This window comes from Dysgonomonas termitidis (assembly GCF_054657735.1).
Genome location: NZ_BAAHYD010000003.1, coordinates 573,965 through 689,307, shown reverse-complemented (window position 1 = coordinate 689,307; position 115,343 = coordinate 573,965). Strand labels below are relative to the sequence as shown.

Below are 115,343 nucleotides of genomic sequence, written 5' to 3'. Positions count from 1 at the left end.
GAAAAACCGATGCCGTAAGATGCTCCGGTAATTAAAGCTATTTTTCCGTTTAATGAAAATTGATTTTGCATATTTTTATTTTATTAGTTAACAAGTTAACAAGATACGAGATACGAGTCAACTCGTTTACTTGTATCTTGTCTACTCGTATCTGTTTATTTATCTCGATACCCTTCCCGAGCCGTCACCTTTCATCAGGTTCTCCACCTCCGAAACAGTAACAAGGTTGAAATCTCCATATACAGTATGTTTCAGACACGATGCAGCTACTGCAAATTCCAGTGCTTTCTGATCATCATCCGGATAAGAGATAAGTCCGTAGATAAGTCCGCCCATAAAAGAGTCACCTCCACCTACACGGTCTACGATATGTGTGATGTCATAACGTTTCGATTGATACAACTTATCTGAATACAGACATCCTCCCCATGTGTTATGGTTGGCATTGATAGAGCCACGAAGCGTAATGATCACTTTCTTGGCACGGGGGAAGCGTTTCATCATTTGCGTACATACCGATTCAAACTCGGCAGCGTTCACTTCTCCGCCGGTATGAGCTACATCGAAGCCTTCCGGTTTGATACCGAACACTTTCTCAGCATCCTCTTCGTTACCAAGGATTATATCACAACCTTCTACAAGTGCAGGCATAACCTCCGTTACATTTTTGCCGTACTTCCACAAGTTTTTGCGATAGTTGAGGTCTGTAGAAACGGTTACTCCCATTTCGTTCGCAACTTTGATCGCTTCCAGGCATGCGTCTGCTGCGCCCTGCGATATAGCAGGAGTGATACCTGTCCAGTGAAACCATTGCGCGTCTTTGAATACTTCTTTCCAGTCCACCATCCCCGGCTTGATGTCGGCAATAGCTGAATTGGCCCTGTCGTAAATTACTTTCGATGCACGTGCCACGGCCCCCGTTTCAAGGAAATAGATACCGACACGGTCACCGCCACGGATGATATTGTTCACACCTACATTATATTTACGGAGGTCGGAAATACACCATTCCGCAATATCATTTTTAGGCAGGCGGGTTACAAAATCGGTAGGAATACCGTAGTTAGACAACGATACGGCAACATTAGCCTCGCCTCCGCCGAATGTGGCGTTCAAGTTATTAGATTGTATAAATCTCTGGTATCCGGGAGCTGTCAAACGCAGCATGATTTCTCCGAATGTTACTACTTTCTTCATAGAGTGCTTAAGTCTGAATTATTTATTATATGTTATAACAAGAGGATTGTCCAACCCTTCTGAAAATTCTTTTATATAGTTTTCGAAATCGGCAACTGTCGCGAACCCGAATTTAGACCATCCGTAACCACTGTAATAAGTTACAGGAATATTCGGTTGCTGGGTAGTTATCGCCAATACATGCGAATATGCGTCTTTCTTCTTTGTCTTAGGGTTGTCTATAGTGTATGTGTCTACAATTGATTTATCTATACCCTGAGGAAAAACCAATGCCAGATATACATTGTCTACCATATCGCTCTTCGGTTCGGCATATACTACGTATTTATCCGAAGAGATAATAGAGTCGTTTTTCTCTCTTTTTACGATTCCTGCTGCTACCGGCATAGGTTCTTTTATTGTATAAGCCTGTACGATCTTAGACAATTGGGAACCTGCATCAATTGATATAGTACGGTTTTCCGCTACAGACTTTCCATCTACATTCAGATTTTTATAAGTCAGTTTGAAGGTTGTACGGAGGGGACCATTATCCAGCAATTCTTCCGAAGCAAAATTTTCATTCAGCCACAATTTGTCATTTACATACGGAGCCATTGCCCCGGCACCCAGTGAGCGTCCTACTTTATAATCATCCTGTCCTTCGCCATGATCTTCGTGATATGATGCTTCTCCGGCAAGGTCGGCTTTATACCATTTGTCGATGATCAGGTTGTTTGTACGCTTGTACCATGCGTCGATACCGTTGCTCGGGCCGTCTATTTCTATCAGCGCAGGGCCGTAGATACGGAACGCCACACGGTCATTTTCCCATGCAAAGTCATCTTTGCGTTCGGTGATGAAGCGTCCGTATGTTTTAGGGGCATATGTTTGCGCAGTATCGGTGGTGATAATAAAGCTTTTCGATTCTTTGGCTTTCAGTTCCGGCTGGAAAATAAGCTTCCTGTCGTATGTTACCTGAGACGGAATGATTTCACCGGCGCTGTTTTTTACTACATAAACAGCACTATCGGTCAATTTTATTTTCGCTTTGATGCTATCTAACGGAATCTCTACCAAATCGGCCACACGGTCAAAGCCGCTTGTGTTCTCTACAGTTATATTCATCTCTTTGTTTGACGAACAAGAGAACAGGAATATAACGGAAAGAAAGAAACTAAATATTTTTTTCATATACTCGTTTATTTAATTGTTTAAGGTTTAAATATTTAAGTATTAAACTATAAGATGTTGCCTATTTTGTTTAATTTTTTAAACTATTAAATCTCTAAATTTTACTTAACGCAATTTATCGGCAGTGAAAGTGTCCATATCGTCATAATCGAGGTTTTCGCCGCACATAGCCCAGATAAACGTATAGTTGCTTGTTCCCGCAGCCGAATGTATAGACCATGACGGGGAAATAACAGCCTGTTCGTTACCCATAAAGATATGGCGCGTTTCCTGAGGCTGCCCCATAAAGTGACATACAGCCTGCTGTGCAGGAACTTTGAAATAAAAATATGCTTCCATACGGCGCGAGTGTGTATGAGGAGGCATCGTGTTCCATACGCTTCCTTCCTTGATTTCGGTCATACCCATCTGCAACTGGCAGCAAGGAACGATCTCGCTCAATATGATCTGGTTCAGCAAACGTTCGTTGGATGTAGCAGGCACACCCAAATCCCTTGTACGGCGCATAGACGATGTGATCTGTGCTGTGGGATATTCTTTATGTGCCGGAGAAGAGGCAAAGTAATATTTTGCGGGTTTGGCCTCATCGTTACTTTTGAAAATAACTTCTTTGGAGCCACGGCCAACATATACGGCATCCTTGAATCCCATACTATAATCTTTTCCGTCTACAGTGACTACTCCTTCACCTTCGATACAGATGATACCCAGTTCGCGACGCTCACAGAAATATTCTGAACGGATAAGGTCTGCCGTTTCCAGTTTCAGGGCCTCTTTCACCGGCAGGGCGCCTCCGATTATCAGGCGGTCGTTGTGTGTATAGGTCATCAGTACACTATCGGCCTCAAATAATTTTTCTACTAAAAACTCTTTCCGCAATTGTGCGGTGTCGTAATGCTTTACGTCATCGGGATGCGTCCCCCAACGTTCTTCAATTACTGTTTTCATTTCTTTATCTTTTGTTATTATGTGATTTATTGTTTTGGGATTTCAAGATTTTATACGGGAAAAATATAAATACTCATATTCTATAATCTTGAAACTTACTTTGTTAAAATTTAAAAAATTCTTTTGCGTTATAATATGATACGTTTTCAACCAGTTTGCCCAGAAAATCCAATTCCGATGAAGGCAGCAGGCCTTGTTCTACATCTGTTCCTATCAGATTACACAATATGCGGCGGAAATATTCGTGACGAGGATATGACAGGAAGCTGCGCGAATCTGTCAGCATACCTACAAACCGGCTCAACAAGCCGAGATTAGACAATGAGTTCATCTGCGCTTCCATGCCTGTTTTCTGATCGAGGAACCACCATCCCGAACCGAATTGTATTTTACCGGCAACAGAGCCATCCTGGAAGTTCCCGATCATGGTAGCGATCAGGTCATTGTCGCGGGGATTCAGGTTGTAGATGATTGTTTTCGCCAGCTTATTGTCTGTATCCAGCCTGTTGAGGAATTTCGACATGGCTTTGGCCACACTAAAATCCCCGATAGAATCAAAACCAGTATCCGGCCCTAATTTTTTAAACAGGCGTGTATTATTGTTGCGGATAGCGCCATAGTGGAACTGCTGTGTCCAGCCTTTTTCCCAGTCCATAATCGCGCCTTCGACAAGCATAGCCGACTTGAACCTGATGATTTCATCATGTGTAAGTTCTTTGCCTCCATATACTTTATTGAAGATAGCGTCGATTTCGCTTTGCGTGTAATCTTCGGCATAGAATTCTTCGATACCGTGGTCGGATAGTTTACAACCGGCTCCGGCAAAGAAATCGTGACGTTTTCGCAAAGCCGCAATGAGGTCGCTGTAATCGCTGATGGCTACGCCCGACACTTCCGATAGTTTTTCCACATATCCCCTGAACGCGTCAGGAATCTCAACAGCCATAGCCTTATCGGGACGCCATGTAGGAAGCACTTTGACAGAGAATCCTTCATTTTTCAAAGCGATGTGATATTGCAGCGAATCGATAGGGTCGTCTGTCGTACAAACAGCTTCTACATTATAATGTTTCATTAGTCCGCGAGCCGAGAATTCCGGGGTGCGGAGCTTTGCTGTACATTCGTCGAAAATTTCTTTTGCTGTTTCGGGTTTCAGTATTTTTGTTACGCCGAATCCCGTCTTTAGTTCCAGATGTGTCCAGTGGTAAAGCGGGTTGCGCATCGTATAAGGGACTGTTTCGGCCCATTTCTCAAATTTCTCCCAATCGCTGGTGTCTTTTCCGGTACAGTAGCGTTCATCCACTCCGTTGGTACGCATCGCGCGCCATTTGTAGTGGTCGCCACCCAGCCATATTTCACCGAGATTGTCGAACTGATAATCTTCCGCAACCAGTTTTGGGTCCAGGTGGCAATGGTAGTCTATTATGGGCAGATGTTTTGCATGCTGATGATACAGATACTCTGCCGTTTCATTCTGCAATACGAAGTTATCGTCTAAAAATTGTTTCATATTTTTAGCTTTTAGCTTTTAGCTCTTAGCCACCGGCTGTCAGACCTTTATCGGCTAACAGCTGGTGACTAATGGCTAACAGCTTATTTATATTATATACAATGTTTTCGCTATTCCCAGTTCAAGGCCTCTAAGTTCGGCTAGTCCCCTGAGGCGGCCGATACATGAGTATCCCGGATTTGTTTTTTTGTTCAGGTCGTCGATCATCTGATGCCCGTGATCGGGGCGGAAAGGTATGGAAATGTTACGTTTTTGCTGAACTTCCAAAAATCCTTTCATTACGTTGTACATGTCCACATCCCCTTCCAGGTGGTTCGCTTCGTAGAAGTTGCCTTCCCTGTCGCGCTGGGTGGAGCGCAGGTGAACAAAGTTTACCCTGTCGCCAAGTCGTTTTATCATGTTCGGCAGGTCGTTGTCCGCTCTTACGCCAAATGAACCGGTACAGAAGCACAGCCCGTTCGATTTGTTCGGTACGGCTTCTACCAGCTTATTGAAATCCGATTCGGTGCTAAGTATGCGCGGAAGACCGAGGATAGGGTAGGGAGGATCGTCGGGGTGAATAGCCAGTACCGCGTCCACTTCGTCGGCTACAGGCGCTATTTCACTGACAAAGTATATCAGGTTTTTCCTTAATGTTTCAGCATCTACATTCTTGTATCTGTCGAGTTGAGCCTGAAATTCCTGAAGGGTAAAGCTTTCTTCGGCACCGGGCAGTCCGGCTATCATATTACGTACCAAAAGATCTTTTTCTGCTTGAGACATGCTTTCATAGCGTGCCTTCGCTTTTGCAATATCTCCGGCTGAATATTCTTTTTCCGCACCCGGACGTTTCAATATGAACAATTCGAAAGCCATAAACGCGGCGCGCTCGAAGCGCAGGGCTTTAGACCCGTCGGGCATGGTATATGCCAGGTCGGTGCGTGTCCAGTCCAGTACGGGCATAAAGTTATATGTGATAATCTTTACACCGCATTTAGCCAGGTTGCGTATACTTTCTTTATAGTTTTCGATGTATTGCTTGTAATTCCCTTCCTGTGTCTTGATATGTTCATGTACGGGAATACTTTCTACTACCGACCATGCCAGTCCTGCCTTTTCGATAATATCTTTACGCTTTTGTATTTCTTCCACAGTCCATACTTCACCATTTTTGATGTGGTGCAGGGCCGTAACGATTCCGGTTGCTCCGGCTTGCCTTATGTCTGCTAATGATACTGGGTCGTTTGGCCCGTACCAGCGCCATGTTTGTTCGCTTAATATCATATATGAGTAATTAGTAAATTAGTAAATGTGCAGATTAGCAAATTCTTATAGATATAATTATCAGATTTCCGAATATGCTGATTTGCTGATTAAATAGAGAACGCATCAAATCCGCCGTCAATTACGAGCATCGTTCCGGTTACGAATTTAGAAGCGTCACTTATCAGGTAATGAACAGATCCCAGCAACTCGTTAGCATCTCCGAATCGTCCGAAAGGAGTGTGAGCCAGAATTGTTTTGGAACGGTCGGTGTACGAACCATCAGGATTGATGAGCAAATCGCGGTTCTGATTGGTTACGAAGAACCCCGGAACCAGGGCATTTACCCTGTAATCGCCTTCGAATTTAATACTGAGTTCGCCCGCAAGATATTTGGTAAAGCTGGCCACAGCCGCCTTAGCCGCGCCATAACCGGCAACACGGGTAAGCGGACGAAGCGCCGACTCGGATGCGAAGTTTATAATGTTCCCCTGTCCGTTATCGACCATCGATTTAGCAAATACCATAGACGGGATCACAGTTCCGAAAAGGTTAAGGTCTACAACTTTTCTGAAGTCGTCGATATTCAGGTCGAAAATGTTTTTATCGGGCGGAATGGTTGCCCCGGGCATATTTCCACCGGCTGCATTTATAAGTACATCGATACGTCCGTATGTTTTGAGTATATCGGTACTGTTCTGCTCCAATACTTCTTTTTTCAACACGTCGGTAAGCAGGAAAATGGCATCGCCCCCATCGGCTTTGATCTTAGCCACCAATTCGTCGCCTTTGTCCTGCAATCTGTCCAATATTACCACTTTACAATTCTGTGCAGCCAGATATATTGCAATATCTGTTCCCAGTACGCCACAACCTCCGGTAATGACCACTACTTTCCCCTGAATGTCAAATAAGTCTTTTTTCATATTTATAATTTATAGTTGTTATAATAATCTACGTTTTCTTTTATCAGTATATCTATGGGCATAAAGTTGGTTTTTTCCGGTTCTTGTTTAAACAGGAAGTAATTTGCCAGTGCTTTGATAGCGTCATATCCTTGCAGTTCGGGCCGTTGGGAAAGTATGAATGAAATCCCGCCGTTTTTGAGGGCCCTCACATTGCGTTCTATAGCGTCATGGCCAACAAGGCGGACCCTTTCACGTAAAGCCGGCCTGGCCTTTTCCAGCAGCGCTATAAGTTCGTAAATCCGCGAGTTTAAGACTATGCCGCCCACCAGGGTGTTGCTTTGCAATAAGATATTTTCCAGCTTTTCCAGCCCGGCAGGGTGGTTGTCCGGATCAATTTCCACATGATGTATTTTACCCTTATAGTCAGATTGGGTAAGACATTTCATAAATCCCTGTTCGCGGGTTTTCATCTGTACCGATATTTCTTTATACTTGAACCGTATATGCGCGATGAAAATATCGGCGTCGAGGCCTATCTCTTTCAGAAGTAGCTTCGCTGCTATATTGCCGCTTCCGAAAGAATCTCCGCCGAAGTATGCCAGATCTTTCTGTTTCTGGATATCCGAGTCAATATATATATATGATATACCTTTTTCATCAAGTTCTTTCGACAGGTTTACGACAAGTTCGCCGAAAAGGGTGGCCAGTAATACTCCGTCAAATTCTTTTTCTTTAAACTTTTCAGCGGCTTTCAGAAAAGAGAAACGGTCGTATTGGTTGAAATGGAAGTATTCGACACTGATATTGAATTTTCTCATTTCATCTCCGGCACGATTTATGCCGTCACAGACAAGCTCCCAATAATCCCCGTCTGAATAGGTAGGGGCGATAACGGCAAACTTGTAACTACGTTTTGATGCGAGGAAACGTGCTACGAGATTAGGTTCGTAATTAATTTCTTTCAGGATGGCTTCTACTTTCACGCGCTTTTCTTCCGATACCCGTCCGCGGTTGTGGAGTACCCTGTCTACGGTGCCGGTAGAAACTCCTGCTAGTTTGGCGATATCTACAATTCGTATATTACTATTATCCTTTTTCATATTTCAGAGAAAAACTGTTTGTGTGCGCACACACTTTTATGCAAAAGTAATTATTTTTATCAATTATGCAATGCGTGTGCGCACACATAATTTGTATTTGTGTTTATAAATTATTTATTTACAGAAATTTGGTCTGTTTAGTGAAGTGAAAATATGTTGTAGGGCATGTTTTTATTGTGAAGGATATAGATTCATATAAGGAATGAAGAATCGTGTAAAAATAAATAACGGGTAATAAAAAACTTTATCTATAGAATAAGAGCCGATAGCCTTTAGCTGTTGGCTGATAGCTCTTTGATGTATTGATTAAAGCAGTTACGAGTTTGCCTCGCCTTCGCTTCGGCGAATGTTATTTCTTCGCCCTAGGGCAGTTACGAGTTACAAGTAAACGAGATGCAAGTAAACAATATACGAGATACAAGTTGTTAACTGATGACTGTTTACTGTTCACTGAAACAAGTGTAACCTTTGTTACCTTGCCCGCTCGCGCAGACGTCCCGTCTGTGTGTTGCGTAGCAAACATTTTTGCACCGTCAACAAGACACGGACTGGAAGTCCGCGCCAGCAGGACCCTCAATCCCCCAAGGGCAGGGCTGTTAAGTTCTCGACTTTGTTCTGTTATTTTCTGCTGTCATTGGCTCCGCTTCGCTCTGCCGAACGTTGTTTCTGAGTGGAACGAAGGATCTCGACCCTGAGAAACGAGATGTTTCACTCCGTTCAACATGACACAGAGGGTATAAAAAATTAGAACTTAACAGCCCTGCCCAAAGAGGACTTACAGAGAGGGTAAAAAGTAATAAGTAAAAAAGTGTAACCTTTGTTACCTTTTAACAGTTACAAGTTACTGTGCCCTTCGGGCAGTTACGAGTTACAAGTTAGTTCACTGTTCACTGTTTACTGCTAACTGTTTACTGTTAACTGATATATCTGTTACCTTTTTGAATTTTCAATCGCCGAAGCGAAGGTGAGGTAAAACCAGCGGAGCCAATAAGTATTCGGTACTATAATGAAAAAAAGAAATAATTTAAAATATTTTTTCGCCCTGTTCGTCATAATTTATAGAGATGCATCTTACTTATAAAAATGAGTATGAAAATAAAAACAAGTATGAAATGTTTAACAGAAGAAGCCGTGAAGTCATATCTTTACAAATATTCGAACGAAAATGCACCGGCTGCGAAAAGTGTGTGGAAAAATGCCGCCGTAAAGTTATCGGCATGACATACAAAGACGGACGCAGTTATGCGACAGTGGAATATCCCGAAAGATGTGCCGGATGCGGGAAGTGTAAGTTTGTATGCCCTTCGGATGCAATAGAATTAATAACAGCATAATAACATAAAATAAGATGAATAAGAAAAAGAAGTTTTTAGGTATATTGATATTTATAGCGGTGTTTGCCGCGTCCATAGCCATAGTCATGTTACTCTGGAATGCATTGATCCCGTCCATCATAGGCTGGACCACAATAAATTACTGGCAGGCCGCAGGTTTGATGATATTGTGCCGCCTGTTGCTCGGAGGATTCGGGCGGTTTGGAAAAGGCCATTTTTTCAGAGGGCGGGGCCATCATGACCATCGTCACTTTCACGACCTGAGAGAACGTATGAAAGGTATGTCCCGGGACGAACGTCGCGACTATATCCGTGAACATATGAGAGCTGCACATTCCTTCGGTGAACGATTCAAAGAAAACAGAGAAAATCCTCAATCCCGCAATAAGCCTGAATAAGCAAATATGACAACAGATTTGCCGCAAGAGCAGGATGCTTCGGGTATTTTCAAAAAATACCGGACACAACTCAGGAATTATATCTCCAAACGGGTATTCTCTAAAGAAGACGGGGAAGATATCTTGCAGAATGTCTTCTACCAGCTTTCAAAGATAGACCTGATAGAAAAGCCTATCGAACAGGTTTCGGCATGGCTCTATTCGGTTGCCAATAACCAGATAATAGACCGTAGCCGTAAACACAGGGAAGAGGAGATGAAGACCGTTGTCTCCGACAACGGTGAGGAACTTTTCCTTGCCGAAGTTACAGGGTTATTACTCGACGAAGATTCATCTCCCGAGACGGAATATTTACGCTCTCTGGTTTGGGTAGAACTGGAGGCGGCACTGACCGAACTACCGGAAGAGCAGCGCGAAGTATTCGAACTGACAGAGTTGGAAGGCTATTCTTTCAAAGAAATATCCGAAGCGACCGGTATAGGAGTCAATACGCTTATCTCCCGTAAACGCTATGCAGTGTTGCATCTGCGCGAGCGATTAAAAGACCTGTATGACGAGCTACTTTACAGCTAACAATCGAGCTTTGTTTTTTCCATCCTTTTATCTACAGCTACCTCCATTTCATTCCTTTTATCGTTATATACATCTTTCGCCCGCTATCTGTAAAAAATAAACACACCGATACCGCAATCTACATAAGACTTTACTATTTTTATAAAAAAAGATTATATCCGATGTTACAATTTTTTGAGACTTACGTTATCTATATAAATAACGAATAGGTCTGCGACCTTAAAATGGAATTAGAGAGATTTAAATCGACAGTGATACCCTTACGTGAAAAACTGCAGATTTTTGCAAAAGGTATACTGAGGAATGATATTGACGCGGAAGATGCCGTTCAGGAAACATTCCTGAGGCTATGGAATGTGCGTAGTCAGCTCAATACACATCCCAACATCGGAGGATTTGCAATGCAGACATTGAAGAATATATGTATCGACAGACTGAGGAGCGAAAGCCACGATATCGCCATCGACAATGTGGCTGTGAGCACTACCGCTGTGACTCCCTATACATATACCGAGCAAAACGATAGTGTGACTGTCATACGAAAAATTATAGACACGTTGCCCGAAACCCAGCGAAGAATAATGCTGATGCGCGATGTGGAAGGTTATGAACTGGACGAAATAGCGGAAATTATGGGAGCCGGGGCCGCCACAGTAAGAGTCAACCTCTCCAGAGCACGGAAGACGGTCCGGGATAAATTTTTAAGTATCAATAAATGACATGCAATATGATGAATGATATTGATAAAATATTAGAAAAATACTTCGACGGAGAAACATCTCTCGGAGAAGAAAAGATACTTCGGCAATATTTCCGGCAACCGGAGATTGAAGAGCGGCACAAAATGTATGCCCCCATGTTCAATTTCTTTTCAGAGGAACGGAAAGAAGCCGGTATTGAAAGAAAGAAAAAGAAAATACCTGTATATGCATGGGTAAGCATAGCCGCAAGCATACTGATACTTCTTACTATAAAATCCGTCCATACCGGTATGGAAAACGAAGCAGCCAAATCGATGCTGTATATCGACGGTAAGAAAATAACGAATATGCAAACAATCAATTCAGAAGCGCTGATATCGATAGAGAATGTATCGGAGGTGGATGCCGATGTCATCGATTCGCAGATAGGAATACTGGATTCTTTCACAGAATAAAACAACTGATTATGAAACATGGAATATTTATATTAACCCTCATGCTGCTGACAGCCACAATCACGGCTTCGGCTCAGGACGGTCTGAAAATCAAAGACATATTCGACAAATATGGTAAACGTGAAGGTTCAGTATTGCTGCAATTGTCGTCCGATGTACTTTCACAGGGAAGCAACATCACTTCCTACAAAAGTCTTATTCTGGACGAGACCACCCAGAACAGGATGGATATAGCAGAAGCACTGAAAGACGATATCCGGGGAAAACTAACTATTTCAGAAGTGAAGAAAGACGGCGTAATAGAATCCGGTTCTTATTATCTGGGAAAGGATAAAACGAATAATAATGGATTTATCCTGTATAAGAATAAAGGCAGGAAGATCACCCTTGTTTATCTGAAAGGTAATTTCCCGTCAGGGCATCTGGATACCGAACTTAAAAAGCTGAAAGACCTCTTTATTTATGTCAATAACAAACGTATCAAATTACAATAAAACCCAATAAGGTCGCAGACCTTTTTATCACTTTGGTAAGTATAAGAACCAAAACCAATTATGCATTAAAAATATATCATTAAATACATTCAATTACTCATATTATGAAACAACTTATAATTATACTTGCATTTTCCTTATTTACAATATCTGTATTTGCCGACGATATAAATCAACCGCAAGATACAATCATCAGAACGGTGGTAACCGAAACCGTTACAGATACCGTTACCGGACTGGTGACCACAACCCGTACCGAAACGGAAAAGATAATACCGACAGTCGTTGAACCCGAAAGCTCTGTGATGTACGACGGGTCGTCTTACAATTTTATCTTTTCGTGGAAAAAGAAAAAACGGCTTAGTCCGCACTGGACCGGTATAGGGATGGGTTTTATGAATTATGACGATATCCCCAACGGCAGGCTGAAAATGAGTACATCGCATAACTTTACCGTAAATTTAGTTGATTTCCATAAACAGATAAAAAACTCCAATTGGCTTCTGGTAAGCGGTATCGGGAGCGAATGGTCACGCTATCATTTCGATGATAATTCCGCACTCACAAAAAGGGACAGAATCACTGTTTTTGAGCCTGCACCGGAAGGTGTTAATTATAAAGCCACTCAATTGATCGCTTATTATGTTACCATCCCCCTTTTACTCGAATACCAGACTTCTAATTTTCATATATCGGGGGGTGTAGTGGGCTTCCTTAAATACTACTCCAAATCGCAGGTGAAATTCAAAGATGATAAAGGTACACATAAAGTAAGTATGGGACAGGACCTGAATATCCGCCCTATAGATATGAGGTTCAGGCTTCAGGTGGGAATAAACGATGTAGGCGTTTATGCTTATTATGCCCCGTTCTCTATGTTCAGCAAAGATAAAGGCCCCGATTTAAAGACGTATACCATCGGAGTTATGATCGGGATCTGAACAATTAGCCTTGCATAGCATCTATTATATTATAAGAGTTACATTTACCGACTGTAACTCTTTTTTCATAATCATCCGTTTGTTTCAGATCGCCATCGTTTTGTTCTTATACCGTGTACTAATAAGATTCAATACCCGCCGGGAAGTAAACGTTTGCAACAAACGGATCGTTCTTTCTTTATTATCTTGAATTAATTCTTATTAAAAATTACTACTTTTGCAATCGAAAGGCTTTCGCCTGTCCGTGTAGCTTAGGAATAACCACGTAAAAAACAAAGAATTAATGAACAAAAAAGAACCAGCATTGGTCTTGTTCTCAGGTGGACAGGACTCTACAACATGCCTTTACTGGGCTATTGAAAACTTTTCTTCCGTTCGCACTCTATGCTTCACTTACGGTCAACGCCACTCTAAAGAGGTAGAGGTGGCGCAGGCAATTGCCGGACATGCAGGTGTACCCTTCCAGTTGTTGGATGCCTCCATTATCAGCCGGTTGTCTGTAAACTCTTTGACAAGCGATATTGTAATGGATCAGGAAAAGCCGGCCGACTCGTACCCGAATACATTTGTTCCCGGACGGAATCTGTTGTTTCTGACTTTCGCGGCTGTCATAGCCCGCTCGCATGGTATCCGTCACATTGTGACAGGTGTATCCGAAGCCGATTACAGCGGTTATCCCGATTGCAGGGATACGTTTATACTATCGGCGAATGCCTCGATCAATCTGGCGATGGACGAGCATTTCCAGATTCATACACCGTTGATGTGGCGCGATAAGACCGCCGTATGGCAGTTAGCTGACCAACTGGGTGTTTTCGACATCGTGCGCACTCAGACCCTGACCTGTTACAATGGCATTATAGCTGATGGTTGCGGACATTGTCCCGCCTGTAAGCTGCGTAAACAAGGTTTGGAAAATTATTTAAAAAATATTTAGTTACAAGTTACCAGTCAATTGAAAATTGAAAAGTAAAAATTCCTAACTTGTAACTCGTAACCCGTAACTAATAAACAATGGAAATAGAAGGATTGAGCCATCTTGGCGCTAAAACAGAATACAAAGATGATTATGCTCCCGAAGTACTGGAAGCATTCGAAAACAAACACCAGGATAATGATTACTGGGTAACATTCAATTGTCCCGAATTTACAAGTTTATGCCCGATTACCGGACAACCCGATTTCGCAACTATCCACATCAATTATATTCCTGATGTAAAAATGGTGGAAAGCAAAAGCCTGAAGCTATATATGTTTAGCTTTCGCAATCACGGAGCTTTTCACGAGGATTGCGTAAACATCATAATGAAAGACCTTGTAAATCTGATGAACCCGAAATATATTGAAGTAGTAGGTATATTTACCCCGCGCGGAGGAATCAGCATCTATCCTTTTTGTAATTACGGACGCCCTGATACAGAATATGAAATAATTGCCAAAGAACGCCTGTTGAAACATAACCCTCAACAAATATATAGATAATCTTATCCGGGAAAAATGCAGATTTCAAGTTTCAATATCTCAAAAATTAAGTGCGAAGTTTTCAATCTTGAAATCCTGAAATTCCCTTATCCTATCTTCGGTTTCTTTTTCTTTATCTTACGGTACACAACAGCAAACCACGTAGGTAATATAATTCCTTTACAAATGGTGGAAATGGCAATTGCCCACCAGACACCTGTTATACCCATTTGTGCCGCCAGATAGTAAGCGAGCGGGATGCGCAGCGCATTGAATACTATACTGATAATGGCGGGTTCTATGGTGCGTCCGATTCCGTTGAACATGCCCTGCGTGGTAAGTTCGAACATCATAAATATCTGAACCAGTCCCATAACGAACAGGTATTGAGCCCCCGCCTGCATCGCATTCTCTTCGGGTACGATGATACCGAATATCTGCGCCCCGAACAGGATAAAGCAGATACTGACAACAATACCCAGCGTAAGCATTACCCGTATCGTATAGTAATAGGCTTTCTTTCCTCTTTCCAGCTTATTGGCAGCATAGTTCTGAGCTACAAATGCGCTGAGGGCGGTAGAAAATCCCTGCGATGTGTTCCATGTCACGGCTTCTATCTGCCCACCTGTGGTCTGCGTCATCAGTCCCAGATGCCCGCCATGAATGGATGCTACCCTCGCCAGATTCATATTGATGATAGCATAAAGCGAATTCATTACGGATACGGGAGTCCCGAGGAAGAATATACGTTTCAGATAGATCGCTTTAGGCTTGATAAAGAATGGGAAGTTACCCAGTATGCGGCTTCCGAATTTTATCTGGTAGAAGAACAGTGAGAATACGAACAACTGCGCGGCAACCGTTCCTATAGCAGCCCCATGCAATCCCAATCCCATCACAAACATCAGTATAGGGTCGAGGATCATATTCAGTACAAGCCCCGCGGCATTATTGCGGAAAGGTACGATACTGCGTCCGGCTCCGTTGTATATACCCGTAAAGTTGTAGGACAGGAACTGAAACGGCAGGCTGACAGTGAGTATGCGGAGATAAAGTACGGCATCTTCCGTAATGTCGGCTTCCAGCTTGAAGAACGATAGTATCTGATTGGCAAATATAAAGAGAATGGCAATCCATATCACACCCAGCATTATCGAGGTAGTGGTGGAATGGGAAGCATAGATTGCGGCACGTTTCATTTTCTTCGCACCTATGGATTGGCCGACAGCCACTTCCGAACCTATCATGGCCAGATAAGCGACCGATGCAGTCAGCCACAGGAGCATGCCGATGGCACCTATCGCTGCTTCCGACTTAGTCGCGATTTCGGGATGCGATACAGTCCCCAGCCGTCCCACCCACGACATAGCCATGAGTGTATACGCCATTTGCAGGAAGCTTGTGCCCATCAATGGAAGCGCAAGACGTATCAGGGTAGAAAATATTTTCCCTTCCGTTAGATTATGTATGCCTGATTTCATTTAGTTGCGGTGTTCTGATACATTATTTACAAATCTTTCAACAATTTATCACTGCAACTATTGCTTTCTGCTTCCCGCATCGAGAGGATAGTCTCCCATTCGCTGCGGAATAATATGTCGGTGTCGATAACGAAGTCTTCCGAGCCATGCAGATCTATTTTTTCGAAGAGGTAACACACTGTTATATGATTGATATCCATAGCCGGAATATAAGCGGGGACAAGAGTGTCTGCCGACGGGGTTTCTACAATAAGGCCTATTTCCTGCAGATAGAAGAGGCTATCGTTGGTCAGCTTGGTCGGTATTTTGTAATATTCCGACAATTCGTCCGCGGTGTAAGGCGTATGGCCTTTTTCGAAACGTTTAACGATGAGTGTCATTATCAGTAGCAGGACAAAATCTTTATATCTGCGGCTTATGCTGGATGTTTCGTGTTCGAAACTGAATTTATTCACGTTCTGATAGGCAAAGGATAGCTGTACCCCGAACAAGACGAAGAACCATGTAAGCTGCAACCACAGCAATAATAACGGCAAGGCCGCAAAACTACCGTAAATGGCATTATACTTCGATATCCATATCTGCCCGTTGATATACAACATCTGAAATACCTGAAAGGCAATACCAGTGAAAATCCCCCCGAACAGAGCGCTGGTAAACTTCACTTTCGTATTCGGTATATAGATATATAATATTGTAAATAACAGGATTGTAATCAGGAATGGGATCACCTTCATCATCGGGCTTATTACCAGTCCCAGCAGATATTGCTGTTCGGCCGTGGAATTCAGTAAAATCGTAATACCGGCATTACAGATCAGGAATACAGGTGTGATGATTATCAGGGCAAGGTAGTCGGTAAACATACGGAAGTATGACCGTCCTGTTTTTACCTGCCACATCTTGTTGAAGTTGTCCTCGATGTTAGACAACAAGTTGATAACCGTATATAGCAACAATATTACACCAATACCCAGAAATACACCACCCTGAGCGTATTCGATAGACTTATCGATAAAAGCGGTAGCCTTATTTAATAATTCTTCCTGCCCTGCAAAGTAACTGAACAACTGGCTCTTCACTATATTCTGAAACCCGAACCCGCGGGCTATGGCGAATAATACGGCGAGCAATGGCACTATGGACAATAGGGTGCTGTAAGTAAGAGCCGATGCGCGCGTGAAAAGCTGTGCCCCGTCGATATTACGGATAGCAAGAATAAAGGATTTGATTATATTATAAAATCCTATTTTCCGCGACGACCTGTCTTTCTTGTTGATTCGCCAGATGTCGTAGGAAAGGAAACGGATAACCCTTTTTACAAAATTCGTTATTTTTTCAATCATATAATATCCAGAATATTGACAAAGATAGTTTGTTCTTTTAATAGGGAACACATGAATGCCATATATTGTTGTGAAAAGGTAACAAAGGTAACAGAAATATCAGTTAACAGTAAACAGTTAGCAGTAAACAGTGAACTAACTTGTAACTCGTAACTGCCCGCAGGGCGAAGTAACTTGTAACTATTAAAAAAGGTGACAAAAGTAACACTATTTACAGTCATCAGTTAACAGTCATCAGTCAACAACTTGTATCTCGTATAATTTTTCGTTCTTCACTTTTCACTTATTACTTACTACTTTCCTCCTTCCTCAATCCGTTCTCGATGTATATCCCGGCGGCAGAAACGGATGGGGATTCGGCTTGGGCTTTTCTACCGGAGTGGCAGATGGTTGAGCGACAGGTAGCTGTTCCATAGCTTGCCCTTGCTCATTTTTCACTTTTCGTTCTTCACTTTTCACTTCTAGCCCTTCACTTTTCGCTTCCGGTTCTTCATTTTTCACTTTTTCCTCCTCCTTCAGTTCCTTGTCCACGGTCGCTAATATCTCCGGATTGAGCGAACCGCCCGAACGGAAGCCGTTCTCTTTTAATATCATCAACTGACGCCTGGTTTCTTCGTCCTGCACTTCTATGACCAGCGGACAGCGTTCCGATGCCAGTAACCGGTCTTTGTCTTTCTTCCGCTCCTCGCGGTCGAGCACGTACTTTATAGCGCGGATGCTCGGCGGACAGAATTTCTTTTCCACCACACGACATTTTTCATAGTCTTCCACAGGATTCTTCTTGTCGGTGACATAGGTGATCTTTTCTTTCTTCTGCACATAGCCTTCCCAGTTGCTTCAAACCTATGCGTGCTGAGGCTATCATCACCTCTTCGCGATGGTCGATGGCTTCTTCTAGCGCTTCGCTGAACTCCGGTTTTGCCTTTTTCCATTCATAGAATGTCTTGCGGCTGATTTTTAACGATTTGCATATTTCGGATATACTGCACAGATCCTGTTCTATCATCTCTACTATGTGCACGGCTAATTTGTTCGTGTATTTCATCCTGTAATTTTGTTTTTGTGATGGATTATTAAAATTTATATATTGTTATTTATTCATTGTAAATTATTAATTAACTTGCAATGGCTTTCTTATATAGATAAATTAAAACTAATATCATCACAACCCCGTGAAAGAATTTAAGTTTTGGGCAATCCCATATCCGATAAAGCAGATTCTTCTTATGGCTGCTCCCATCTGGATATTATATATTCCTGTCTTTTTCTGTCTCGGAATCGAGCATATCCATTACTTTATCTTTGGTACATGGGCATTAGCCATATGCTTTGTCCTCATCTTTGTAAGGCGCGTTAAGATATCCTTTACTCCGGCTAATGAAATAAATATTTTTTTTAACGGTAAACTTAAGTATTCGGGGAGTCCTGTCAATCTGGAATATGTGCGGGGAGCAAATATCGCAGACGGGCGGTCTAATACCGTACTATACTTTTCCTTCAGTGACAAAAAGTTTATGTTTAATATATTGGAAAATAGAAATTCATTTACTTCCGGTACTACTAAACAGGTTGAACTCTTGAGATATATGGTAACGGTATTCAACCTGAGAACAGAATATTATAAGGATAGTATGCAAGGCCGGATATTTACATATTGGAATCCTATATACAAAGAATCCCTTCGGCCGAAGGAATATAATAAAAGTGAGCGCTGATATGACAATGTAAGGGATATCGGGAATATGGCTTATCAAAAACGAAATCTATAGTCTTCCGAATTGAAAAGTAAAAAAATACAGCAGGCCTGTAAGCCGGGTTCTGTTCCTCGCGTAAGCAAGGTGTCTGCCATTTATCTACGCCGGCCGTCACCGGCAGGCTCTAGCGACCTACCCCCCGGCATCGGGCGAGCAGCCCTACATGCGCCGGTATACATGGTCTTACAACTCGCAAGTGGTACGGCCCCGATACATTGCTGCACGGGCGGTGGGCTCTTACTCCGCCTTTTCACCCTTACCCCAAAGGGGCGGTTATTCTCTGTTACCTTCAACTCTGCCCTCACAAGCAGCTTCCCATTAAGAAGTACGATGCTCTGTGTTGCCCGGACTTTCCTCTTTCCGCCTTACGGCAGCCAGCGGCAAACCGGCCTACTGTATTAGGGTACAAAGATAGGCGTTTTATTTGTGATGTCGCATATTCATATAAAAATTGCTGATAGGAGGATGAGACATCTTCAAAAGCGAGGACAAGCCCGGAAAGGTTCAAAATCTGATTGGTATTGTTTATTTATACCGGTTTATTCGACCTCCAGTACATTTACCATCTGAGGTTCTACATCAGCTTTACCTTCTCCGTCTACCTGCTCTACCTTCTGAATGAATACATGCAAGAGGCCTTTGTCGCGCCACAATTCGGTGTCGAAGGACGGCTCCCATGAGCCGAGGGAAAAATCGGTCAGATCTTCGATTTCCCATTTATTTTTCTTTACATCTTTACAGATGGCAACCGAAGCCTTTTCTCCTCTCTCCTCATCCCGGAACAGGAGGCATAATTCGGTCGATTTGCCTTTTATCTTAGCAACTACCTGCGGACGGGATACGGGGATACGTTTTGTCCCCGTTCCTTTCAGGGAGAAGGGTGTTTTGCGGAAACCCAGATTCAGGTCATTCCATTTCTTACCCGTATAGTAAACGATATGGTATTGTGGAATATCCGTATCCTGTTCCCTCCAGTAAGTCGCTATATAGGGATTACCTTCAGCATCGGTAACCATTGACGTCTGATTGATCAGCTCGCTATTTTGGGGAATGGAACAAGCTATTTCCGATTTTGCCGCGGTAATGGGCAAACTATACTTTTCACCTTTCGAGTTTTCCCACGACATACCGCCATCGGAAGACCTCGCATAACACAAATCGTGATTGGTAGCTACATCCGCAGTTTCACGCCATACCCACGACAGATGGATCGTTCCTCTGTCATCGATGCAGGATTGCCAATAGGCATTGCGCCGGTTTTCACCATCAATAAAGTTTCTCTGTATTTGAATCCATGATTTTGATTTCAGGTCATATCTGTTGATTACGAGGTTGCCCCTACCCGATTGTCCGTCCCGGTACATAAATATCAAATCTCCACCGGGCATTTTCAGGAATTCGGGATAGGTGACATTCGTTTCAAGGCTTCCGGTCATAGGCTGTTTATCTCCCAACTCGAGGGAATAAGGCGCTATCCCTTTTGCATAACGCAACGGGTGCCCGTGATGATCCCATGATACATGCAGATAGCCATCGCCGTCAGTCATAATGCTGATAGAATTATGAGCATCGGAAACGTTGCCTTTATAGCTGGTTTTATTTATAGTCCAGCTATCTTCCCCTATATTGCGTTTACCTAATGTAAGGAAGCCGTCGGGATCATAATAGGCTATAAACTGGACATTGTTATGGGTAACCAGTGAATTTTTGCGAAACACGGTCACATTCACGGAATTGTTTGACCAGCCCGGCGCTACGGGTATTAACTTCTGAGTATAAGCGGATACAGAGAGGAGTATAATGCTTAATAATATATACTTCTTTATTTTCATGTTTATAATTTTCAGTCCGGACTCTATTCGGCTTTTTGATAAACACGTACATAGTCGATTTCATAGGTCAAAGGAAAAGCATCATCATCCGGTGTGCCGCCATTTCCTCCTATAGCCAAATTTAGTAAAATATAATGAGGCTGCCTGAACGGATTTGTATTTTTACCTATCGAGCCATTGTAAGTATTCTCAAGTAAAGTTTCATTTACCATCGCATTGTCTATATACAGACGGATGGCATTTTCGTCCCAGTCCATACGCCATACATGGAACTTATCGGCCCAAAACGGATCTTTATCCGTGAAATTGGTAAACGGGATTATTTCCGAGTCCCATCTGGCATCGTATCTTTTATCCGTACCCCATGCTGTATTGGCCAATATGTGAGGCTTTCCTCCCACCAGATAATATTCCATCAGGTCTATTTCCCCGTTCGACGGCCATTCCATAGAAGTCCCCAGTGTCCAGATGGCAGGCCAGGAACCTGTTGCTGTGGGTATCTTCGCTCTGATTTCGAAACGTCCGTACCGGAATTCTTTCTTCCCTACCGTTTTTATGGAAGATGAAGTATAGCCCGCATATTCACGGTTCCTCCTCCAATCGGTGCTTCCCGGTTCATAAGCAGGGTTCTTTACCTGTTCCTTCCTGCCCTGTATATTGAGTACCCCGTTCTTGCATACCGCGTTGTCCGGCTGATACCATTGCAGCTCCTGATTCCTTACAAAGCCATTTTCATAGCTCCATACATTGGAATCAGGTTTACCATCTTTGTCAAACTCGTCGTTCCAGACAAGATTCCAGCCTTGTATATCTTTGGGAATGCCATTATCTGCGTTTATATGACTGAAGATATCCAGGCTCCATTCGTCCATCCATTTCAATACAGGCATACCGTTTTCGAAGAGTATCGGAAGCCATATATATCGTCCGTCGGCAGGGTCCTTAGGAGTCCATCTGTCTCCCATAAAAATAAAGGCGTCTTTCTTCCCCGCTACGGGTAATATGTATGTACTCTGGGAATGGAAAGTGAGTTGCGCATCCTTTCCGACACACGGATTCGGATGCAACGTCCAGGGCCCCCGGATATTACCGGCAGTGAGTAAGCGTGCAGCATTGGGTGCCCAGCCTGTACATCCTGATGTTATCATAAAGTAGCGTCCATCTTTCTTAAACACAGCAGGAGCCTCGTTATGGCCACCCGGTTCTATTCGGATATATTTTCCCGTATAATCTAAATAATCGTCTGTCAGTTCGGCTATCTGAAGTGTGAGGTTTTCTTCCGATGCATAAATATGATAGGCCTTACCATCATCATCTACATACAAAGTCATATCTCGGGACATCTGCCCTCCGGTAAAATCGCGGCGGACGAATAACCCGTCATCCACAGCTTTATGCCATTGGGGTGTCCACCAGTCTTTAAAGTCGGTAGGTTTTATTGTTGAAGTTTGCTGCTCTGCGGTCATATTCAAAGGCCATTTACCGGCATTCACCCTGCTATTCTTAATAAACAGGTAGGGACCCGTTACATTATCACTTACAGCGATCCCGACATTGGCTGCCGCATAGCCTTTACCCTTGAGTTCGAGGTGAAAATACATCACAAACTTTTTAGTATTCTCATTATATATCACTTTGGGGCGTTCTATTATGCAACCTCTTACGACAGGACTATTCGGGTCCTCCGAAACAGGCAGAGCGACTCCTTCATTCTTCCAGTTATACAAGTCATCGGATGAGTAGCATGTGACTCCGACAAATGCAGAGTTGGACTTTCCTCCTTTATGTTCCCCAAACCAATAGTACTTCCCATTGTGATAGAGGGTACCTCCTCCATGCGCGTTGATATGAACACCCTTATCATCGGGCCAAAGCCGGCCGGGACGAATAATCTGCTCCATCTTTTGCTGCGAAAATCCGGGAAGGCCCCATAACATCAGTAAGCCTGTCAATAAAAAACCATAAATACTTTTATGTATATTTTCCATCATTATAGTCTTAAAACACCAAGATAGGAAATCCTTCCTCAGAACTCCTATCCTGGCAATCTATTTATTTACAATAAATCTTAATTTATCTTATCTTCATCGGCGACAGCATCCTGCCAAGAATCCCATTTAGGCGTTGCAGCATCATAGCCATCATAACCGTAGTTCTGGCTAAGCTCTCCTTTATTGTTAGCTGTAATCGCTGCATTCGGAATAGGCCATAAGAAGTTACATTTGTCCATCTGGTAATTGAATGTATTAGGGCGGACACTTCTCGGTCCCTGATTGTACATACCATAGCGTGTTACCCTCTTATACCAGTAACTACCCCCATTCAGATCGGTACCGGACTCTTTATATAATGTGTTTACATCATATGTATTACCCCATTCATCAGGCTTGCCGCTCAGGGCAAGGCAATACGAAACTCGTTTCATCTCCACATTACGCCATTCTTCCAGATATAGTTCACGCGCGCGTTCGTCCATAATATCGCCGATAGTCACTGTAGTGTATAATTCCGTACATTTGGCCCTCTTCCTCACTTCGTTTACATCTGAAGCTGCCCCTGCCGGGTCACCCAGATAAAACTTAGCTTCGGCACGGAGAAGGTACGCTTCGGCCAGGCGGTAAAGATACCAGTCGGCAATACCTCCGTTAGTAGCTCCATTAAACTGGTTGGCACCCTGATTAGCTTCCGCCAGTACATCATTCAAATAAATTTTGTACTGAGGCCAGTCGAACCAAACACGAAGGGAGTCTGTACACAATAGAGTGCCTGTATCCGGATGTTTGAACATAATATTCTTGCCAAACCATGCAGATGACGGGTCGTTATACTTAATAGAATCCATTCTACCCCAGTTACCGACCGTACTGTTGTGACGCAAATCGCCCTTATCGTCCATCCCATTTACTTTCCACATTGCATTGGTAGCAAACCAGGTCAGACGCCATGTAGCAATACCACGTCCGATAGACCTGATGTAATCATAATTCGCCCGGTAATTTGTATTATTACGGGCATAATTCTGTACTGCTTGCTTTCCGTCAGGTGTCTTCAGGTCTGATCCACTCGTATAACTGGGCCCGAAAATACGCATTGTAAGGAACTCGATCATTGACCCTGCAGTCGCGCCCCGGTTCACCATTCCCATTATCACTTCTTTATTTGCAGCAGTAAGCTTATTTTCAGGACGGTGCAGATCCCATATCACATTACGGGTCACTTTCCATGTCTGAGGTGAATAACTATTCACAAAAGAACCGAAATTATCCTGCATCAATGAATAACCGGAGCTGTTGATCAGGATATCCGCCTGGTCTTTTGCCTTCTGAAACTGGCCTGTAGCCAGATAACATTTGACAAGCAACATACGACAAGCCCCTTTATTTACCATTCCTGAATATTTCATATCTTTTTGGTCCGGCACCCATTCTACGGCAAATTCCATATCTTTGGTTATCATTTCCAGGATTGCCTCTTTTTTGGCAGATCGATAGTTTTGTTTCGGTACTTTGATGATTTTTGTTATCAAAGGGATATCCCCAAATTGGAAAACCATAGCAAGATAGCGAAATGAACGGTGAAAATATGCCCTGCCCAGATAAGCATTTTTGGTTGCTTCATCCAAACCTGACACGTTATCAATGAAGGTAGTAATAGTATTAGCATATTTTACCCCGTTATAACCTTCGTCCCAAAAATAGCTTCTCCAGTCACCCGCATCGTATCCAGCCCCGCTTGTAGGTGTCATCCGTGTAGCTACGTCCGCAAATAATGCCGCATCGTCCGTTTTACTTGCCACTGACAGTTCCGAAAACAAATACTCTGTACCGATGGGTACGGATATGTTTCTGTTTTCAAAACTCGTCCAATAGGAACGGAGATGGCGATCAGCCTGAGCCATTACGGCCTGCATACCCGATTCGGTAGTAAATGTAATCTCCGGTTCGTAGAATGACAGTGGATCTGGTTTCAGGAAATCATCGGAACAACTTCCTAAAAATAACGAACTGCACATTGCGGTTATCAGCCCTATTGCCGATAATCTGTTCTTCATGTTCTTATATATCTTTTTCATGTTTTATTACAATTTAGAAGGTTAAGTTTAAACCAATCGAATAAATACGGGATGCCAAGCCTCCATTATCGCTGGCTCCTGTTTCAGGATCGCCATACTCCCAGTCTTTTTTCCATACGGCCACATTGCGGACAGATCCAAAAATTTTAACATTTTCCACATCAAATTTTTGTATCCATTGTTTAGGTAATGTATAGCCCACCGATATATTCTCGAGACGAATAAATGAGCGATCGTGGAGTCTGCCGGGAGCAGTAGCTCCGGCTGGTCCTTGTGCATCTAAACGCCCGTACTTATTAGAAGGATTTTCAGGCGTCCAGTATTTCTTGAAATATGTGTTCAGACCGTTAGTAACCAGTGACCCCGCATTATCCTGGTTCATATAGTATGTCTCCAGGGATTTGTGGCCCATATAAGAATATATATTAAAGGACAGGCTCAAATTCTTCCACAATGTAAAATCATTACGGATCGACCAATGAACGGGAGGAGACGTTTGTCCCAGGAATTCCTTATCATTATCATTATACACAGGTGTAATGCTGCCATCGGCATTAACCTTATCGTCTGCCGTATAAGTATTCGCTACTTTCGGATCGCCCGGTTTCTGCCCGTGTCTTTTGGCTTCTTCCACTTCATCTGCCTGCCAGATACCGGTTACACGATAATTCCAGATTGTATTTATCGATTGCCCTATGAACCATCCTTGGCCATCTCTACTGCTCTTATCGTCCATTTCTTTAGATCCGATAACATTTCCGTTTGTATCGAGAATATCCTCGTATTGGTAATAGAGGTGTTTAATCTCATTCTTATTGTAAGAGAATCCGGCAGTTGTTCTCCATTCAAAATTATCAGTTTTCATATTAAGAGAGCTAATCGCAAGCTCAATACCCCGATTCTGTACCTTGCCTAGATTGGTGGTTATGTTTGGAAATCCGGTAAAGCCCGGCAGGCGTTGAAGCATAATCATGTCTTTGGTATCCATCAGATAGTATTCAATATTCCCTGTTATGCGGTCGTTAAGGAATCCATAATCCAATCCGAAGTTCAAAGCCTCCGTCTTTTCCCATTGCAGACTCGGATTCGCCATTCGGCTAATCCGCAAATAATTCATATTTACCAGATTGCCGGAGCTGTCCAGATATCCTTGCGTACTAGTAGGTGATTCAAGGTTAGCAATCGACACATATGGATCTTCAAGTGAGCGGTTACCATTTTTACCCCACGAAACCCGCAACTTTCCAGTACTCATCGGCTTCCATTTGAAGAACTCTTCATTGACAAATGACCAACCCAGCGCTGCCGAAGGAAAGGTGGCATGCGGATAGTTTTGGCCGAACGCCGAATAACCGTCACGGCGAACAGTCGCAGTCAGCATATACCGCTCGTCATATGAGTAAAATAAACGCGTAAACAAGGCATCTCCCGTATAGTGAGTATCATAAGACGAAAATGTACTTTTCAGTTTATCCCCATTGGTCGTATTATGGAATCCAAGAGCATCCGAAGGCAATATATTGCGGGCTTCAACCCTGTCTTTCCAAGATCTTTGCTCTTCTGCTTCCTGAACCAGAGTAAGATTCACGATATGCTTTTGAGCAAAGGTATGTTCCCAATTAATTGTATTGTTGATCGACCAGTCGAAACGTTTTGTCTGCTCACGATTTGCCAACCCGCCTGTACTTACCCAATCCGGATGTTTTGACGATTCAAAATAACGATCGTAGAAATACTGATAACGCGGTGATGCATTGAAGGAATAAGTGATATTGAAAGGTAGCTTTACTTTAGCAGTGAAAATACTGTTCAATACCTGATAGCCTTTTTCCAGATCCATATACTGACGGTTGTAATCATAGTTCCAGCCATAATTCTGACTGGCTCCCATCGGACGATACACTAAGTTTCCATCACTATCGCGATAGGATGCATACGGGCTAAGACGCACCTGATTGGCATCCCAATAGTTATGCCCCAGTCCCGGCTGAATATCTCCGTCACTACGATCCTGGAAGTTTACATTCGCTCCTATTTCAAGCCATTTGGTTACTTTACCCTCTACTTTCAAGTTGGCCCGAACTGATTGATATTCATTCCCCACGACAGCACCTTCATTTTTCAGATATCCAAGAGACATATAATAGTTCATACGGTCACTGGCCCCCGAAACACTGGCGTTATAATCCTGGTTGATCCCTGTACGGAAAGTATGGTCATACCAATCGAATGAATTGTTATCCATATAATTCTGAAGCACTATATCGCTCAGGTTTAAACGCCTTCCATATATACTGGCATCGGATTCGCCTGTTGCATTGGTAGTATATCCACGCCAGGTATCAAGCGAAACTCCGTATTTGGATAAATTGTTCGGATTATCATAATATCCATATTTTCCTTTAGTAGTACCTGACTGATAGGCTTCATATTTACCTGTTTCGGAATTCACTCCGTAGGTACCCGTTTTGTACCAGTCTTCGCGGTATTGCATATAGCCATCGGGACTGAAAACTTTACGATAGTCACTCTTTGTTGTAACACCAAAGTTTGCGCTAATATTTACGACAGGTTTACCTTGCTGGCCTTTTTTAGTAGTAATAATAATAACCCCGCTAGCTGCCCGTGCTCCATAAACAGAAGCAGCCGAAGCATCTTTCAATACATCGATCTGACCAATATCATCAGGATTGATTTCGGACAACTCTCCTTGAAAAATCATTCCATCAAGAATAATCAACGGGTCATTGTGCCCGCCTTTTTCATATACGGAACGCTGTCCCCGTATCTTCATCGAACCACCGCCTTTAGCATCGGCACTATATCCAACCGATAACCCGGGTGTTCCACGAAGAATATCCTGAACCGTTTTCGGATTCTCATTCGCTAATCTGTCCGGACGAATTTGTACGATCGAACCGGTCAGGTCTTTTTTGCGCATTGTTCCATAACCGATAACAACAACCTCATCCAACATCTTGGAATCTTCTTCCAGCTTTATCAGAAAACTCGTTTGATTTTCAACTTTTACTTCCTGTTTGATATATCCTACATAAGATATTACAAGAGTAGAATTAGCCGCTGCCGGCAATGAAAATTTCCCGTCGATATCGGTTACAGTACCTACAGTCGTGCCTTTCACCACAACGGATACGCCGATAAGGGCTTCACCGGTATTTGCATCAGAAACCGTACCCTGCACCGTTCTGCCTTGCGCAAATATGCCCGATGAAAAGGTTATGAATGCAAACAATAAGAAAAATGAGAAGAAAGATTTTGGTACTGCCTTTCCGCATACCTCACTTTGCTTTTTTAAATAAGTATATTTTCCCATAGTAATTAAGTAATTAAATAAGTAATAGGTTAGTTTTTTCGCTTACGATTTACGTGATATAGAGTTCATTATTAACCCTGTATGCTTAAATACAAATACAGGAAGCTCTTATCCCGGATATTTTTCCCTATCCGGAATAAGAGTTTCCTGTATCGAATAATATAATAAAGGTGCAATAGTCCCGGGAAGAATTGTATCTCCGGACTATAAATTCGTTTATTTTTATTATATTCTCTCTCTCTCTCTTCTCTCTCTCTCTCTCTCTCTCTCTCTCTCTCTCTCTCTCTCTCTCTCTCTCTCTCTCTCTCTCTCTCTCTCTCTCTCTCTCTCTCTCTAGCAAAACACGGCTAATATCCAAATTTTCAGAAGAAAAAATGGAATAATTTGTTGTTATATTTTTTGTTTTATAATACATAAAATCAGAATTGTGTTTTACATAAAGAGTATTATTGATTTATGGTATTTTCTGGATTCTAAACAGAGGTATCGTAATTAATCCGGGTTTAATCAGACAGGACTTTTGTTGTGAATTATTTTTCCCATGGTAATCTGGATAATAGTTAAGTAAGTAATAGCAAAATTGATAATTAATAAAGGTTTCCATAAGGGTGATTTCATTCAAAAAGGATGAAATTTGATTCTTCTTTACATTTTAATCCCTTATTGAATGGTCTTTAGGGAATGATTGCCCGCTCCAGGCTTTCTTTTCTGTCCAGTCCTGAGCAGGGGAAGTCCAAAAAGAGTGGCTGGCAGGCAAACCTAAAGGAAGAAATACTTCAGCCGTCAGATACAAGCTTCCATTATTTGTGTACCAATCGGCCAAACCGGGTTGATGCCCGGCAAATCCCAATTGTAAAAAACCTCCCTTATTAAAGTTTCCCTCCATAGAGAACATACGCTTCATAACACATGTTAACGCATTACGCACTTGTCCCTCCGGCAACTCCTCCGGTAAATATTCTTTCCATGACAATAGAGCCAATGGTTGAAATGCACCCATACGATAGGTCATAGAACGGCCGAACGCAGGGAATGTGGCCTCAGGTGAGATAAAACGTTCGAGTATGATACCAAAGCGTTGCATACGTTTTTTTGCCGTGTCGAGATTCTTTTGCACCACAGCCAGATTCTTGTCGCGCAACCTGATCTGCCGGTCAACAAGCACTTCCAATACCTGCACATACATAGGCTGAATAACAAAACTGTTATAATAGTCGAATGCAAAGTGTGAGCCATCCGAGTACCAGCTATCTCCCACATACCATTCCTCAATCTTGCGTATAGCGCTGTGAATACGGTACATATCGCATTGCGCATCTACAGAGAGCAAGAATGACTCTACCATTGCCGAAAACAAAAGCCAGTTTGTATAAGGGGGGTCGATACGGCGCAATTGCTGAAATTCCTCAATGTATCTTTTCTTCGTCAAATCATCCAAAGGTTCCCATAATTGCTCAGGCGCACGCAGGAAACTGGAAGCTATATAAGCGGCATCTACCAATGGCTGCCCCTCGTTCCGCCACAACAAATAATCGGGGCTGGCAGGATCAACAGCCTGCGCATAACTTTTGAGCGCCCATTCCCGTAATTGTTTCCGTTGTTTACCTTCGGCAGTATCATCGTCCGGCAAACTAAGCCATGGCGCCAGTCCGGACATCAGACGGCCAAAGCATTCCATGTATGAAACACGTTTGTCACGTCCGTCCCATGTCGGACTTAATTCCAATTCCATATTCCTGGACAACTCACCCTTGCTCATATTGCTAAGGACAGGCGAGGCTATCTTGTAAAGCAGATTTGTCCAGTAAGTACGATCATTTGGTTCTTCGTCTTTCTGATTCATATTTGCATATGATGGTAAAGAAAGGAGAACTGTAAGTGTCAGTAGTGTATATAATTTGTTTTTCATAAGTATAAAATTTATTTTAAGTACCGGGCCATTTCTGTAGCTGCCAGAAGAAAAGCACCTACTCCGAAATCGGCAGTTGTGCCGGGCCCAACATTTTTATGCTGGTCGGCTCTTTCACCTATCGGTTGCACATATCCTATCGAGCCATCAGGTTGCAAAGCTGTTTCTGTCAGATACTTCCAGCTCTTGTCAATTACCGGTTTATAAGTATCCTCATCCAATATGTTATTATTCACTCCCCATAGAAAACCATAAGCGAAAAATGCCGTTCCACTGGTTTCTGCACCCGGCGCCTGTTCCAGATCGAACATGCTACGACTCCAGAAGCCTTCTTTTTGCTGGCAGGCAGCTATGGCCTTTGCCATGTCTTTATATATTCGTATATATTCGGTCCTGTGAGGATCGTCTTCCGGCAAGTCCGCCAACACTCTGGGTATAGCGGCAAAAACCCATCCGTTGCCTCTGGCCCAAAAGTCTTTGAGACCTTTTTTTGTCTTATGCTTTGGATAGATATATTTGGCATCGCGGTAAAACAAGCTGCTTTCTTTATCATACATTAAGTCGCGGGCATAGGCAAAATACTCGTATAACTTACCCAGATATTGCCGGTCTCCCGTAATCTTATACAGCCGTGTCATCACAGGCATCACCATATACAATCCGTCGGCCCACCACCAGTAATCTACATGAGGGGTAGACATCTGATATTTCATTACTTCTTTAGCGCGGGCTATTTTCGTTTCGTCTTTCCCTTCATCGAGATTGTATAAGTCTATGTACACCTGAAAACAAGTCTGAAAGTCTCCGAACAGCACATATTCATCGGTTTCTCCATAACTATATTTCCATTCTGCCTTATTGTCGGATTTCGCCCCTTTCCATTCATTTTTTTCAGACCATGCTTTTGAATATGCTTTATATTCATCCATACCGGTGATCTCATAGGCTGCTATATTTCCCGTATGGTATGCCGCTCTGTGCCAGAATGAATTCTCATGTTCGGGATGTATAGATTGCCAATGATTATTTACTTTTTTTATCAACTCTATGACACCTGCTTCAGATAAAGTTTCATCCGGAATATCCGGCTTTGAACTGTTGTTTCCGGCACAGGATGTATATATGATAAAAAATGGTAATAAGAGGTATAATTTACTTTTCTTCATGGTACATAATAGTCTAAAATTAATGACATATTTCATTGCTGCAAATTTGATGAAGAATATCAGAACAGATAGTGCTCAATTAATTCAAAAAGGGGGATTTTTCATTCAGGATTAAAAATCAGCTATAAAAAACCTTGCCTGAAATTGTTTTTCAGGCAAGGTCTGTAATTTATATTTCTAATCAGGCTATTTTATAATACTGATTGTGTAGCCATATGTGTATTCTTTTCCAAAAAACCTGTATGGTTCGAGCGGACTTGCACCCCATGAATTCAGTCCTGCCACTCCGCGCTGGAATAGATCGACACACAACACGGTCTCATTACGGGGCAGAATATCGGAAGCATGCTGTTGTTTCTTGGTCATGCCCGGGTCGAGGTCTTCCGGCCTGTTGTTGGTCGCACTGACCGATAAAGGCTGTACTCCCGTAACTTTAATGCCTTTACCGTCTTTATTCTTCAATGTCAGCCAGCGAACATCTGTCTTATTACCTGTCTCTTGCGGACGGTAATAAGCAAAAGCCTGCTCTTCGACCTTACCATTCCAGATACCCATAAATGTATCATGGTTACGGTCAATATAATTCTCCCACGGGCCGCGTCCATACCATGTGAAGTCGTCCGTTTGTTTCGGAAGGGTCATAATCATACCAAAACGTACCATCTCAGGAAGATCGTCTGCCAAGGCTTTGTAGTTAGCCAATGTAGTGAGGCTTCCGTCTTTATTCACGGTATAAGCCAAGTCAACTTTCGCTTCAATTCCTTTCAGCTTGGCTTCGTAATTAACCGTAATCCCCCCGTTAGCCTCTTGCGAACCTTTGAACGTATATACAATATTATGTCCGGCAGCATCCCACAAACGCAGGTTATACTGTACCCATTCTCCGAAGTCGTTATCCGTAGGAGCTCGCCAGAAGTTCAAACGAGGGAGTTCGTTGAATACTTTCTTTCCGTCATTAGTCATAGAAAGCAAGCTGCGACCGTCCTTAGAAGAGAATTCATAAGCCAGAGTTCCCGATGTCACGATGATCTTGTCGTCTTTTTTATCTATAGTCAAAGAACCCGATTCGTCAGACGATTGTGCAAAATAATTATTGGAAGCGAAAGCAAATTCACCTTTAGCTACTTCAAATCCGGCTTTGATAAACGATGTATCTTCCTTGCTATATGCAAATACCTGAAGATAGTATTCAGTTCCGGCTTCTGCTTTTATCGCAGGGATGTTCAGTTTGATATCTTTCCGCGAGTCGGCAGGTACAGTAATATCGAATGTACCCTCGCCGGCCTTCTCTCCGTTTCTCAACAATACCCATTTATAAGTATAATTCTTATTGGTAAGGTCGGTAAACTTGAAGTCGTTGATTACAGTGATTATACCATTATTCAGATCTTTAGCTTCGAATAAGATATTCTGATATACCTTCTTCACGATGTGGGTGTGTGGTATATAGTTCTGGTCAGGGCTGATAAGACCGTCGGCAACAAAGTTCCCGTCATTCATCTTATTATATCCTTTCAGGTCACCACCGTATGCCCAGTAGAAACGATCCTGTTCGTCCTTAGCCGGGTATCCGTGATTGTACCATTCCCAGATAAAACCTCCCTGCATATTTTTACTTGAACGCATCAAATCCCAGTACTCCTGGAAATTACCCATACTATTACCCATTGCATGCGCATACTCGCACATGATATACGGACGGCCCAAATCTTTGGCCGCGTCACGTTTCATATTTTCCCATGAAGGGTACATGTGACAGATAATATCCGTGTTGCGGTCTCTCTGATATGCCTGTTCATATTGTACCGGACGGCTGTTGTCTCTGGCCTTTGCCCAATCGTACATATCGAAGAACGCTTTGCCGTTGCTGGCCTCATTACCCAGCGACCAGAAAATAACCGAAGCATGATTCTTGTCACGTTCTACCGCACGGATGATACGGTCCATATGCGCAGCATGCCATTCAGGGAAGTTCGATACATTATCCGGACCATAACCCAAACCATGTGATTCAAGGTTTGCTTCGTCTATCAGATAAATACCATACTCGTCACAAAGCTTATACCAAAGCGGTTGTTGCGGATAGTGGGATGTACGCACAGCATTTATATTCAGTTCTTTCATCAGTTGCAGGTTACGCATCATTTCTTTGCGGGTAACTACCTGTCCCGTATTTGTATTGAACTCATGCAGGTTCACTCCTTTAAAGAATACTTTTTTGCCGTTGACAAACAGTTGTCCGTCTTTTATTTCAATCTTACGGAATCCTATTTTGTGCGAAGTCGCCTCCACCATATTGCCTTTACCATCCTTTAATGTAATCAGCATAGTATAAAGGTTCGGTGTTTCGGCTGTCCATTTCAACGGATTTGATACATTTCCTGAAAATGACAGGTCACTGGTACTCTCTGCCGGAATAGTAGTTTTCTGAGACTTGCCGAATACCTTCTTTCCTGTATTATCGATTATCGCTACATCTACAGTTTGGGCTTGCGCTGCATTCGTATAATTCTTCAGTTTGACATCCACACCGAATACCCCGTTCTTGTAGGTCTTATCCAGATCGGGATGAGCAAAGAAATCCCATATACGAGTCTGCGCTGTGCTATATAGATATACGCTCCTGTTTATACCTCCAAGGCGCCACATATCCTGATCTTCTAGGTATGAGCCGTCACTGAATTTATGGACTTCGCAAGCCAGTAAATTTTTACCCTTGCGTATATATTTCGTAATATCGAATTCAGCCGGGCTTTTGGCATTTTCGGTATAACCTACTTTTTGTCCGTTTACCCATATATACATCGAATTCGTACCTCCGTCGAAATGAATGAATACACGACGTCCGTCCCAATTGTCAGGGATATTGAATTCGTGACGGTACGCCCCCGTAGGCGAATCTTCCCTATCGATATACGGCGGATTTTTTCTGAATCCGAAGCCGGTATTTACATACATCGGAATGCCGTAACCATTGAATTCCCAATTGCCCGGTACAGGCATGTTTACCCACTTGCCCGCATCATAGTTTTCCTTATAAAATCCGTCCGGAACTTCTGTGATCTTAGGTACCCAGTGGAATTTCCACATTCCATCCAGCGACTGATAGTAAGGCGATGCCGTATAATCATCCGTTAAGGCAAGTTTATCATCCGGATAAGGCAATGACGTTGCACGGGTTTCTTCCTTATTTACTGCAAAAACTTCCGGATTTTCCCAATCAGGGACGTTATTCTGGGCAAAAAGACCTGAGCACAGAAACACTGAAAGCAAAAAGAGTGTTTTTTTCATGTTTTAGTTTTTGATTGTTATATATAAGAGATTATCTTGCAATGCCACAAATATAGAGAAAGCCGGAGGCAGAGTCAAAGTTTACTTCGAGCTATACCGGAGCGCATCCTATATTCTACAAATATAATGAAATCAGAACCGCATCAGGGTATACAAATCATTCATATAAGGTAGAAATCGTTCCATTTTCTAAAAAAATGTACTTTTAATACTTTATTGGTGTAAAAATAACAATTATTATTTTTAATATTGTATTTCCTAAAACCTAATACCGAATTCAACATGTTTTATTTCTTAAAACGACACGGGATATATTTTATGTTATTTGTTCTTGCCCTTCAGAATATCCAGGCAAAACAGATATCTGTAAGGCCCATGCCTCTTATAAGCCAGCTGCCGTCAAACTCCATCCGCCGGATACTTCAGGATAAAGAAGGATTTATGTGGTTTGGAACTTTAGATGGATTGTGCAGATATGACGGATACCGTATATTGACATTCCGCTCCAATCTGAACAATCCCAACCTTATTGCAAACAACGACATCTCATGTCTGGCAGAAGATAAAAACAACCGCTTGTGGATAGGCACGCGGAATGGGATAAATATTCTGGATAAAAAGACATACACGATCTCGATGCTGCAAGATAAGGAGGTATTGAATCAGAATATAGAAACGCTTCTGGTCGCTTCGGATGGCAATATATGGGTGGGGACACGGAGTAGTGTATTATGTTATAATCCGGATCTGACACTGAAAAAGAAATATAACAACGAACTCCCTGCCACAAATATCAACTCTATCTACGAAGCCCCCGACGGCAGTCTGTGGATAGCATTATGGGGAAGTGGCATATACAAATACAATCCCAAAGATGATACATTCAAACACTACCCTCAGATTGGAAACGGCAACAACCCTTTCAGAATATACCAGGACTGCAGAAAGCAATACTGGGTGTGTACGTGGGGCGATGGCCTGTTTCTATTCAATCCGGATAAAGAAGGCGATGAAATATATGTCCGGCAGGAGGTTTTCAATAAAGAACGACAATTGGCGGAAAATACATTTTTCAGTATTGTACAGGATGATACGCATGGTTATATATGGGTAATGTCTATTTCCGGCCTGCATGCTTTTGAATATGATAAGGATGGTAAGTTGAAGAACATCGATATATCTTACCTCTTCAAAGAGTCTAACAACATATACAGCGAAATAATAAAAGACAGGACCGGCAACCTGTGGATCGCCACTTTCAGCGAAGGTGTGCTTACTATCAATTTCGACCGGCCTGTCATCAAAAACTACTCCATTTCATCCATCAAGGAACGGACTGGAATAACTCCAAACATAACCGCTATCAGCGTAGACGAAGATGGTGATATTTGGGTAAATCAAAACCGCTGGGGCTTAGGAATATTCAATCCTGAAAAGAACAGCATACGTTTATATTCGGATTACCCCCAATTGAAAAATCTTCCGATGCTGGGCAATGTTAGTTGCATATCCCAGTTTCGTTCTATTCCAGATGAAATATGGATAGGTCCTGAAAATGAGGCGAGAATTTACTGCATGAAAAAGGATAAAGATAATATCGTCGTTTCCAGAAGTATCGACTTATCAACCATTGCTTCAGATGCAGGTAATCCCCGTATATTTTTTGAAGATCGGAATAACAATATCTGGATAGTAACCTCTACAGGTCTTCTCATCAAGCCATATAATAAAGACAATATAGAAGTGGTAAGCTTTTCCCTCGGTACTATTTCGGGAATAACGGAAGATACAAGAGGGACGATCTGGATCAGCAGTAAAACATCCGGCTTATCTCAGATACTTATGACCGGAAACTTCCAGACCGGGAAATCCCAAATAAAGAATTTCAACAAGGAAGGGAACAATCTGCCGAGCAACAATATCGAATCCGTCTGCGCCGATATAAACGGTAAAGTCTGGATGGGTACTAAAGAAGGCAGCATCATAGCCTATGATCTCATCAGCCGGCAATTCAAAGACGTATCCGAATCGCTGAAGATGACCGGCGAAGCTATACTTAATATCGTCACCGACAACTTCGGCCATGTATGGGTATCCACCAACAAGCGTATTACAGAATACAATCCGGAAAACGGAGCCTCTAAAAATTATTCCGGTACGGACGGGGTTATCGTCAACTCGTTTCTGGTCAATTCCTGTTTCAAGAGTAAAAACGGGAAAATATACTTCGGCGGAAATAAGGGGATTTCGGTATTTACACCATCCGAAACCTTATCCGAACAAGCTAAACAAACCCGGACTTTCATCACAGATATAAAGATCAACAATTCATCCGTTTTTCAGGGAAATAAGAACCACCGATTCGATATAACCTCACAGTCCCTGACTTTCGAACCTGATGATAAGAATATCGAGATTGACTTTTCTTCTCTCGACTACACATTCCCCTCAAAGATTCAGTATGCCTACAAAATGGAAGGCGTGGACGACGATTGGGTTTATACAGAAAACGACCGCCAGTTTGCAATATACAATCAGTTAAGTAAAGGCTCCCATGTATTTTATATCAAGGCCACCGACGAAAACAGGCTATGGAGCAGCGAGATCACTAGGCTTATGATATATAAACGCCCCGCATTCTATGAAACATGGTGGGCATATGCCATCTATATTGTGTTATTGCTCGCCGCGATCTACTGGACATACAGAATTATAAAGAACAGGATAAAACTTCGCAACGAACTGAAAATAGCCCAAATAGACAAAGACAAGTCGGAAGAACTCACACAGACCAAACTCCGCTATTTCACCAACATCTCGCATGATTTCCTTACGCCATTGACCATCATATCCTGCCTGATCGATGATGCCGAAATCACGTACAAAAGTAAAATTACCCAGTTTGACACGATGCGCTCGAGCGTAAACCGCCTGAAACGTTTACTACAACAGGTTTTAGACTTCCGGAAAGTAGAAAGCGGGAATATGAAGCTCAAAATATCGCAGGGCGAAGCGGTTACATTCATCCGCGATATATGCTATACCAACTTTCTGCCATTGATGAAGAAAAAAGACATAGAGTTCACTTTCAGCTCCCAACCTAATCATATACAAGGATATTTCGACGCCGACAAAGTAGACAAAGTCGTATTCAACATGTTATCCAATGCCTATAAATATACTCCGCGAAACGGGAAAGTAGAGATAAACCTGAACAAATACCTGAGCAACAATCATCCATACCTGCAAATAAGGATAAGTGATACGGGGGTAGGAATAGCTAAAGAAGACCTGGCGAATATCTTCACGCGCTTCTACACCAATAAGATGAGCGAAGCCAGTGATACGAACGGTATCGGACTATCTCTTACCAAAGACCTTGTAGACCTGCATCACGGAACAATAAGCGTGGAAAGCGAGGTAAACACCGGGACCACATTCATCATCGACATCCCGATAGATAAAGAAAGTTATAACGATTCTGAAATGGGTAAGTCCGATCAGGTCATCGTATATGAAAAGAATATAGACCTGATGTCACTGGAAGAACCTTCGGGAGATGATCTGAATGCAAATAATCAGGATGTCAAAGAACGCACGACCGTATTACTGGTCGAAGACAATGAAGAACTACTTACACTTATCAGCAATATACTGTCGAAGCATTACCATGTACTCACAGCGCCTAATGGAGTTGAAGCATTGGACCGTATAAAAGACAACGCCATAGATATCGTAATCAGCGACGTCATGATGCCCCGTATGGACGGTCTGGAACTTTGCCGCATATTGAAGAAAGATCTCGAAACCAGCCATATCCCGGTCATACTACTTACTGCCAAAAACAGTACCGACGACCGCATAGAATGCTACAATGCCGGTGCTGACGGATATATATCGAAACCTTTTGACCTGAAAGTACTGGATGCCCGCATCAACAATTTCCTTGCCAACAAGAAAGATAAACAGGAAGAGTTTAAGACCAATGTGGAGATAAACATCTCTACCCTCGAATACCCTTCTATTGATGAACAATTCCTCAATAATGCAATAAAGATAATAGAGGAGCATCTGTCCGAACCCGAGTTCGATGTCAATACATTTGCCGAGCATCTGAACATGTCCAAGTCTTCCCTGTACCGTAAGATAAAGACGATGACAGGACTTTCTCCTATCGAGTTTATCCGCAACATCAGGCTTAAACACGCCTGCCAGATGCTGAAAGACAGGTCCATATCCATATCGGAGGTCGCCTATTCGGTAGGATTCTCAGACCCTAAGTACTTCACGTCATGCTTCAAACTAGAATTCAATGTGACCCCCAGCGATTTCCAGCGGAATGCAGGATAATGAACCAAAAGGCCGGAATAACATATGACCAGATCATGATATTATCCGGCCCTTACCTTAAAAGCCTAAAAACCAGAAAACCTATAGTATATGATTTCAAGATTTCATAACGTCGGCACTACTGCTTTGATACTGCCATCCGTATCAAACTCCATTTTATCGATACATACTTCCCGGTGAAAACCGGCCGCATCTCCCATCTTTATCCCGTTGGGACGGTTGAAACGATGATATACGATATACCATTCATCCTTACCCGGTATTTGCAACACCGAATTATGACCTGTCCCGTAAATGCCTTTTGCTGCGTCTTTTGCCAGGATCAGATTGTTTTCGGGGATAGTGATAACTCCTGTAGGCGATGTAGATGTGCCGTACCTTACACGGTAATTTTCGCTCCGTGTATCGTCCTCCGACCAAAGGAAGTAATACGTCCCTTTTCTATAAAAGACCGAAATAGCCTCACGGAATGTCCTGTCAGGAGTACGTACCTTAACCGTTTCCTTCTTTATAGACACCATGTCTTTATTCAGTTCAGCCACAGCCATATATCCGTTACCCCAATAGAGATAACTCTTGCCCGTCTTCGGGTCGGTAAATACATCGGGGTCTATCTCCTGACCGCCCTTTATACCTTCCGGCCTGAAATCGATCAGTGCTTTACCCGAATCTACGAACGGGCCTGCCGGATCATCGGCAACCGCCACCCCGATCTTCTGCGCGGCAGTGAAATAATAGTAATATTTATATTTACCATTTACTTTCTTCTCTTCAATACACGGAGCCCATGCATTCCTGTTGGCCCAGAAAACATCTTTTTTCAGGTCGAGTATCACCCCTTCATCCGTCCAGTCTTTCAGGTTGTCCGATGAGAAGGTCTTGAAGTAGTAACCGCCCCAGCCATCAAACCCGTCGCTGGTGGGATAGATATAATATTTCTTTGTTTTATTGGAATATATAATATCAGGATCGGCATAATAGCCCGTAAGCACCGGATTATTCCCTGTCGGGGGAAAACCTTCCGGCATACCCCATTTAGCCGTCAATGCCTTTAGCTCCCGGCGTGTCACCGGAATAACCGAACCATGGCGGGGATGGAAATCCATCGATATCTCGTGGTCTATAACACGGAAATTCTCCAGATCGCTACTTTCGCAAAATTGATACTTACCTTTCATATACACATCATACATCAGTATATAAGTATCTGTATTTATCAGTCTGAATACACCGGAACCCTCTACAGCCTCCTGAGTCTGCTGTTTATAACCTTCATGTTCCGTCCATTTGCCCGAAGTCAGCGAGTTGGTCGTGGCCAGCTTTATACCATTGCCATGTCCTTCGGTTTTGTAAAACATATGGAAAGTGCCGTCTTTCAGGATAATATCCCCGTCTATACACGATTTCCCGTTCTCAGGAAAGAACAACTGTTTCGGTTCTCCCTCAAAATCGGTAAAGTCTGCATTCGCATAGGCATAATATATAATATCCTGACCGCCGCCATGCTTCATCGACCAGTAAACCATGTATTTCTTTGCTTCGGGATCATAAATGGTTTGCGGAGCCCATACCCGCTTCAGGTCTTCCTGCCCTGAATATTTATGTTGAATATTTATGATACTCGACGACCAGTTTACCAGATCCGCCGACTTCAACAAGACCATCGCCCGGTTCGAATCCCAGCCTTTCGACGATGTCATATCCGTCACCACCATATAAAAGGTTTTTCCGTCCTCACATCTCAATATATGCGGATCGCGGACACCTCCTGTCGAACTGATTAGTTTGGAATCAATTACCGGCTTATTGCCATTCAATGATTTATAATTATATCCATCCGCGCTGATGGCAAAATGGATCGCCTCTTCTTCCACCTTATTTCCTGTAAAATAAGCAAACAGATAAGCTACATAGTCTTTTTCCACAGCTCCCGATTTGTACTCCTGAGCATAAGAGGGTACGGACAGGACTAAGATAAAAAGAAAAATTAAAAATTTAGATTTCATGGTTTTCATTCGTGTAAATAAAATGATATTTCAATTCAAGTTCAAATATCTGTAATATATCCCGTAATTATAGGTGAAAAATCGTTCAATTAGAGGCTGTAAATAAGCTATTGTAAAAAAAGGTAACAAAAGTAACACTTGTTTCAGTGAACAGTAAACAGTAAACAGTCATCAGTTAACAACTTGTATCTCGTATCTCGTCTACTTGTACCTTGTTTACTTGTAACTCGTAACTGCCCGAAGGGCACAGTAACTTGTAACTGTTAAAAGGTAACAAAGGTTACACTTTTTTACTTATTACTTTTTACCCTCTCTGTAAATATTATTGCAAAAACCAAATCGCACAAAACACAGAACCAAATGTACAAAATTTACATATTTAAACATATAGCAAAAAGACAGCAATATATTAATTAAAATAGTATATTTGAAATATAAAAGAGCATTGTGATAACACAATGCTCTTTTATAAATATGTTAAAAAGATTAAGCCCTGTTGTTCAACTTATCCAAAACTTTATCTTGTCTAACATCATACTATTATAGCCCATGTCGGTAAGTATCAGGTTATCCACTAGATTTATATTTAAATAGCCGCAAGCTGTCTTCAGGGAGTTCATAGACTCTATATCATCGCTACTTTCTTTCAGGTTACCCGACGGATGGTTATGCGCCATTATAATACCCGATGCGTTGCACTGTAACGCTATTTGGATGATTATACGGATATCTATAACCGTCCCGGAATAGCCCCCCTTACTTATCTGCGATACGCCTATAATCTTTAGTCCGTGGTTCAGGTACATAACCCATACTTCCTCGTGATGCCTCATAAACCCGTTGAATACCGGTAAGAATGTTTTTGCGGCGTCTTCCATATTGATTATTGTTTTCATTTTGTCCGATGGGTCGGCGTTGTACGAAACTTTGATTTTAGGCAGTTTGTAAGCCTTTGTTGAATTCTTATTGATAGTCATTTTATAAGAATTGCGATAAAATAAGAACGCCCCCGTAGGTGTGACTATCACATATACGCAGGGCGAATAAGTTGTTAGTTCTTTCGTTCTAACCACCATAGGGGCGTTCCCTTATATCTTGTTAAAATAAAATCGGTTGATTTCTTTTGCCCAAGATTAATATGTAATAGTCGAAAGCAAAGTAAGGTATTTAGTTTTGGATATGCAAGTTTTTGAGGATATATTTTTTCAATATACTTATAATACACCCCCTTTTCCGGTTAGTTTGTTAGCAATGCGGGTTCTCAACTCCTTATCATCAATAAGGGCAATATCTGCCATCAGGTCAAAAATCTTATCACTAAGAAATTTGCGAAAATTCACTATTTCGTTATCTGCTTTTAACTCCTGCCAATTCCCTGATTTAGACCATACGGACAATGTTTTCTCCGAAAGGTTAAGGATATTAGCGGCTTCCTTTTGTGGTCTGCCTTGTATAACTACAAGGTCGTAAGCCTTTTTCTTTAGTAGATTGTAATCAATTTGCTCTAACGTTATTTTTTTTTCTTTCATATACTTGTTTAATTTGGTATTATAAGACACAACAAACGCGCCTTTTTATTATAAACCTTACAATTTTATTTGATAATCAGCCGATTATTTCTATATCTTTGCATTCAGATAACCGCCTAAGGCTCTGCTATGGCATATCTACGGTTCGCGGGGGAAACGCCAAGAATCTGCCAAAGAAAAAGGACGGGTTAACTCACCCGCCCTTTTATTTTTTAGCACATTGGAGTTACTTTATATTTGCCTTCGCTATCAATTCATTTAAATAATCGTAATAAACCCATACCATTTTATTATTTAGAGTTTCGCTGACGCCTATAAACTGTCTCTTAGGTATTCTAATCACCGAGCCCACTTTCTTTAAAGCCATTGTTTTACAAAATTGAGCTTTAGCGTTAGCCCTGGCATTATTCCGGCCTTTGCTTATTGTTCCGTTTTTATTTTTCATAACCCTAGGAGCAAGCAAATAATATTGATACCACCACCATTTTTTCATTTTCATACTCACCCGGATAATTGCCCCCTCATTATGAAATCCGGCATATGGAATATCAGTACCTACCACGCAATGATCTAAGCTTCTTTCCATTACACGAATACTTTGCATCAGGTTCATAGAATTGGTCCTACCTTGCAAAATCCTTTTTCCACCCAAAGGGCTGACTTTGTTAGGCCATGGAGTAAGGGAAGTATCGGTAAAACCATTATTCACAAAGCTATGTTTAAAATGATTAACACCCTCGACCCCTGCTATTACTGGCCGTGCCCGTTCTAATTTTTGCGCGATATCCTTAAACCGGGGTACTTTGTTTTTTTTAGACATAACACCCCCCTCTGTCAATAACCTTTTCGCGTTCCCCGGCTGCAATATCTTTCAGCCTGTTACGTTCTTTTAACTCCGCCAATTCTTTTTTTGCATTCCGGCCCAGATACTTATCAAAAGTCGATTTAGATATAAAATATTTCGGGGCGATAAGTTCTTCATATATTTGTTTTTGATTCCGCCACCCCTTTTTCTTTTCTTCCAAAACTACATTTTGTATTTCTATTATTTTCAACAATAAATACTCTTTATTGTAAGCCATATGGATGTGATTTTAAGCGTTTGTACTCACTATTGCCCCTATACCCTTATTGCGGATAGGCAAGGCAACAAAACGTTTATCAAAGCCCACTATTGCCGCCCGTTCTTTCGGGTCGTCCATCGTTGCGTACATATGTATATCGCCGTCCGCTTTCATTACCTCATCGCCTTGGAACGCAAACGAACAAAACCCGTCACCATCCATCGGTACGGATGCAAAAGCCTTTTTCTTCAAATCGCTGTCATAATAAGCCGTTTTTGAGAATTGAAGCATACCAAAGCCAGCGAAGCGGTTCGGCTGTCCGTTTACAAAATCCGTAATTGATTTGAACGCCTTAATATCAAACGATATCAAGTCTGTAAGATGTGCGGGGTTCAATACAAGAAAACGATTCTCTAATGGTATATTTGCATTATCAAAATATTCTTTCAGATACAAAATATCTTCAAATGACATACGCTTTCGCCCTTTATATGCCTCGCCTGTTGTTTGTATTACCGGCGTATCGACCGTGTTCTCATCAGGAGCGTAAGCATGTGCGGCTTTTGCTCCTGTGGTGGCTTTTAATACGTTGCGATGACCCATTATTACGCTCTCTAATTGGTTGTATGCGTATTCAATAGCTTCCGGTCTACGGACAAGGGAATTTTCTGTTTCAAACAAATCCAATTCGATGCGTATAGGTGTGTCCTCGCGTTTTACAACCGCAATTGGGTAAGTTGTATTATTTATCAATACATTAGGGTCGATTCCCGCCTCTGCTAAATTCAATGCATCATTATCTACCAATGCGCTGAAATCTTTTACATAATTGAGAAACGAACTATCCGGGTAAAATCTTTCTTTCAGTTGGTTAATCCAAACTTCTTTCTTTAGTCCTGACATACTTAAATTCTTTGATTTATAATTATTTAATTTGTTCTTTTTCTAATAATCGGTCGTATAGTTCCGGGTCTTTTAGCAATGCTTTCGGGTCTTTTTTTCGGTAATCGTCCAGCGTCCAGCCGGCACGATTCCCGCCGCTTGTATGCGGTTGTTTGAAATCTATCTTTTGCAATGGCTCAATATGCTGTAATACCGCGTTTGCCGCATCAAAATCAAGGTCAAATAATACTTTCCATGCACCTTTTGCCGTTGCTACAAATCGTTTTTCGAGGATTGCCGTATTTAACGTTTTATCTATTTTCGCATTCAATTGTGATTTTGTTTGCTCTTTTCTTTTACGTATAAGCCCTATCAAGGTTTTAGGGTTGTTTTTGGCTATTATCAGGAATTCGCTTTTTTCATAAGCCTCTATTGCACCGACCTTAATAGCCGTCTCAACTGCTTTTTCCGGCGTCTCCTCTCCTTTAAGTACGGCAATAGCTTCTAATATTTGTTTTAGGGTTGCATCAGTAGGTAAATCCAAAGCCTCAGCGATTTGTGTAAGTTCATCGCCTGTATTTTCATTTGCTTTTTGATTACTTTTTCCTTGTGGAAATTTTGAACGGGGACAACCACACGCCGAAATCAAAGCTGCCGTTTTGCTGTCAATAGTTATTTGCTCTTTAACTTCCGTGATAAAGCCGTTTTCTTTGGCTTCCTGTGCTGTCATCCACCAGTCGCCCGCGTTCCATTGTTCGTCTAAAATCGAAACATCTACTACTCTATTTTTATATACGTTATAATATTGATTTTCAATATCACGCAGCAATTTTGTAAATGATTCCAAATCTCTTGCATTGCCCTCTTTAGTTCCCGATGGTTTGTGTATCATAAACATACCGTTTTCAGGCATCACAAACGTACTGCAATGTAATGCGATGAATGTTGAGGCACTTGCAACCAACGCGCCGCCCTCGCCTGTAATACGTCCGCTAAAATTCGATTGAATGATATTTACAATTTCAGCGGCGGCAAAGCACGAACCGCCCTCACTATTGATGTAAAGATGTACATCGTTTATACCATCTTCTATAAGGCTGTCAATTTGTGATTGGAATAATGCGGAACTTGACTCTTCGATAGTTCCCGTTATCCTTATCAATGCTTTCCCGCCTTGTTTCAATGCACTGACTCTGAATGAATTTTTTGCCATAAAATAAAATTTTGTTTAAATTCTATGACAAAGTTTGTAAGGCTTGATATTTTAATGAAATATATTGATATAGCTTATAATAAAGTTTGTAAGCCTTACAAACTTTAAACTTTTTTTACTACCTTTGTAGAGCCACCGGCCATTGCAAAATCTTTCGGGATATGTGAGAGGCTTTAGGGTATTTTTAGAAATACCCTTTTTTTATTTTATCATGGAATTAAAAGATAAACAGCAATATAACATAGTGTTATACAACGGAGAAAGGAAAAACGCTACTTACTATAAAAAATACTGGAGGTGGCAACCTCCAATACAAAAGAAGTGGATTATTTTTGAGACAGAGCAAATAAATTGTTTTATAACCTCCGAAAGCACTATTATAAAACTTTCAGAAATAGAATTTATTTTTATTGATGGAATACCCTATAAAACTGACAATTTGATAAAATAATTTTGTTCCGCCGTTGTTCCGCTGTTTATTCCCCTGTTATATTTTAAATAGCATTTTGATATTTAATTTTTGTTCGTCTGTTGTTCGCCTTCCTGTTCGCCTGCGTAATATTTTAACATTTAAACATCGTTCCCGTGAAATCATTTTGACACTTTAATTTAGTTAACCTAAACTTTACGTAATGCTTTACGTAAACGATATTTAGAATATTACACTGCAATAGAAAAAGTATTTAAAACCCCTTTAAACCTCATTTAAAGCCTCAAAAAAAATTCACCTACGATATAAGTAAAATATAAGAAAAATAGTTTTCGTTTTGCGGCGCGTTCGGGGGTGCATCTCTCTCAATCCCTTTAGACAAAAGGCGTTTGCGCCTGTCCTCTCTTACTATCTAATATATATAAATCGTTTGGGGGGTAATATATTAATATATTCTTGTCATCCTGAGGAACGAAGTATCTCTTTCCTTCTTTCCCTGACAAATGGGTCGGGATGCTTCCTTCGTCAGCATGACAAGAGAAAGAAAAGTATATCATTAATATTTATGGAATACTTAATTACCTCTTCGCTTTTTCTTTCTTTTCTTTCCCTTATTATATACCGGCCTTCTGTTACTCACTATCACGGCCGTGCCTGTTCCTTGCCGCTGCCCGGCACAGGCCTTATCCGGTTTTTCCATCATCTCCGCAGCCTCTGCATCTTCATTCTCCTCAATCACTTCCGAAACCTCTTTTTCTTCATCTTCAATAATATCCTTTTTTATGTTATCTGTAACGGTCTCTTCCTCAATCACTCGATTATCTCTCGTCGTATACATCTCCTCCCCTTGGGGAGGCCGGGAGGGGCTGTTCCTTTCCAGCAACATCTTTATTGTCCGCAGATCAGGAGGACATTCCTTCTTTATTATCACTTTCGATTTGAAAACCAGTTCATCAGGATTCCTTTCATCAGGAACATATATATCCTTTTCCACTGTTGTCATATATCCCTCCAGTTTCTTTTTCAGCGCGACCTGCATCATTGTCTGCATCGCTTCGCTACGGCGGCTGACGGCCATGTCCACCTCTTTCCTGAATCCGGGTTTCGTATCCATCCAGCTATAATAAGCCTGCCTGCTAAAACCCAATGCCTTACATACCTGAGTCGTAGTATAAAACTCTTCTTCGATAAGAAAAACGATTTTATCCACTAATTCTTCACTATACTTTGCCATATTTTTTAAATAATTATAGGTGTGCGGCAGGCAATGACTATTTATCCATTATCTGCTTTTTTTAGTATAGATAAATGTATTTTGATTTCATAAAAAATTAACACAGCATATTATGCGAATCAGCAGTTGGATTTTAACGTTCAATTATTCTATGCATTTTTTCTACGCGGAATTAAAATTCCTTGTGTTCCTTTTGGCCAAAGCCCCAAAAGGAACCAAAAGTGCTTTAGCGCCCCACTTCAAAGGCCGACCCGTAACGGACAAAAAGACGAAACGGAAAAACTCGCTCTAAAAGTCGTAAAATACGAATTGGCGGATAAGCTCAAACACGTTTCCGTTTTTTTCGTCTTTTAATCCTACGGGTACCCCGTCCGTGAAGTATACGGCGCCTGCTGACGCGCAACCAGGAGCAAAGCCCCTAAAGACAACACGCGCCCGCTCGCGCGGGACGAGGCCGGAATCGCGATGCGGCGACAAGACAAAGGTTCTTCAGGCTCTGGCCATACGTGCGTCAGCCGACTCGTAACTCGTAACTGCCCACAGGGCGTAGTAACTTGTAACTAAAAATTGAACATTTATATCCTACAATAATCACTTCAATCACTGATTGCCACTACTTATTTTATAATAGAAACTTTACTTCTTCACCCAAAAAGTTTTTCTTAGCGCCCGCTCGCGCAGACGTCCCGTCTGTGTGTTGCGTAGCAAACATTTTTGCCCTGTCAATAAGACACGGACTGGAAGTCCGCGCCATCGGGGGGGGGTGTTAACGTCCTATTTTTAGTTACAAGTTAAACTACACTAAGAGCGGTTACCCTAATCCATGATTTATTTTTATCGGACTACATCACAAAAATTGTATCTTTATACCCGGCAATTTGTTAATTTGAGCAGTTACTTAGTATCTAACATAAAACTAACTTACGAATTATGGATGTAAAAATAGAGGAAAGTTGGAAAGAACAGTTGAAAGATGAATTCGACAAAGACTATTTTGTAGAACTAACTGATTTTGTGAGACATGAATACCGTACAAAACAAATATTCCCTCCTGCGAAATTAATATTCAATGCTTTCGAACACACTCCATTCGACAAGGTAAAAGTGGTAATTCTCGGACAAGACCCATATCACAACGACGGTCAGGCACATGGCTTGTCTTTTTCCGTACCTGATGGTATGCCGGCCCCTCCCTCTCTGGTAAATATCTTCAAAGAAATAAACCGCGACATGGGAATCCCTGTACCCGGATCAGGTAATCTGACGCGCTGGGCAAATCAGGGTGTATTGCTCCTCAACGCTACACTGACCGTACAGGCGCACATGGCTGGTTCTCACCAGAAAAAAGGCTGGGAAACATTTACCGATGCGGCTATACATAAATTAGCCGAAGGACGTGAAAATATTGTATTTATCCTCTGGGGTGCTTACGCCCAGAGAAAGGCAGCATTCATAGATACGAATAAACATCTAGTATTAAGATCAGTACATCCATCGCCATTATCCGCGCACAACGGATTCTTTGGGAACAATCATTTCAGCGAAGCAAATAAATATCTGAAATCGAAAGGGATTGAACCAATTGAGTGGTAGAGGAGCCTCACCCAACCACCCCAAAGGGGAATAGGGGACCAAAAATCAAAGCCGCGAGAATCACTTCTGGCGGCTTCACCCTTAATAAAAATCCCTATGATGTGTAAAAGGGATTCTATATCTTATATTTCACCTCTTGTACCCCAGGTTTCGGACGGCTTATCCCCCATCACAAATTCCAGTGTACCACCGGCTTCTATGTCTTTAAAGTCTATATAGAACTTATCGTAGTCTTTGCCGTTAAATGTCACACTCTGGATGTACTTATTAGCAGCACTATTATCTTTCGCTACAATTTTAAGAGTCTTTCCGTCTTTTACCTTAACTGTTGCTTCATTTATAACGGGACTTCCGAAAATATATTTACCTCCGGCCGGCTCAACCTGGTAAAAGCCCAGAGCAGACAATACATACCATGCCGACATCTGGCCTACATCCTCATTTCCCGAAAGTCCGGCCGGCTGGTCGTGGTAAAGTTCCGACATTACCTGACGTACCTTGTCGGCAGTCTTCCACGGTTGACCGATGTAAGGATATATATACAGGATATGATGGCTGGGCTCGTTTCCGTGGGCATATTGGCCTATCAGCCCGCTGATATCCGGGGATGCATGCTCACCCAGCGAACCTTCCACGATAAACAGGGAATCCAGCTTCTGAACAAATGTCTCTTTACTTCCGAACAAGTCTACAAGTCCTTTTATATCGTGTGGTACCAGCCATGTATATTGCCATGCATTACCCTCTGTATAGTCATTATCGCGGTGGACGGATTCAAACGGATTGAACGGGGTCCTGAACTTACCGTCAGACGACAGGCCTCTCATAAATCCTACCGATTTATCGAAATAATGTGTATAAGATTTACTCCGCTTCAGGAAGTAATCATAATCTTCCGTTTTACCCAACTTTTGAGCCACCTGGGCTATACTCCAGTCAGCGATAGCATATTCCATACATTTCGACAAGCCTTCGCTCTCTCCTTTGTCGTAAGGGATATAGCCATATTCTTTCAGGTATTTCAAGCCTCTTTCGTCCAGCATTGCCGAATTTTTCATCGCTTCGAACGCCAGTTCCTTATCAAATCCGTCATATCCTTTCAGGATAGCGTCCGCTACAACCGAAATCCCCAGATTACCCACCATACAATCGGTTTCGCAACCCATCAGATGCCATACGGGCAGTTTACCCTGCTGTTTATATATTGTGAGCATCGTGTTGACAATATCGCTCATCTTTTCGGGATGTATAATCGACATCAACGGATGAGCCGCACGATAGGTATCCCACAACGAGAATGTCGTATAATTCTTAAACGCGCCTTTCTCATGCATTTGTCCGTCAGAGCCTCTGTAATCGTTATTCACGTCACAGAATTCGGAAGGAGCTATCATTGTATGATAAAGCGCCGTATAGAATGTACGTTTAGTCTGCTCGTTGTCCGTTGTAATAATGATTTTATTCAGTTCTTCATTCCAAGCTTTATCTGCATCGGCGACAGTCTTCTCAAAATCCCAGCCCGAAAGTTCAGCCTGCATATTCAGTTTTGCATTATCGATACTTACCGGGGACAAGGCCACTTTTACAAATATATCCTCTTTATCCTTTGTATCGAACAGTACCTGTCCGTATGCCCTTGTCGCCTTTATGGTGTTACCTTCCTGCACAGCGGTAGTATCCGACACAATAAATCCCTTCATCGGCTTGGAGAAAACAGCTGTGAAGAAAATCTTCTGGTCATTAGCCCAGCCTTTCGAATAGCGGTAACCCGATATGACAGAATCATTCTCCTGAGTCAGATAACCTTCCACGGGAGCATCCCAGCCTATACCATGTTGCAGGTCGATAATAACTTTCGACAAATCGGACCGGGGGAATGTATATTTATGGAAACCTACCCTCTTGGTTGCTGTCAGTTCCACATCGACATTAAACCTGTCGAGATGTACAGCATAATAACCGGGTTTTACTTTTTCAGTTTCCCTTCTGAATAATGAATAAATCCCCGACTCAGGATCTTTCAGATTTCCCCGTGTAAGTTTTACATCGCCGGTAGCCGGCATAAAGCCAATATCACCGAGATCACCTATTCCTGTACCACTCAGGTGCATATGTCCGAATCCGATAATTGTGGAGTCGGTGATATGATAACCCGAACACCAGTCCCAGCCCTGAGAAAAGTTTGTAGGGCCCAACTGTACCAATCCGAACGGAACGTCGGCTCCTACAAATACATGCCCATGATCACCTGTCCCTATATAAGGATCGACGTACTGGGTAAGATTTACAAGTTCCGTACCTTTTTCCGATTCATTACATGAATAAAACAAAGTGCCTGAGATAATACCCAAACAGATTGTTTTTGCAATGCGATTAAAATTCGATCTCATTGTCTGATTTTTAATTGTATATTTAGTTTTGTTATATTCGATTTATAGTTTCCAAGCCCGCTCTACGATATCTGAAGGCATTATTATATCCAGAATTAATCAAAGATTCACAGGCAACAATTACAATTATGACAAATTTACATAATAAACTGAAACAAAAAGATATTTGTCAATCATTTAATAATTTATAACAGATAAAGAACAGGGCGGTCTTTTTAAAGACAACCCCCTTCTCTGCCTTTTGTTTGAATACCTGATTACAGGCTGTTATAAAATATTATCTTTTTAGAAGAAATTTTTTTATGCCATCTTACGCATTTATTTGAAAACGGAGTTCCCAAAATGATATCAAAACAATGGGATCTCTCATGGACAAAAAGATACGGAACGAGGGCTGCAAAGCTGGTCGGGGTATCTTAGACCCGAAAGCAGAAAGCACCTTATTTTAGGGGTACTTCCTGCTTATGATCAGAAGAATATCGGATTATTCCTTGTCCCACCAGACACGAGACGTCATCTTGTCTCCATCCGAAAGCCTCTTGACTGCATCGTTATAGTTTCCCGCATTATTCTGAGACTCGTTTATCGGATACGTAAACCTGCGGGGAATCTCCGAGCTTATGCTGTTCGGATAAGTCGGACGGTTGTGAGGCGCAGCATAAACTGACTTTATTTCAGGATATCCTGTGCGGCGCCAGTTAGCAAATGTTTCATATTCATCGCCAAACGTCGTGACATAATATTGCCAGTTGATCTCTTTGAGCTGGTTTGCATCAAACCTGTTCAAAGCTTCGGTGACATAATCATTTATGCTTGCATCTGACAAATAAAGATTATATTCTGTCCTGGCGGCTATATAGAATGAGAATTGATGCATAGCCGCTCTTATTCCCTTTTCGAGATATTCTTTTGCAGTAGCATTTCCACCCGGAATAAAACCCCGCGCAGCAGCATCTGCCAGGAGTAAATTATTCTCGGTATATGTGACTAGCATTGACGGCACATCGGGACGGGAATATGTTTTTCTGTTCGGCAAGGCATAGTATTTTCTCCAATCTTGTCCGGGGTAACCGGGAGCGTTCGCTAAATCCCAATTACCTTCTGCAGCTCTGTACCCTATAGGTAAGCCTATCAGTTTGCCGGCATCGGAGCTATCTCCGAAATCGAAATCACCTAACCATTTTTCTTCAGGATTAGTAGAACATCTTGTCGCGATCAAATGGATACGGGGATCTTTTGTCTCTTTTAGCTGACCAATAAAATATTCGCTTAAATAAAACTTAGCCGGGTCCTCATTCGAAAGGATTTTCCCGAAAGGTTCAGCTGAGTCGTCCGTTACCAACCCATCGGCATGAGGTAATGCCGCGTTGTCTTCAGCGTTTGTAAATAATCCGTTAGCCACGGCCTTTTCTGTCCATGTTTTAGCTTTTCCGGCATCTGCTTTACTAAGTCTCATTGCTATGCGAAGCATCAGTGAATTTGCAAATTTGCGCCATTTTTCAGGATTACCTTTATATATTACGTCCGCACTACCAATAGTATTCTGGGACGAAGGACTACTTAGCGCAGTATTTACTTCATCCAGTTCTTTCAGTAAGTCATCATAGATCGATTCCTGGGTATCGTATTTCGGATAACCGGTAAGACTTGGCTGGCCAGCTTCAAAGTAAGGAACATCCCCGTAAAGATCGGTCATGCGGTGAAGCATGAAAGCTTTCATTACCCTGGCGTACTGTACCTCATTCGCATAGCCCGGCTTATCTTTCCACTGGGCTATTACCTCAATTATATTTCTTATAGGAGCTCTGCCTCCTACATAAAAACCATCCCAATAAGCGGCATTATATCCTTCGGACCAGGTATAGAAAACACCCTGGGACCAATCGGCCGATGCAGTATGCTGCATCATATTAGCTGCATATATACATGAATTACGCCAAATATCCCAGTCGGACCCTGCTATTTGGGATTGTACCTGAGTGAACATCAAACCATAATCCATATTTCCCGGATTTAAATGTTCGGGATCATTATTTACATCTCCAAAATCATTGCAACTTGTAGTAAAACCGATCAAGCAAACTGTTGCATATATATATAGAATTATTTTTTTCATCATTATCCTATTTTACAAGATTAAAACTTAATGTTCACATTGAATCCGAGACTTCTTACAGCCGGGTATCCGTTCAACTCCAGTCCTTGTCCGTTAGTATTATTGTATGCGGATTCCGGATCTATATTGTCGGTGTGTTTCAAGATAGTCCATAGATTACGTGCCACCAAAGAAACGGACAATCCTTTTACCGCGCTGTTCTGTCCTAATATAGATTTTGGAAAATTGTACCCTAATGACAATTCACGGAATTTTATGAAGCTGGCATTATAAATGAATTCTTCAGCGATATTGTTTGACACAATTCCTTTCCAGTATTCCTGTGCCGACACAGCGACATTGTTTGCAACGTAGTTGCCTGACGCATCCAGCATTACTCCATTTCCTATGATAGTACCTTTACCATCTTCACCTCTACCTTCAAGAGTGTTTTTGTGAAGTCCGTTGCTGTATAAAGAATAGTTTGTTCCAGAAAATAATTTAGCTCCTAATTTAAAATCTATCAGGAATGACAATGTCCAGTCTTTGAATGTAAGCTGATTGCGCCATCCTCCTGTCAGTTTATATACTCCCGAACCTAAATTTTCAAGTTCATCCGAACTCTGAGCTATACCATCTTTATAAACAATCTGTCCATCGACCCGTTTGTATTTATAACCTACCAGCTCGCCGTATGGTTTACCTACGATATTTTGTACGGTTACATTTCCACTGCGCGCGGAGGCACCGTCTATACTTAGATTTGTTACGGGAATTCCTCCGTTTTCGCCCAGATATTTTACTTCGCTGTTATTATAGGCAATATTAAAAGTCGTATTCCACATCAAGTTCTGGGTCTGTACAGGCACGGCATCTACCATAAATTCGAGCCCATTATTTTTAATTTCTCCTACATTCATGATAGTTGAGCTAAAGCCGGAAGCACTGCTGGTCGTAATTCTGGCGATGTCGTCTTTAGTATTCTTTATATAATAAGCCATATCAAAAGACAAACGGTTCTTAAAGAAGGCAAGATTCAGGCCCGCCTCCCACTCTGAAATGCGGACGGGTTTCAGATTCGGGTTCGGATAAGTTTCATTATTGACTGTGGCATTATTTTGTCCGTTGAATATATAATTATTTAGTTTATATGTCAGTATATTCTGATACGGATCGGTTCCATTCGAAGCGGAAGCATATGCTACACGTACTTTACCAAATTCAAACGCGGCCGGAACATCGAAAGTATCTGTAAATACCCATGATACGCCGGCAGAAGGGTAGAAATAACTATTATTATCCGGATTCAGTGTTGAAAACCAGTCATTTCTTCCTGTAAGATTCAGGAATATCTGATTTTTATATCCGAAGTCAGCTGTCGCATAGATCGAATTGACACGATATTCAATATGACTCTTACTCATAGGGCGGTTTCCTACATTATTTACAGAGGTGAATCCCGGAACAAGAAACGGACGAACACCATCTGCCATCCACTGTTTCGTAATGTTACGCTGGCGGTTTCCTCCAAAAGTAGCTGCGGTACTCCAGTCCCCAAAGGTTTTGTTGAATCCGATCAAATAGTTCAGATTTATTTCAGAAAAGGTTTTTGAATATTCTGTCAGCCAACCGGCAGGGTCAGCTGCAGCACCCATTGGTTGAACCTGCTTGAAATCAAGGCTGTATCCGTCACGGGTTACCGCCCCTTGTATATACAACCAGTCAAAGATGTCATATTTCAAAGTGAGACCTCCAGTCAAACGATTCTTATTTGTCTCGTTTGTTTTTCTGTATTGTAACCAGTATGGATTATTGAAATATACATTATCTCCTCCGATCAATTCCTTTCCGTCTGCTGTCGTACCCCAGTCTGACCCGGGTGTCCCGCGTTCCAGCCAGCGTACGTCAAAGGAGTTGGCCCTGTATAGCAATGATGCGTTGGTGTTTCCGTTTCCATCCGATAGATTGGAACGCCCTTTGAATTTTTCAAACACATAGTTGGCATTCACCATCAACTGTATCTTTGAAGTTACATTATAGGTGCTGTTCATGTTGATACCCTGCTGACTGATGTATGAATTAGGAAGGATGCTTTTATCATACATATTAGACAGCCCAAAACGGTAGATTATCTTGTCGGATGCTCCGCTCACCGATAACGAAGCTGCGTCATTGACCCCGGTACGGTAAAAGCTATCCCAGTTGTCGACATATGAATATTTGTATTCATTTCCCAAAAAATTTATGGCTTTTCCGCCGTCGAGGCGTTCACCCCAGCTTGAAGTTTCCGTTTTTACCGCAGACTCCTGGGTCATCGGGCGTATACCGTTTTCTCCCTGACCAAATGTTTTCTGGAAATCACGGTAATCGTAAATATTATTGAATGTCAGGCTGTTGTTAAATTCAATACTGGTCGGTTGCCCTTTCTTTCCTGATTTAGTTGTAACCAAAATGGCCCCATTACCTCCGCGGTATCCATAAAGCGCGGATGCAGCAGCACCTTTCAGAACCTGGATACTGGCAATATCATCCGGACTGATATTAGACAATCCGTCACCCATATCCATTCCCCCCCATGTACCTGCACTTCCTAGATTGGAGTTATTGAACGGAACTCCATCGATTACATACAGAGGCTGGTTATTCCCTGTCAGGGAAGCGTTTCCACGAATGATTACACGGCTACTACCGCCTGCTCCGGTGGCATTACCCGCTACAGATACTCCGGCGACTTTACCCGAAAGCGCATTCCCTATATTAATATCACGTGACTGTGTAAAGTCATCACCTCCCACAGAAGTAGTTGAATAACCCAATGATCTTTGCTGCCTTTTGATACCTAACGCAGTGACAACAATATCATCAAGCATTTTTACATCTTCCGTCAAAGTTATATTTACAAGACTTTGTCCTTTCAATTCTACTTCCTGAGTAACAAAGCCAATAAAAGAAAAGACCAGTGCGGCATTCGGATTCGCTACTTTGAGCGTATATGCTCCATCCATGTCTGTTACAGTTCCGGTGGTAGTCCCTTTTACCGCGACACTTACCCCGACCAACGGTTCTCCCTGTTCGTCCTGAACTTTACCGGTTATTGTTTTTCCTTCCTGTAAAGGAGTATTTACAGCAAGGGCACCCTGTCCGTTTTTATTCGACAGAATGATATGTGAGCCTTCCATCGAATAACTGACATTCGTTTCTTTAAACAAATCGTTCAACACCTGGTAAACAGGCTTTGTATTAGCCTTCACAGATACGTTTTGGTCTGTTTCTACTTTATCGTTATAGATGAACAAATAATCGGTCTGTTTCTCTATTTCGGTCAAAACCTTATCAAGACGAATATTTTTTTCGTTGATGGTAACTCTTGCCTTTTGGGAGTAAGAGTCTTCGGCATAAATAGAGAGCATTCCGACAAACAATAGTAACGTCGTGATTTTCATGATTCTAAAAAAATGTTTAATTTTTTCATTTTTCAACAAAAAGCGGTCGTGAAAAACTTTATTTTCCATAGATTTACGATGTTTTTGATTAATACGGTCTAAAAAATTGTATTGATTTCCCTAGCCAATAGGTGTTGCCGCACTTATTGGCTTTTTCGTTTACACGATAAAAGCGTTTTTAAATGTTTCTCATAGGCGGTCATTTTTTTATAAGGTTAAACGATTGATTGTATCTACTTATTAATAAATTACAGAAAACAATTTATAATACCATATTCCCTTTCGTTATGCGGTTATATGTCTTTTACGGATAAATCCTGTCCTTTACACATCTATTTTTCACACTGCCTGCCAATATCTATTTTATATACACAATATGCTTTTCGGTATCCCTTTCATATTTGAAATTAACATCCTTCTGCAATACACGCAAGGCATAGTCTACTCCATCTATAACACGGAATTTACCTGTGTATATAAGATTGCCAACCTGAGGATTTTCAATTATAATTTTTATATCATATACCTTCTCAAACGATTTCATTATTTGGGCAAAAGGTTCATTCTTGAAGCTAATCAGGCCATCCTTCCATTCATAAGCACTAAAGTCGTCTACATATTCGGTTTCCAACTTTCCGTTTTTCAGATACGCCTTATTGTTAGGCGTTAATATTACCGACCGTAAAGAATCGCATGCAGCCCTTACTTTTACTTTCCCTTCCATCAGCATTGTTTCGAAACTGCGAGTGTCCGGATAGGCCATTACATCAAACTTTGTACCTAGCGCCTGGATTATGCCGTCTTGCGTTTTAACAAGAAAAGGTACATCTTTATTCTTTGCAACATTAAAATAGGCTTGTCCTTCCAACAATATCAACCGTTCTTTTTCGTTAAAGGACACAGGGTATTTTATTGTTGTTTTGGCATTCAGCCACACATCCGTTCCATCCGGCAATATTATGTTTAAACGCTGTCCGGCAGGTACCGAAATCGTTTGGACAGCTACTCGCCTGTCTGTCTTATTTAAATGGAGGAAATAATACCAGCTGCCGGATAAAGTAATGGCTATGACTGCCGCTATCTTTATAAATTCTCTAAAATAGGCAGATATACGCCGGCGATTTCCGGAAGGGACAGGCAACTGCCCTGTATTCTCTTCAATATCCAGCTCTTTACTATTAAGAAGTATGGCGTCAAACATCCTCCGTTCTTCGAAAAAGCGTTTCTCATTCTCAGGAGAATCCGTTACCCACTGCCTTATAAGCTCATCTTCAGCCTGAGTCGTAAGACCTTCAAAAAATTTATATAATAGTTTAAAATCCATTTTTCATTAACCTCTATATAAACAACAGGTGAGACACAAACATCCCTAGTAGAAAAATCGTTTTTTTTTAAATAGAGAAGAATGCCAGGAATACAGACATGTAATCTTTAAGGCTGGAACGAAGCTGCGACAAAGCTTTTGTGATATGAAACTCGACACCCTTCGTTGTAATGTTCAACGCCTCTGCTATTTCCTTATGTGATTTATTTTCGTAACGGCTCATTCTAAAAATTTCCAGCGTTCTTTCCGGCAGAGACGCCAGGGTCTGATTGATTATCTTTTCCACTTCTGCCGAAAAAAGCTCTTCCGGATTACACGCCGAAAGTGTTGTAATACGCATATTGAGCTCCCAGTGCGCCAGAGTCTGTATATTGTCGAGTGTTTTATTTTGCAGACTTTTATGTTCGAGATAATTAAGGCACTTGTTTTTTATGATAGTCAATACATAAGCTTTAACGTTAGACCCGGATGCAAGATTCTGCCTGTTCTCCCAGTATGCCATAAAAGCTTCTGTGGTGATATCCTCCGCAATGGATATATCCCTTACATATGTATTTGCAAAACGGATAAAACGAGGATGATAATCTGTATAAAATTTATTAAACGATTTCAGATCAAAAGGTTCTGTCATATTATTGCGGTTTTATACGTGTAGGATAAGTTTCATATGTTATAGCCCAAAGTATATATGCCCTGTTATTTCTATATTTTTTGTGTATTACAATAATGGCTTTATTCTAATTAATAAATCAGAATAAAGCCATTTTTTTCCAAGGCACGGTTATAGCGTGAAAAGTTCTTTAACAAAACAATACCGACTCCCAAATATTCAGGAGAAAAATAAGCATAATAAAATATTATTTCCTGTATTTTTCTTTGCATAAATACTGCTTATAAAACGCTTCTATTTATTTTCTCTGTAAACCGGCACTATCACTCTATATTCAGTATAATTTAAGCACAAAGTTCTAAAAAAATATTAAAACCAAAGAATCAAACCTTAATTAAGTTGTTTTATCCGATCAATAAAAGCAGTTTGTAAAGAAAACGGACATCGATCATTCATCATCCGGCCTCTATATAAATAACAAAGGCTGCAAGAATTAGTTCTGGCAGCCTTATTATTATTCATAAATCAACCACAGTTTAAGACACCCTCAAGGATTTGCCCAAACGTAATGTAGTTTTTGCTGTAATGCTGTTCAGTGCACAGATTTTGCTCACTGTCGTCCCATATTTACGGGCTATGGCCCCCAATGTATCACCGGACTTTATACGGTGATAATTGACATTTCCTGAAGCATATTTATTTTTGACATTTGCTTTCGATCGGGTGGTTGAAGCCAGTGTATTTACATTCACCCCTTTCGAACTTCTGCTGTAACTTGCAGCTGTAACTGTATATGTATCTTTATGACACACTTTATTTTCGAAATCAACTATATTTACCGGATTAATAGGGTTTCCCAGAAAGCGCATTTCGAAATGCAGGTGCGAGCCTGTAGAACGGCCTGTATTTCCACCTAATGCGATCGGATCTCCCGATTTTACCACATCATCCTCATCTACCAGAAACTTAGATAAATGTCCGTATACAGTTTCTAATCCATTCGGATGACGGAGCGCCAGATAATAGCCGTATCCACGACGTTCATATTGCTTTACACGTACTTTTCCATCAAATGCGGCATAGATCGTATCACCGGTCTGCACTTTCAGGTCTATACCATAGTGCATCCTGCGACGGCGAGGGCCGAAATTGGAAGTTACATATCCCATTGTAGGCATTGTAAAATTGGAAAGATTCACAGTAAATGTATCTGGTATATTTTCTATAGAGCGGTAAGCATTTACATAACGGTTGTTCCATATACCGCTGTAAAGGTCTTCGGCAGGAATTTCATCCGCTGCAAGCACGCGTTCTTCCTGAACTTCCTTCAATATAGAAAGGTCTCTTTTGATCTTTATTCCATCGGCATAAAGATTATTAGCATTCATCCGGCTGTGACGTTGCTTATACTTTAATTCTACTCTGTCTGCATTAGATTCTGAGGTATTGGCAGTGTGTTGGGCGAAACTACTCATAGGTAGTAAAAACATAGCTGCTACAGGTAGTAGCCTCAGTTTTTTCAAGCCTCCGGTCAAACTGTTTTTCTTTTCTTGCATAATATAATTTAGATCTCGTCACATGCATACAAGTGTGCATATGTAGATAGTTTATAATCAAAAATCTCGTTATCTGTAAAGAATCTTTTTAATTCTATTTTTGCCGATTCTGCGGAATCCGAAGCATGTACAATATTTTCCTGGGCACTTACCGAAAAATCGCCTCTGATTGTTCCCGGAAGAGCCTCTCGTCCGTTAGTCACCCCGATTAGAGAACGAACGACTTTGGCCGCATCAATCCCCTCCCAGCATTGAATTATAACGGGGCATATTTGCATAGAATCCTTTACTCGCTGAAAAAACGGGCGTTCTTTCAAATGAGCATAATGTTCGTTTAAAATAGTGTCGGTCAATTGCATCATTTTCATTCCTGCTAAACGTAAACCTTTCTTTTCAAAGCGGGAAATAACCTCTCCCATCAACGCTCGTTGAACGCATGAAGGTTTCAGAATAACAAGGGTTTTTTCCATAATTCAGGCCTCGAAATAAATGCGGTTTAGTTTATATAACCGTCAAATATAAAACTTATTTCAAAAGCTCGCAACCCCAATTCCTTTAAAAAAGGACTATTTAACAGCATTTTAAGTATGTTTTACAGCATATTTCCGGATAAACCACTTAAAAATAGGGATATAACGGCTACGCCGGAAATCACACCGATTAACTTATTATAACATGGTGAAAATTCGGCATTTATTATATTTAATGCTGAAAAAAGGTATAAAATTGTGCAGGATATACAAGGGAATACCTTATATTAAGGAGTATATCCCTGAGCCGTCAGGGGTCCGGAAATAAAGGAAAACGAGTATGGATTATAAATACAAATGAGATAATTTACAATCCATAACCCGCAATTAGTTTATGCTTAATCTTTAAACATTTCGTCAAAATCAACGACTTGTTTACCGGGCAATACCTGGTTTAACACCACTCCTATGATAGAAGCCAGCGCCATGCCCTCGAGTGAAAATGTTTTTCCTATATGAATCGCTGCACCGCCGATACCGATAACCAGAATAACCGATGATATGATAAGGTTACGTTTGCGGCTGAAATCCACTTTATTCTCCACCAACATACGCAGACCGCTGGAAGCGATAATACCAAACAATAAGATAGAAACCCCTCCCATAACCGGAGTCGGAATGGTAGTAAGCAAGGCCGCTATTTTACCGCAAAAGCCAAACAGTATGGCAAAGACGGCGGCACCGACAAACAGATAGATACTGAACGCACGTGTAATAGCCAACACTCCGATATTCTCGCCGTATGTTGTTACCGGAGGTCCTCCGATAGAAGCGGCAATCATTGTAGCAACACCATCGCCCAACATGGAACGATCCAGTCCCGGATCTTTTATAAGGTCTTTATTTACAACTTTGCTGAGTACCAACTGATGACCGATATGTTCGGCAATAGGAACGATAGCCACAGGAACCATCATCAGGAATATTCTCCATGTAAATGATGGTGTATAATGAACAAAAGGCACTTCGAATGGGGGCAACTGAATCCATTTGGCATCTATAACTGCCTGCAGGTCAACAACACCCAGGATTATAGAAAATACATACCCCCCTACAATACCCACAAGTACAGGTATTACACTCAGGAAACCACGGGTAAATATAGCTGTGAGAATAGTTATAGTAAGAGTAACCAAACCAACTATCACATAAGTAAGGTCGTAATCTCCGGCCGGATTATTTGTTGACATATTCACTGCTGTCGCCGAAAGCCCCAATCCAATAACCATGATAACAGGACCTACAACTACAGGTGGCAATAATTTCATCAGCCATTTAGTCCCCGCCTTAGTAATAACAAGAGCTACAACGGAATAAGTCACCCCTACAAGAAAACTACCAACCAGAAAACTCCCCATACCCACTCCTGACGCAGGATCAAGTTCTAAAGCCTTTACGGCGATAATAGGATTGATAAAGGCAAATGAAGACCCCAGATAAGACGGTACCTTCCCCTTCGTTATTGCTATAAAAACAAGCGTACCTATACCGCTGGAGATCAATGCTACTGCAGGGCTCATTCCTGTCAGGGCCGGAACTAAAACCGTAGCGCCAAACATGGCAAACAGATGCTGGATACTCAACAGCAACCATTGCGCCGGTCTCGGTTTTTCTTTAATTCCCAATACTACTTTTTTCTCTTCCATTCTTAAATTTGTTTTTCATATTACCAATTAAGCATAAAAAAAGCCGAAAACTAAATATCGGCTCTGTATTTAAAGATCTATTCCCTTAGACTTCTTTTTCTTTATCATAATGTATGCACCTACCCCAAGTACCAGTATCAGATAATCTCCTCCCACATAACGCAACACTCCGTTACGTGCTTCTGTTTTCTTCACTTCCGAAGGACCAGTCCCTTCCCTGAGGAGCCTTATACCTTCTGCATCCGGTGTGCGTCAAGGCTTTCCTGCATTCCCATTAGTACAAAAAATAGAAATGTTATCAATAATAACCGTTCCATTCTGAGTAGTCCTTTTTTATAATAGTTTGTGTAATGTAAATCAGGCGCAAATGTAATAATTATTTATATAATTCCTATACGCATCCTACGAAATATTATTCTTACATAAAATTCTGTTTTAATCAATCACCGGCATCCGGTGTTATCGAAAGCAATACCTTTCCATCCTGGCTGTATATCATCCGTACAAGATCACCGGTATCCACATTCTCATACAAAGATTTATTCACTTCGTAGCTACAGTCATCAATGATAAGGTAGTATTTTTCCTCCGGTTCCGCTTCCTGCGCCCATGTACTGATCAATGTACCTCCTAACACAGGGGAAGGTATCGCTGTATCATTCTCTTCATAATCCAGCAGGACTTCTTTATCCTGTAATTTTTCTATTCTGACCAACACTTTAGAATCTGTCGTTTTGTTTATTGATTTCATAGCTTCAACTTTTAGTAATCATAAGCAATCAGCAATAATTGATGTAACGCTCCTGACGGCAGCAGACAAGGACAAAAAATCATGTGCCTCCGTGCCCTATAATACTGCAATAAACCGGGCTCATCATTTAATTCTATTTTTTAACATTAAGAATTTAAATATCACAAAGTTACAATTTATTTTCCTCCAATTATACATCAAAAACAGGAAATAAAACAGTATTCATCGTCAACAGAGTATATTAACATCTGTTAAAATAATATATAAAGATAAAGTTATATATAACTATAAATATATCAGTGTAATAATTTTAATGATTTATTCAGAACTTTTTATATTCTAAGGCGTTATAGTAGGGAAAGAGGACAACAGCATAAAGCATAAAGAATCAGGGTATAAAAATTTGAATTAGAGTATAAAACTTAAAACTCCATTTTTAGGGCATAATCATTAAAGACGTAGTAACTGTATTTTTTTTATTGCAGAATATATTTCAGAATCCAGATAATATATTGGGCAATGAAGGGGAGATTACTATGTGTAAAAATGAATCCTTTGAATTTTCAACAAACACAAATAACCGACAATAAGAGTCTTGTAATAAATCAATTAAGAAGCATTATGAATTCCAAAAAGTATTTTTTAGCATCTGCTATTGTACTCGGCTTTATAGCCTGTAGCAATAATGACACAGAGGATACAGAAGGCGGTGAGGCCGAAGGCTCTCCGACCTATATCAATTTATCCATCTCCCTTCCTAAAGGCTCAACAAAGGCTTTACCGGGAGATTACAACCCTGATGGAGAATATGTAGGAAATGACGGCATACAAACGCTCGACGTTTATATGCTCGGAACAGATAAAACGATGGAAGCAAAACGGTTCTCGGGTACGGATCTGTCCGCCAGCGGAACGGTCATTTCTCCCAGCCAGCCGTTCAGAACTACATCCGGCACAAAAGTTGTTTACGTTGTATTAAACAGTCCCAATCCATTAGGTACAACCACGCCTGCGAGCAATAACCTTTTACCCATTGCAGGTCTGGCACAGATTAAAACTGTCTCCGGAGTAAACTATGATGTTATCACGATGACCGGAAAGAGCTCCCCTACATATATTGAGCCGGATATAACCGTCCAGGAAGTAACTACAGGGACCAATAGAATAAGCATACAAGCAGAACGTATTGCTTCCCGCGTCATCGTAACCTCCACAGCATCAACCGACCTGTTAGATGACAACGGAGCTAAAATAGGAACAATCTCCAATATGACTTACTCTGTAGCACAAGGTACCAACAAAGTTTACTTCTCATCCCAAACGGATCATGTTACCTGGGGTAGCTCCTATGTACCTGCCTTAGGTACTTACAGTACCGATGCGCCCCAATATTATGATTATGCGGATTTAACGACACCTGCTACTGTTCCGGCAAGACCTATCGCCGGTGACGGATATAAATCCCTCCGGGGAAAATTTTTATTTGAAAACACCCATACAGAAGGCGATGTAAAAACATCTCAGTACAAAAAGGGTAACACTGCATATGTATTAGTCAGGGCCAAATTCACTCCTCTGCCATCTGCTATAGCTGATGGAGGTGCTCTTACTAACGGCACATTCTACGTGGGGGAAACCGATGGGAAAATATACTCTACCAAAGGAGCAGCACAAGCTGCCGTTCAAAATCAGAAAGTAGCACTATATGAAGGAGGGAAAATGCTTCAATACGCATGGCTTAATCCTGATAATACTGCAAAACCCCTCAATTCGCCTGTGGTAAGAAATAATATTTATCACATAAATATTTCTGCTTTCAAGAAAATAGGACTTAACTGGAATCCTTTGGTTCCGGGCACAGACAATCCGGACCCTAAGCCCGGTAATCCGGACGAACCGCAAACCCCTATTGATCCAGTGGACCCGTTATCTCCTGAACAAACATATATGACAGTTGATATATCTATTCTGGACTGGACTGTACATTCTTATGATATAGAGTTATAATATAAGAGACCCCAAATATCCTTTGGGGCATGCCAATCCCCAAAGGATATAATTACAAACTTATACTGCTAATTGAAATAACAAAAATGAATTTAAGTAGTAAACCAATTCTGTTGACGGGTTTGATTATTCTCTCCATTTTCTCGGGATGTATCAAAGATGATTATAAAGATTGTGTACAGGGAATAAATGTAAACTTTTATTCCAAATCATCGTGCGATATTGACGTTAGTTATCCCGAACAGATAAAAAACCTCACGATTGGTGTATTTGATAAGAATGGCATATTAGTTTCTTCCAGGCAGTTAAATGATACAAAATTACAGAAAGACTTCCGTCAGACCATTGAAACCGAAAGCGGGCTCTACACTGTTATAGCATGGTCAGGAATAAATGCTGACCTTTATGATCTTATAACACTTAAAGTAGGATCGACTACAAAAAACGGACTGCTTTTTCGCTTAAAGCGGGCTGCACAGAAAGCATCAAGTATAAACGGCACCAGGGTATATTACGGGGAAAGCCCTGCTGTATATGTACCGCAAGCCGATAACTCGGAATCAATTTTTGAAAATACGGCTGTCAATATGCAGGAAATTACCAATCGTATTGAGATTTCAGTCGAAGGATTATTAAAGGCAGAAGAATATGAAATTGAAATAGAGTCGGATAACGGTTCTATGAATATAGACGGAAGTGTCGCTTCTGACGAAGTGATAGAACATTCCGCAGAACATATAGTAAGAGGTGGGGTTATGGAAGCCCGTTTTACACTGCTTAAACTTGAAACAGGACATAATAATAATATCATAATAAAAAGCAAGCTCAACGGAGCCGAACTATACAGAGGTAGCCTGCTAGGGACCCTGTTATTGAAGAATCCGGACGTAAATCTGGCTTGCGACCATGATTTTATAATCAGATTTACAACCAGAGACCAATGTAGTTGCGGAACATACACCATTATGGAAATATGGGTCAATAACTGGCTGGTACATAGTTATGAAACTGAGATATAATCAGAAGAAATCAAGATGATATGAAACCGGTTGGTAACATAACAAAAAAAATAAAATGTTTTATAATTATCTTCTCCTCCCTGTTTTTAGCTACAAGTTGCAGCAATGATGACCAGGGAAAGGTCCCGGATAACGAAGACGAAGCTGTTATTTCACTATCGTTGAAAGCTTCATCCTCTGGCATTAACGAAGATAAGGTAAACTGGGAGGATCGTGTAGATGAACTGCGGATGCTCGTATTCAACACGTCTGACGGACAAATAGTATTCAATCAAAAACTATATTTTCCGAATGGCTTTGCCAATCATAGTAAAAGTATTATTATACGCCCGGGCACTTACGATTTTTACTTTATTGCCAATGAGTCGGTTTACACCAAAGATTTCGTATCGGCACTTATGGCTATTGAAAATAAATCGCAATTTTCTACAGATGCCCGGTTCCTCAATTTGCAATACAATCCTGATTTCATTCCCAGTGAAACTGAGCGAAACGGACGTTTTGTTATGTCTGGCATATATGATAATATTTCGGTTATAAGTGGTGGCACCGAGCAAAATCCCGCTTCGCTGGCTATTCCGACAGGAAAAGTCGAACTGATAAGATCTTTGGCTAAAGTAGATGTGATTTTCAGAAAAAAAGTAGCAGGAAGCAATATTCCGGCAAATACTATTACCTCCGTACAATTATCAAACATAGCGGCCGACTTATCAATTCCTCCGGTAGATAATTACTATAACGGACAAAAGACAAACTCAAAGCCGGCTGATATTTCCGGACTTGATTATGGAAACGATAGTATCGGGGCTGTTACATTCTTTATTCCCGAATTTCTTATTCAGGAAAACAGTACGGATTTTACCGAACTGCACATCAACAATAAAGCCTTCCCGATAGAAACAGATCAGGGAAAAAGCGGAATTGCTCTACAAAGACGAAATATCCCCTCCATATCGTCCAATAGTGTTATACGCAATTATCACTATATAGTGAATGCTTATGTCAACTCTCAGGGCGGTATCCAGATTAAAGCATATATTGAGCCCTGGAATAAAGATGAATACAAATATATTTTCCACGGAGATAAAACGATTGCAGTCCCCCCTGTAATCCCTACCGACTCAAGTGTTATTATCATCCCTGTTTTGTGCGAAACTTCAAGGAAGATTGAAATACTGAACAAAGATGAAATTTTGCCACAAGGTCTGCAAGGAGCATATGGTGATGTGGTAAATTACTGGGATCCTGTAATTCAAGGCCCTTCAATAACGCGGGGAAGCCCTCCGTACTATTGCGAAAAGAAATATGGTGAAGGCTGGCGCCTTATCAATTCATGTGAAATGATGTCTTTCCTTACATTATTTGATCAGACATACAGAATCTGGCAATCCAATACATGGGAAGGTGTAAGTTACAATCTGCCATTCTACCCATTACCTTTCAGGCAGGAAGCACAGGCTCTATTGCAAAGATTAACAGGCGTGGATCTATCCGGCATAGTACTTTCTGATAATGGAAAAGACAATCTGGGCGATATTAAACTGGATGTTATTGACCGGTTCTTTACTCCCGGTGATATTATGATAAGAGAGACCGATTATCCGGGAGGATGGCCTTATTCTGCCCCTCCGAATAACAGTGGTTTAGCTTGGTTTTATTCTGAAGTAGTAGTTCAGGTTAGAGCATATTGGTACGCTGGCTACCTGGATCTCAGTATTCCCGGAAATAGAGAAAAAGTCCTTTACGAACAGTTTGAAAGGTACGATTTCAGTAGTACCATTTCACGTTGTGTAAGAGTTGTAGAATAAAATTGACATGCAAAAAATATATTATTACATATTATCAATAATACTGCTCCTCTTTTATTCAAGCTGCAGTGAAAATACGGAAGACTATCCAGGTAATAACCGCAAGAGTGTTTCAATAAAGCTTATACAATATGCAGGGTTCAGTACCAAGGTTATCGATGGAGATAATCTGCAAAGTGAACAAACCGTAAAAAATATCAGTGTCTTTTTTACGGAGCCATCATCAAATGTGATTACGAACAAATATGTGTATTCCGGATTTTCGTCTGTTGATGATTATAAATTGATAACGTTACCATTAGATCCCGCTACCGTACTTCGTAAAGATATCTATATTGTCGCTAATTATGACAATACAGCCACACTTAACAGTGTTTCAACTGTCGATGCCTTAAAAGCACTGACTACCCCGGCTGTAGACAAAAGGAATAATCTGGCTCCCGCAAATGGCTTCTGTATGTATGGTTCTACTCTCAACTTCAACTTTAATGATGCCGCTCACAGCCCGGCAGTTGTCGATTTAGTCAGATCCTGTGCAAAGATAAGGATAAACGTTACTTTTCCGGAGAACCCGACTTTAAGCACAAATAACAGTTTTTTGATACAGAATGCAGCTAAATACACTTACGTTATTGGCAGAACAAAAAACAATCTTCCAACTACAGATTATTTTACATATGCTGCACCCATCGCTCTTGTAGACAATGGTGCTCACGTGTACACCCAAACGACTTATGTTTACGAAGCAGACAATGCTCCTGTATTATATATTTACACTTATATGGGCGGGGGTTCTACTATGCAGGAATTCTCTGTCACTCTGCCAAAACCGATCCGGAACCAGTTATTCGATATATCTATCGAAATCTATTCAGGTAACTCTCCGACGGGCACCAAAAGCATAAACGAGAATAATACTGACAAGCCCGCCTACAAATATAAAAGTATGGTAAATATATATGACGAAAAAGGGCGCAAAGTCACATACTGTATCATGAATTGAAGAGATAACGTAAGTCGATAATAGATTGTAATATTTTGAGAATCGCTCTGCAGGCATACTTGCTCCGGGCGATTCTTTTATCATCATATACATCAGATCTATCAACTTGCATTTGCAATATCATAAAGATATTATTACAAAGGAGGCATATCCCTGTAACAACAAATTAAAGTATATTACCCAAATAATCTAAAAAAGAGATTGTCACTCTGCTATTATACACTCTTTTTTTTAACTTTGTCATTCTTATAAATAATATAATAACCATCGATATAGATGTTGTTTATGAAAAAAACATTATTATACCTGATTTTATCAGTTCTATCAATAACTGGAATATATGCCCAGGATCCTGCAACATGGACAGTTAAGCTTGTAGACAAGGGAAACGGCGAAGTAGAATTAACCGCTAATTTTAAAATTGATCCTACATGGCACCTTTACGACATACACATTCCCGAAGGTGGTCCTATGCCGACCAGCCTGACCATAGACAACCTGAAAGGCGCAACCAAAGCAGGTGAATTTAAAGCTGTAAACTCAAAACTGAAAAAGAGTTACGATGAAATATTCCAGATGGAAATCGGGTATTACGAAACACAGGCTACATTCATACAGCGCCTGAAAGTTACGGACAAAGCTGCATTTATACTCGAAGGAGATTTACGCTCCCAGGTATGCAGCGAAGTAGACGGACAATGTATCCCTATAAAAATAGATTTGAATTTCAAATCCAAAGATCTACCGGCAACATTGGTTCCCGCCAGCGGAATATCTACCGGAACCGCAGACGAAACCCCATCTGTAGATACAGCAACATCAGACTCATTAAATCAGATGGCGGCAACACCTGCCAGTAACAGCGACCTATGGATGCCTGTGATAGAAGAAGTGAGAGCCTATGGTGCGGCCGGAGATACTTCCGACCAATCATTGTTCTGGATATTTCTGGGAGGTTTCGGCGGGGGGCTTCTGGCCTTACTTACACCTTGTGTATGGCCGATGATACCTATGACTGTCAGCTTTTTCCTGAAACGGAACAAAAAGAACAAAGGCAAGGCTATAAAGGATGCCATGACTTACGGCTTGGGCATCATTATTATATATGTTGCATTAGGATTGCTTATCACAGCTATATTCGGCGCAAGTGCACTGAATGATCTGGCAACCAGCGCTATTTTCAATCTGATATTCTTTGCCCTGCTGGTTGTTTTCGCCATATCGTTTTTCGGCGCGTTCGAACTGGTTTTACCTTCTTCATGGACGAATAAGATGGACCAGAAGGCCGATTCTACGACAGGTATTATCAGCATTTTCTTCATGGCATTTACGCTGGCTTTGGTTTCATTCTCCTGCACAGGGCCTATTATAGGGACATTGCTGGTACAAGCTGCCGGCTCAGGTTCGATTGTCGCCCCTGCAATAGGAATGTCTGGCTTTGCATTGGCTCTGGCTATACCATTCTCGTTATTTGCGATATTCCCGTCATGGCTCGAAAGCATGCCTAAATCGGGAGGATGGCTCAATTCGGTTAAAGTCGTGCTAGGCTTTCTGGAATTGGCTTTAGCTCTCAAATTCTTCTCTGTAGCCGATTTGGCTTATGGATGGGGCATACTTGACCGTGAAGTGTTCCTTGTATTGTGGATTGCCATTTTTGCATTACTTGGCGTTTATCTGTTGGGTAAACTTAAATTACCGCACGATAGCGACCTGAAACATGTATCTGTGCCACGCCTCTTTTTGGCTATCATCTCATTTGCATTTGCCATTTATATGATCCCGGGCTTGTGGGGGGCGCCACTGAAATCGATAAGCGCTTTCTCTCCTCCGTTATTTACCCAGGATTTCAGTCTGTATAAGGGTGAAGTTCATGCCATTTTCGATGATTATGAAACCGGTATGGAATATGCCCGTAAGAACAATAAGCCTGTGATGATAGACTTTTCGGGATATGGTTGTGTCAACTGCCGCAAAATGGAGGCTTCCGTATGGACCAATGCCCGTGTGAAAGACCTTCTTGAAAAGGATTATGTGCTGATAACATTGATGGTGGACGACAAGAAGAAATTGCCGGAGGTTATAGAGGTGGAAGAAAACGGCAAAACAACTAAGCTAAAAACAATCGGAGATAAGTGGAGTTACCTGCAACGGCATAAGTTTGGGACCAATTCCCAACCATACTATGTATTGCTCGACCATGCGGGAAAACCAATAGGCCCTTCATACGCCTACGATGAAGATGTGAACAAGTATATCGACTTCCTGAATAAGGGACTCACCAATTTCAAGAAAGCAAAAGAAGAAACAAAATAAAGGACGAGGAAGCAGGTTTGAAAGATCCTGCTTTTTCTCTAAATAGTAAAATAAGCGACTATGCATACAAAAGAACAAAAGCTGGAAGCATTCGGCAGGCTTCTCGACATCATGGACGAACTACGGGTAAAATGTCCCTGGGATGCCAAACAAACAAACGAAAGTCTGCGCACAAACACAATCGAAGAAGTATACGAACTCTGTGAGGCCATCATTAAAAACAATGATAACGAGATTAAGAAAGAACTGGGAGATGTGCTTCTTCACGTCATATTCTATGCAAAAATAGGAGAAGAAAAAGAAACCTATGATATTGCCGATGTATGCAACGCCCTATGCGACAAACTCATATTCCGCCACCCCCATGTATTCGGTAATGATGCAGCCAAGACAGCCGGCGATGTGGAGAAATCATGGGAGCAACTCAAACTGAAAGAAAGAGGCGGAAACAAAACCATCCTCGAAGGAGTACCGGCATCCTTACCTTCGATCGCTAAAGCCCACCGGATACAGGATAAAGCTCGTAATGCCGGATTTGACTGGAAAAAGAAAGAGGATGTATGGGATAAGGTTTCGGAAGAGTTCACAGAACTGAAAAATGAAATAGCGAATATGGATGCCGATAAGACAGAAGCTGAGTTCGGAGATATGTTTTTCAGCCTGATTAACGCAGCCCGCCTGTATAAGGTCAATCCCGATAATGCATTGGAACGTACAAACCAAAAGTTTATCCATAGGTTCAACTATATCGAACAAGCGGCAAAGAAGCAGGGGAAAATCCTGAAAGATATGACCCTGTCCGAAATGGATGCCTTATGGGAGGAGGCCAAGAAAGCTGAATAAAATACGGGCATACGATTAAAAGCAAACCGCCACGCCCAGATTCACTGCGCTATTCCCATAATTCGCCCTTACCTTATTAGCGATGGAATATGGTGTATAATGATATTCGAGATACAGCCCTACTTTCTTATACCGGATATTCACGCCACCAAAGACATCTAATGTTTCAAAACTATACCATTTGCTTTCTCCGTCATCGTAATATTCTTTTTCCAGATCGGTCTGAACTGAAATCACCCCGGCCCCTGCATAGGTGGTCCAGTAAACATTTCTGGCGGCCTCCTGCTGATAACGGAAACGCGCGTTCACATTCACTACTACATCGGCTTTTGTAGCATAGGGCTCTTTCCGGTAATAATAATCGAAAAGTTCCCGGCTTACAGGAAAAGCCACCTGAAAACCGATATCCACGGCCATTACTTTCTTTATGGGATAGCCTATATAAGCGCCAATAGATGGAGCCGCTTTATACGCATTCCTCAAACTGCCTAGCGGCAACCAGCTTCCGGCACGGATCTCGATAAGGTTTACAAGATATTCTTTCTCCCCGGGCTCTTGTTTCCTGCTTTCTTCAAACTGAGGTATATCGAACTGGTTATATGCGGTATCCGGCAATACAGGTATGCTCATCACTTCCTGTAAAAGCGGGGCCAGTTCATAGTCATTCCTGTTATATCCGTAATTACTCAATACACAACTTATATATCGCCCCCTGACCTCCTGCACTATATAATAAACTATCAGCGGGTTTGTTCTCCGTCCAAATCCTGACTTTTGTTTATACACCACACGGTGGGCAAGGGAAGGAATCCCTTCGAATACGACATCGATATCATCCTCAGCCAGTATATCCATATTCTCATTTATATTGGCTTCAATACGTGTATTGATATCCAGATTGGCACTTTCGAACGATGGAAACTCCGACCAGCTCATCTGTCCGCCTTTACAGTTCACATTATGCGGACTCATCCAGGCACATGCCGAACCGAGATTTATTTCCCGACCGGCGAACGAAATAGAATTAGCAGTCCTTTCATCCGAGATATAATATGTAAGTCCGTTTTCGAGAAATACCCTGACAACCTCCTCTTCCAATACAATATCACGCTGGTTTAGCGTCTGAAATGAGACAACTTCCACTTCTTTATCAGATTTACCGAATATATAAAATACCTGACTAAGCTTTGCCTTCGGACGATCTTTTATCTTCGATTCAGATTCTATTATCTTATTTGTTCTCTGAATTTCGGGTTCGGAATATTCGGCCAGAACCGTTTCTATATTATACTTCTTTTTTATGGCATCGATTGTCTTTTCATTATTTATCTGTCCCTTAACAGTTATAATGGCAATCTCATACCCGCTCAATTCCAGCATTACTTCACCTTTCTCATTCCTTAACCCCTGCATACCTGCGAGATTATACTCCTGAGAAAACATGGATGCCGAAAGCAGGATAAAAAGGACGAACAACAGGATGTATTTCATATTTATAGTTACTGGTTATGTCTCAAATATAGTTTTTTTTATCAGAACTTAGCAATCTCTCTCTTATTATTAGGGCAAACCCTTCAAATCAATTAATCTCTATCGAAAAGTCTTACAGGGGTGTAATGCATATCCCATTTTTTTGCCCAGCTTATTGTTCAGTGCAGCATACACATCGTAAATAACAGTGAATAAACATAATACCCTTACACTTAAAACTTACCACTCATAAAAAGTTGACAAAGTTGACACTTTTTATACTATTTTTTACTTTGTCAATTTAGCTTCGTCAATTGATAATTCTATTCAACTTTCACTTTTCCGTTTCCAACTTTTTATTTCCCCGGAGAGCATCAATTAAAAGCCGGAGTAAATAACTATAGATAAAATTATAATGATAAAACAACAAATTAGAGGTACAATAAAAATTTATTTCAACAGCCATTTCAGCGGGAACGGAGAATATTTATATCCCCTCCCCTTTTATATCTGATTCCATCAGAGCCCAAAGCATCTATTACATAGTAGTAAACCCCGGTATTCACATATTTCCCTTTATATGTCCCGTCCCAGCCCTTAGCCGGATCGGTAAATTCAAAGAGTTTTTGCCCCCAACGATTGAAAATAGTGCACTTAAATTTCACGATAGACCTGTATGCAACCCGAAACTCGTCATTCGCACCCGGAGAATCTCCCGGAGAAAAATAATTAGGCTGATCCAGATAAGATTCGGAAATAGTAAATGAGAATGTATCTTCAGACGTATTGGAATCATTGTCTGCAACCTCCAGTTTCATAATATATTCTCCAAATTCTTCGAAGGTATATCTTGTTATATCCTTATCCGAATAACGTGCTACAGGATTCTCCAAATCCCCCTTCTTGTAGAGAAGCCATGTATAATAGACAGCCTTACTGCCTCCGGAGCCATAGAAACTGAATGTCGCCGGAGCCGAGAATATCTTATTTTTTATCTCTTCTTCGGTTATTGTTTCATTTGCCGCATCCCGCCTTTCCACTTCATAGCTGATACGGGCTTCAAGTTCAGCCCCCGTATCCTGAGCCGCCAGACGCAGTGATACAATGACTATAAACAATAATAGAGATATCTTTTTCATAAGCACCTGTTTATAAACGCAACATTATTTAATCGTAACCAACTATTATTGTTGCAGACACAAAAGTAATAAATAGGTTCGCTACTAAACAATAAACCCTCTATCTTTTAACGGACAGAGGGCTATCTTATTTTGTAATACAGTTATATAATGTCGCTCTGCCTATCGGGCATCAGCTTCCAGGGATATTCCTGCTTTTTTGAATACTTTTTCTATTTTCTCAAAAGCTATATCAACCTGTTCTTTGGTATGTGTAGCCATCAGAGAGAAACGGATCAGGGTATCTGCCGGAGCAACAGCCGGAGACACTACAGGGTTAACAAAGATGCCTTCTTCGAAAAGCCATTTTGTTATCATGAACGTCTTCTCATTATCCCTGATAAATAACGGGATAATAGGAGTAGCGGTATGTCCTATCTCAAAACCTCTGCTACGGAAACCGTCTAATGCATAATTAGTAATATCCCACAAATGCTTAATGCGCTCAGGTTCCGAAATGATGATATCCAACGCTGCGCTGGCTGCTGCTGTAGCTGCCGGTGTAGCACTGGCTGTAAATATATAAGCGCGGGAATTGTGTCGCAGATAGTCGAGAATAGTTTCGCTTCCGGCGATAAATCCGCCAAGCGAAGCTAAAGATTTACTGAATGTTCCCATTATAAGTTCCACATCGTCAACTAAACCTGTTTGTTCCACAAGTCCTTTTCCACTGTAATCTTTACCGAGAACCCCTAAGCTATGAGCCTCGTCTACCATTACACTGGCGTTATATTGTTTGGCGAGTTTCACTATTTCAGGAAGGTTTGCTATATCGCCCTCCATACTGAATACCCCGTCAACCACAATAAGTTTCACCTTGTCAGGTTCACATCTTTGCAGCTGTTTTTCGAGAGATTCCATATCATTGTGACGGAATTTCAACTTTGTAGAATAAGAAACCCTTGCTCCTTCAATAATGGAAGCATGGTCCAGCTCATCCCACAATATGTAATCTTCACGCCCTGTAATACAAGATATTACACCTTGATTCACATTGAAGCCTGTCGAATAAACGATAGCATCTTCTTTGCCTACAAATTTTGCAAGCTTTTTTTCCAGTTCGATATGGATATCAAGAGTACCATTCAGGAAACGGGAACCGGCCATCCCTGTCCCATACTTACGGGTAGCTTCTATGGCTGCTTCTTTTACTTTCGGGTGATTGGTTAATCCCAGATAGGCATTTGATCCGAACATTAACACCTTTTTCCCATTTATAACGACTTCGGTGTCCTGATCGCTCTGGATTTGTCTAAAATAAGGGTAAATTCCTGCAGCCCGTGTATTTCTGGCCGCGTCGTACCGATATAACTTATCAGTTAATAAACTCATACTCAACTTACAACAAATGTAGATTATTATAACTGCATCTTAGGAACAATTTAATATTCCGAGATTTACAGGCTGCAAAAATAGCTAAAAAAAATAAGAATGCGTCCCTTTTGGAATAAATATTTAAAAAAAGGATATTTTAATACAATCTTCTGCCTCTTCTTCCCGTAATATATCGCTTTTTTCTTAAATTTGCAGATTAGTGGCTACATATGTCAAATAATTAGAATTTGAAAGCCTTTTGATGGTTAGAAAAGCCATAGCACCGAATGATAAAGAAGAAAAAAAACAAACATAATCTATGGAAGCGGTTGCACTTCAAATACCGCCTTTCCGTAATGAATGAAAATACACTTGAAGAGATATGGAAGATTAAAGCTTCTATGTTTTCAGGTGCTGTCTTGGTTCTGGTATTCGCTTTTTTTCTCATTGCAATTACATCTGCTATTATCATAGCAACACCGATCCGCTACTACCTGCCGGGTTATCTCGATGCCGAAGTAAGGGAAAAAGCAATCCGGTCGGCAATTAAGACAGACTCTCTCGAACAGCAATTGAAATATCAGGAGGCTTATATAAGTAATCTCCGCAGTATTTTTGACGGCACCCGTCAGATCGATTCGGTAAAGATTCTCGATACGATATCTGTATCCGAAAATGACCCCTTACTCAAGAAAACAGATCTGGAGAAAGAATATACCAAACGATACGAAGACGAAGAGCGGTACAACCTCTCTGTATTATCATCCAATACCACCAATCCAATGGAAGGTGTTGTATTCTTCAGGCCGGTCAGGGGAATAATAACAAACAGATTCGATCCTTCCGGCGGACACTTCGGGGTAACGATAAAAACCTCCCCTAAAGAAACGGTACTGGCAACACTGGAGGGTGTAGTCATTTTTGCCGGATATGATCTAAAGACAGGACATACAATACAAATCCAGCATAAAAACGGATTTATTTCAGTATACAGGTACAACACACTACTACTAAAGAAAACAGGAGATAAGGTGCGTACAGGAGAGGCTATAGCTATAATAGAAACCAAAGAAGAAGATGATGAAAAAGGAGAAAGTAAAACAACTCCAACGCTCGAATTTGAACTTTGGTATAGAGGCAATGCCGTAAATCCTGAAAACTATATATCTTTCTAAAACCACATATGAAAAGGAATATTGCAATACTAGGCTCTACAGGATCAATTGGAACACAAGCGCTCGATATAGTCAGAGAAAATCCTGACCATTTTGAAATATACGCACTAACCGCCAATGAAAATATAGATTTACTCATCAGACAGGCAGAGGAGTTCTCCCCTGAGGTCGTAGTCATTGCCAACGAAAATAAATATACCCAACTAAAAGAGGCCCTACAGCATTTACCGATCAAAGTATGGGCCGGAAGCGAGTCGATAGCACAGGTAGTGCAAAGCGAACCTATCCACATGGTACTAACCGCTATGGTTGGCTACTCGGGTCTGAAGCCCACTATAAACGCCATAAAAGCAGGAAAAGTAATTGCTTTGGCAAACAAAGAGACTCTGGTTGTTGCAGGTGAACTGATTACCAGCCTGGCCATTGAGCATAAAGTACCGATATTGCCTGTCGATTCGGAGCACTCTGCCATATTCCAATGTCTCAACGGTGAACGCTCTCCTATCGAAAAGATTATCCTTACTGCATCCGGAGGCCCGTTCAGAAACCATTCTGCACAACAACTGGCAATAGTTACAAAGGCCGAAGCCCTGAAACATCCCAACTGGGACATGGGAGCAAAAGTTACGATCGATTCGGCATCCCTGATGAATAAAGGACTGGAAATGATAGAAGCCAAATGGCTGTTTGATGTCACCCCCGACCAGATTGAGGTTGTTGTGCATCCGCAATCCATCATACACTCGATGGTACAATTCGAGGATTCGTCCATCATCGCACAATTGGGACTACCCGACATGCATCTGCCGATACAATACGCGTTGGCTTACCCCAACAGATTGAAATCGAATTTCGAACGGCTCGACTTCTTCAAACTGAAAACAATGACATTCGAAAAACCCGACATAGAGCGATTCCGCAACCTGGCATTTGCTTTCGAGGCCGCGCGGGTAAAAGGAAATATGGCCTGCATCATGAATGCGGCAAACGAAATAGCGGTAGCTGCTTTCCTGAAAGACAAAGTCGGATTTCTGGAAATGAGCGAGGTCATAGAAAAAACAATGCACAAAACAAGTTTTATTCAGGCTCCGTCGTATGAAGATTACGTGCAGACCGATACGGAAGCCCGTCACATAGCAAAAGAATTTATCAAATAACACTCTGATTTTTTAATGGAAACAATTTTAATTAAAGCGTTACAATTAATCCTAAGTTTATCGATACTGGTTATTATACATGAGTTCGGGCATTTCTTATTCGCCCGCCTCTTCAAGATAAGAGTTGAGAAGTTCTATTTATTCTTCAATCCGTGGTTCTCCCTGTTCAAATATAAGCCAAAGAACAGCGATACAGAATACGGAATCGGATGGTTGCCATTAGGCGGATATGTGAAAATATCGGGAATGATAGACGAATCGATGGATAAGGAGCAAATGGCTCTTCCCCCCCAGCCATGGGAGTTCCGCTCCAAACCGGCATGGCAACGTCTGCTTGTGATGGTAGGCGGTGTTTTGTTCAATTTCATACTGGCTATCATCATCTTCTCTATGATGCTGTTTGTATGGGGTGATGAATACCTGCCTCTGAAGAATGTAAAAGATGGGATGGTTTTCTCCGAAACAGTAAAAAGAAACGGAGGATTTCAGGATAAAGATATACTGGTGAGCGCCGACGGCAAAGAACTTGTTTTGGGACGCGGGGTTCTCGATATGAATACATTTATGCATTTCATCGACGCCAAGACCGTAACCATCGTACGCAATGGCAAACAAATGGAGTTGACTCTCCCCGAAAGCTTTGCCGACAGTGTAATTGCATCGAAACAAGTGGCTTATGAATATTGGTCTGCACCTGTTGTGGATAGCGTAAGCGAAAACTCCGAGGCTAAAAGAATCGGCCTGATACGCGGAGATAGCATAACCGCTCTCGATTCACAATCGATTACCTCTCAGCTGGGTATCCAAAAATATGTAACAAGGATAAGCAATAAACTGGGGGATAATGAAAAGCATACGCTGACAATCACTTTCTACAGAAACGGCGAAGTACAGACAGTTTCAGCAGCAATAGACACATCGGGCGTTATCGGTTTCACATCTTCGACAAAGATGTCCGATATTTTCTCGAAAAAGAATATGCAGACCGACCACTATGGCTTTTTCGAATCATTTCCGGCGGGAATCAACAATGGTGTAGCAACACTTAAAGGATACGTGGCGCAGATACGCTTTGTATTCTCCAAAGAAGGAGTGAAAAACCTGAGTGGGTTTGCCGGCATCGGAAATATGTTTCCGGCTCAATGGAACTGGTACGCATTCTGGTCTATGACTGCATTTCTGTCCATCGTACTTGCCTTTATGAATATACTCCCTATTCCGGCGCTGGACGGAGGACACATTATGTTCCTGTTATACGAAGCCATTACCAAACGGCAACCGAATGAGAAATTTATGGAATATGCACAGGTAGGCGGCATGCTGTTTTTACTCCTTCTGCTGCTAGTCGCCAACGGGAATGACATAATGAGAATCTTCTTTAAATAGGAGAGAATACCAAATCAGATAATATGACAATAAGCAAATGGATCTAAGGATGCCATAATTAACCAGTAAATAAAAAGATATTAAGATATGACCGTAACTGAATTAATAAACAAAAATGACAAAACCGCTTTTTCGTTCGAAATACTACCTCCGCTAAAAGGAAATAATATCGAAAAAGTGTATAATATCATTGATAAGCTGATTGAATTCGATCCTCAATATATTAATATAACGACACATCATAGCGAATATCTCGATCAGGAAATGCCTGACGGGTCAGTAAAGAGGGTTAACATCCGTAAACGTCCCGGCTCGGTAGCGATTGCCGCATCTATCCAGCACAAATATAATGTAACGGCTGTCCCGCACATGATATGCAAAGGATTTTCTCAGGAAGAATCCGAATATGCATTGATAGACCTGAATTTTCTGCATGTACATAATCTTCTGTTATTAAGAGGTGATACGAAACGCCTTGCTCCGGAGCAGATATATCCGAACAGGAACGAATACGCTACCGATCTGCAAGTTCAGGTGAATAAGTTCAACGAAGGCATTGCAGCCGACGGTACCACCTTTGAAAAAAATGCCACCCCGTTCGCTTACGGTATGGCATGTTATCCCGAAATACATGAGGACGCTCCAAGTATGGAATCGGACATACATTACATGAAACAAAAGGCCGACAATGGCGCTGAATATTTTGTTACCCAGATGTTTTTCGACAATGAAAAATATTTTTCATTTGTAGATAAATGCCGTAAGGCAGGAATCACTCAGCCGATTATTCCGGGTGTAAAGCCAATTGTACTGATGAGCCAACTGGAAGTGCTTCCACGGATATTCCGTTCAAGCATTCCGGAAGAACTGGCGATTGAGCTTCGCAAGTGTAAAACAGATGACGAATCTAAGGAAGTAGGTGTGGAATGGGGCATAAAGCAATGCAAGGAACTGATTGCACACGGAGTGCCAAGCCTGCACTTTTATTCATTGTTGGCGACCGAAAGCGTAAGACGGATAGCTAAAGAGATATACTAGATATTGGATTATTATTAAAAAAGTAATTCTTAACTTTATAACTTATAATTAGAAAGAAATTTGTTTTTCAAAGATATAATAGGGCAAAACGAAGTAAAAGAGCGGCTGATAAGTTCGGCAGGAAAGGGAATTATCCCTCATGCCCAGCTTTTTTGCGGACAGGAAGGAGTTGGAAAATTCCCTCTGGCACTTGCTTATGCCCAATATCTGAATTGTGAGAATCCATCGGAAACAGATTCGTGTGGTAAATGCCCGTCATGTGTAAAATATAATCATCTGGCGCATCCTGACTTACACTTTGTTTTCCCGATTATAAAAAAGGCTGCAAAGAAAAAAGAAGTTTGCGACGATTATATTACCGAATGGCGCGAATTTATCAAACAGAGCAGCTATTTCAATCTCAGCCAGTGGCTCGATCATATCGATGCAGAAAATTCGCAGGGGCTGATCTATGCCAAAGAAAGTGAAGAAATTATCCGTAAGCTGAGCTTAAGAATATATGAGGCCAAATATAAAGTAATGATTATCTGGCTTCCCGAGAAGATGCACGAATCGTGCGCCAACAAACTGCTGAAAATAATAGAGGAACCGACAGACAATACGATATTCCTATTGGTTTCTGATATTCCGGATAATATTATCACTACCATACAATCGCGTTGCCAGCGTGTCAACATACATGGTGTAAAAGAGACGGATATAACCGAGGCTTTGGAATCAGCCTATAATATCAGTCCCGAAGATGCTGCAAACGTAGCTCATCTGGCAAACGGAAACTACCTGAAGGCTTTAGAAACAATCAGTCTGAATGAGGAACATAAATTCTTTTTCAATCTCTTCATCCAGATGATGCGAGCTTCATATGCCCGCAATATAAAAGAAATAAAAGCAATCGGTAATGAAATAGCCGGAGTAGGACGCGAAAACCAGAAAGGTTTCCTGAAATACTGCCAGCGAATGATCCGCGAGTATTTTGTCAGTAACATGAGTCAGCCTGAAATGATATATCTGGCTCAGGACGAAGCAAACTTTGGAACCCGCTTCGCCCCATTCATCAACGAACGTAACATAATAGGATTTATGAACGAACTGGCCTTAGCAGAAAGGCACATAGAGCAAAATGTAAATGCAAAGATGGTATTTTTCGATCTTTGCCTGAAAATAACCATGCTTATAAAACAATAAATATAGACCCACAAAGCCGTAGAAGGGGCTTTGTCTTAATTAATTAAAATAAATATATAATGGAAAATCAAAATACATTTGTCCCACACGATTGCCAGGGTACCTGCAAAACGCCCGTGGGATGTACCTGTGCCAGAGCGAACAAAAAAGCTTTGGAAACAATGGGTACTGAAACAGGATACGCTGTAGCCACAAAAAGTTGCGGATGCGGCTCAGGTGGGGGCTGTAGTTCCGGAGGAAGTTGCTCGTGCAAGTCGGGTGGCGGTTGTTCATGTAAATCAGGAGGCGGCTGCTCCAAGAAGGGCGGTTCATGCTGCTCGGGAACAAATAAACTGGAAGTTTACAACTGGCTACAGGATTTACCGGAAGTTGCCGGAGAATCACAAATGGTAGAGGTACAGTTCAAGAATACACGAAAAGGTTATTACCTGAACAGCAACAATGTAGAGATATACCGGGGCGATATTGTAGCTGTGGAAGCATCTCCCGGACATGATATAGGAGAAGTAACCCTGACAGGAAAGCTGGTTCAGCTGCAAATGCTTAAAAATAATTATCGTGGCGAAACCAAACGTATCTATCGTATTGCAAAACAGACCGATATCGATAAATGGAACGAGGCCAGAGCCAAAGAGCACAAAACGATGCTCCGTGCGCGCGAAATAGCTGAAGAGCTAAGCCTTGGTATGAAAATCAGTGATGTGGAATTTCAGGGAGATGGTAATAAAGCTATTTTTTACTACATAGCGGATGAGCGGGTAGACTTCCGTCAATTGATAAAAGTATATGCATCCGAATTCCGTGTAAAAATAGAAATGAAGCAGATCGGTGCGCGTCAGGAAGCCGGACGTGTAGGTGGTATAGGCCCATGCGGCCGCGAATTGTGTTGCTCCAGTTCCATGTCTAATTTCGTATCGGTTTCCACATCAGCAGCACGCTTGCAGGATATTCCGCTAAACCCTCAAAAGCTCGCGGGGCAGTGCGGAAAGCTGAAATGCTGCCTTAATTTCGAAGTGGATACTTATGTGGAAGCGCAACGTAAATTGCCTTCAAGGGAAGTGGTCTTAGAAACTAAAGATGCTTCATTCTACCATTTCAAGACTGATATCCTTTCGGGAGAAATGACATATTCTACAGACAGGCATTTTGCGGCAAACCTCGTTACGCTGCCCAAGGACAGAGTGTATGAAATAATAAGGATCAACAAGCAGGGAGGAAAGCCTACACATCTTGCCACCGAGCCGCAGGAACAGGCAGAAAAAGTTACCTCGCACGATATATTGCAGGAAAACATCACTCGCTTCGACAACAACAGTGGCAACAGTAACCGGAATAATAAGAAGAAAAAGTTTGTAAAGAACAGGTCTGAAAATGGCGGACAAGGCGCACCGAACAATCAGGGAGGAAATAACAGGCCCGATAACAACAGGCAGGCAGGCAATAACAAGCAGGCAAACCCTAATCCGAATGCCAGACCGAATAATAACAACAGGCCCGAAAACAATAATCAACAGAATCAGAATAAAAACAACAATCACAAGAATAACAGGAACGACAGAAACCGACATAACAGAAATGGGAAGCCCGACCAAAAAAAGCCTGACGCATAAGTCTCTATCCGCCTTATGCGGCATACTGTTAACTATCATAGCTGTCTCCTGCAACAAGCAGGAGATATATTACCGTTTCCATGAAATAAAAGATGCGGAGTGGGCACAGAATGATAAGCTGATATTCAATATAGATTCCACCGTTTTCGAATTGAACGTTCCGTATACGATATCCTTTGAGGTGACCAACAATGTGAATTACCCGTATCAGAATATCTGGTTCTTTGTGCAAACAGACATTTATAACGATTCTTTATATACAAAACGGGAAAAAGAATACCTGTTGGCCGATAAATTAGGGAAATGGGCAGGTTCAGGATTCGGCACATTATATCAGGCTTCTTTTGTTTTTGACGACAACATTATTTTTAAGGAAAGACGTAATCATCAGATAATAATAAGGCATGGTATGCGCGACCAGCGGCTGAAAGGTATTGAGAAAATCGGGGTTAGGATAGCAAGGAAAGAGTAAAACTTACAAGTTTATGAATACAAAAAAAGAGCTTACCATTACTGATAAGCTCTTTTCTTATTTTGCAGCTTGATTATTTAAGCAATTCCACCAATTTGGCTACAGCTTCATCGGCACTTAGCCCACGAGCCATAATCTTACCGTCTTTGTCAAGCAACACAAGATGGGGTATGGAATTCACACCATAAGCACCGGCAAGTTCGCTATCCCAGAATTTCAGGTCGGATATCTGAGGCCATGTAATTCCCAGGTCTTTAATTCCTTTTACCCAGTCCTCGTTCGTCCTGTCCAGTGAAATACCTACGATTTCAAAATCTTTTGTGTTATATTGCTTATATGCCTCTACCAGTTTTGGCATTTCGGCACGGCATGGAGGACACCAAGATGCCCAAAAATCTACAAGCACATATTTGCCTTTACCTGCATAATCGGCCAATGCAGCATCTTTCCCGTCAGGGGTTTTCCCTTTCAGGTCTGTAAATACCTTGCCTTCCGATGTTGCATCCAGAGCCTGTATATGGGCTTCCAGCTTTGCCATCCTTTCATTGTTTTTGTACTCAGGTTTTACAGATGCGAATAACTCTTTCAGTTGATCCAGGGTAAATAAATACGATCTGGACGCGAATATATAAGCGCCTATCTGGCTTTGTATATTAGCTTTCACATAGCCATATATTTCTTTTGTCTTCTGAGCATCTATCTCTTCATACTGTTTTTCCAATTCGGCTTGTGCAACCTTAGCCGTATCGAGTTTCGATTTTTCAAATACAGCCTTCAGTTCCGTGTCAAATCCGTTCAGTTTGGTATTCAGAGCCTGATAGGCATCATTCGAAGCTGTCCCTTTAATCGTAGAAACACTATCCAGTGCAACTTTGATTTGCCCTGGTTCTACGACCAATAAAACCGGCCTCTTAACTTTATCTGTATATTGGCCCAATGCCAGGAAATGAATTTTAGCCCCTTCTTTAGCCAATCCTTTAAACTCAAATTTACCATTAGTTACATAAGCAGAATCGATTGCGACCTGATCTTTCCAGTTATCCTCCAGTGTTTGCAAATACACCTTTGTGCTATCAGGTGCTCCGGCTACCGTACCATCGATGGTAAACTGGTCTTTTTCCCCGCAAGATGTAACCAGTATCAGTACAGATGCTAGTGAAAATATAATTTTCTTCATTTTATTAATAAATAAGATAGTTAATATATAAGTTTCCGAATTTAATAATTCAAACCGTTAGTAATAAAACAAGGAATGTTATCATATTGTTTAATTGAGTACTTCAGCAATCTTAGCTTCCAGTGCAGGTCCTCTGAGATCTTTGGCTATGATGATACCATCCTGATCCAACAGAACAGTATGCGGTATAGTGTTCACACCGTATAACTCTGATGCCGACTTTGTGTCATCGCCTAATTGTATCCATGTCATGTTATGCGTTTTTACCGCATTCAGCCATGCTTGTCTGTCTTCATCTACAGATACCCCTACAATTTCAAGGCCTTTGGCTTTATATGCGTTATATGTTTTCACAAGGTTTGGCATTTCCTGAATACACGGGCCACACCACGAAGCCCAAAAATCGATAAGTACGCATTTGCTCTTGCCTGCGTATTCGGACAGGGCTACAGCCTTGCCTGTCATATCTACCAACTGTACATCGGCAAACGGTTGACCCACTTCCGGAACGATCCTGTTCAGTTCTTTCTCCAGGGCTTTCATTTCCGGAGTGTTACGGAACGTACTGTCAGCCAACGGCAACAATTCCCGCAGCTGCTCCATTGTAAACATAGACGCAGAGGAGTAGAATAAAAACTCTCCGGCTTTGTTTCCCATATTAGCCTTTGTAAACTCAAAGTTGGCTTTTTGCATTTCCTCCTGCAACGTCTGCATTCTCGAATTGGCATCAGGCACACCCTGTACACCTCCGGCATCGTTTACCTCCTTATATAAAGCAGCCATTTTGTTCATCGCGGTTTGAACCTTATTAAACTCATCATTTCTTGGGGTACCGCTTGTAGTTACTGCATTTTTTTCCAATGTTATCTTTATCGCTCCCGGCTCCAGGATAAGTGTTCCTACAGGAGAATCAGCCTCAGGAGATTCCAATTTACCAACAGATATAAAGCCCATGATAGGATTGCCGTCGGTAGTTCCTTTGAACTTGAATTTCCCGTCTTTCAATATTACCGAGTCTATCACTGATGATGATTCGGCTCTCATACTGTCGATCTTTTGAAGATATATCATCTTACCATCAAATGTATTTTCAGTGAAATTACCCTCAATAGTGTACGCATTCTTATCCTGACACGAAGCTAATATCACCGTCAGAATTGTTAAGATTAATGTGATTTTTTTCATTAAAAGAAAAGTATTACTAATTTCTATAAATTTTATTTACCTGCAAAGATAACCAAATACTTCGGACAGAGAGCCATCAACGCCTATTACTTAGTGATTAACATGTAATTATATTTCAATAGGTTTATCTATATAATAGCTGGTAGCTTTTAGCCATTAGCTTATAGTTCTTTGAAGTATTGATTAAAGCAGTTACGAGTTACTTCGCCCTTCGGGCAGTTACGAGTTACAAGTTAGTTCACTGTTTACTGCTAACTGTTTTACTGTTAACTGATATATCTGTTACCTTTGTTACCTTTTGCGGCTTAGCGTCTCTGCATGAAATACTGTTTACTGATAACTGTTCACTGAAAAAACTGTTACTTTTTTCTTCCTTGTATGGATGTTATCTAAAACATATTTTGATAAGAAAAAAGAACAGCGTAATTTTAGGGGAGTTTATAAATGTTAACAAATAAAAAGCAAAGAGTATGAAAAAAGTATTGTTTTCCACTCTGATCCTATTCATTTTTATGTCGTGTACAACAAATAATAAAAACGGCTTTAAAGAGGCAAAAGCCCCGATAGCCGAAAAGAAAGAACATCTCCGTATTATACACGGGGATACTGTAAATGATGAGTATTACTGGATGTATGACTTTTTTGGTAAAGGGCCGGACAGCACATTGGTGGTAGATTACCTGAAGGCAGAGAATGCCTATCTGGATACTGTAATGGGTGGTACAGCCGGTTTTCAGGAAGCATTGTTTAATGAGATGAAAGGCCGGATAAAAGAAACGGACGAAAGTGTGCCGACCTTCAAAAACGGTTACTATTATTATACGCGAACCGAAGAAGGGAAACAATATTATAAGTATTGCCGGAAAAAAGGAAGTCTCGAAGCTTCGGAAGAAATACTGCTCGATGTGGATAAAATGGCAGAAGGGCATTCTTATTATGCTGTCGGCGGCATCTCGATCAGTGAAGACAATAAACTGATGGCCTATGGCGTGGATGAGGTCAGCCGTAGACAATATACAATATATTTTAAAAATCTGGAGACAGGTGAAGTTTATAAAGAAACGATTCCGAATACAAGCGGAGGAGCTACATGGGCGGCAGATAACAAGACTGTATTTTATACGTCGAAAAATCCGGTAACCTTATTGTCGGAAAAAATCAAACGTCACACTTTAGGTACGGATGCATCTTCGGATGTGACTGTTTATGAAGAAAAGGATAAAAGTAATTACATAGGAGTGGGTAAGACCAAGAACCGGAAATATATCTTTATCCAGTCACAGGCAACCTTGTCGTCAGAGACATTCTTCATCGAAGCCGATAAGCCAGAGTCTGCCTTCAAATCATTCCAGCCAAGGATGAAAGATGTATTGTATGATATAATTCCTTTGGCCGACAGGTTTCTTATCCTTACCAATAAGGATGCGAAGAACTTCCGGGTAATGGAATGCTCACTGGATAAAACAAGTGTGGACAACTGGAAAGAATATATTCCTCACCGTGCAGATGTATTGCTGGAAAGTGTTGATGAATTTAAAGATTTTATCGTGCTCGAGGAACGGAAGGAAGGGCTTGTAAAGCTTTGTGTACGCAGCCTGAAAGACGGGAAAGAACATTATATTGATTTCGGAGAGCCTACCTACATGGCTTATACGGCTTCGAATCCGGAATACGAAAGCAATATCGTCCGTTACGGCTATACATCTATGACTACGCCGAGCTCCACATTCGATTACAATATGGACACCCATGAGAAAACGCTGATGAAAGAACGCGAAGTGGTGGGAGGGTACAATAAAGAGGATTACCGGACCGAGAGATTGTACGCCACGGCCAAAGACGGTACAAAAGTGCCTATCTCGCTTGTGTACAAGAAAACAACAAAGAAAGACAGTAAAACTCCATTGCTGCTTTATGGCTATGGAAGTTATGGTGCCAGCATGGATGCTTCTTTCAGCAGCAATCGCCTGAGCCTTTTAGACAGAGGATTCATATATGCGATAGCTCATATTCGCGGAGGTCAGGAAATGGGGCGCCAGTGGTACGAAGACGGTAAACTGATGAAAAAGATAAATACATTCACAGATTTCATCGACTGTGGCGAATTCCTTGTGAAAGAAAATTATACCGGCAAGGAGCATTTGTATGCTCAGGGCGGTAGTGCCGGAGGGCTTCTTATCGGCGCGGTTATAAATATGAATCCGGGACTTTGGCATGGAGTGATAGCCGATGTGCCTTTTGTGGACGTGGTGAATACCATGCTGGATGAAAGTATCCCTCTAACGACGAATGAGTTTGATGAATGGGGGAATCCTAAGGATAAGGATGCGTATTTCTATATGAAAAGTTACAGTCCATACGAAAATGTAGAGAAGAAAGACTATCCGAATATACTTGTCACCACAGGTTTGCACGATAGTCAGGTGCAATACTTCGAGCCGGCCAAATGGGTGGCTAAGCTAAGGGATATGAAGACCGACAATAATGTGCTGTTGCTGAAAACGAATATGGAATTCGGGCACGGCGGGGCCAGCGGCCGGTTCGACTACCTGAAAGACATTGCTCTGGACTATGCGTTCTTGTTTACATTGGAGGGAATAGACAGGTAGGGTTATGGAAGATAAGCCCTGCTGTATGGCGGGGCTTTCTGTTTAAAGGCAGAGAGAGATACACCATCGGTATTCTCCGGCACATATTGATGCTCCTGGTTTTCTGTATATAACAAAAAAAGAGCAACCTTCCGGCTGCTCTTTCCTATATATTAAGCTATCGTATATTATGCGTTAACTTTAGCCATGTGAGCGATAAGCTCAAGCATTTTAGTTGAGAATCCCCACTCGTTGTCATACCAGCTAACAACTTTAACGAAAGTTGGGCTCAATTGGATACCAGCTTTAGCGTCGAAGATAGAAGTACGTGCGTCTCCGATGAAATCAGAAGAAACAACAGCATCTTCAGTATATCCGAGTACACCTTTCAATTCGCCTTCAGAAGCTTCTTTCATAGCTTTACAGATATCCTCGTAGCTGGTTTCTTTAGCAAGACGGGCAGTTAAGTCAACAACAGAAACGTCAAGAGTAGGAACACGCATTGACATACCTGTAAGTTTTCCGTTAAGCTCAGGGATAACTTTACCTACAGCTTTAGCAGCACCTGTAGAAGAAGGGATGATGTTACCAGCAGCAGCACGTCCGCCTCTCCAGTCTTTAGCTGAAGGTCCGTCTACTGTTTTTTGAGTAGCAGTAGTAGCGTGAACTGTAGTCATCAAAGCTTCTACGATACCGAATTTGTCATTCAATACTTTAGCGATAGGAGCAAGACAGTTTGTAGTACAAGAAGCGTTAGAAACGAATTGCTCGCCTTTTTCATATTTATCGTGGTTTACTCCGCAAACGAACATACGGGTATCGTCTTTTGAAGGACCAGACATAACTACATATTTAGCACCGGCGTCGATATGGCCCTGAGCTTTAGGTTTTTCAAGGAAAAGACCAGTAGACTCTACGATATATTCAGCGCCGATTTCATTCCATTTCAAGTCAGCAGGATTTTTTTCAGCAGTTACACGGATAGCGTTTCCGTTTACTACCAATTTGCCGTCTTTTACTTCAACTGTACCATTGAATTTTCCATGAACAGTATCGTATTTTAGCATATATGCCATATATTCAACATCGATAAGGTCATTGATACCAACAACTTGAATGTCACTTCTGCCTTGCGCAGCACGGAATACCAGACGACCAATACGTCCAAATCCGTTAATACCTACTTTAATCATTTTGTTTTTAATTTTATAGTTAAAAAATCGAGTATATCCTATTTAAACGCTTTAGTAGGAATAAAATATTTATGTTATAAAACATCCTTTTTGAAAAGCTGTACAAAAATAACAAATAATTTGGTACCAAAGAAATTTGTTAGTCATTTTTAATGACAAATTATCCGTTCTTCTTAGTGATAATCACGTTTTTGTCTGTTTTGTAATGTCTGGTTTACTATTTGATGTTTTAGTTAAAAGGATTATGGAAATGCATAATCTTTATCTATACCAGAGATTTTTAGGTAGTTGTTCCAGATGGTTGTTCTTTGAAAATTTTATAAATAAGTACGAGCAGGCGAGTTGGTAAATAACCGGGAACTTCATCTTGTTTTTTTATTTCCCTTCCTACTGAAAAAGGTAATGCAAAAGCCGTCAATTCTGCCGGTTCTCAACCGGAATATATTGACTGTGGCCATATTGTAAACAGATTATAGCCAACCGTTTTCTTTATACCACTTGACAGATTCTTCCAGACCTTTCTTCAGGTTATATTTTGGGGAAAACCCGAGGTCATTGGAAAGAGGAGTAATGTCGCATTCCCAGTTGCGTTGTCTCATTATTTTATATTTATCCCTATTTAAGGTAGATGGCTTCTTCGTCAGTCTGGATATATTTTCAGCTATTGCGGATATGGTTTTTAATAGCCACAGGGGGACTTTCACGCTGAGTACATGTTTTTTGCCTATAGATTCTTTTACCAACCGGGTATATTCCTTATCGGTATATACATCTCCATCGGTAACAAAATAGGCCCCCTTACGAATGTCGCTTTCCAATCCGAGAAACGCGGCATCGACCAGATCTTTGACATATATGAAAGTCAGGTGCTGAGGCCTGAATCCTGCACCGACATCCAAACCTGATTTCACAGTCTTTACCATTAGGAAATAATCCTTTTCGCGTGGCCCGTACACACCTGTTGGCCGTAGAATAATGTATGGAAAATCATCGGTTGATTGCAGGTACATCTCCGCCTTCAGTTTGCTTTTCCCGTATGCTGTATTCGGATTGGGGGTGTCGGTTATTTTTAGCGGGATGTAGTTTGTTTCATCTCCAAGCCCGCACACACTGAGGCTGCTCATTAATACGAACTTTCCGGGAACAGCATCTGCCGCTTTGAGCGCATCTATGAAATTGGCTGTATATTGGAAATTAACCTTGTCGAAATCGCTGGGGTTTAAACATTTTGTGACTCCGGCATTATGAATAATATAATCGAATTTGCCATGTTCGGAAACAAAGCGGCATAAGTCCTCCGTTAATTTATCTTTATCATGAAAGGGGAGGTCGATGAACTGAATACGTTTATCCTGCAAATATTCGCGACTGCTGCTTTTGCGGATTCCGGCCCAGGTTTCATAGCCTTTTTCCAAAGCCTTTTCGACCAAAAAGCTGCCGATAAAGCCACTGGCTCCTGTGATGAGTATGCGTTTGTTATTCATATCACAAAGATACAAATATTATTTACCAATATGAATAAGACTGCCTGTCTGTCTCCTGGATAGTAAATCCACCTGAAAAATGAATTAAAAATAGTTTATAGCGATCACATTAAGAGTATTAGTAGGGTTGAAACTGGAAATAAAAAGAACTTTAACGATATAAATATTTGTAGGTTTGAAAAATATGACTAAATTTGCAACCCGATTTGGATAGGATATAATATAAAAATAAACATATAAAACACAATAGCGATGTCCAAGATTTGTCAAATTACAGGAAAAAAAGCTATGGTTGGCAATAATGTTTCTCACTCGAACAGAAAGACTAAGAGAAAATTTAATGTCAATCTTTTTAAAAAGAAATTCTACTGGGTAGAAGAAGATTGTTGGGTTAGCCTGAATGTTTCAGCTGCAGGCCTTCGTACAATCAATAAAATTGGATTGGACGCTGCAATCAAAAGAGCGGCCGCAGATGGTTATTTAAACGCTTAATTATTTAGGAGGAACAGGAAATGGCTAAGAAAGCAAAAGGAAACAGAATCCAGGTAATAATGGAGTGCACAGAGCACAAAGCCAGTGGTATGCCGGGCACATCCCGCTACATTACTACTAAGAACAGAAAAAATACTACAGAGAGATTGGAACTGAAAAAGTACAATCCCATATTGAAAAGAGTAACTGTACATAAAGAAATCAAGTAAAACAAGATAAACCATGGCAAAGAAAACAGTCGCAGGTTATCGTGACCCATCAGCAAAAGACGGTCGTAACTATGCTAAAGTAATCAAAATGGTAAAGTCCCCTAAAACAGGCGCTTACACATTTAAAGAAGAAATGGTTCCAAACGAATCAGTAAAAGATTATTTCGCTAAATAATCGCCATATTAAAATATAAAGAAACCTCTTTGTCGCAGAAACAAAGAGGTTTTTTATTTAGAAAAAGTGGCTACTGTCTAATAGTTTGAATATGAATTCATAAACCGGGCCATACCGTTTGTGACCTCAAATTTCCAGTATCTGTGATAAATACATCCTGCCGGACAATCACCCTCCCCAATACTGAATATAATAGTTGCCGTATTGCCTTTCCTTTCTAAATCAATTGTATTTCCCCCGCCAACGCAGCCATTGTTGAACTCGGCGGTCAGCACGGATTTTAGCCTCCTGAATTCGGCTTCCACAGGAATCATATTATATTCTTTCTTTGTAGTAATTGTTAGCCACGGAAACTCAGGATAACCATAGAAAGGCTTAACGGATTCCGGTTTATATTTTGTCAGGACTTTATCCAGTTCAGCATCTCCTGTCGGAATAATTCCTTCAGCCAGTTTTCTTATAGCGGGTAAAGCTGTATTAACCTTCAGGTATATGGAATTAAAGTTATAACAATAGTATCCATGAATTTTATAGATATTGAATACGGTATCCCTCTCCAGAGACTGCAAATTGTAAACAGCCTGAATTATTTCCAGGACTTTTCTTTCTTCATCGACATTCAACTCCGGATTATTATGATCCGGGTTATTCGGGTTCTTAAAAACTTCGTTAAAGTATAACTGTCTTGCGTCCGCCGAATAATTCTCAATAATGAATGGTTCCAGCTTTACAGAAACAGGAGGTATACTGTTATCATCGCAACTTATAAATAAAATAAGAGAAGTGAAAAAGAAAGCGATATTCTTCATATTCAAATTGTTTAGGTTAATATAAGATAGATGCAATGGGATTTGTAAAAGCTGCATGTTTGCAAGAATATCCGGCATTAATCATTTTATATCAGGGCAAATACACTGGATTGTGTTTTTTCTTTGTAGAGGTTTATCTATGTAATAAGCAATTAGTATTAGCTTTTAGCTGATAGTTCTTTGAAGTGCTGGATTTAGGATTTAAAAATTTAATGTTTAAGGATTCAAAAAAAGTTACAAGTTACTGCGCCCTAGGGCAGTTACGAGTTACAAGTTGGCTGGCGCCCTGTTTTGTTTCACGCAGAGACGCTAAGGCGCAAAGTTTTTATATCTTACGGGTTAATGACTGCTTACTGTAAATAGTGTTACCTTTGTTACTTTTTAACGAGCAGTAAGCTAAAAGAACTGTATGGACATTAATTGGTAACTGCTGATTTTTCGTGCGTTTGCCCTATATTTTTATGTGGACATTCATCATATGTGTGGCCTAAATTCACTATCTTTGCTGATTACAAATGTTAGTTATGTATTGAAATAAAAACATCTATGGGATTATTTGATTTCTTTTCGAAACAAAAAAAGGAAACACTGGATAAAGGTTTGGAAAAGACCAAAGAGTCGATGTTTTCCAAATTATCGCGTGTTATAGCCGGAAAATCGAAAGTAGACGATGATGTGCTCGATCAACTCGAAGAAGTACTGATAATGTCGGATGTAGGCGTAAATACCACATTGAAGATTATCGAACGTATCGAAAAAAGAGCGGCAAAAGATAAATATGTAGACGATAAGGAACTGAAAAATCTGCTGCGGGAAGAAATAGCCGATTTATTGACTGAGAATAATGCAGTAGATAATGATGATTTTTCTATTCCGGAAGCTGTGACACCATATGTGATAATGGTTGTCGGCGTAAACGGAGTCGGCAAAACAACTACAATCGGCAAGCTGGCTAACCAGTTTAAGAAAGCGGGTAAATCCGTATATCTTGGTGCGGCTGATACATTTCGTGCAGCAGCCGTTGAGCAGTTGGTTATCTGGGGCGAACGCGTAGGTGTCCCGGTCATCAAACAGGCAATGGGTTCCGATCCGGCTTCTGTAGCCTTCGATACATTGAGTTCTGCAAAGTCGAACAATGCTGATATCGTAATAATAGATACTGCAGGGCGGCTTCATAATAAAATCGGCTTAATGAACGAACTTTCTAAAATTAAGAAAGTGATGGACAAAATAGTCCCCGGAGCACCGCATGAAGTGCTACTTGTTCTCGACGGTTCTACCGGACAAAATGCATTTGAACAAGCTACACAGTTTACGGCTGCTACCGATGTTACAGCCTTGGCTATCACCAAACTGGATGGTACGGCAAAAGGAGGGGTTGTAATTGGTATTTCCGATCAATTTAAGATACCGGTAAAATATATAGGTTTGGGAGAGGGTATTGACGATCTTCAGGTGTTTCGCCGCCGCGAGTTTGTCAACAGTCTCTTTGGAGAATAAGAAATGAAGAAAAACAGAATAGATGTCATCACGCTCGGTTGTTCTAAAAACCTGGTAGACTCCGAGTTATTGATGAAACAATTGTTGGCAAACGGCTACACCGTAAAACATGATCCGGATAAGTCGGAAGGAGAAATTGTAGTTATAAACACATGCGGCTTTATTGGTGATGCGAAAGAAGAGTCTATCAATATGATTCTTGAGTTTGCAGAGGCTAAAAAAGAACGGAAATTGAATAAGCTATTTGTAATGGGTTGCCTTACCGACAGGTATATGGAGGAACTGAAAGCCGAAATACCCGAAGTCGATAGCTTTTACGGAAAATTTGGATGGAAAGCCCTCATCTCCGATTTGGGTAAATCATATCATAAGGAGTTAGCGCTGGAACGCAATATTACGACTCCTTCTCATTACGCTTATCTGAAAATTTCGGAAGGTTGTAATCGTGCCTGCTCTTATTGCTCCATCCCGATCATGACCGGTAAGCATCAGTCCAGGCAGATAGAAGAAGTCGAAGAAGAGGTAAGGCATCTGGTAGCTTCCGGTGTAAAAGAGTTTCAGGTTATTGCACAGGATTTGTCATTCTATGGCCTGGATAATTATAAGCAGGCTAAGTTGCCGGAATTGATAGACCGTATAGCAAAGATTGAAGGTGTAGAGTGGATACGTTTACATTATGCATATCCGGCAAATTTCCCTTACGATCTGTTACGGGTGATGCGGGAGAATGATAATGTGTGTAAATATCTGGATATAGCGTTGCAACATATCAGCGACAATATGCTGAAAAAGATGCGCCGCAATATAACAAAGGAACAGACATACGACCTGATAAAGCGTATCAGGGAAGAAGTCCCCTGTATCCACATCCGTACTACCCTTATGGTTGGGCATCCCGGAGAATCCCATAAAGACTTTGAGGAATTGCTCCAGTTCGTGAAGGATGTACGTTTCGATAGAATGGGCGCGTTCCCTTATTCGCATGAAGACGGAACATACGCCTATGCTCATTACAGAGATGAAATATCAGATGCCGTAAAGCAGGAGCGGATGGACGTTTTGATGGCTTTGCAAGAACGGATTGCTCTTGATATAAACGAACAGAAAATAGGAAATACCCTTAAAGTAATCGTAGACAGGGAAGAATCGGATTATTATATCGGCCGTACGGAATATGATTCGCCAGAAGTAGATCCGGAAGTCTTGATTAAGAAAAATAAAATGCTTAATATTGGGGACTTTTATAATATTAAGATAACGGGCGCCCAGCCATTCGATTTATATGGAGAAGTGATTTAAATCTAAATACAAATGCTATGACAAACCAGGAATTAATAGCAGCGCTGGCTAAAAGGCTAGGATGGACACAACGGCAGACTTCTGAAGTATTGGAAACTACAGTTTCCATAATTAACAGCAATCTTGAAGACGGGAACTCAATCAATATTCAGGGTTTCGGCCTTTTTGAGACTAAGAAAAAAGGGGAACGGATATCCGTTAACCCCGTATCAAAGCAGCGTTTCCTTGTTCCTCCCAAAATCTCACTGGCATTTCGTCCCGGGCAAACAATAAAAGATAACCTTAAAAATCTGGAAGTAAATGGATGAGAGACTTAGTCTACAGGATTTAATTGACCTTCTGGCAAAAAAACAAGGCATAACAAAGAAGGAGGCGGAAACTTTTTTGAGGGAACTTATTGCGGTCATCTCAGAGAGTATAGAAAGCAATGATCCGGTGCGTATAAAGGACTTCGGTGTATTCAAACTGGTAAAGGTAAACGCGCGTAAAAGCGTAGATGTCAATACCGGAGAAGCTATAGAGATTCCGGCTCATTATAAACTTAGTTTTATTCCTGATAAATCATTAAAAGAAGCAGTCAACCGGCCTTTTGCCCATTTCGAGAGTGTTATACTTGAAGATGGGGTGTCTTTCGAAAATGTAGAGGACGAGGCCGATGAGGATATTGCAGAAGACCAGGATGATACTCCGGATGCAGCTATTGTTGAAGAAGAAATTACAGAGTATATCGTTATCCCTGAGGAATCCGTGGAAGAAGCTGTTGCAGGAGCTGAAGAAGTGGAAGAAGCTCCTCTACCTGAAGAAACAGAAGCGGAGTCTGCCATAATGGAAGCTAAAGAAGAAGCCGGAATAAACTCCGACGAGGAGAGCGCTGAAGAAAGTGTTGATGAAACAGTTCACGAAAAAGCAGGAACGACGGCTACCAGGGCTTTCAGAACATCCACACCCAGTACGGATATTGACTCTATGTTCTACAATCATAGCAAAAAGTCCAGGCGCAGACGGTTTATCTCTTTAGGCTTTGTTGTACTCCTTATTTTAGCGGGGTTTGCCGTTGGCGGATACTATTTTCAGGAACTGGCCGCTTTCTTAACGGGATCCTCTGAGGATAAAGGCCGGAAGAATGTAATCGTTTTTGATAAGAAACCACCAGTGGATTCGCTGGCTCAGAAACAGGACTCGACTCAAATAAAGGATATTGCACAACAAGCTAAGAACGAATCCCAGCAGGATACAAAACTATCGCAGACTGAGCCGGATGGCGGTGAGGCGAAGGTTGTTGCCCAACCGGCTAAAGACCCGGCAAAACCATTAGCAACAGAGACCATACAGCCCGGGCATACGCTTCGGAATATAGCCTTGAAATACTACGGACACAAGTCATTCTGCGTCTATATATATGAAGAAAACAAAGGTGTTATCAAAAACATAAATAATATAACGCTCGGTACTAAACTGATAATACCGGCCCCATCCAAATATGGTATAGATCCAAAGAATCCGGCCTCGGTAGAAAAAGCGAAAGAACGCGAGAAGAAGCTGTTCAAAGAAATGGGCCTCTAGTCAAAGAACCTGATGACTGAAGCATGAATCCTCCGTTTCTCTTTGGGCGGGATCTGCATGTAGTCGCCATATAAACGTCTCAGATAAGCATCGGCATTTGCAGGAGCCATAAATTCTTTATTTTCAAACACGATGGGCTTTGTCGGCACAAAGTCCCTGGCGTGAAGCTGATACTTGTTTAAAGTAGGGATACCATAGCTGTATATCAGATCGTCGGACGTAATAAGGAAATTGAAGAAGCGTGCTATCCCTACCATTGTGCAGGCAAATGGCCACATCAACAAGGCTATTACATACTCCTTTCTATTGCCGTTATGATGACGAAGACGCCTAAAGGCCCGTCCATAAAAGAAGTCAATGAATGTTTTTACTTTTACATATCCTTTTTCCACGGGAAAAATATCTATGAAAATCCCTTGCTCTTTCAAAGCCGTCTTCATTTCTGTTTCCTCAAAGTAAGAATTCTTATCTCTTACTTTTGCCATTTTAGCAGGGTACAGTCTTTCTGTAGTCTCATCCTGAAAAACCATATTCTCCGGCAGTTCCTTTTTCAGTATTTTACGCAGCCGTTTGTAGTCGTTTCTCATAACAGCGATGTCTATATCATCATCCCAAGGTATGAACCCTTTGTGGCGTACCGCCCCTAAGCATGTCCCCCCATCTAACCAGTAAGTGATATTATGCTTCCTGCATATTTTATCTACTTCCGATAGAATATCCAGCATTCTCATTTGAGCTCGGCGGAGGATTGTGCCTTCACCGTTATATATTGAAAAATCTTCTTGCATAAACATTTATTTTTTGGCGACAATCGCATAAAAATGCGTATTATCCCATCTATTACATTCAGGAGGATAAATATCGAACGTTTCGATATTGCAATAACCGATTACTTCTAATGTTTCTATCTCCTTGTCTAAGTGGCGGTATTGAGAGAAATAATTTTGCTGCAACTCTTCGGAAAAGCCCGATACTTCCACGTCTTCTGCTACTCCAAACTGATTCTTGACGATCAGTTTTCCTCCGGGTTTTAATAGATTGAGATACTTCTGGTATAGATAAGTTACTTCTTCCTTATTAAAGTAGGATACAATACCGAACATGGTAATTACATCGTACTTTTTGTTTGTTCCAAACTGCAGAATATCTTGATTGACAACCGTGATATTGGGAGATTTCTTTATAAATCTGGAGAAGTCCGGAAATAACTCAACAGCATCGATATGACGGACCCTATCATAAAACTTGTTTATCGTAAGCCCTGTGCCACTGGCTAAATCCAGAATATCAGAGTCTTTATCGGCAAATTTAAGAATAAAGTCCGCGTCAATTTGTGTATAATCGTTTATAGGGTTTACCTTTGTCGTTTTTTCGTCCGGATTGGCCGAGGCCTTTGTCTTCCAATACTCTACAGCTTGTTTGTTTTCCATACCGTTTTTATTTATACCATTCTTTAACATGTTCAACAACCCGCTGGTAGTCCTGGTAAGTATCTATGTCATATGCCCTGACTTCTATCCCCTTCATGGGCAGGTAAGGTTCCAGCTGATTGAAAACATTACCGGAAGAATATCCCAGCTTGTCTTTTCTGATACATGCCGGCCCTGTCCATTCATAATCACCGTTTTCCCGGGAAAATGAGATTACGCTGCCATCTTCGGTTGTGTTTACAAAAACAGCTTCATCCGATGCCTTTTCGGCATAACAAATAAACTCACCATCCTCTGACAATATTCTTTTTACATCGTCGGGGTGAACCAGTAAGTCTCCGTCCCATTCCAACACATATTCGTTCGCATGTTGTGCTCCCAGGTAAAAACTTGCACCTGTTTTTGTCTCGAAATAACGGTGATTGAATACAAATATGACATCATCTCTGTATTGCAGTACTTCTTTTACAACATCGTTGGCCTGATATCCTACAACGATACGCAAATCTTCAATATCTTTGAATGCTTCCAATTGCCACGATATTAATGATCTTCCATTGATCTTGATCAAGGCTTTGGTCTGTCCGAGCCCTAATCGCGAGCCGACTCCGGCACAACTTATAACAACTGATTTAGTTGACGACATAATGCTTTTTCGTTAAAAATCAAATAATCAGATATCGGCAACAGGCTTTGAGACGGGAAATGGGTCATACCTGCAGCTATGGCTATATCTGCTATGCGCATTGCTTCCATATCATTGTTGCCATCTCCGATATATACCACTGTATAACCGCTTTTTTGAAAGTTTTCCACTACAATTTCTTTCTTCAGAATAGTTGTAATTTGTTCTACTTTATTCAGCTTGACAATACCTTCAGAATAAAAGGATTCACAACCTATACGTTTGAGCAATTTGTCTACCCAGCACTCTAAGTTGCCGGTGGCAATGACGCAATGTTCTTTGTTTTCTCTTATGAAATTCTGTAAAAGCGGATATAATTTTGCATTTTCAAGCAATGAAGATATTTCTGAAACCGGAAGTTTCCCTAAAATATTTACTCGCCGGATAAAACTTTCAATAAAAGGAATATTTCCCTGAATAGTTTCCTTTGTGATTGCACCTATTTCTTCTTGAATATTGAAGTGCTCAGCTATCAGGGGCAAAGTTTCCTCTGCCGTGACCGTTCCGTCTAAGTCGAAGATAAATTTTATCCGTTTATTCATTGTTAAATCCTTCTAAAAATGCCTGGCAAATTTACAATATTTTTATATGTTTCTCTTTAATAATGTATGTAAAAAAACTCATTTGGTGAATGAACCTGTCCCTGTCTTTCATTTTTGTTATTCTTTTGTCATTTGAGTCCCGGCGCTTCGTTATCATTTATTTCTTAAGAAAAACATAAGCTTTAGTAATTTCATGAGTACAGTAGGCTTCAATGAAGCAAACGGCGGTATTATTCCGCCATACTTCTTTTGAGATACACAGAGCACAATCCACCGGGCCCAAAGGAATGCAACGAAACCTTTCTGATTGTACGTCCTCTTTATCCTGTTTTGCCGGATAAGTTTCGAGAACCAACCGGAAATATCGTTGAATCGGGGAACGGGGACCTCTTGCTTATTCCCCAGACTATAGAGGCTGAAAGTAATCCTGTGACAAAATAATTCCTCGTCAGTAGGTGTAATATCCAACATTCCCAATTCATCAGAGATGATTTTATCTTTCAGCTTATCCTGTATTTCATTGTTTAATACGGATACGTTGCTGTCGTGCCAGCGGTATGCCAGTAGTTCATCTTCCAGATTAGCTACTTTTCCATGCTTTGCTATCCGGCACCAAAGTTCATAATCTTCGACGTGCTTATATGCTTCATCATATCTGTTCTCCAACAGCACCTCACGCCGGATCATTACACTAGGATGCACAAACGATGGCGAGAAGAGGAGACTGATTTGGAGTAAATCATTGTCAGGAAGGTTCCGTATTTTTCCCGTTCTGCCGCCCCGGCTATTGATGACAGCGGCGTTAGTACCACACATCAGATAGTCAGGGTGGGCATCCATAAAATCTATCTGTTTCCTCAACCGTTCAGGAAAAGAAATGTCATCCGCATCCATACGGGCGATATATTCTCCTCCGCAAAAGTCGATACCTTTATTCAGGGTTTTTATAAGACCCAGATTTACAGGGTTCTTTATATAGTACATCCGATTGTCGCTATAGCGGCTTATAATCGTTTCGCTATTATCTGTAGACCCATCGTTTATAAGTATCAGTTCCCAATCTTTGAAGCTCTGTGAGCATATGCTGTCTATTGCCTCGGACAGATATTGTCCGGCATTATAAACAGGCATCAGTATGGAAACTTTAGACATAAGGGCTATCGTTTAAAGGTTTTATTATAAGACTGCTTCACGAAATCTATCGTTTCCTCCATTATGACTGACCCGAAGAGTTTCATTATCAGCAGATAAATACAACTTCCCACAAAGGCCGGCATTAAAAGTAATAAAAATATATTTTCCAATCCAACCAGAGAGAGCATGGTAAACGGAGCAAATGAGGCCACAGATATAATGATGTATGGTACCGTATCCCTCAGTATCTCGACAAACGAGTATGTTATACGTTTTCCGGCAATAAACATGCCGGCAAAAAAAGCGAGTACATTAACGAGGCTTAATCCTATTACCAGCCCTTGTATCCCGAATTGTACCCCAATGGCAATCGCTACCAGTACAAGCACATTTTTGCATGCTTCTATTTTTAACAACAGCTTCGATTCCCCTTTGAATTGCAACAGGGACGAGATAAGGCTGAAGAGAGGCAGAAAAGCACCTCCGATAGATAATATTTGCAGTATGGGGACTACATCCGCCCATTCGCTCGGCAAGTAGATGGATACTATCGGGCCAGCTGTTACTATCAGCAACATAGCCACGGGGAAAGAGATAAACGAGGTTATGCGCATAACTTTCCGGTATGCCTTTTTGCTTCTTTGGTCATCTTCTCCTATCTTCGACAATAAGGGATAAGCCACACTCCTTATCCCCTCACTGATAACCGATTGCGGGATATTTGTCAGTTTCAGCCCCTGGCTGTATGAGGCTACCTGAGGAATAGAGAACTTTTTACCGATAATCAAAGGTGATATATTGTTGCATATTTGTCCAAAAAGCCCTGAGATCAACAGGTTAATACTGTAAGACGACATCTTTTTGATATGTAGGAATACAAATTTCCCACTAGGCCTCCATTTTACGAAAATCCATAGCAGTAAGCTCCTGATGAAACTTTGTAAAACCTGCTGGGCAGCCATACTCCATATCCCGTATCCGTTGTACGCCATCAGTATGGCTATCAGCCCCGATACGCACCATGCGACAAGTGTAATCCGGGTATTGAGTTTGAAGTTCATCTCTCTCACCAGGTTCACATTCTGGATGATGGCGAATGCATTGAAGACAAAAGCAAGGAATACAAAGCGAGCCAGGTCTGTCAATACCGGTTTTTCATAAAACCAGCTGATGAGGGGAGCGCAAAAGAAAAGAATTGTGTATAAAATAAGACTGATCGATATATTAAAATAAAAAACAGAGGTGTACTCTTCGGGATGTACTTCCCTTTTCCGGATCAGTGCCGATGAATAACCGCTCTCCTGCAACATACCCGAAATAATGGTGAAAATGGCTAACAGGTTCACTGTCCCGATGTCTTCTTTCGATATCAGACGGACGAGAATATAAAAGAAAACCAGCGTTATAATTTGCTGTCCGCCTTTATCGATAAAGCTCCAGAACAAAGCTACACCTGTTTTCCTTTTAAGTGAATCTGCCATCTGCAAATAATGTAATCATTGGGCACAAAGTTAATAACTTTTTGCAGTCATCAGTCAACAGTATCGTGGTTTGTCATGCTTAGAGAAACGAAGCATCCCGTCAGAGAATAGTTAACAACCTGTCTTTCGTGTCTTTCTCCAAAAAGGTTACAAAGGTAACACATATATCAGTTAACAGTAAACAGTTAGCAGTAAACAGTGAACTAACTTGTAACTCGTAACTGCCCGAAGGGCGAAGTAACTTGTAACTGTTAAAAGGTAACAAAGGTAACACATGTATCAGTTAACAGTAAACAGTTAACTAACTTGTAACTCGTAACTGCCTGAAGGGCGAAGTAACTCGTAACTGCTTTAATCAATACTTCAAAGAACGATCAACTATAATATAGATAAATTTTCTCAACAAACATACTATCCCGATCGCTACAAAATCTATATGTAAGAAACATTCATTTTCAAGGTGTAATATATATTACACTTTTTTTGCAGAATATTCGCATATTTTGTATAATGAAATATCTAATACTTGTAGAAATGAAGAAAATTTTTGTTTTTATAATCTTTTGCTTATCATTCAGCACTTTCTACGCGCAGGAATCTGACGAGTTACTGAAGAAACTGGTTGAGAAAAATGTACTTACCCGGTCTGAAGCCGATGAAATTAAAAAAGAGGCGGCAAATAAAGAACAAAAAGCAACCCTTCCGCAGAAAGTAGAAAAAGTAAGGCAAGCCTTCAATACCCCTTATATGCAGTTTGGAGGAAACGGGCAGTTAATGTACAGATACTCCGATGTAGACAAAATACACAACGACTTCAAAGCTAAGAATCTGTTTATATCGGTAAGTGGAAAACTAAACGATTCGTTCCGCTACGGTTTCCTTTTAGAGATGGTAAATCCATCTGTTCAGGAATTCTGGGGAGAATGGACGGCAGCCAAAGAGTTCAATCTCAAAGTAGGACAATTCAAAAGCCCGTTCACACTGGAAAGCCAGTATGTACCGGCCACACTGGAAACAGCGGCCTATTCCCGCACCATATCCAATCTGGTAGGATATGCAGGAGAGGACGATGTATTGAAAAAACAAAACAATAAAAACAATTTCGGACGCGACGCCGGAGCCATGATTTCAGGAGAACTTTTCCCGATGGAAAAGCATAATCTGTTGCAATACTCCGCCGGAGTATTCCAGGGAACAGGTGTTACCACCGGTGAAACGAACAATGCCAAGGACTTTGCCGGAATGCTATTGCTCCAACCCGTACAAGGGCTGAGGGTCGGAGGAGGAGTCTACTTTGGACAGGCCTCATATGCCAGAGCCGGGGAAACGGTGACATCCGACCACGTACGCGACAGATGGTACGTGAGCGCAGATTATAAATCGGAGCGTTTCAATGCCCGTGCCGAGTGGGTAAATGGCAACGATGGCGGAATAGAAAAGGAAGGGGTTTATGCCATGGGGCTGTATTACCTTGTTCCAAAAAAACTGAACGCCTTACTAAAAGCCGATTATTATAACAGGAATAAAGATATTAATAGCGAGGTAATTGATTATACTGTCGGAATAAATTATTATTTTTATCCTCAGTGCCGGATACAACTCAACTATACCTATTCGGACTATTCGAACAAATGGGATGCGCAAAATTCAAATGTAGTGATAGCACAACTGCAGATTGCGTTTTGAGGAAAATTTAAACAGTAACCAGGTAAAAGAAAGCATTTAATGATATAATATAGAACCATAGATCACTGTTGTTCTTTTACATAACAAGTAACAAATAGGTCTGCAACCTTAAATTAGCATACCATGATAAAAAAACTCCTGAGCCATATACCTAACCAGTTTATAGTACCCTTGTTTGTCGTAGGAGGTATTATAGTCGGATTGGGAGGATACTCAGTCTATATGTCGAGGGCTCACTCCTATCTTTCGGACGATCCGGCAGCCTGTATCAACTGCCACATTATGACTCCATACTATCAGTCATGGAACCATAGTTCGCACGCGCAATGGGCTACCTGCAACGACTGCCATGTACCGCAGGACAACATCCTTAATAAATATGCATTTAAAGCTAAAGACGGGCTTTACCATGCCGCCGTATTTACCATAAACGGAGAGCCGCAGGTAATCCGTCCTCGGGACGAAAGCTACGGGGTGATAATGGACAATTGCATCCGTTGCCACACGCAACTCAATACTGAATTTGTGAATACAGGTATGATAAATTACTGCGACGTGCAGGAAGGAAAGGGCAAAGCGTGCTGGGACTGCCACACACAAGTGCCCCATTCCAAGATAAGCAATTTGTCCTCCTCGCCTAACGCGATTGTTCCCCTACCCGCCTCACCCGTACCGGAGTGGCTGAAGAAGAGAATGAATAAAAACTGAATCTAAACCTATAAAAATAAACAACTAAAAACTCTATAAATTATGTTCAAGAAATTAGCAGAAGCAATCAAACGGAAACCGATTATCGGATGGGGCATATTTGCCGTTGTCATGGTAGGAGTGTTTGCATTAGGCATCCTGGCTGCCTCCATAACAGAACGCCGTGCCGAAATAGCTACACTGTACAACAATAAAAAAATAGAGATAACCGGGATAAACCCTCACAATGAAGAATGGGGCATAAACTACCCGAGAGAGTATAATACGTGGAAAAAGACTGCCGATATGGATTTCAAAAGCAAGCATCTGGGCAATATGCCCGAAGATGTGCTGGAGTCGCGTCCCGAAATGGTGGTATTATGGGCCGGATACGCTTTTTCACGTGACTATTCCGCACCGCGCGGACATATGCATGCCATTGAGGACGTACGCAATACACTTCGTACAGGATGCCCCGAAAACGGAGAGGGCGATATGCAGCCGGGTACCTGCTGGACATGCAAAAGCCCCGATGTACCACGCCTGATGCACGAAAAAGGTATTGAGAATTATTATAAAGCCAAATGGAGCGATTGGGGTGCGGAGGTAGTAAACCCTATCGGCTGTGCCGACTGCCACGACCCTGTCACTATGAATCTGACAATTACCCGTCCGGCATTAATAGAAGCATTTCAACGTCAGGGAAAAGATATCACACAGGCCACACCTCAGGAAATGCGGTCGCTGGTTTGCGCGCAATGCCATGTTGAATATTATTTTACAAAAGACAACAAATACCTTACATTCCCCTGGGATGGAGGCATGACTGTGGAAGCGATGGAGAAATATTACGACGAAGCAGAATTTACAGACTGGACACATGCATTAAGTAAAACCCCTATGCTGAAAGCCCAGCACCCGGATTATGAAATATTCCTGCTGGGACCTCATGCCCAACGCGGCCTGTCATGCGCCGATTGCCATATGCCATACATGTCGGAAGGCGGTATAAAATATTCGAACCATCAGGTGATGAGCCCATTGAAGAACGTATCGAATACCTGCCAGACCTGTCACAGAGACAGCGAAGAGAACCTGAAAAACTATGTTTACCAATATCAGGACAAAGCATTAGAAATCCGCGATCGTATAGAACAGGAACTGTCGAAAGCTCACATCATGGCTAAAACAGCATGGGACAAAGGGGCAGACGACAAAGAAATGGCAGCATCTCTCAAACTGCTTCGTCAGGCGCAATGGCGCTGGGACTTCGCAGTAGCTTCTCACGGAGCGTCCTTCCATGCTCCGGTGGAAACTCAGCGGATACTGGCTCACAGCCTCGACAAAACAATGCTTGCCCAGCTTGAATTGCAGAAAGTACTGTTCAGCCATGGAGTAACCGATATGCAGATGCCGGATATATCTACCAAAGATAAGGCTCAGGCATACATCGGCCTGGATATGAAGACCCTGAAAGATAAGAAAGACAACTGGATAAAAACAGTAGTTCCTCAATGGCTCGAAAAAGCTAAAAAAGAGGGGAAATTAACAGCAAATATTTAAACAGGCCCTTAAACGGCAGATAAAAAAAGAAGAGAGTGTCTGGGAAAGGCTTCAGGCACTTTCTTCTCTTCATATACATATGGAACAAGGAAAACGTAAGATGTGGCAATTCCCGTGGCGGTACAAAGAAAGTATCGCTTTTGTGGCAGGTTTTGCCTTCATTGGTTTTATGCTTCAGATTACAGTAGGAAAGTTTGACTTTTACCTGCTACAGGCTCCGGTCAACCTTATCCTCGGTGGCGCGGTAATAGCATTTCTCATATTACTCTCATTCGCCCGCAAAAGTGCTTTCTACCAATGGATATCGGGTGTTCCGCTTTCGGTAACCCTCATTGCTGCGCTGTTGGTATTGGGGCTGATAATGGGACTTACTCCGCAATTCGCGCGTCTCGATCCTCACGATAAAGATATATTCACGGTGCTTGGATTCAGGCAGGTAACAAGCAGCTGGCCTTTCGTGCTGATATATTTCCTTACGCTGATTTCCTTAGGTTCACTGATTGTAAGAAGGCTGGTCGCTTTCCGCAAGCAGGATTATGCTTTCTATTTCAATCATATAGGGCTCTGGATTCTCCTTTTTGCCGCAGGGCTGGGAGCCGCCGATATAAAGAGATATGTAATGCATGTCCGCGAAGGTGAAGTGGAATGGCGTGTCTACAGCGAAAACAAAGATGTGCTGGAACTTCCAGTCGCCATACAGCTCAATGATTTCGAGATGGAAGAATACCCGCCCAAACTCACAATAATAGACAGGGAAAGCGGCGAATCTCAGCCTAAAAACAAACCTGATTATTTCCAGATAGACGAGAAAAGGCCTAATGGCACACTCGATAAATGGGATATCAGACTTGAAGAATATATCCATCAGGCAGTACGCAACAGTGACAGTACTTATCAGGCTGTGCCTATGCCCGGCTCCAGTCCGGCAGCAAAAGTATCGGCAAGGAACAAACAAACAGGCGAGATGCGTAAAGGATGGGTATGCGGAGGCAATATGGCACAGTTATATATGACATTACCTCTCGACTCTCAATATTGTATTGTAATGACACAACCCGAGCCAAAGAGATTCCTGTCGGACATAGATGTATTCATGGAAGATGGAAGCGAACAGCACGCGGTTCTGGAAGTAAATAAACCTTTAAGAATAGGCAGTTGGACTATCTACCAGTACGGATATGACAATCAGGCCGGCAGAATGTCCACATACAGCAGTATGGAGCTGGTATACGACCCGTGGCTCTATCCTGTCTATGCCGGAATAATTCTATTGTCCGTAGGTTCGATATGTTTATTATGGTCGGGAAACAAAAAAAGAAAGGCGGAAGATGACTTGGGATGAATTTCTTTGGTTTGCAATACCTGCAATGATTTGCTGGATAAGCGCAGGAGCACTGGTATATAAATGTAAGAAAACATTTATCGTAGAAGGACTAATGATAGCCGGCATTGCTATTTTTGCCGCGTTTATCATCGGCTTATGGATAGGACAGGAACGCCCTCCGCTCCGTACAACAGGTGAAACCCGGTTATGGTACTCATTCTTTCTGGCAACAGTTGGTTATTTTACATACAAGCATTGGAAATATAAATGGCTGTTGTCATTCTCCAGCCTGGTCGCCTGCGTTTTTGTCTGTGTAAATATATTCAAGCCGGAAATACATTCGACCAATCTGATGCCTGCCCTCCAAAGCTATTGGTTTGTGCCGCACGTTACAGTCTATATTTTATCCTATGCCATGCTTGGGGCTGCGACCATTGCTGCTATTATTCAGTTGGTAAATCTGAAAAAAGACAGGCTGGATGATAACCTGTACAAGCTGATGGATAATGTTGTTTATATCGGTTTCGGCTTCCTCATACTGGGAATGCTCATGGGAGCAGTATGGGCAAAGGAGGCATGGGGACACTACTGGTCGTGGGACCCAAAAGAGACATGGGCGTTTATTACATCGGCGGGATATTTAGTCTATATCCATATGCGGCTGCAAAAATATCATGTTAAGTTTGTTTTATGGATGCTGCCAATCGCGTTTGTTTTACTTATGATCACCTGGATCGGCGTCAATTATCTTCCTGCCGCACAGAATAGCATCCATGTCTATTCTAATTGAGAAAGTTCTTCCGTATTAATAAGTTGGAATAAAAGGTTCTATTTTTAGTTACAAGTTACTACGCCCTGCGGGCAGTTACAAGTTACAAGTTGGCTGATGCACATATGGCCAGAGCCTGAAGAGCTTTTGTCTTGTCGTCGCATTGCGATTCCGGCCTCGTCCCGCAGGCGGGGTCCCCAATCCGTAAAGCGGAGGTGTAGGGCAAAATATGGTAGCTGCTACACTCTGCTGATAATCCGGCTAAAGATGATTCCGTATTATTTTGCCCCACCGAAGCTGCGGTTTTGGGTCGCCGGGGGATGCAGCCTTGATTTTTTGTTTCGTTTTGCATCAAGGCAAAATGAATTGGAGCGAAGCGGAATTGAAAATCGGCGTTAGCCAAATCGGTGCAGCCAAATACAAGCCGACTGGCGCGTTAGAAAAAAACCAACAATTTTATACAACACTAATAATCTTAACTGCAGATTAATACCCCCATATAATCGCAAATAAAAGCCGGATACATGAATGTATCCGGCTTTCATTATATACTTATCTGATATCCTTAGCTGGCAAGGAACATTTCAATATCTTCCTCAACAGAAGATATACCACCGATTCCAAAATTCTCAACCAGTACTTTCGCTACATTCGGAGAAAGGAATCCCGGAAGAGTTGGTCCGAGATGTATATTCTTCACTCCCAGATGAAGCAGAGCAAGTAATACTATCACTGCTTTTTGTTCATACCATGCTATATTGAAAGCGATAGGCAGGTCATTAATATCCTCCAGCCCGAATACTTCTTTCAGTTTGAGGGCGATGACTGCCAATGAATAGCTATCGTTACACTGTCCGGCATCCAATACACGCGGAATACCGCCTATATCGCCCAATGACAATTTATTATATCGGTATTTGGCACAACCGGCAGTAAGAATAACCGTATCGTCAGGCAATGCCTCTGCAAAGTCTGTGTAATAATTACGGCCTTTCATGCGTCCGTCACAACCTGCCATTACAAAGAATTTTTTTATTGCACCCGATTTTACGGCATCCACAACCTTATCGGCTAATGCCATCACCTGCGCATGGGCAAACCCACCCACGATTGTTCCGTTTTCGATTTCCTTCGGAGCCTGGCAGTTTTTCGCCATTTCTATTATTTCCGAAAAATCTTTCTGCTGCCCGTCTTTACGCTCCGGTATATGTTTTGCACCATCAAGGCCGGAAGCACCTGTGGTAAATATACGTCCTTTGTATGTCGCGTTTTTGGAAGGAGGTACGATACAGTTTGTAGTAAATAAGATTGGCCCGTTAAACGACTCGAAATCTTCTTTTTGCTGCCACCATGCACCGCCATAATTACCGACCAGATGTTTATATTTTTTCAGATGCGGATAGTAGTGTGCCGGCAACATTTCGCTATGGGTATAAACATCTACCCCCATACCTTCGGTCTGTTGCAAGAGTTCTTCAATATCCCTCAGGTCATGTCCGCTGATAAGAATTCCCGGATTCTTTCCCACACCGATATTTACCTGTGTAATTTCAGGATTCCCGAATCGTCCGGTATTGGCCGCATCCAGCAATGCCATTACCTGTACACCGTATTTACCTGTTTCGAGAGCCAGGGCAACCAGTTCGTTTACTGAAATATCCTCTCTTGTAATTTCAGCTAATGCACGCTGCATAAACATGTATATCTCATCATCCGTCTTATCCAGGTTATAAGCATGCTCGGCATAGGCTGCCATACCTTTAAGCCCGTAATGCGTCAGTTCCTTCAGCGAACGTATATCTTCATCTTTTGTGCGCAACACCCCTACCTCAAGTGCTTTATCCATGAATCCGGATTCATCGCCATTCCATGTACATTCGTCCGGAAGAATAATAGATGTATTTCCCAGCCGGGCAGATAATTCTGCTTTCAATGATAAACCTTCCTTTACTTTCTCCTTTATCGCTTCGAAATCGAAGTTAGCATTGGTAATGCTGATAAACATAGCATCGACAATAAACTTGACTGCTGTAGATGAAGCCTTTCCTTCTTTTCTCAGTTCGTTGTTGTATACGGCAATCCCTCTGGTTACGAACAACAGTAAATCCTGAATATTCGAAACTTCCGGAGTTTTACCGCACACACCCATTAATGCGCAACCTGTGCCTTTAGCTGTCTCCTGGCACTGAAAACAAAACATGTCCATGATAATATTTTTTAGTTAGTGATTATATCCATTCTTCTTTTTTCACATCGCCCTGCACCGAAAGGACGATTACTTTCACAGGGACGTTCCTCTCAGCCTCTTCCCTTGCCATCTGTACTATCCGTACTAATCCTCCGCAACACGGAACCTCCATGATAAGCACGGTAAGGGTATCTATTTGCGCCTCATCAATCATCTCAATTAACTTATCTATATACGATTGCGTATTACTGTCTAACTTAGGACAGGCAATAGCAAGAGCCTTGCCTTTAAGGAAACGGCTATGGAACTCGCCACTGGCAAACGCTGTACAATCGGCAGCCAGTAACAGATTGGCTCCACGAAGAAATCCGGCATTCGGATTTAGTAAATGAAGCTGTACAGGAAATTGTCTCAGTTCGGATGGTTGTACTATCACAGGCGCAGCCATCGTGAATCCGGATGGGGCAGGCCTTTTAATCTCCTGCATCATGCTGCCCGGACAGCCGCAAGCGGGTTTGTCCTGCGTAATTGAGTTTTGTTTATTTTCGGCAGGAAAGTTCACTTTCACATTACGCTTTTTCAGATACTCCAATCCCTGATGTAACAGTTCGTATTCCTCATGCTCTTTCAGATGGTTCAGGTGAGCGAGTATTACCTTCTCCCCTTTCGGGAGCATGCGTTCCATCACAGCATACTCGTCATAGGGTTCAGCTTCACGTTCTTCGAGAGTAATAGCACCGACGGGACATTCTCCTATACAAGCACCAAGACCGTCGCAATAGAGATCACTAATCATAACGGCTTTGTCATTGATAAGCTGTAAAGCTCCTTCATGGCAACCTGATACGCAGGCACCGCAACCGTCACATAGTTCTTCATCTATTTTTATGATCGTTCTTTTCATTATTTACCCTTTTTATTTTTTACAAAATTAAGTTGGTAGTACGTTTGAAATATGTCACATATGCGACGTTAGCCAAAATAATTATATCTTTATCTTTGAATACACAGATTAGGATATGGATTTAACAGCATTAAAAAAGATTCCGCTTTTTCGTTCAATACATGAAGCAGAAATAGAAATGATATTTTCGGAACTGAAAATTACCGAAACAGAATTTAGAAAAGGAGAGGTCCTGGCCCTACAGGATGAACTATGTAACAGGCTCATTATACTACTTTCGGGCAGCGTAAAGGGTGAAATGACCGACCCTTCAGGAAAGGTAGTGAAAGTAGAAGACATATATGCGCCAAGCCCTCTTGCCATCCTGTTTCTATTCGGGCCGGACAATCGTTTTCCTGTCCAGGCAATCGCGCGGGAGGATGTCACCGCGCTGGTGATACCAAAACAATCGGTGCTCAGAATGCTGAGTATGAACCAGACCCTGTTGAAGAATTATTTGGATATCTCGGCCGACTTTGCATCCCGGTTAAGTAAGAAGCTTCATTTTATGTCTTTCAGGACTATCCGTCAGAAGCTGGCTGTATATATACTTAACTTATCGAAAATGAAACAGGAGGATACCATAGAGCTGGATAAAACCAAAAGTGCACTGGCCGAATACTTCGGAGTTTCGCGCCAATCGCTGGAACGTGAACTTTCAAATATGCAGCACGACGGATTGTTAACAGCCGATAAAAAAATGATTACAATAACGGATAAAAACAGATTGATCCATATTGTCCGTTTTTAAGAAACATACTTGCTAAAAAGCTGTAACTCTTTTGTAAAGTAAACAACTAGAATTATCTTTGATAAACCTTAAAGTACAAGATTGATGGAGCACAATAATTATCTGACCGACCAACAAATCAATATCATCCACAAAATCCCTTTATTCAGGGGACTGAATGAGGATGCGAAGAGGACTTTGTTAGATAAACTGGATTATACTGTGACCGAAATATCCAAAGGCGAAATTATTATCCGTCAGAACACGCCCTGCCTGCATATGTACATTCTCTTGAAAGGAAATCTTGAGGTAAATATTATCGATGTTTCGGGTAACAATGTCAAGGTGGAGAACCTTATTGGCCCACGGGCATTTGCCACCCCTCACCTGTTTGACGGGAATAGTATATTTCCCGCGACCTTCACCGTTATGGAAGACGGTATTTTATTTAAGGCGACGAAAGAATCGGCTTTTAAACTGATAAGTTCAGAGCCGGAGCTTTTAAAGAACTTTTTGAGGCTCACCGGAAATTGCAACGCATGTACCGTAAGCAGACTCCGGATTCTATCATACAAGAGCATAAGAAGCCGCTTTATCTATTATCTGTTCGAGCACAAACAAAGTGACACATTTTCTGTTATGGAACACAACCAGACTCAGTTGGCCGAATACCTGAGTGTGACCCGTCCGGCGCTAGCCAATGAAATAAAAAGGATGGCTGACGAAGGTTTATTAAAGATAGATGGCAGAAATGTGGAATTGTTGTCTATTCCTTCTTTACTGAAATACGTCTGAGAAATATTTTCCTGTATAAAAAGATCGGGAAAAATCAAAGTTATTAATATCCCGATTAACGTATATCAAGTATTTATAAGAACACTAAGAATCTTGCTTTTACAGAAGGGGGCGGCGGTCTTGGGCATCGCGGATCAGGACGGCCCGCACATTTCGTAAATTCCGAAGAACATATGATTCTCAGCCGATTATTCACGAAAGGACAAAAATAATGCCCATCGTCAAAAGCCTTAAAGGTCATATTTTATTGTTTATTGAATAGTATTTTTCAAAGAATATAAAAGGTTTATAATAGATTTGCAACTCAAATAAAAGAATCTGTTAACATTTTAAACTCTAAAAAGCATGCACTCGTCTTCTACACTAACCACTAATAATCGCATAGAAATAGCAGATGTATTACGTGGTTTTGCTGTAATGGGAATTACCCTTATCCATTTTATCGAAGGGTTCAGCCTAAATAGCTTTCCGGAAGAAACCAGTAATTTCCTTATATTTACGGACAGGGTAATCTGGGATAGTGTATTTTTTGCCTTTTCCGGTAAAGCCTATTGCATTTTCGCCTTGCTTTTCGGATTCAGCTTCTTTATTCAAGACAACTCGCAAAAAGAAAAAGGGAAAGATTTCCGTGGACGGTTTGCCTGGCGGTTAGTATTGCTTTTTTTTATAGCCTGCATCAATTCAACTTTATTTCCAGGTGAGATATTGGTACTTTATGCATTGGTCGGTTATATAATGATAGCGGTCTGTCGCCTTTCTTCCCGCACAATCGCGGTTATAGCGGTTATCCTATTACTGCAACCTATCGAATGGGGACAAATAGTTTATGCACTCATCAACCCCGAATACACAGCGAATGCTGAGTTCGATGCTCCTTTCTGGGAAATAGTCAATACAGTTCAAAAAGAAGGTTCTTTCCTGGAAATGTGCAAAACTGCAATATGGACAGGCAATGTAGCTAATATGGGCTGGATGCTGTTGCATGGAAGGGTTACTCAAACCGCTGCACTTTTTATGATAGGTATGCTCATCGGACGCAGCAACATATTTCCATATTCAGAAAAAAATATAAAATTCTGGATCAAAGTATTCATTATAGCCGTTATAGCCTTCTTCCCCATTTACGGTTTGATAGCTATACTTCCCGACTTTATAGATCGGGAGGCACTACTTGTACCTTCCACACTTATACTTAAGTCACTATCAAATATTGCATTTACAGGAATTCTGTTTGCAGGAGTAATACTTGTTTATTACCTGACAAAGGCTGGACGAGTTCTTCATCAATTAGCTCCTTATGGGCGCATGAGTTTGACAAACTACCTATCGCAGTCTTTAATCGGAGGATTTTTATTTTACAACTGGGGGTTAGGCCTTTACCAGTATACAGGTATTACAGCCTGTTTCTTAATGGGGATCGGAATGTTTCTTATTCAGTTCTTCTTTTGCCGCTGGTGGCTTCGTTCAC

General features: G+C 41.4%; 95 protein-coding genes, 1 other RNA gene and 1 pseudogene (2 of these 97 running past the window's edge). 42 read left to right on the top strand and 55 right to left on the bottom strand.

What is annotated here, in order from left to right; genetic code table 11:
* The 8 genes from ACYQ3L_RS24100 to ACYQ3L_RS24065 form a co-directional block, all read right to left on the bottom strand.
* A protein-coding gene (locus ACYQ3L_RS24100; protein ID WP_379999533.1) for a gluconate 5-dehydrogenase crosses the window boundary here: on the bottom strand, window positions 1–71 show its start. Its footprint begins 724 nt before the window's first position; only the first 71 of its 795 coding nucleotides appear in the window; the start codon lies at window positions 69–71; its stop codon lies off the left edge, out of view.
* 88 nt (window positions 72–159) lie between these two features.
* Window positions 160–1,197: a PfkB family carbohydrate kinase gene (locus tag ACYQ3L_RS24095; protein ID WP_379999535.1), complete on the bottom strand. Its 1,038-nt coding sequence runs from the start codon at window positions 1,195–1,197 to the stop codon at window positions 160–162.
* 18 nt (window positions 1,198–1,215) lie between these two features.
* Window positions 1,216–2,370: a BT3233 family polysaccharide utilization protein gene (locus tag ACYQ3L_RS24090; protein ID WP_379999537.1), complete on the bottom strand. Its 1,155-nt coding sequence runs from the start codon at window positions 2,368–2,370 to the stop codon at window positions 1,216–1,218.
* Window positions 2,371–2,475: 105 nt separating this feature from the next.
* The gene (gene kduI / locus ACYQ3L_RS24085; RefSeq protein WP_379999539.1) at window positions 2,476–3,318 is read right to left on the bottom strand and encodes a 5-dehydro-4-deoxy-D-glucuronate isomerase; all 843 of its coding nucleotides are present in this window, start codon (window positions 3,316–3,318) and stop codon (window positions 2,476–2,478) included.
* Window positions 3,319–3,421: 103 nt separating this feature from the next.
* Window positions 3,422–4,828 carry a glucuronate isomerase gene (gene uxaC, locus ACYQ3L_RS24080; protein ID WP_379999541.1) on the bottom strand — a complete coding sequence of 469 codons (1,407 nt, stop codon included), beginning with the start codon at window positions 4,826–4,828 and terminating at the stop codon, window positions 3,422–3,424.
* An 87-nt stretch (window positions 4,829–4,915) separates the two neighbouring features.
* Window positions 4,916–6,091: a mannonate dehydratase gene (uxuA, locus tag ACYQ3L_RS24075; protein WP_379999543.1), complete on the bottom strand. Its 1,176-nt coding sequence runs from the start codon at window positions 6,089–6,091 to the stop codon at window positions 4,916–4,918.
* A gap of 89 nt (window positions 6,092–6,180) precedes the next feature.
* Complete coding sequence (locus tag ACYQ3L_RS24070) at window positions 6,181–6,996, bottom strand: SDR family oxidoreductase (protein WP_379999545.1); 816 nt, start codon at window positions 6,994–6,996, stop codon at window positions 6,181–6,183.
* 2 nt (window positions 6,997–6,998) lie between these two features.
* Window positions 6,999–8,078, bottom strand: a complete 1,080-nt coding sequence (locus ACYQ3L_RS24065) for a LacI family DNA-binding transcriptional regulator (RefSeq protein WP_379999547.1) — start codon at window positions 8,076–8,078, stop codon at window positions 6,999–7,001.
* A 1,112-nt stretch (window positions 8,079–9,190) separates the two neighbouring features.
* Here ACYQ3L_RS24065 and ACYQ3L_RS24060 point away from each other — a divergent pair.
* The 9 genes from ACYQ3L_RS24060 to queF all read left to right on the top strand — a co-directional run bounded on the left by ACYQ3L_RS24060 (window position 9,191) and on the right by queF (window position 14,456).
* A complete protein-coding gene (locus ACYQ3L_RS24060; RefSeq protein WP_379999549.1) occupies window positions 9,191–9,412 on the top strand; it encodes a 4Fe-4S binding protein in 222 nt (73 codons plus the stop codon).
* Window positions 9,413–9,426: 14 nt separating this feature from the next.
* A complete protein-coding gene (locus ACYQ3L_RS24055; protein WP_379999551.1) occupies window positions 9,427–9,810 on the top strand; it encodes an Asp23/Gls24 family envelope stress response protein in 384 nt (127 codons plus the stop codon).
* Between the two features lie 6 nt (window positions 9,811–9,816).
* A complete protein-coding gene (locus tag ACYQ3L_RS24050) occupies window positions 9,817–10,383 on the top strand; it encodes an RNA polymerase sigma factor (protein ID WP_379999553.1) in 567 nt (188 codons plus the stop codon).
* A 224-nt stretch (window positions 10,384–10,607) separates the two neighbouring features.
* Complete coding sequence (locus tag ACYQ3L_RS24045; protein WP_379999555.1) at window positions 10,608–11,102, top strand: RNA polymerase sigma factor; 495 nt, start codon at window positions 10,608–10,610, stop codon at window positions 11,100–11,102.
* A gap of 8 nt (window positions 11,103–11,110) precedes the next feature.
* Window positions 11,111–11,539, top strand: coding sequence for a hypothetical protein (locus ACYQ3L_RS24040; protein WP_291113181.1), 429 nt, complete (start codon window positions 11,111–11,113; stop codon window positions 11,537–11,539).
* Between the two features lie 11 nt (window positions 11,540–11,550).
* Window positions 11,551–12,033 carry a DUF6108 family protein gene (locus ACYQ3L_RS24035; protein ID WP_379999558.1) on the top strand — a complete coding sequence of 161 codons (483 nt, stop codon included), beginning with the start codon at window positions 11,551–11,553 and terminating at the stop codon, window positions 12,031–12,033.
* 104 nt (window positions 12,034–12,137) lie between these two features.
* Complete coding sequence (locus tag ACYQ3L_RS24030) at window positions 12,138–12,974, top strand: hypothetical protein (RefSeq protein ID WP_379999560.1); 837 nt, start codon at window positions 12,138–12,140, stop codon at window positions 12,972–12,974.
* A 283-nt stretch (window positions 12,975–13,257) separates the two neighbouring features.
* Window positions 13,258–13,911: a 7-cyano-7-deazaguanine synthase QueC gene (queC, locus tag ACYQ3L_RS24025; RefSeq protein ID WP_379999562.1), complete on the top strand. Its 654-nt coding sequence runs from the start codon at window positions 13,258–13,260 to the stop codon at window positions 13,909–13,911.
* Between the two features lie 77 nt (window positions 13,912–13,988).
* Window positions 13,989–14,456: a preQ(1) synthase gene (queF, locus tag ACYQ3L_RS24020; RefSeq protein WP_379999564.1), complete on the top strand. Its 468-nt coding sequence runs from the start codon at window positions 13,989–13,991 to the stop codon at window positions 14,454–14,456.
* Between the two features lie 86 nt (window positions 14,457–14,542).
* Here queF and ACYQ3L_RS24015 read toward each other — a convergent pair whose 3' ends face one another.
* From ACYQ3L_RS24015 to ACYQ3L_RS24005, 3 genes and pseudogenes are all read right to left on the bottom strand, one after another.
* Window positions 14,543–15,916 carry an MATE family efflux transporter gene (locus ACYQ3L_RS24015; RefSeq protein WP_379999566.1) on the bottom strand — a complete coding sequence of 458 codons (1,374 nt, stop codon included), beginning with the start codon at window positions 15,914–15,916 and terminating at the stop codon, window positions 14,543–14,545.
* A 26-nt stretch (window positions 15,917–15,942) separates the two neighbouring features.
* The gene (locus ACYQ3L_RS24010) at window positions 15,943–17,262 is read right to left on the bottom strand and encodes a YihY/virulence factor BrkB family protein (protein WP_379999568.1); all 1,320 of its coding nucleotides are present in this window, start codon (window positions 17,260–17,262) and stop codon (window positions 15,943–15,945) included.
* A gap of 309 nt (window positions 17,263–17,571) precedes the next feature.
* Window positions 17,572–18,307: pseudogene (locus tag ACYQ3L_RS24005) on the bottom strand (hypothetical protein).
* 127 nt (window positions 18,308–18,434) lie between these two features.
* Here ACYQ3L_RS24005 and ACYQ3L_RS24000 point away from each other — a divergent pair.
* On the top strand, window positions 18,435–18,977 hold the full coding sequence (locus ACYQ3L_RS24000) for a hypothetical protein (protein ID WP_291113172.1): 543 nt from the start codon (window positions 18,435–18,437) through the stop codon (window positions 18,975–18,977).
* Window positions 18,978–19,053: 76 nt separating this feature from the next.
* On the opposite strand, the gene rnpB is transcribed toward ACYQ3L_RS24000, so the two are convergent.
* The 9 genes from rnpB to ACYQ3L_RS23955 form a co-directional block, all read right to left on the bottom strand.
* Window positions 19,054–19,413: RNase P RNA component class A (rnpB, locus tag ACYQ3L_RS23995), an RNA gene on the bottom strand.
* A gap of 142 nt (window positions 19,414–19,555) precedes the next feature.
* On the bottom strand, window positions 19,556–20,848 hold the full coding sequence (locus ACYQ3L_RS23990) for an alpha-l-rhamnosidase (RefSeq protein ID WP_379999570.1): 1,293 nt from the start codon (window positions 20,846–20,848) through the stop codon (window positions 19,556–19,558).
* 23 nt (window positions 20,849–20,871) lie between these two features.
* Window positions 20,872–22,836 (bottom strand): family 43 glycosylhydrolase, encoded by a 1,965-nt coding sequence (locus ACYQ3L_RS23985; protein WP_379999572.1) that lies wholly within the window; start codon window positions 22,834–22,836, stop codon window positions 20,872–20,874.
* A gap of 80 nt (window positions 22,837–22,916) precedes the next feature.
* Window positions 22,917–24,920 carry a RagB/SusD family nutrient uptake outer membrane protein gene (locus ACYQ3L_RS23980; protein ID WP_379999574.1) on the bottom strand — a complete coding sequence of 668 codons (2,004 nt, stop codon included), beginning with the start codon at window positions 24,918–24,920 and terminating at the stop codon, window positions 22,917–22,919.
* A gap of 13 nt (window positions 24,921–24,933) precedes the next feature.
* The gene (locus tag ACYQ3L_RS23975) at window positions 24,934–28,254 is read right to left on the bottom strand and encodes a SusC/RagA family TonB-linked outer membrane protein (RefSeq protein WP_379999576.1); all 3,321 of its coding nucleotides are present in this window, start codon (window positions 28,252–28,254) and stop codon (window positions 24,934–24,936) included.
* A gap of 127 nt (window positions 28,255–28,381) precedes the next feature.
* Window positions 28,382–28,669, bottom strand: coding sequence for a hypothetical protein (locus ACYQ3L_RS23970; RefSeq protein ID WP_459952490.1), 288 nt, complete (start codon window positions 28,667–28,669; stop codon window positions 28,382–28,384).
* A 237-nt stretch (window positions 28,670–28,906) separates the two neighbouring features.
* On the bottom strand, window positions 28,907–30,163 hold the full coding sequence (locus ACYQ3L_RS23965; protein WP_379999580.1) for a DUF2264 domain-containing protein: 1,257 nt from the start codon (window positions 30,161–30,163) through the stop codon (window positions 28,907–28,909).
* An 11-nt stretch (window positions 30,164–30,174) separates the two neighbouring features.
* Window positions 30,175–31,329: a glycoside hydrolase family 88/105 protein gene (locus ACYQ3L_RS23960; RefSeq protein ID WP_379999582.1), complete on the bottom strand. Its 1,155-nt coding sequence runs from the start codon at window positions 31,327–31,329 to the stop codon at window positions 30,175–30,177.
* Between the two features lie 186 nt (window positions 31,330–31,515).
* A complete protein-coding gene (locus ACYQ3L_RS23955) occupies window positions 31,516–34,620 on the bottom strand; it encodes a glycoside hydrolase family 2 TIM barrel-domain containing protein (protein WP_379999584.1) in 3,105 nt (1,034 codons plus the stop codon).
* Window positions 34,621–34,938: 318 nt separating this feature from the next.
* On the opposite strand from ACYQ3L_RS23955, the gene ACYQ3L_RS23950 reads away from it, so the two are divergent.
* Entirely contained in the window at window positions 34,939–38,970 is a 4,032-nt protein-coding gene (locus ACYQ3L_RS23950; protein ID WP_379999586.1) for a two-component regulator propeller domain-containing protein, read from the top strand.
* A 104-nt stretch (window positions 38,971–39,074) separates the two neighbouring features.
* On the opposite strand, the gene ACYQ3L_RS23945 is transcribed toward ACYQ3L_RS23950, so the two are convergent.
* From ACYQ3L_RS23945 to ACYQ3L_RS23915, 7 genes are all read right to left on the bottom strand, one after another.
* A complete protein-coding gene (locus ACYQ3L_RS23945) occupies window positions 39,075–40,976 on the bottom strand; it encodes a glycoside hydrolase family 43 protein (RefSeq protein ID WP_379999588.1) in 1,902 nt (633 codons plus the stop codon).
* A 500-nt stretch (window positions 40,977–41,476) separates the two neighbouring features.
* A complete protein-coding gene (locus tag ACYQ3L_RS23940; protein ID WP_380002092.1) occupies window positions 41,477–42,052 on the bottom strand; it encodes a JAB domain-containing protein in 576 nt (191 codons plus the stop codon).
* Window positions 42,053–42,190: 138 nt separating this feature from the next.
* Window positions 42,191–42,505 (bottom strand): helix-turn-helix domain-containing protein, encoded by a 315-nt coding sequence (locus ACYQ3L_RS23935; RefSeq protein WP_380002091.1) that lies wholly within the window; start codon window positions 42,503–42,505, stop codon window positions 42,191–42,193.
* A gap of 226 nt (window positions 42,506–42,731) precedes the next feature.
* Window positions 42,732–43,325, bottom strand: a complete 594-nt coding sequence (locus ACYQ3L_RS23930; protein ID WP_380002089.1) for a hypothetical protein — start codon at window positions 43,323–43,325, stop codon at window positions 42,732–42,734.
* Window positions 43,318–43,587 carry a hypothetical protein gene (locus ACYQ3L_RS23925; protein WP_380002087.1) on the bottom strand — a complete coding sequence of 90 codons (270 nt, stop codon included), beginning with the start codon at window positions 43,585–43,587 and terminating at the stop codon, window positions 43,318–43,320. The genes ACYQ3L_RS23930 and ACYQ3L_RS23925 overlap by 8 nt, the downstream gene beginning before the upstream one ends.
* A gap of 12 nt (window positions 43,588–43,599) precedes the next feature.
* Window positions 43,600–44,472: a hypothetical protein gene (locus tag ACYQ3L_RS23920; RefSeq protein ID WP_380002085.1), complete on the bottom strand. Its 873-nt coding sequence runs from the start codon at window positions 44,470–44,472 to the stop codon at window positions 43,600–43,602.
* A gap of 22 nt (window positions 44,473–44,494) precedes the next feature.
* On the bottom strand, window positions 44,495–45,664 hold the full coding sequence (locus ACYQ3L_RS23915) for a Clp protease ClpP (RefSeq protein ID WP_380002083.1): 1,170 nt from the start codon (window positions 45,662–45,664) through the stop codon (window positions 44,495–44,497).
* A gap of 211 nt (window positions 45,665–45,875) precedes the next feature.
* Between ACYQ3L_RS23915 and ACYQ3L_RS23910 the strand changes: the two genes are divergently transcribed.
* Window positions 45,876–46,115, top strand: coding sequence for a hypothetical protein (locus tag ACYQ3L_RS23910; RefSeq protein WP_380002081.1), 240 nt, complete (start codon window positions 45,876–45,878; stop codon window positions 46,113–46,115).
* A 553-nt stretch (window positions 46,116–46,668) separates the two neighbouring features.
* On the opposite strand, the gene ACYQ3L_RS23905 is transcribed toward ACYQ3L_RS23910, so the two are convergent.
* Window positions 46,669–47,328: a hypothetical protein gene (locus ACYQ3L_RS23905; protein ID WP_379998844.1), complete on the bottom strand. Its 660-nt coding sequence runs from the start codon at window positions 47,326–47,328 to the stop codon at window positions 46,669–46,671.
* 930 nt (window positions 47,329–48,258) lie between these two features.
* Between ACYQ3L_RS23905 and ung the strand changes: the two genes are divergently transcribed.
* On the top strand, window positions 48,259–48,921 hold the full coding sequence (gene ung, locus ACYQ3L_RS23900; RefSeq protein ID WP_291113096.1) for a uracil-DNA glycosylase: 663 nt from the start codon (window positions 48,259–48,261) through the stop codon (window positions 48,919–48,921).
* Window positions 48,922–49,043: 122 nt separating this feature from the next.
* Here the strand turns inward: ung and ACYQ3L_RS23895 are convergent, their stop codons facing one another.
* From ACYQ3L_RS23895 to ACYQ3L_RS23850, 10 genes are all read right to left on the bottom strand, one after another.
* Complete coding sequence (locus tag ACYQ3L_RS23895) at window positions 49,044–51,311, bottom strand: GH92 family glycosyl hydrolase (protein ID WP_379998841.1); 2,268 nt, start codon at window positions 51,309–51,311, stop codon at window positions 49,044–49,046.
* A gap of 484 nt (window positions 51,312–51,795) precedes the next feature.
* Window positions 51,796–53,427, bottom strand: a complete 1,632-nt coding sequence (locus ACYQ3L_RS23890; RefSeq protein WP_379998839.1) for a SusD/RagB family nutrient-binding outer membrane lipoprotein — start codon at window positions 53,425–53,427, stop codon at window positions 51,796–51,798.
* A gap of 20 nt (window positions 53,428–53,447) precedes the next feature.
* Window positions 53,448–56,849 carry a SusC/RagA family TonB-linked outer membrane protein gene (locus tag ACYQ3L_RS23885; protein ID WP_379998837.1) on the bottom strand — a complete coding sequence of 1,134 codons (3,402 nt, stop codon included), beginning with the start codon at window positions 56,847–56,849 and terminating at the stop codon, window positions 53,448–53,450.
* A gap of 358 nt (window positions 56,850–57,207) precedes the next feature.
* Window positions 57,208–58,173: a FecR family protein gene (locus tag ACYQ3L_RS23880; RefSeq protein WP_379998835.1), complete on the bottom strand. Its 966-nt coding sequence runs from the start codon at window positions 58,171–58,173 to the stop codon at window positions 57,208–57,210.
* Between the two features lie 67 nt (window positions 58,174–58,240).
* Entirely contained in the window at window positions 58,241–58,804 is a 564-nt protein-coding gene (locus ACYQ3L_RS23875; RefSeq protein WP_379998833.1) for an RNA polymerase sigma-70 factor, read from the bottom strand.
* A gap of 515 nt (window positions 58,805–59,319) precedes the next feature.
* Window positions 59,320–60,339, bottom strand: coding sequence for a peptidoglycan DD-metalloendopeptidase family protein (locus ACYQ3L_RS23870; protein WP_379998831.1), 1,020 nt, complete (start codon window positions 60,337–60,339; stop codon window positions 59,320–59,322).
* Between the two features lie 8 nt (window positions 60,340–60,347).
* Complete coding sequence (ndk, locus tag ACYQ3L_RS23865; RefSeq protein ID WP_379998829.1) at window positions 60,348–60,809, bottom strand: nucleoside-diphosphate kinase; 462 nt, start codon at window positions 60,807–60,809, stop codon at window positions 60,348–60,350.
* Window positions 60,810–61,207: 398 nt separating this feature from the next.
* A complete protein-coding gene (locus tag ACYQ3L_RS23860) occupies window positions 61,208–62,515 on the bottom strand; it encodes a solute carrier family 23 protein (RefSeq protein WP_379998827.1) in 1,308 nt (435 codons plus the stop codon).
* Window positions 62,516–62,584: 69 nt separating this feature from the next.
* Complete coding sequence (locus ACYQ3L_RS23855) at window positions 62,585–62,710, bottom strand: hypothetical protein (protein WP_379998825.1); 126 nt, start codon at window positions 62,708–62,710, stop codon at window positions 62,585–62,587.
* Window positions 62,711–62,954: 244 nt separating this feature from the next.
* Window positions 62,955–63,266 (bottom strand): hypothetical protein, encoded by a 312-nt coding sequence (locus ACYQ3L_RS23850; protein WP_379998823.1) that lies wholly within the window; start codon window positions 63,264–63,266, stop codon window positions 62,955–62,957.
* Between the two features lie 621 nt (window positions 63,267–63,887).
* Between ACYQ3L_RS23850 and ACYQ3L_RS23845 the strand changes: the two genes are divergently transcribed.
* The 6 genes from ACYQ3L_RS23845 to mazG all read left to right on the top strand — a co-directional run bounded on the left by ACYQ3L_RS23845 (window position 63,888) and on the right by mazG (window position 72,259).
* On the top strand, window positions 63,888–65,273 hold the full coding sequence (locus ACYQ3L_RS23845; RefSeq protein ID WP_379998821.1) for an Mfa1 family fimbria major subunit: 1,386 nt from the start codon (window positions 63,888–63,890) through the stop codon (window positions 65,271–65,273).
* A gap of 86 nt (window positions 65,274–65,359) precedes the next feature.
* The gene (locus tag ACYQ3L_RS23840) at window positions 65,360–66,292 is read left to right on the top strand and encodes a FimB/Mfa2 family fimbrial subunit (protein ID WP_379998819.1); all 933 of its coding nucleotides are present in this window, start codon (window positions 65,360–65,362) and stop codon (window positions 66,290–66,292) included.
* A 20-nt stretch (window positions 66,293–66,312) separates the two neighbouring features.
* Window positions 66,313–68,100 carry a hypothetical protein gene (locus ACYQ3L_RS23835; protein ID WP_379998817.1) on the top strand — a complete coding sequence of 596 codons (1,788 nt, stop codon included), beginning with the start codon at window positions 66,313–66,315 and terminating at the stop codon, window positions 68,098–68,100.
* Window positions 68,101–68,107: 7 nt separating this feature from the next.
* Complete coding sequence (locus tag ACYQ3L_RS23830; protein WP_379998815.1) at window positions 68,108–69,103, top strand: hypothetical protein; 996 nt, start codon at window positions 68,108–68,110, stop codon at window positions 69,101–69,103.
* A 276-nt stretch (window positions 69,104–69,379) separates the two neighbouring features.
* Window positions 69,380–71,416 carry a protein-disulfide reductase DsbD family protein gene (locus ACYQ3L_RS23825; RefSeq protein ID WP_379998813.1) on the top strand — a complete coding sequence of 679 codons (2,037 nt, stop codon included), beginning with the start codon at window positions 69,380–69,382 and terminating at the stop codon, window positions 71,414–71,416.
* A gap of 60 nt (window positions 71,417–71,476) precedes the next feature.
* Window positions 71,477–72,259, top strand: a complete 783-nt coding sequence (gene mazG, locus ACYQ3L_RS23820; RefSeq protein ID WP_379998811.1) for a nucleoside triphosphate pyrophosphohydrolase — start codon at window positions 71,477–71,479, stop codon at window positions 72,257–72,259.
* 15 nt (window positions 72,260–72,274) lie between these two features.
* On the opposite strand, the gene ACYQ3L_RS23815 is transcribed toward mazG, so the two are convergent.
* The 3 genes from ACYQ3L_RS23815 to spt form a co-directional block, all read right to left on the bottom strand.
* The gene (locus ACYQ3L_RS23815) at window positions 72,275–73,750 is read right to left on the bottom strand and encodes a hypothetical protein (RefSeq protein ID WP_379998809.1); all 1,476 of its coding nucleotides are present in this window, start codon (window positions 73,748–73,750) and stop codon (window positions 72,275–72,277) included.
* A 446-nt stretch (window positions 73,751–74,196) separates the two neighbouring features.
* Entirely contained in the window at window positions 74,197–74,868 is a 672-nt protein-coding gene (locus ACYQ3L_RS23810) for a T9SS type B sorting domain-containing protein (RefSeq protein WP_379998807.1), read from the bottom strand.
* Between the two features lie 162 nt (window positions 74,869–75,030).
* Entirely contained in the window at window positions 75,031–76,239 is a 1,209-nt protein-coding gene (gene spt, locus ACYQ3L_RS23805) for a serine palmitoyltransferase (RefSeq protein ID WP_379998805.1), read from the bottom strand.
* Window positions 76,240–76,508: 269 nt separating this feature from the next.
* On the opposite strand from spt, the gene ACYQ3L_RS23800 reads away from it, so the two are divergent.
* From ACYQ3L_RS23800 to ACYQ3L_RS23770, 7 genes are all read left to right on the top strand, one after another.
* Window positions 76,509–77,396 (top strand): murein hydrolase activator EnvC family protein, encoded by an 888-nt coding sequence (locus ACYQ3L_RS23800; protein ID WP_379998803.1) that lies wholly within the window; start codon window positions 76,509–76,511, stop codon window positions 77,394–77,396.
* 8 nt (window positions 77,397–77,404) lie between these two features.
* The gene (locus ACYQ3L_RS23795; protein ID WP_379998801.1) at window positions 77,405–78,553 is read left to right on the top strand and encodes a 1-deoxy-D-xylulose-5-phosphate reductoisomerase; all 1,149 of its coding nucleotides are present in this window, start codon (window positions 77,405–77,407) and stop codon (window positions 78,551–78,553) included.
* Between the two features lie 15 nt (window positions 78,554–78,568).
* Window positions 78,569–79,939 carry an RIP metalloprotease RseP gene (rseP, locus tag ACYQ3L_RS23790; protein ID WP_379998799.1) on the top strand — a complete coding sequence of 457 codons (1,371 nt, stop codon included), beginning with the start codon at window positions 78,569–78,571 and terminating at the stop codon, window positions 79,937–79,939.
* Window positions 79,940–80,026: 87 nt separating this feature from the next.
* The gene (locus ACYQ3L_RS23785) at window positions 80,027–80,977 is read left to right on the top strand and encodes a methylenetetrahydrofolate reductase (protein ID WP_379998797.1); all 951 of its coding nucleotides are present in this window, start codon (window positions 80,027–80,029) and stop codon (window positions 80,975–80,977) included.
* A 60-nt stretch (window positions 80,978–81,037) separates the two neighbouring features.
* Window positions 81,038–82,162: a DNA polymerase III subunit gene (locus tag ACYQ3L_RS23780; protein ID WP_379998795.1), complete on the top strand. Its 1,125-nt coding sequence runs from the start codon at window positions 81,038–81,040 to the stop codon at window positions 82,160–82,162.
* 59 nt (window positions 82,163–82,221) lie between these two features.
* Window positions 82,222–83,772: a PSP1 domain-containing protein gene (locus ACYQ3L_RS23775; RefSeq protein WP_379998793.1), complete on the top strand. Its 1,551-nt coding sequence runs from the start codon at window positions 82,222–82,224 to the stop codon at window positions 83,770–83,772.
* Window positions 83,738–84,244 carry a gliding motility lipoprotein GldH gene (locus ACYQ3L_RS23770; RefSeq protein WP_379998791.1) on the top strand — a complete coding sequence of 169 codons (507 nt, stop codon included), beginning with the start codon at window positions 83,738–83,740 and terminating at the stop codon, window positions 84,242–84,244. The genes ACYQ3L_RS23775 and ACYQ3L_RS23770 overlap by 35 nt, the downstream gene beginning before the upstream one ends.
* 73 nt (window positions 84,245–84,317) lie before the next feature.
* Here the strand turns inward: ACYQ3L_RS23770 and ACYQ3L_RS23765 are convergent, their stop codons facing one another.
* Both ACYQ3L_RS23765 and ACYQ3L_RS23760 read right to left on the bottom strand, forming a co-directional pair.
* Window positions 84,318–85,421 (bottom strand): thioredoxin-like domain-containing protein, encoded by a 1,104-nt coding sequence (locus ACYQ3L_RS23765; protein ID WP_379998789.1) that lies wholly within the window; start codon window positions 85,419–85,421, stop codon window positions 84,318–84,320.
* Between the two features lie 90 nt (window positions 85,422–85,511).
* The gene (locus ACYQ3L_RS23760) at window positions 85,512–86,606 is read right to left on the bottom strand and encodes a redoxin family protein (RefSeq protein WP_379998787.1); all 1,095 of its coding nucleotides are present in this window, start codon (window positions 86,604–86,606) and stop codon (window positions 85,512–85,514) included.
* A gap of 470 nt (window positions 86,607–87,076) precedes the next feature.
* On the opposite strand from ACYQ3L_RS23760, the gene ACYQ3L_RS23755 reads away from it, so the two are divergent.
* Window positions 87,077–89,215: a S9 family peptidase gene (locus tag ACYQ3L_RS23755; RefSeq protein WP_379998785.1), complete on the top strand. Its 2,139-nt coding sequence runs from the start codon at window positions 87,077–87,079 to the stop codon at window positions 89,213–89,215.
* A gap of 167 nt (window positions 89,216–89,382) precedes the next feature.
* Here ACYQ3L_RS23755 and gap read toward each other — a convergent pair whose 3' ends face one another.
* Together gap and ACYQ3L_RS23745 are read right to left on the bottom strand one after the other, a co-directional pair.
* Window positions 89,383–90,387, bottom strand: coding sequence for a type I glyceraldehyde-3-phosphate dehydrogenase (gene gap / locus ACYQ3L_RS23750; protein WP_006801304.1), 1,005 nt, complete (start codon window positions 90,385–90,387; stop codon window positions 89,383–89,385).
* A gap of 470 nt (window positions 90,388–90,857) precedes the next feature.
* Complete coding sequence (locus tag ACYQ3L_RS23745; protein WP_379998783.1) at window positions 90,858–91,871, bottom strand: NAD-dependent epimerase/dehydratase family protein; 1,014 nt, start codon at window positions 91,869–91,871, stop codon at window positions 90,858–90,860.
* A 252-nt stretch (window positions 91,872–92,123) separates the two neighbouring features.
* Here ACYQ3L_RS23745 and rpmB point away from each other — a divergent pair, with 252 nt between their 5' ends.
* The 3 genes from rpmB to ACYQ3L_RS23730 are packed head-to-tail and all read left to right on the top strand — an operon-like array spanning window position 92,124 to window position 92,747.
* On the top strand, window positions 92,124–92,363 hold the full coding sequence (gene rpmB / locus ACYQ3L_RS23740) for a 50S ribosomal protein L28 (RefSeq protein WP_006801314.1): 240 nt from the start codon (window positions 92,124–92,126) through the stop codon (window positions 92,361–92,363).
* Between the two features lie 20 nt (window positions 92,364–92,383).
* Window positions 92,384–92,572, top strand: a complete 189-nt coding sequence (rpmG, locus tag ACYQ3L_RS23735) for a 50S ribosomal protein L33 (RefSeq protein ID WP_006801313.1) — start codon at window positions 92,384–92,386, stop codon at window positions 92,570–92,572.
* Window positions 92,573–92,585: 13 nt separating this feature from the next.
* Window positions 92,586–92,747, top strand: a complete 162-nt coding sequence (locus ACYQ3L_RS23730; RefSeq protein WP_006801312.1) for a DUF4295 domain-containing protein — start codon at window positions 92,586–92,588, stop codon at window positions 92,745–92,747.
* Between the two features lie 77 nt (window positions 92,748–92,824).
* On the opposite strand, the gene ACYQ3L_RS23725 is transcribed toward ACYQ3L_RS23730, so the two are convergent.
* On the bottom strand, window positions 92,825–93,556 hold the full coding sequence (locus ACYQ3L_RS23725) for a hypothetical protein (RefSeq protein WP_379998780.1): 732 nt from the start codon (window positions 93,554–93,556) through the stop codon (window positions 92,825–92,827).
* Between the two features lie 546 nt (window positions 93,557–94,102).
* Here ACYQ3L_RS23725 and ftsY point away from each other — a divergent pair.
* The 4 genes from ftsY to ACYQ3L_RS23705 are packed head-to-tail and all read left to right on the top strand — an operon-like array spanning window position 94,103 to window position 97,918.
* On the top strand, window positions 94,103–95,056 hold the full coding sequence (gene ftsY / locus ACYQ3L_RS23720; RefSeq protein ID WP_379998778.1) for a signal recognition particle-docking protein FtsY: 954 nt from the start codon (window positions 94,103–94,105) through the stop codon (window positions 95,054–95,056).
* A 3-nt stretch (window positions 95,057–95,059) separates the two neighbouring features.
* On the top strand, window positions 95,060–96,355 hold the full coding sequence (gene rimO, locus ACYQ3L_RS23715; protein WP_379998776.1) for a 30S ribosomal protein S12 methylthiotransferase RimO: 1,296 nt from the start codon (window positions 95,060–95,062) through the stop codon (window positions 96,353–96,355).
* Window positions 96,356–96,372: 17 nt separating this feature from the next.
* Complete coding sequence (locus ACYQ3L_RS23710; protein ID WP_379998774.1) at window positions 96,373–96,663, top strand: HU family DNA-binding protein; 291 nt, start codon at window positions 96,373–96,375, stop codon at window positions 96,661–96,663.
* The gene (locus ACYQ3L_RS23705) at window positions 96,656–97,918 is read left to right on the top strand and encodes an HU family DNA-binding protein (RefSeq protein WP_379998772.1); all 1,263 of its coding nucleotides are present in this window, start codon (window positions 96,656–96,658) and stop codon (window positions 97,916–97,918) included. Before ACYQ3L_RS23710 ends, ACYQ3L_RS23705 begins: the two co-directional genes overlap by 8 nt.
* Here the strand turns inward: ACYQ3L_RS23705 and ACYQ3L_RS23700 are convergent.
* The 6 genes from ACYQ3L_RS23700 to ACYQ3L_RS23675 form a co-directional block, all read right to left on the bottom strand.
* Window positions 97,915–98,706 (bottom strand): LicD family protein, encoded by a 792-nt coding sequence (locus tag ACYQ3L_RS23700; protein ID WP_379998770.1) that lies wholly within the window; start codon window positions 98,704–98,706, stop codon window positions 97,915–97,917. The genes ACYQ3L_RS23705 and ACYQ3L_RS23700 overlap by 4 nt on opposite strands.
* A 6-nt stretch (window positions 98,707–98,712) precedes the next feature.
* Window positions 98,713–99,348, bottom strand: coding sequence for a class I SAM-dependent methyltransferase (locus ACYQ3L_RS23695; protein WP_379998768.1), 636 nt, complete (start codon window positions 99,346–99,348; stop codon window positions 98,713–98,715).
* A gap of 7 nt (window positions 99,349–99,355) precedes the next feature.
* On the bottom strand, window positions 99,356–99,994 hold the full coding sequence (locus ACYQ3L_RS23690) for a phosphocholine cytidylyltransferase family protein (protein ID WP_379998766.1): 639 nt from the start codon (window positions 99,992–99,994) through the stop codon (window positions 99,356–99,358).
* On the bottom strand, window positions 99,967–100,575 hold the full coding sequence (locus ACYQ3L_RS23685; RefSeq protein ID WP_379998764.1) for an HAD-IB family phosphatase: 609 nt from the start codon (window positions 100,573–100,575) through the stop codon (window positions 99,967–99,969). The genes ACYQ3L_RS23690 and ACYQ3L_RS23685 overlap by 28 nt, the downstream gene beginning before the upstream one ends.
* A 153-nt stretch (window positions 100,576–100,728) precedes the next feature.
* The gene (locus ACYQ3L_RS23680) at window positions 100,729–101,727 is read right to left on the bottom strand and encodes a glycosyltransferase family 2 protein (RefSeq protein WP_379998762.1); all 999 of its coding nucleotides are present in this window, start codon (window positions 101,725–101,727) and stop codon (window positions 100,729–100,731) included.
* A gap of 5 nt (window positions 101,728–101,732) precedes the next feature.
* Window positions 101,733–103,190, bottom strand: coding sequence for a lipopolysaccharide biosynthesis protein (locus ACYQ3L_RS23675; RefSeq protein ID WP_379998760.1), 1,458 nt, complete (start codon window positions 103,188–103,190; stop codon window positions 101,733–101,735).
* A 534-nt stretch (window positions 103,191–103,724) separates the two neighbouring features.
* Between ACYQ3L_RS23675 and ACYQ3L_RS23670 the strand changes: the two genes are divergently transcribed.
* The 5 genes from ACYQ3L_RS23670 to ccsA all read left to right on the top strand — a co-directional run bounded on the left by ACYQ3L_RS23670 (window position 103,725) and on the right by ccsA (window position 109,240).
* Window positions 103,725–104,876 carry a porin gene (locus ACYQ3L_RS23670; RefSeq protein ID WP_379998758.1) on the top strand — a complete coding sequence of 384 codons (1,152 nt, stop codon included), beginning with the start codon at window positions 103,725–103,727 and terminating at the stop codon, window positions 104,874–104,876.
* Between the two features lie 123 nt (window positions 104,877–104,999).
* Complete coding sequence (nrfH, locus tag ACYQ3L_RS23665; RefSeq protein ID WP_379998756.1) at window positions 105,000–105,584, top strand: cytochrome c nitrite reductase small subunit; 585 nt, start codon at window positions 105,000–105,002, stop codon at window positions 105,582–105,584.
* Between the two features lie 42 nt (window positions 105,585–105,626).
* Complete coding sequence (nrfA, locus tag ACYQ3L_RS23660) at window positions 105,627–107,126, top strand: ammonia-forming cytochrome c nitrite reductase (RefSeq protein ID WP_379998754.1); 1,500 nt, start codon at window positions 105,627–105,629, stop codon at window positions 107,124–107,126.
* Window positions 107,127–107,205: 79 nt separating this feature from the next.
* Entirely contained in the window at window positions 107,206–108,468 is a 1,263-nt protein-coding gene (locus ACYQ3L_RS23655; protein ID WP_379998752.1) for a cytochrome c biogenesis ResB family protein, read from the top strand.
* On the top strand, window positions 108,455–109,240 hold the full coding sequence (gene ccsA / locus ACYQ3L_RS23650; RefSeq protein WP_379998750.1) for a cytochrome c biogenesis protein CcsA: 786 nt from the start codon (window positions 108,455–108,457) through the stop codon (window positions 109,238–109,240). The genes ACYQ3L_RS23655 and ccsA overlap by 14 nt, the downstream gene beginning before the upstream one ends.
* An 82-nt stretch (window positions 109,241–109,322) precedes the next feature.
* Here the strand turns inward: ccsA and ACYQ3L_RS23645 are convergent, their stop codons facing one another.
* The 3 genes from ACYQ3L_RS23645 to ACYQ3L_RS23635 form a co-directional block, all read right to left on the bottom strand.
* Window positions 109,323–109,571 (bottom strand): hypothetical protein, encoded by a 249-nt coding sequence (locus ACYQ3L_RS23645; protein ID WP_379998748.1) that lies wholly within the window; start codon window positions 109,569–109,571, stop codon window positions 109,323–109,325.
* 213 nt (window positions 109,572–109,784) lie between these two features.
* Entirely contained in the window at window positions 109,785–111,425 is a 1,641-nt protein-coding gene (gene hcp, locus ACYQ3L_RS23640; protein WP_379998746.1) for a hydroxylamine reductase, read from the bottom strand.
* 22 nt (window positions 111,426–111,447) lie between these two features.
* Window positions 111,448–112,311 carry an ATP-binding protein gene (locus ACYQ3L_RS23635; RefSeq protein WP_379998744.1) on the bottom strand — a complete coding sequence of 288 codons (864 nt, stop codon included), beginning with the start codon at window positions 112,309–112,311 and terminating at the stop codon, window positions 111,448–111,450.
* Between the two features lie 115 nt (window positions 112,312–112,426).
* Between ACYQ3L_RS23635 and ACYQ3L_RS23630 the strand changes: the two genes are divergently transcribed.
* From ACYQ3L_RS23630 to ACYQ3L_RS23620, 3 genes are all read left to right on the top strand, one after another.
* Complete coding sequence (locus ACYQ3L_RS23630; RefSeq protein ID WP_379998742.1) at window positions 112,427–113,101, top strand: Crp/Fnr family transcriptional regulator; 675 nt, start codon at window positions 112,427–112,429, stop codon at window positions 113,099–113,101.
* 84 nt (window positions 113,102–113,185) lie between these two features.
* A complete protein-coding gene (locus tag ACYQ3L_RS23625; protein ID WP_379998739.1) occupies window positions 113,186–113,875 on the top strand; it encodes a Crp/Fnr family transcriptional regulator in 690 nt (229 codons plus the stop codon).
* Window positions 113,876–114,220: 345 nt separating this feature from the next.
* Window positions 114,221–115,343: the 5' portion of a DUF418 domain-containing protein gene (locus tag ACYQ3L_RS23620; RefSeq protein ID WP_379998737.1), read on the top strand. Its footprint extends 65 nt past the window's final position; 1,123 of the gene's 1,188 nt are visible here — the first part of the coding sequence; its start codon is at window positions 114,221–114,223; its stop codon lies beyond the right edge, outside the window.

Coding starts and splice junctions, on each gene's coding strand:
- ACYQ3L_RS23625 (WP_379998739.1), top strand. CDS start 113,186: ATGGAGCACAATAATTATCTGACCGACCAACAAATCAATATCATCCAC.
- ACYQ3L_RS23710 (WP_379998774.1), top strand. CDS start 96,373: ATGACAAACCAGGAATTAATAGCAGCGCTGGCTAAAAGGCTAGGATGG.
- ACYQ3L_RS23940 (WP_380002092.1), bottom strand. CDS start 42,052: ATGGTGGTTAGAACGAAAGAACTAACAACTTATTCGCCCTGCGTATAT.
- rpmG (WP_006801313.1), top strand. CDS start 92,384: ATGGCTAAGAAAGCAAAAGGAAACAGAATCCAGGTAATAATGGAGTGC.
- queF (WP_379999564.1), top strand. CDS start 13,989: ATGGAAATAGAAGGATTGAGCCATCTTGGCGCTAAAACAGAATACAAA.
- ACYQ3L_RS23685 (WP_379998764.1), bottom strand. CDS start 100,575: ATGAATAAACGGATAAAATTTATCTTCGACTTAGACGGAACGGTCACG.
- ACYQ3L_RS24040 (WP_291113181.1), top strand. CDS start 11,111: ATGATGAATGATATTGATAAAATATTAGAAAAATACTTCGACGGAGAA.
- ACYQ3L_RS24070 (WP_379999545.1), bottom strand. CDS start 6,996: ATGAAAAAAGACTTATTTGACATTCAGGGGAAAGTAGTGGTCATTACC.
- ACYQ3L_RS24010 (WP_379999568.1), bottom strand. CDS start 17,262: ATGATTGAAAAAATAACGAATTTTGTAAAAAGGGTTATCCGTTTCCTT.
- ACYQ3L_RS23745 (WP_379998783.1), bottom strand. CDS start 91,871: ATGAATAACAAACGCATACTCATCACAGGAGCCAGTGGCTTTATCGGC.
- ACYQ3L_RS23670 (WP_379998758.1), top strand. CDS start 103,725: ATGAAGAAAATTTTTGTTTTTATAATCTTTTGCTTATCATTCAGCACT.
- uxaC (WP_379999541.1), bottom strand. CDS start 4,828: ATGAAACAATTTTTAGACGATAACTTCGTATTGCAGAATGAAACGGCA.
- ACYQ3L_RS23930 (WP_380002089.1), bottom strand. CDS start 43,325: ATGTCTAAAAAAAACAAAGTACCCCGGTTTAAGGATATCGCGCAAAAA.
- nrfA (WP_379998754.1), top strand. CDS start 105,627: ATGTTCAAGAAATTAGCAGAAGCAATCAAACGGAAACCGATTATCGGA.
- rpmB (WP_006801314.1), top strand. CDS start 92,124: ATGTCCAAGATTTGTCAAATTACAGGAAAAAAAGCTATGGTTGGCAAT.
- ACYQ3L_RS23985 (WP_379999572.1), bottom strand. CDS start 22,836: ATGGAAAATATACATAAAAGTATTTATGGTTTTTTATTGACAGGCTTA.
- ACYQ3L_RS23990 (WP_379999570.1), bottom strand. CDS start 20,848: ATGAAAATAAAGAAGTATATATTATTAAGCATTATACTCCTCTCTGTA.
- ACYQ3L_RS23695 (WP_379998768.1), bottom strand. CDS start 99,348: ATGGAAAACAAACAAGCTGTAGAGTATTGGAAGACAAAGGCCTCGGCC.
- ACYQ3L_RS23890 (WP_379998839.1), bottom strand. CDS start 53,427: ATGAAAAAAATAATTCTATATATATATGCAACAGTTTGCTTGATCGGT.
- ACYQ3L_RS23970 (WP_459952490.1), bottom strand. CDS start 28,669: ATGTATTATAAAACAAAAAATATAACAACAAATTATTCCATTTTTTCT.
- nrfH (WP_379998756.1), top strand. CDS start 105,000: ATGATAAAAAAACTCCTGAGCCATATACCTAACCAGTTTATAGTACCC.
- ACYQ3L_RS24090 (WP_379999537.1), bottom strand. CDS start 2,370: ATGAAAAAAATATTTAGTTTCTTTCTTTCCGTTATATTCCTGTTCTCT.
- ACYQ3L_RS23880 (WP_379998835.1), bottom strand. CDS start 58,173: ATGGATTTTAAACTATTATATAAATTTTTTGAAGGTCTTACGACTCAG.
- ACYQ3L_RS23925 (WP_380002087.1), bottom strand. CDS start 43,587: ATGGCTTACAATAAAGAGTATTTATTGTTGAAAATAATAGAAATACAA.
- ACYQ3L_RS23655 (WP_379998752.1), top strand. CDS start 107,206: ATGGAACAAGGAAAACGTAAGATGTGGCAATTCCCGTGGCGGTACAAA.
- ACYQ3L_RS23770 (WP_379998791.1), top strand. CDS start 83,738: ATGGGAAGCCCGACCAAAAAAAGCCTGACGCATAAGTCTCTATCCGCC.
- ACYQ3L_RS23765 (WP_379998789.1), bottom strand. CDS start 85,421: ATGAAGAAAATTATATTTTCACTAGCATCTGTACTGATACTGGTTACA.
- ACYQ3L_RS23840 (WP_379998819.1), top strand. CDS start 65,360: ATGAATTTAAGTAGTAAACCAATTCTGTTGACGGGTTTGATTATTCTC.
- ACYQ3L_RS24055 (WP_379999551.1), top strand. CDS start 9,427: ATGAATAAGAAAAAGAAGTTTTTAGGTATATTGATATTTATAGCGGTG.
- kduI (WP_379999539.1), bottom strand. CDS start 3,318: ATGAAAACAGTAATTGAAGAACGTTGGGGGACGCATCCCGATGACGTA.
- ACYQ3L_RS23630 (WP_379998742.1), top strand. CDS start 112,427: ATGGATTTAACAGCATTAAAAAAGATTCCGCTTTTTCGTTCAATACAT.
- ftsY (WP_379998778.1), top strand. CDS start 94,103: ATGGGATTATTTGATTTCTTTTCGAAACAAAAAAAGGAAACACTGGAT.
- uxuA (WP_379999543.1), bottom strand. CDS start 6,091: ATGATATTAAGCGAACAAACATGGCGCTGGTACGGGCCAAACGACCCA.
- ACYQ3L_RS23705 (WP_379998772.1), top strand. CDS start 96,656: ATGGATGAGAGACTTAGTCTACAGGATTTAATTGACCTTCTGGCAAAA.
- rseP (WP_379998799.1), top strand. CDS start 78,569: ATGGAAACAATTTTAATTAAAGCGTTACAATTAATCCTAAGTTTATCG.
- ACYQ3L_RS23755 (WP_379998785.1), top strand. CDS start 87,077: ATGAAAAAAGTATTGTTTTCCACTCTGATCCTATTCATTTTTATGTCG.
- ACYQ3L_RS23935 (WP_380002091.1), bottom strand. CDS start 42,505: ATGAAAGAAAAAAAAATAACGTTAGAGCAAATTGATTACAATCTACTA.
- ACYQ3L_RS23760 (WP_379998787.1), bottom strand. CDS start 86,606: ATGAAAAAAATCACATTAATCTTAACAATTCTGACGGTGATATTAGCT.
- ACYQ3L_RS23845 (WP_379998821.1), top strand. CDS start 63,888: ATGAATTCCAAAAAGTATTTTTTAGCATCTGCTATTGTACTCGGCTTT.
- ACYQ3L_RS23645 (WP_379998748.1), bottom strand. CDS start 109,571: ATGCAAAACGAAACAAAAAATCAAGGCTGCATCCCCCGGCGACCCAAA.
- ACYQ3L_RS23800 (WP_379998803.1), top strand. CDS start 76,509: ATGATAAAGAAGAAAAAAAACAAACATAATCTATGGAAGCGGTTGCAC.
- ACYQ3L_RS24030 (WP_379999560.1), top strand. CDS start 12,138: ATGAAACAACTTATAATTATACTTGCATTTTCCTTATTTACAATATCT.
- ACYQ3L_RS23945 (WP_379999588.1), bottom strand. CDS start 40,976: ATGAAATCTAAATTTTTAATTTTTCTTTTTATCTTAGTCCTGTCCGTA.
- ACYQ3L_RS24065 (WP_379999547.1), bottom strand. CDS start 8,078: ATGAAAAAGGATAATAGTAATATACGAATTGTAGATATCGCCAAACTA.
- ACYQ3L_RS23950 (WP_379999586.1), top strand. CDS start 34,939: ATGTTATTTGTTCTTGCCCTTCAGAATATCCAGGCAAAACAGATATCT.
- ACYQ3L_RS23835 (WP_379998817.1), top strand. CDS start 66,313: ATGAAACCGGTTGGTAACATAACAAAAAAAATAAAATGTTTTATAATT.
- ACYQ3L_RS23915 (WP_380002083.1), bottom strand. CDS start 45,664: ATGGCAAAAAATTCATTCAGAGTCAGTGCATTGAAACAAGGCGGGAAA.
- queC (WP_379999562.1), top strand. CDS start 13,258: ATGAACAAAAAAGAACCAGCATTGGTCTTGTTCTCAGGTGGACAGGAC.
- ACYQ3L_RS24015 (WP_379999566.1), bottom strand. CDS start 15,916: ATGAAATCAGGCATACATAATCTAACGGAAGGGAAAATATTTTCTACC.
- ACYQ3L_RS23675 (WP_379998760.1), bottom strand. CDS start 103,190: ATGGCAGATTCACTTAAAAGGAAAACAGGTGTAGCTTTGTTCTGGAGC.
- ACYQ3L_RS23690 (WP_379998766.1), bottom strand. CDS start 99,994: ATGTCGTCAACTAAATCAGTTGTTATAAGTTGTGCCGGAGTCGGCTCG.
- ACYQ3L_RS23700 (WP_379998770.1), bottom strand. CDS start 98,706: ATGCAAGAAGATTTTTCAATATATAACGGTGAAGGCACAATCCTCCGC.
- ACYQ3L_RS23815 (WP_379998809.1), bottom strand. CDS start 73,750: ATGAAATACATCCTGTTGTTCGTCCTTTTTATCCTGCTTTCGGCATCC.
- ACYQ3L_RS24060 (WP_379999549.1), top strand. CDS start 9,191: ATGTTTAACAGAAGAAGCCGTGAAGTCATATCTTTACAAATATTCGAA.
- ACYQ3L_RS24050 (WP_379999553.1), top strand. CDS start 9,817: ATGACAACAGATTTGCCGCAAGAGCAGGATGCTTCGGGTATTTTCAAA.
- ccsA (WP_379998750.1), top strand. CDS start 108,455: ATGACTTGGGATGAATTTCTTTGGTTTGCAATACCTGCAATGATTTGC.
- ACYQ3L_RS23910 (WP_380002081.1), top strand. CDS start 45,876: ATGGAATTAAAAGATAAACAGCAATATAACATAGTGTTATACAACGGA.
- ACYQ3L_RS23785 (WP_379998797.1), top strand. CDS start 80,027: ATGACCGTAACTGAATTAATAAACAAAAATGACAAAACCGCTTTTTCG.
- ACYQ3L_RS23810 (WP_379998807.1), bottom strand. CDS start 74,868: ATGAAAAAGATATCTCTATTATTGTTTATAGTCATTGTATCACTGCGT.
- ACYQ3L_RS23875 (WP_379998833.1), bottom strand. CDS start 58,804: ATGACAGAACCTTTTGATCTGAAATCGTTTAATAAATTTTATACAGAT.
- ACYQ3L_RS23680 (WP_379998762.1), bottom strand. CDS start 101,727: ATGTCTAAAGTTTCCATACTGATGCCTGTTTATAATGCCGGACAATAT.
- ACYQ3L_RS23965 (WP_379999580.1), bottom strand. CDS start 30,163: ATGAAAAACAAATTATATACACTACTGACACTTACAGTTCTCCTTTCT.
- ACYQ3L_RS23895 (WP_379998841.1), bottom strand. CDS start 51,311: ATGAGATCGAATTTTAATCGCATTGCAAAAACAATCTGTTTGGGTATT.
- hcp (WP_379998746.1), bottom strand. CDS start 111,425: ATGGACATGTTTTGTTTTCAGTGCCAGGAGACAGCTAAAGGCACAGGT.
- ACYQ3L_RS23730 (WP_006801312.1), top strand. CDS start 92,586: ATGGCAAAGAAAACAGTCGCAGGTTATCGTGACCCATCAGCAAAAGAC.
- gap (WP_006801304.1), bottom strand. CDS start 90,387: ATGATTAAAGTAGGTATTAACGGATTTGGACGTATTGGTCGTCTGGTA.
- ACYQ3L_RS23885 (WP_379998837.1), bottom strand. CDS start 56,849: ATGAAAATCACGACGTTACTATTGTTTGTCGGAATGCTCTCTATTTAT.
- ACYQ3L_RS23905 (WP_379998844.1), bottom strand. CDS start 47,328: ATGGCAAAGTATAGTGAAGAATTAGTGGATAAAATCGTTTTTCTTATC.
- ACYQ3L_RS23830 (WP_379998815.1), top strand. CDS start 68,108: ATGCAAAAAATATATTATTACATATTATCAATAATACTGCTCCTCTTT.
- ndk (WP_379998829.1), bottom strand. CDS start 60,809: ATGGAAAAAACCCTTGTTATTCTGAAACCTTCATGCGTTCAACGAGCG.
- rimO (WP_379998776.1), top strand. CDS start 95,060: ATGAAGAAAAACAGAATAGATGTCATCACGCTCGGTTGTTCTAAAAAC.
- ACYQ3L_RS23955 (WP_379999584.1), bottom strand. CDS start 34,620: ATGAAAAAAACACTCTTTTTGCTTTCAGTGTTTCTGTGCTCAGGTCTT.
- ACYQ3L_RS23980 (WP_379999574.1), bottom strand. CDS start 24,920: ATGAAAAAGATATATAAGAACATGAAGAACAGATTATCGGCAATAGGG.
- ACYQ3L_RS23960 (WP_379999582.1), bottom strand. CDS start 31,329: ATGAAGAAAAGTAAATTATACCTCTTATTACCATTTTTTATCATATAT.
- ACYQ3L_RS23635 (WP_379998744.1), bottom strand. CDS start 112,311: ATGAAAAGAACGATCATAAAAATAGATGAAGAACTATGTGACGGTTGC.
- ACYQ3L_RS23850 (WP_379998823.1), bottom strand. CDS start 63,266: ATGAAATCAATAAACAAAACGACAGATTCTAAAGTGTTGGTCAGAATA.
- mazG (WP_379998811.1), top strand. CDS start 71,477: ATGCATACAAAAGAACAAAAGCTGGAAGCATTCGGCAGGCTTCTCGAC.
- ACYQ3L_RS23975 (WP_379999576.1), bottom strand. CDS start 28,254: ATGGGAAAATATACTTATTTAAAAAAGCAAAGTGAGGTATGCGGAAAG.
- ung (WP_291113096.1), top strand. CDS start 48,259: ATGGATGTAAAAATAGAGGAAAGTTGGAAAGAACAGTTGAAAGATGAA.
- spt (WP_379998805.1), bottom strand. CDS start 76,239: ATGAGTTTATTAACTGATAAGTTATATCGGTACGACGCGGCCAGAAAT.
- ACYQ3L_RS23795 (WP_379998801.1), top strand. CDS start 77,405: ATGAAAAGGAATATTGCAATACTAGGCTCTACAGGATCAATTGGAACA.
- ACYQ3L_RS23825 (WP_379998813.1), top strand. CDS start 69,380: ATGTTGTTTATGAAAAAAACATTATTATACCTGATTTTATCAGTTCTA.
- ACYQ3L_RS24095 (WP_379999535.1), bottom strand. CDS start 1,197: ATGAAGAAAGTAGTAACATTCGGAGAAATCATGCTGCGTTTGACAGCT.
- ACYQ3L_RS23775 (WP_379998793.1), top strand. CDS start 82,222: ATGGAAAATCAAAATACATTTGTCCCACACGATTGCCAGGGTACCTGC.
- ACYQ3L_RS23920 (WP_380002085.1), bottom strand. CDS start 44,472: ATGTCAGGACTAAAGAAAGAAGTTTGGATTAACCAACTGAAAGAAAGA.
- ACYQ3L_RS23870 (WP_379998831.1), bottom strand. CDS start 60,339: ATGCAAGAAAAGAAAAACAGTTTGACCGGAGGCTTGAAAAAACTGAGG.
- ACYQ3L_RS24035 (WP_379999558.1), top strand. CDS start 11,551: ATGAAACATGGAATATTTATATTAACCCTCATGCTGCTGACAGCCACA.
- ACYQ3L_RS23725 (WP_379998780.1), bottom strand. CDS start 93,556: ATGAAGAATATCGCTTTCTTTTTCACTTCTCTTATTTTATTTATAAGT.
- ACYQ3L_RS24045 (WP_379999555.1), top strand. CDS start 10,608: ATGGAATTAGAGAGATTTAAATCGACAGTGATACCCTTACGTGAAAAA.
- ACYQ3L_RS23860 (WP_379998827.1), bottom strand. CDS start 62,515: ATGGAAGAGAAAAAAGTAGTATTGGGAATTAAAGAAAAACCGAGACCG.